Origin of the sequence: Bacillus sp. LJBS06, from assembly GCF_016924995.1 — a bacterium.
In the GTDB taxonomy this organism is placed as follows: domain Bacteria; phylum Bacillota; class Bacilli; order Bacillales; family Bacillaceae; genus Bacillus; species Bacillus stercoris.
This window is the reverse complement of sequence record NZ_CP070483.1, coordinates 3,259,123-3,374,465: the sequence shown is the minus strand read 5'-3', so window position 1 is coordinate 3,374,465 and position 115,343 is coordinate 3,259,123. Positions and strand designations below refer to the sequence as shown.

Annotated in this window: 120 protein-coding genes, 2 pseudogenes and 3 riboswitches (2 of these 125 only partly in view); of the genes and pseudogenes, 88 read left to right on the top strand and 34 right to left on the bottom strand. The window is 45.4% G+C overall.

What is annotated here, in order from left to right; genetic code table 11:
* The 6 genes from JQX68_RS17215 to azoRB all read left to right on the top strand — a co-directional run.
* Positions 1-683: the 3' portion of an SDR family NAD(P)-dependent oxidoreductase gene (locus JQX68_RS17215; RefSeq protein WP_014665393.1), read on the top strand. Its footprint begins 112 nt before the window's first position; the window shows 683 of its 795 coding nt (coding positions 113-795); its start codon lies beyond the left edge, outside the window; it ends in the stop codon at positions 681-683.
* Between the two features lie 110 nt (positions 684-793).
* Positions 794-1,366, top strand: a complete 573-nt coding sequence (locus JQX68_RS17210; RefSeq protein ID WP_069150321.1) for a TetR/AcrR family transcriptional regulator — start codon at positions 794-796, stop codon at positions 1,364-1,366.
* The gene (locus JQX68_RS17205; protein WP_014665391.1) at positions 1,363-1,722 is read left to right on the top strand and encodes a DMT family transporter; all 360 of its coding nucleotides are present in this window, start codon (positions 1,363-1,365) and stop codon (positions 1,720-1,722) included. The genes JQX68_RS17210 and JQX68_RS17205 overlap by 4 nt, the downstream gene beginning before the upstream one ends.
* Positions 1,719-2,120 (top strand): YvaD family protein, encoded by a 402-nt coding sequence (locus JQX68_RS17200; RefSeq protein WP_040081811.1) that lies wholly within the window; start codon positions 1,719-1,721, stop codon positions 2,118-2,120. Before JQX68_RS17205 ends, JQX68_RS17200 begins: the two co-directional genes overlap by 4 nt.
* Before the next feature lie 172 nt (positions 2,121-2,292).
* Positions 2,293-4,188: an FUSC family protein gene (locus JQX68_RS17195; RefSeq protein ID WP_069150320.1), complete on the top strand. Its 1,896-nt coding sequence runs from the start codon at positions 2,293-2,295 to the stop codon at positions 4,186-4,188.
* 160 nt (positions 4,189-4,348) lie between these two features.
* Positions 4,349-4,984 (top strand): FMN-dependent NADH-azoreductase AzoRB, encoded by a 636-nt coding sequence (gene azoRB, locus JQX68_RS17190; RefSeq protein WP_069150319.1) that lies wholly within the window; start codon positions 4,349-4,351, stop codon positions 4,982-4,984.
* A 35-nt stretch (positions 4,985-5,019) separates the two neighbouring features.
* On the opposite strand, the pseudogene JQX68_RS17185 reads toward azoRB, so the two are convergent.
* Positions 5,020-6,097, bottom strand: a pseudogene (locus tag JQX68_RS17185) (oxidoreductase).
* 127 nt (positions 6,098-6,224) lie between these two features.
* Between JQX68_RS17185 and csoR the strand changes: the two are divergent.
* From csoR to JQX68_RS17130, 11 genes are all read left to right on the top strand, one after another.
* Positions 6,225-6,530, top strand: coding sequence for a copper-sensing transcriptional repressor CsoR (gene csoR / locus JQX68_RS17180; RefSeq protein ID WP_003228404.1), 306 nt, complete (start codon positions 6,225-6,227; stop codon positions 6,528-6,530).
* A gap of 73 nt (positions 6,531-6,603) precedes the next feature.
* Positions 6,604-6,813, top strand: coding sequence for a copper chaperone CopZ (copZ, locus tag JQX68_RS17175; protein WP_040081817.1), 210 nt, complete (start codon positions 6,604-6,606; stop codon positions 6,811-6,813).
* 83 nt (positions 6,814-6,896) lie between these two features.
* The gene (gene copA / locus JQX68_RS17170; RefSeq protein WP_147772534.1) at positions 6,897-9,308 is read left to right on the top strand and encodes a copper-exporting P-type ATPase CopA; all 2,412 of its coding nucleotides are present in this window, start codon (positions 6,897-6,899) and stop codon (positions 9,306-9,308) included.
* A 158-nt stretch (positions 9,309-9,466) separates the two neighbouring features.
* A complete protein-coding gene (locus JQX68_RS17165; RefSeq protein WP_147772533.1) occupies positions 9,467-11,575 on the top strand; it encodes a heavy metal translocating P-type ATPase in 2,109 nt (702 codons plus the stop codon).
* A 119-nt stretch (positions 11,576-11,694) separates the two neighbouring features.
* A complete protein-coding gene (gene bdbD, locus JQX68_RS17160; RefSeq protein WP_069150315.1) occupies positions 11,695-12,363 on the top strand; it encodes a disulfide bond formation protein BdbD in 669 nt (222 codons plus the stop codon).
* Positions 12,364-12,367: 4 nt separating this feature from the next.
* Entirely contained in the window at positions 12,368-12,784 is a 417-nt protein-coding gene (locus tag JQX68_RS17155; RefSeq protein ID WP_147772532.1) for a disulfide oxidoreductase, read from the top strand.
* A 184-nt stretch (positions 12,785-12,968) separates the two neighbouring features.
* Complete coding sequence (locus JQX68_RS17150; protein WP_014665381.1) at positions 12,969-13,577, top strand: trimeric intracellular cation channel family protein; 609 nt, start codon at positions 12,969-12,971, stop codon at positions 13,575-13,577.
* Between the two features lie 192 nt (positions 13,578-13,769).
* Positions 13,770-16,094 carry a DNA helicase IV gene (gene helD / locus JQX68_RS17145; RefSeq protein ID WP_147772531.1) on the top strand — a complete coding sequence of 775 codons (2,325 nt, stop codon included), beginning with the start codon at positions 13,770-13,772 and terminating at the stop codon, positions 16,092-16,094.
* Positions 16,095-16,264: 170 nt separating this feature from the next.
* Positions 16,265-18,082 carry an assimilatory sulfite reductase (NADPH) flavoprotein subunit gene (locus JQX68_RS17140; RefSeq protein WP_147772530.1) on the top strand — a complete coding sequence of 606 codons (1,818 nt, stop codon included), beginning with the start codon at positions 16,265-16,267 and terminating at the stop codon, positions 18,080-18,082.
* A gap of 25 nt (positions 18,083-18,107) precedes the next feature.
* Positions 18,108-19,823 (top strand): assimilatory sulfite reductase (NADPH) hemoprotein subunit, encoded by a 1,716-nt coding sequence (gene cysI, locus JQX68_RS17135; RefSeq protein WP_147772529.1) that lies wholly within the window; start codon positions 18,108-18,110, stop codon positions 19,821-19,823.
* Between the two features lie 242 nt (positions 19,824-20,065).
* Positions 20,066-22,078, top strand: a complete 2,013-nt coding sequence (locus tag JQX68_RS17130; RefSeq protein WP_069150312.1) for a Na+/H+ antiporter — start codon at positions 20,066-20,068, stop codon at positions 22,076-22,078.
* Positions 22,079-22,124: 46 nt separating this feature from the next.
* On the opposite strand, the gene yvgO is transcribed toward JQX68_RS17130, so the two are convergent.
* Positions 22,125-22,610: a stress response protein YvgO gene (gene yvgO / locus JQX68_RS17125; RefSeq protein ID WP_014665375.1), complete on the bottom strand. Its 486-nt coding sequence runs from the start codon at positions 22,608-22,610 to the stop codon at positions 22,125-22,127.
* A 222-nt stretch (positions 22,611-22,832) separates the two neighbouring features.
* Here yvgO and pgoN point away from each other — a divergent pair, with 222 nt between their 5' ends.
* On the top strand, positions 22,833-23,663 hold the full coding sequence (pgoN, locus tag JQX68_RS17120) for a glyoxal/methylglyoxal reductase (RefSeq protein WP_040081825.1): 831 nt from the start codon (positions 22,833-22,835) through the stop codon (positions 23,661-23,663).
* A 29-nt stretch (positions 23,664-23,692) separates the two neighbouring features.
* Here pgoN and modB read toward each other — a convergent pair whose 3' ends face one another.
* The gene (gene modB / locus JQX68_RS17115) at positions 23,693-24,385 is read right to left on the bottom strand and encodes a molybdate ABC transporter permease subunit (protein ID WP_134975116.1); all 693 of its coding nucleotides are present in this window, start codon (positions 24,383-24,385) and stop codon (positions 23,693-23,695) included.
* Entirely contained in the window at positions 24,357-25,139 is a 783-nt protein-coding gene (modA, locus tag JQX68_RS17110) for a molybdate ABC transporter substrate-binding protein (protein ID WP_147772528.1), read from the bottom strand. The genes modB and modA overlap by 29 nt, the downstream gene beginning before the upstream one ends.
* 110 nt (positions 25,140-25,249) lie before the next feature.
* On the opposite strand from modA, the gene JQX68_RS17105 reads away from it, so the two are divergent.
* Complete coding sequence (locus JQX68_RS17105) at positions 25,250-26,176, top strand: substrate-binding domain-containing protein (RefSeq protein WP_041521534.1); 927 nt, start codon at positions 25,250-25,252, stop codon at positions 26,174-26,176.
* A gap of 29 nt (positions 26,177-26,205) precedes the next feature.
* On the opposite strand, the gene JQX68_RS17100 is transcribed toward JQX68_RS17105, so the two are convergent.
* Together JQX68_RS17100 and JQX68_RS17095 are read right to left on the bottom strand one after the other, a co-directional pair.
* A complete protein-coding gene (locus JQX68_RS17100) occupies positions 26,206-28,059 on the bottom strand; it encodes an LTA synthase family protein (RefSeq protein ID WP_147772527.1) in 1,854 nt (617 codons plus the stop codon).
* Positions 28,060-28,158: 99 nt separating this feature from the next.
* Positions 28,159-28,641, bottom strand: a complete 483-nt coding sequence (locus JQX68_RS17095) for a metal-dependent hydrolase (protein ID WP_014665369.1) — start codon at positions 28,639-28,641, stop codon at positions 28,159-28,161.
* 165 nt (positions 28,642-28,806) lie between these two features.
* Between JQX68_RS17095 and sspJ the strand changes: the two genes are divergently transcribed.
* Positions 28,807-28,947 (top strand): small acid-soluble spore protein SspJ, encoded by a 141-nt coding sequence (gene sspJ, locus JQX68_RS17090; RefSeq protein WP_014665368.1) that lies wholly within the window; start codon positions 28,807-28,809, stop codon positions 28,945-28,947.
* A gap of 116 nt (positions 28,948-29,063) precedes the next feature.
* Positions 29,064-29,243, top strand: a riboswitch (Lysine riboswitch).
* A gap of 103 nt (positions 29,244-29,346) precedes the next feature.
* On the top strand, positions 29,347-30,756 hold the full coding sequence (locus JQX68_RS17085) for an amino acid permease (RefSeq protein ID WP_014665367.1): 1,410 nt from the start codon (positions 29,347-29,349) through the stop codon (positions 30,754-30,756).
* A gap of 38 nt (positions 30,757-30,794) precedes the next feature.
* On the opposite strand, the gene JQX68_RS17080 is transcribed toward JQX68_RS17085, so the two are convergent.
* On the bottom strand, positions 30,795-31,067 hold the full coding sequence (locus tag JQX68_RS17080) for a hypothetical protein (protein WP_147772526.1): 273 nt from the start codon (positions 31,065-31,067) through the stop codon (positions 30,795-30,797).
* Between the two features lie 52 nt (positions 31,068-31,119).
* On the bottom strand, positions 31,120-32,067 hold the full coding sequence (locus tag JQX68_RS17075) for an iron-hydroxamate ABC transporter substrate-binding protein (protein WP_147772525.1): 948 nt from the start codon (positions 32,065-32,067) through the stop codon (positions 31,120-31,122).
* Positions 32,068-32,273: 206 nt separating this feature from the next.
* Between JQX68_RS17075 and JQX68_RS17070 the strand changes: the two genes are divergently transcribed.
* From JQX68_RS17070 to JQX68_RS17045, 6 genes are all read left to right on the top strand, one after another.
* Complete coding sequence (locus JQX68_RS17070; protein WP_069150795.1) at positions 32,274-33,320, top strand: FecCD family ABC transporter permease; 1,047 nt, start codon at positions 32,274-32,276, stop codon at positions 33,318-33,320.
* Positions 33,320-34,330 carry a FecCD family ABC transporter permease gene (locus tag JQX68_RS17065; RefSeq protein ID WP_069150303.1) on the top strand — a complete coding sequence of 337 codons (1,011 nt, stop codon included), beginning with the start codon at positions 33,320-33,322 and terminating at the stop codon, positions 34,328-34,330. The genes JQX68_RS17070 and JQX68_RS17065 overlap by 1 nt, the downstream gene beginning before the upstream one ends.
* A 14-nt stretch (positions 34,331-34,344) precedes the next feature.
* A complete protein-coding gene (locus JQX68_RS17060; RefSeq protein ID WP_069150302.1) occupies positions 34,345-35,154 on the top strand; it encodes an ABC transporter ATP-binding protein in 810 nt (269 codons plus the stop codon).
* A gap of 169 nt (positions 35,155-35,323) precedes the next feature.
* Positions 35,324-36,517 carry an efflux RND transporter periplasmic adaptor subunit gene (locus JQX68_RS17055; protein WP_147772524.1) on the top strand — a complete coding sequence of 398 codons (1,194 nt, stop codon included), beginning with the start codon at positions 35,324-35,326 and terminating at the stop codon, positions 36,515-36,517.
* A complete protein-coding gene (locus JQX68_RS17050) occupies positions 36,501-37,190 on the top strand; it encodes an ABC transporter ATP-binding protein (RefSeq protein ID WP_147772523.1) in 690 nt (229 codons plus the stop codon). Before JQX68_RS17055 ends, JQX68_RS17050 begins: the two co-directional genes overlap by 17 nt.
* Positions 37,183-38,412 (top strand): ABC transporter permease, encoded by a 1,230-nt coding sequence (locus tag JQX68_RS17045; RefSeq protein ID WP_205440352.1) that lies wholly within the window; start codon positions 37,183-37,185, stop codon positions 38,410-38,412. The genes JQX68_RS17050 and JQX68_RS17045 overlap by 8 nt, the downstream gene beginning before the upstream one ends.
* A gap of 33 nt (positions 38,413-38,445) precedes the next feature.
* Here JQX68_RS17045 and JQX68_RS17040 read toward each other — a convergent pair whose 3' ends face one another.
* The 3 genes from JQX68_RS17040 to JQX68_RS17030 form a co-directional block, all read right to left on the bottom strand.
* Positions 38,446-38,856, bottom strand: coding sequence for an acid stress-sensitive anti sigma factor RsiO (locus JQX68_RS17040; protein WP_014665358.1), 411 nt, complete (start codon positions 38,854-38,856; stop codon positions 38,446-38,448).
* Positions 38,857-38,916: 60 nt separating this feature from the next.
* Positions 38,917-40,074, bottom strand: coding sequence for an oxalate decarboxylase (gene oxdC, locus JQX68_RS17035; RefSeq protein WP_205440351.1), 1,158 nt, complete (start codon positions 40,072-40,074; stop codon positions 38,917-38,919).
* A gap of 120 nt (positions 40,075-40,194) precedes the next feature.
* The gene (locus JQX68_RS17030; RefSeq protein ID WP_003244090.1) at positions 40,195-40,347 is read right to left on the bottom strand and encodes a YvrJ family protein; all 153 of its coding nucleotides are present in this window, start codon (positions 40,345-40,347) and stop codon (positions 40,195-40,197) included.
* 201 nt (positions 40,348-40,548) lie between these two features.
* On the opposite strand from JQX68_RS17030, the gene sigO reads away from it, so the two are divergent.
* The 5 genes from sigO to JQX68_RS17005 all read left to right on the top strand — a co-directional run bounded on the left by sigO (position 40,549) and on the right by JQX68_RS17005 (position 44,876).
* Positions 40,549-41,079, top strand: coding sequence for an RNA polymerase sigma factor SigO (gene sigO, locus JQX68_RS17025; protein WP_003228469.1), 531 nt, complete (start codon positions 40,549-40,551; stop codon positions 41,077-41,079).
* Between the two features lie 3 nt (positions 41,080-41,082).
* A complete protein-coding gene (gene rsoA, locus JQX68_RS17020; RefSeq protein ID WP_014665355.1) occupies positions 41,083-41,322 on the top strand; it encodes a sigma-O factor regulator RsoA in 240 nt (79 codons plus the stop codon).
* Positions 41,323-41,473: 151 nt separating this feature from the next.
* Positions 41,474-42,187, top strand: coding sequence for a two-component system response regulator YvrH (gene yvrH, locus JQX68_RS17015; protein WP_003243545.1), 714 nt, complete (start codon positions 41,474-41,476; stop codon positions 42,185-42,187).
* Positions 42,184-43,926: a two-component system sensor histidine kinase YvrG gene (gene yvrG, locus JQX68_RS17010; protein WP_014665352.1), complete on the top strand. Its 1,743-nt coding sequence runs from the start codon at positions 42,184-42,186 to the stop codon at positions 43,924-43,926. The genes yvrH and yvrG overlap by 4 nt, the downstream gene beginning before the upstream one ends.
* A gap of 71 nt (positions 43,927-43,997) precedes the next feature.
* Positions 43,998-44,876 carry an SMP-30/gluconolactonase/LRE family protein gene (locus JQX68_RS17005; protein ID WP_147772519.1) on the top strand — a complete coding sequence of 293 codons (879 nt, stop codon included), beginning with the start codon at positions 43,998-44,000 and terminating at the stop codon, positions 44,874-44,876.
* 37 nt (positions 44,877-44,913) lie between these two features.
* On the opposite strand, the gene JQX68_RS17000 is transcribed toward JQX68_RS17005, so the two are convergent.
* Complete coding sequence (locus JQX68_RS17000; protein ID WP_147772518.1) at positions 44,914-45,705, bottom strand: SDR family NAD(P)-dependent oxidoreductase; 792 nt, start codon at positions 45,703-45,705, stop codon at positions 44,914-44,916.
* Between the two features lie 153 nt (positions 45,706-45,858).
* A riboswitch (cobalamin riboswitch) is annotated at positions 45,859-45,998 on the top strand.
* A 106-nt stretch (positions 45,999-46,104) separates the two neighbouring features.
* Here JQX68_RS17000 and JQX68_RS16995 point away from each other — a divergent pair.
* From JQX68_RS16995 to liaR, 11 genes are all read left to right on the top strand, one after another.
* The gene (locus tag JQX68_RS16995; RefSeq protein ID WP_147772517.1) at positions 46,105-47,049 is read left to right on the top strand and encodes an ABC transporter substrate-binding protein; all 945 of its coding nucleotides are present in this window, start codon (positions 46,105-46,107) and stop codon (positions 47,047-47,049) included.
* Complete coding sequence (locus JQX68_RS16990; protein WP_147772516.1) at positions 47,012-48,073, top strand: FecCD family ABC transporter permease; 1,062 nt, start codon at positions 47,012-47,014, stop codon at positions 48,071-48,073. The genes JQX68_RS16995 and JQX68_RS16990 overlap by 38 nt, the downstream gene beginning before the upstream one ends.
* Positions 48,073-49,401 carry an ABC transporter ATP-binding protein gene (locus JQX68_RS16985; protein ID WP_147772801.1) on the top strand — a complete coding sequence of 443 codons (1,329 nt, stop codon included), beginning with the start codon at positions 48,073-48,075 and terminating at the stop codon, positions 49,399-49,401. Before JQX68_RS16990 ends, JQX68_RS16985 begins: the two co-directional genes overlap by 1 nt.
* A gap of 23 nt (positions 49,402-49,424) precedes the next feature.
* A complete protein-coding gene (locus tag JQX68_RS16980) occupies positions 49,425-50,012 on the top strand; it encodes a cob(I)yrinic acid a,c-diamide adenosyltransferase (protein ID WP_147772515.1) in 588 nt (195 codons plus the stop codon).
* Between the two features lie 168 nt (positions 50,013-50,180).
* Complete coding sequence (locus tag JQX68_RS16975; RefSeq protein WP_014665343.1) at positions 50,181-51,449, top strand: MFS transporter; 1,269 nt, start codon at positions 50,181-50,183, stop codon at positions 51,447-51,449.
* A gap of 161 nt (positions 51,450-51,610) precedes the next feature.
* Complete coding sequence (gene liaI / locus JQX68_RS16970) at positions 51,611-51,991, top strand: cell envelope stress-induced membrane anchor protein LiaI (protein WP_014665342.1); 381 nt, start codon at positions 51,611-51,613, stop codon at positions 51,989-51,991.
* Between the two features lie 26 nt (positions 51,992-52,017).
* Positions 52,018-52,695 carry a stress responsive protein LiaH gene (gene liaH, locus JQX68_RS16965; RefSeq protein ID WP_040081852.1) on the top strand — a complete coding sequence of 226 codons (678 nt, stop codon included), beginning with the start codon at positions 52,018-52,020 and terminating at the stop codon, positions 52,693-52,695.
* Between the two features lie 100 nt (positions 52,696-52,795).
* Positions 52,796-53,668: a LiaG family protein gene (gene liaG, locus JQX68_RS16960; RefSeq protein ID WP_069150291.1), complete on the top strand. Its 873-nt coding sequence runs from the start codon at positions 52,796-52,798 to the stop codon at positions 53,666-53,668.
* A 33-nt stretch (positions 53,669-53,701) separates the two neighbouring features.
* The gene (liaF, locus tag JQX68_RS16955) at positions 53,702-54,427 is read left to right on the top strand and encodes a cell wall-active antibiotics response protein LiaF (RefSeq protein ID WP_014665339.1); all 726 of its coding nucleotides are present in this window, start codon (positions 53,702-53,704) and stop codon (positions 54,425-54,427) included.
* A complete protein-coding gene (gene liaS, locus JQX68_RS16950) occupies positions 54,424-55,506 on the top strand; it encodes a two-component system sensor histidine kinase LiaS (RefSeq protein WP_147772514.1) in 1,083 nt (360 codons plus the stop codon). The genes liaF and liaS overlap by 4 nt, the downstream gene beginning before the upstream one ends.
* Positions 55,484-56,119 carry a two-component system response regulator LiaR gene (gene liaR, locus JQX68_RS16945; protein ID WP_014665337.1) on the top strand — a complete coding sequence of 212 codons (636 nt, stop codon included), beginning with the start codon at positions 55,484-55,486 and terminating at the stop codon, positions 56,117-56,119. The genes liaS and liaR overlap by 23 nt, the downstream gene beginning before the upstream one ends.
* 7 nt (positions 56,120-56,126) lie before the next feature.
* Here the strand turns inward: liaR and gerAC are convergent, their stop codons facing one another.
* From gerAC to gerAA, 3 genes are read right to left on the bottom strand one after another with little or no spacing between them, the layout of a single operon-like run.
* Complete coding sequence (gerAC, locus tag JQX68_RS16940; protein WP_014665336.1) at positions 56,127-57,248, bottom strand: spore germination receptor protein GerAC; 1,122 nt, start codon at positions 57,246-57,248, stop codon at positions 56,127-56,129.
* A complete protein-coding gene (gene gerAB / locus JQX68_RS16935) occupies positions 57,245-58,342 on the bottom strand; it encodes a spore germination receptor protein GerAB (RefSeq protein ID WP_147772513.1) in 1,098 nt (365 codons plus the stop codon). Before gerAB ends, gerAC begins: the two co-directional genes overlap by 4 nt.
* Entirely contained in the window at positions 58,311-59,759 is a 1,449-nt protein-coding gene (gene gerAA / locus JQX68_RS16930) for a spore germination receptor protein GerAA (protein ID WP_069150287.1), read from the bottom strand. The genes gerAB and gerAA overlap by 32 nt, the downstream gene beginning before the upstream one ends.
* A gap of 117 nt (positions 59,760-59,876) precedes the next feature.
* On the opposite strand from gerAA, the gene JQX68_RS16925 reads away from it, so the two are divergent.
* A complete protein-coding gene (locus tag JQX68_RS16925) occupies positions 59,877-60,062 on the top strand; it encodes a YvzF family protein (protein WP_003244599.1) in 186 nt (61 codons plus the stop codon).
* Positions 60,063-60,128: 66 nt separating this feature from the next.
* Entirely contained in the window at positions 60,129-61,517 is a 1,389-nt protein-coding gene (fumC, locus tag JQX68_RS16920; RefSeq protein WP_071580856.1) for a class II fumarate hydratase, read from the top strand.
* A gap of 39 nt (positions 61,518-61,556) precedes the next feature.
* Here the strand turns inward: fumC and JQX68_RS16915 are convergent, their stop codons facing one another.
* Positions 61,557-62,432: a TetR/AcrR family transcriptional regulator gene (locus tag JQX68_RS16915; protein ID WP_147772512.1), complete on the bottom strand. Its 876-nt coding sequence runs from the start codon at positions 62,430-62,432 to the stop codon at positions 61,557-61,559.
* A 167-nt stretch (positions 62,433-62,599) separates the two neighbouring features.
* On the opposite strand from JQX68_RS16915, the gene spxO reads away from it, so the two are divergent.
* The gene (spxO, locus tag JQX68_RS16910) at positions 62,600-62,764 is read left to right on the top strand and encodes an anti-adapter protein SpxO (protein ID WP_003221681.1); all 165 of its coding nucleotides are present in this window, start codon (positions 62,600-62,602) and stop codon (positions 62,762-62,764) included.
* A gap of 28 nt (positions 62,765-62,792) precedes the next feature.
* On the opposite strand, the gene cssS is transcribed toward spxO, so the two are convergent.
* Together cssS and cssR are read right to left on the bottom strand one after the other, a co-directional pair.
* Positions 62,793-64,148 (bottom strand): two-component system sensor histidine kinase CssS, encoded by a 1,356-nt coding sequence (gene cssS, locus JQX68_RS16905; protein ID WP_014665331.1) that lies wholly within the window; start codon positions 64,146-64,148, stop codon positions 62,793-62,795.
* The gene (gene cssR, locus JQX68_RS16900; protein ID WP_040081865.1) at positions 64,145-64,822 is read right to left on the bottom strand and encodes a two-component system response regulator CssR; all 678 of its coding nucleotides are present in this window, start codon (positions 64,820-64,822) and stop codon (positions 64,145-64,147) included. The genes cssS and cssR overlap by 4 nt, the downstream gene beginning before the upstream one ends.
* 277 nt (positions 64,823-65,099) lie before the next feature.
* On the opposite strand from cssR, the gene htrB reads away from it, so the two are divergent.
* Complete coding sequence (gene htrB, locus JQX68_RS16895) at positions 65,100-66,476, top strand: serine protease Do-like protein HtrB (protein ID WP_147772511.1); 1,377 nt, start codon at positions 65,100-65,102, stop codon at positions 66,474-66,476.
* A gap of 44 nt (positions 66,477-66,520) precedes the next feature.
* On the opposite strand, the gene mrgA is transcribed toward htrB, so the two are convergent.
* On the bottom strand, positions 66,521-66,982 hold the full coding sequence (gene mrgA / locus JQX68_RS16890; protein ID WP_014665328.1) for a metalloregulation DNA-binding stress protein MgrA: 462 nt from the start codon (positions 66,980-66,982) through the stop codon (positions 66,521-66,523).
* A gap of 89 nt (positions 66,983-67,071) precedes the next feature.
* The gene (locus tag JQX68_RS16885) at positions 67,072-67,914 is read right to left on the bottom strand and encodes an oxidoreductase (RefSeq protein ID WP_205440350.1); all 843 of its coding nucleotides are present in this window, start codon (positions 67,912-67,914) and stop codon (positions 67,072-67,074) included.
* Between the two features lie 133 nt (positions 67,915-68,047).
* On the opposite strand from JQX68_RS16885, the gene JQX68_RS16880 reads away from it, so the two are divergent.
* The 4 genes from JQX68_RS16880 (at position 68,048) to JQX68_RS16865 (ending at position 71,749) form a co-directional block, all read left to right on the top strand.
* On the top strand, positions 68,048-69,844 hold the full coding sequence (locus tag JQX68_RS16880) for a M3 family oligoendopeptidase (RefSeq protein WP_147772508.1): 1,797 nt from the start codon (positions 68,048-68,050) through the stop codon (positions 69,842-69,844).
* 109 nt (positions 69,845-69,953) lie between these two features.
* Positions 69,954-70,391 (top strand): YusW family protein, encoded by a 438-nt coding sequence (locus tag JQX68_RS16875; protein ID WP_014665325.1) that lies wholly within the window; start codon positions 69,954-69,956, stop codon positions 70,389-70,391.
* A gap of 217 nt (positions 70,392-70,608) precedes the next feature.
* The gene (locus JQX68_RS16870; RefSeq protein ID WP_205440349.1) at positions 70,609-71,436 is read left to right on the top strand and encodes an ABC transporter ATP-binding protein; all 828 of its coding nucleotides are present in this window, start codon (positions 70,609-70,611) and stop codon (positions 71,434-71,436) included.
* 25 nt (positions 71,437-71,461) lie between these two features.
* On the top strand, positions 71,462-71,749 hold the full coding sequence (locus JQX68_RS16865) for a YusU family protein (protein ID WP_080478276.1): 288 nt from the start codon (positions 71,462-71,464) through the stop codon (positions 71,747-71,749).
* Between the two features lie 19 nt (positions 71,750-71,768).
* Here JQX68_RS16865 and JQX68_RS16860 read toward each other — a convergent pair whose 3' ends face one another.
* Positions 71,769-72,656: a LysR family transcriptional regulator gene (locus JQX68_RS16860; protein ID WP_205440348.1), complete on the bottom strand. Its 888-nt coding sequence runs from the start codon at positions 72,654-72,656 to the stop codon at positions 71,769-71,771.
* Positions 72,657-72,789: 133 nt separating this feature from the next.
* Here JQX68_RS16860 and JQX68_RS16855 point away from each other — a divergent pair, with 133 nt between their 5' ends.
* Together JQX68_RS16855 and JQX68_RS16850 are read left to right on the top strand one after the other, a co-directional pair.
* The gene (locus JQX68_RS16855) at positions 72,790-73,530 is read left to right on the top strand and encodes an SDR family NAD(P)-dependent oxidoreductase (protein ID WP_040081880.1); all 741 of its coding nucleotides are present in this window, start codon (positions 72,790-72,792) and stop codon (positions 73,528-73,530) included.
* Between the two features lie 18 nt (positions 73,531-73,548).
* A complete protein-coding gene (locus JQX68_RS16850; RefSeq protein ID WP_147772506.1) occupies positions 73,549-73,932 on the top strand; it encodes a tautomerase family protein in 384 nt (127 codons plus the stop codon).
* 35 nt (positions 73,933-73,967) lie between these two features.
* Here the strand turns inward: JQX68_RS16850 and mdtP are convergent, their stop codons facing one another.
* The 4 genes from mdtP to JQX68_RS16830 all read right to left on the bottom strand — a co-directional run bounded on the left by mdtP (position 73,968) and on the right by JQX68_RS16830 (position 76,806).
* Positions 73,968-75,590 (bottom strand): multidrug efflux MFS transporter MdtP, encoded by a 1,623-nt coding sequence (mdtP, locus tag JQX68_RS16845; protein ID WP_080478275.1) that lies wholly within the window; start codon positions 75,588-75,590, stop codon positions 73,968-73,970.
* Positions 75,587-76,057, bottom strand: a complete 471-nt coding sequence (gene mdtR / locus JQX68_RS16840) for a MarR family transcriptional regulator MdtR (protein WP_014665318.1) — start codon at positions 76,055-76,057, stop codon at positions 75,587-75,589. The genes mdtP and mdtR overlap by 4 nt, the downstream gene beginning before the upstream one ends.
* A gap of 158 nt (positions 76,058-76,215) precedes the next feature.
* Positions 76,216-76,548: a spore coat protein gene (locus tag JQX68_RS16835; RefSeq protein WP_003222766.1), complete on the bottom strand. Its 333-nt coding sequence runs from the start codon at positions 76,546-76,548 to the stop codon at positions 76,216-76,218.
* 12 nt (positions 76,549-76,560) lie between these two features.
* Positions 76,561-76,806, bottom strand: a complete 246-nt coding sequence (locus JQX68_RS16830; RefSeq protein ID WP_003228567.1) for a hypothetical protein — start codon at positions 76,804-76,806, stop codon at positions 76,561-76,563.
* A 94-nt stretch (positions 76,807-76,900) separates the two neighbouring features.
* Between JQX68_RS16830 and JQX68_RS16825 the strand changes: the two genes are divergently transcribed.
* Complete coding sequence (locus JQX68_RS16825) at positions 76,901-77,809, top strand: proline dehydrogenase family protein (RefSeq protein ID WP_014665316.1); 909 nt, start codon at positions 76,901-76,903, stop codon at positions 77,807-77,809.
* A gap of 24 nt (positions 77,810-77,833) precedes the next feature.
* On the opposite strand, the gene JQX68_RS16820 is transcribed toward JQX68_RS16825, so the two are convergent.
* A complete protein-coding gene (locus JQX68_RS16820) occupies positions 77,834-77,980 on the bottom strand; it encodes a YuzL family protein (protein WP_147772505.1) in 147 nt (48 codons plus the stop codon).
* 174 nt (positions 77,981-78,154) lie between these two features.
* On the opposite strand from JQX68_RS16820, the gene JQX68_RS16815 reads away from it, so the two are divergent.
* The 19 genes from JQX68_RS16815 (at position 78,155) to sufB (ending at position 94,950) form a co-directional block, all read left to right on the top strand.
* Positions 78,155-80,524: a 3-hydroxyacyl-CoA dehydrogenase/enoyl-CoA hydratase family protein gene (locus JQX68_RS16815; protein ID WP_147772504.1), complete on the top strand. Its 2,370-nt coding sequence runs from the start codon at positions 78,155-78,157 to the stop codon at positions 80,522-80,524.
* Positions 80,525-80,534: 10 nt separating this feature from the next.
* Complete coding sequence (locus JQX68_RS16810) at positions 80,535-81,710, top strand: acetyl-CoA C-acetyltransferase (protein WP_103030973.1); 1,176 nt, start codon at positions 80,535-80,537, stop codon at positions 81,708-81,710.
* A 14-nt stretch (positions 81,711-81,724) separates the two neighbouring features.
* Positions 81,725-83,509 carry an acyl-CoA dehydrogenase FadE gene (gene fadE, locus JQX68_RS16805; protein ID WP_147772503.1) on the top strand — a complete coding sequence of 595 codons (1,785 nt, stop codon included), beginning with the start codon at positions 81,725-81,727 and terminating at the stop codon, positions 83,507-83,509.
* Between the two features lie 110 nt (positions 83,510-83,619).
* Positions 83,620-83,976 carry an arsenate reductase family protein gene (locus JQX68_RS16800; protein WP_003222779.1) on the top strand — a complete coding sequence of 119 codons (357 nt, stop codon included), beginning with the start codon at positions 83,620-83,622 and terminating at the stop codon, positions 83,974-83,976.
* Positions 83,977-84,042: 66 nt separating this feature from the next.
* Entirely contained in the window at positions 84,043-84,426 is a 384-nt protein-coding gene (gene gcvH, locus JQX68_RS16795) for a glycine cleavage system protein GcvH (RefSeq protein WP_014665312.1), read from the top strand.
* A gap of 55 nt (positions 84,427-84,481) precedes the next feature.
* Complete coding sequence (locus JQX68_RS16790) at positions 84,482-84,718, top strand: YusG family protein (protein WP_003228581.1); 237 nt, start codon at positions 84,482-84,484, stop codon at positions 84,716-84,718.
* A 72-nt stretch (positions 84,719-84,790) separates the two neighbouring features.
* Positions 84,791-85,153: a toprim domain-containing protein gene (locus tag JQX68_RS16785; RefSeq protein ID WP_041521423.1), complete on the top strand. Its 363-nt coding sequence runs from the start codon at positions 84,791-84,793 to the stop codon at positions 85,151-85,153.
* Between the two features lies 1 nt (position 85,154).
* A complete protein-coding gene (locus JQX68_RS16780) occupies positions 85,155-85,475 on the top strand; it encodes a thioredoxin family protein (protein WP_040081889.1) in 321 nt (106 codons plus the stop codon).
* 106 nt (positions 85,476-85,581) lie between these two features.
* Entirely contained in the window at positions 85,582-85,926 is a 345-nt protein-coding gene (locus tag JQX68_RS16775; RefSeq protein WP_014665309.1) for an SCP2 sterol-binding domain-containing protein, read from the top strand.
* A 114-nt stretch (positions 85,927-86,040) separates the two neighbouring features.
* Positions 86,041-86,147, top strand: a riboswitch (SAM riboswitch).
* A gap of 105 nt (positions 86,148-86,252) precedes the next feature.
* The gene (gene metN / locus JQX68_RS16770; RefSeq protein ID WP_003242531.1) at positions 86,253-87,278 is read left to right on the top strand and encodes a methionine ABC transporter ATP-binding protein MetN; all 1,026 of its coding nucleotides are present in this window, start codon (positions 86,253-86,255) and stop codon (positions 87,276-87,278) included.
* Entirely contained in the window at positions 87,271-87,939 is a 669-nt protein-coding gene (gene metP, locus JQX68_RS16765; protein ID WP_003228593.1) for a methionine ABC transporter permease MetP, read from the top strand. The genes metN and metP overlap by 8 nt, the downstream gene beginning before the upstream one ends.
* 13 nt (positions 87,940-87,952) lie before the next feature.
* A complete protein-coding gene (metQ, locus tag JQX68_RS16760) occupies positions 87,953-88,777 on the top strand; it encodes a methionine ABC transporter substrate-binding lipoprotein MetQ (protein WP_014665307.1) in 825 nt (274 codons plus the stop codon).
* A gap of 84 nt (positions 88,778-88,861) precedes the next feature.
* On the top strand, positions 88,862-89,239 hold the full coding sequence (locus JQX68_RS16755; protein WP_147772502.1) for a carboxymuconolactone decarboxylase family protein: 378 nt from the start codon (positions 88,862-88,864) through the stop codon (positions 89,237-89,239).
* A gap of 193 nt (positions 89,240-89,432) precedes the next feature.
* Positions 89,433-89,570, top strand: a complete 138-nt coding sequence (locus JQX68_RS16750) for a YuzK family famiily protein (protein ID WP_014665305.1) — start codon at positions 89,433-89,435, stop codon at positions 89,568-89,570.
* A 192-nt stretch (positions 89,571-89,762) separates the two neighbouring features.
* Positions 89,763-90,548 (top strand): Fe-S cluster assembly ATPase SufC, encoded by a 786-nt coding sequence (gene sufC, locus JQX68_RS16745; RefSeq protein WP_003327022.1) that lies wholly within the window; start codon positions 89,763-89,765, stop codon positions 90,546-90,548.
* A gap of 17 nt (positions 90,549-90,565) precedes the next feature.
* Positions 90,566-91,879: a Fe-S cluster assembly protein SufD gene (gene sufD / locus JQX68_RS16740; RefSeq protein ID WP_014665303.1), complete on the top strand. Its 1,314-nt coding sequence runs from the start codon at positions 90,566-90,568 to the stop codon at positions 91,877-91,879.
* On the top strand, positions 91,879-93,099 hold the full coding sequence (sufS, locus tag JQX68_RS16735) for a cysteine desulfurase SufS (RefSeq protein ID WP_147772501.1): 1,221 nt from the start codon (positions 91,879-91,881) through the stop codon (positions 93,097-93,099). Before sufD ends, sufS begins: the two co-directional genes overlap by 1 nt.
* Complete coding sequence (gene sufU / locus JQX68_RS16730; RefSeq protein WP_003222809.1) at positions 93,089-93,532, top strand: Fe-S cluster assembly sulfur transfer protein SufU; 444 nt, start codon at positions 93,089-93,091, stop codon at positions 93,530-93,532. The genes sufS and sufU overlap by 11 nt, the downstream gene beginning before the upstream one ends.
* A 20-nt stretch (positions 93,533-93,552) precedes the next feature.
* On the top strand, positions 93,553-94,950 hold the full coding sequence (sufB, locus tag JQX68_RS16725) for a Fe-S cluster assembly protein SufB (RefSeq protein WP_003240854.1): 1,398 nt from the start codon (positions 93,553-93,555) through the stop codon (positions 94,948-94,950).
* A gap of 89 nt (positions 94,951-95,039) precedes the next feature.
* Here sufB and JQX68_RS16720 read toward each other — a convergent pair whose 3' ends face one another.
* Positions 95,040-95,315 carry a hypothetical protein gene (locus JQX68_RS16720; RefSeq protein WP_014665301.1) on the bottom strand — a complete coding sequence of 92 codons (276 nt, stop codon included), beginning with the start codon at positions 95,313-95,315 and terminating at the stop codon, positions 95,040-95,042.
* Positions 95,315-95,461 (bottom strand): acid-soluble spore protein SspG, encoded by a 147-nt coding sequence (gene sspG / locus JQX68_RS16715; protein WP_014665300.1) that lies wholly within the window; start codon positions 95,459-95,461, stop codon positions 95,315-95,317. Before sspG ends, JQX68_RS16720 begins: the two co-directional genes overlap by 1 nt.
* 158 nt (positions 95,462-95,619) lie before the next feature.
* Between sspG and JQX68_RS16710 the strand changes: the two genes are divergently transcribed.
* The 7 genes from JQX68_RS16710 to frlD all read left to right on the top strand — a co-directional run bounded on the left by JQX68_RS16710 (position 95,620) and on the right by frlD (position 102,466).
* On the top strand, positions 95,620-96,738 hold the full coding sequence (locus JQX68_RS16710; protein ID WP_147772500.1) for an NAD(P)/FAD-dependent oxidoreductase: 1,119 nt from the start codon (positions 95,620-95,622) through the stop codon (positions 96,736-96,738).
* Positions 96,739-96,840: 102 nt separating this feature from the next.
* Positions 96,841-97,215 carry a nucleotide excision repair endonuclease gene (locus JQX68_RS16705; RefSeq protein WP_040081896.1) on the top strand — a complete coding sequence of 125 codons (375 nt, stop codon included), beginning with the start codon at positions 96,841-96,843 and terminating at the stop codon, positions 97,213-97,215.
* A gap of 205 nt (positions 97,216-97,420) precedes the next feature.
* Positions 97,421-98,407, top strand: a complete 987-nt coding sequence (gene frlB / locus JQX68_RS16700) for a fructosamine deglycase FrlB (RefSeq protein WP_014665296.1) — start codon at positions 97,421-97,423, stop codon at positions 98,405-98,407.
* 80 nt (positions 98,408-98,487) lie between these two features.
* Entirely contained in the window at positions 98,488-99,756 is a 1,269-nt protein-coding gene (locus tag JQX68_RS16695; RefSeq protein WP_147772499.1) for an ABC transporter substrate-binding protein, read from the top strand.
* A gap of 57 nt (positions 99,757-99,813) precedes the next feature.
* Positions 99,814-100,692, top strand: coding sequence for a carbohydrate ABC transporter permease (locus JQX68_RS16690; protein ID WP_103030966.1), 879 nt, complete (start codon positions 99,814-99,816; stop codon positions 100,690-100,692).
* Positions 100,693-100,695: 3 nt separating this feature from the next.
* On the top strand, positions 100,696-101,598 hold the full coding sequence (locus JQX68_RS16685) for a carbohydrate ABC transporter permease (protein WP_069150263.1): 903 nt from the start codon (positions 100,696-100,698) through the stop codon (positions 101,596-101,598).
* 13 nt (positions 101,599-101,611) lie between these two features.
* A complete protein-coding gene (gene frlD / locus JQX68_RS16680) occupies positions 101,612-102,466 on the top strand; it encodes a fructosamine kinase FrlD (RefSeq protein WP_014665292.1) in 855 nt (284 codons plus the stop codon).
* Between the two features lie 24 nt (positions 102,467-102,490).
* Here the strand turns inward: frlD and frlR are convergent, their stop codons facing one another.
* Positions 102,491-103,219, bottom strand: a complete 729-nt coding sequence (frlR, locus tag JQX68_RS16675; RefSeq protein ID WP_040081902.1) for a transcriptional regulator FrlR — start codon at positions 103,217-103,219, stop codon at positions 102,491-102,493.
* Between the two features lie 180 nt (positions 103,220-103,399).
* On the opposite strand from frlR, the gene JQX68_RS16670 reads away from it, so the two are divergent.
* Complete coding sequence (locus JQX68_RS16670; protein WP_069840295.1) at positions 103,400-104,503, top strand: ABC transporter ATP-binding protein; 1,104 nt, start codon at positions 103,400-103,402, stop codon at positions 104,501-104,503.
* A gap of 32 nt (positions 104,504-104,535) precedes the next feature.
* On the opposite strand, the gene JQX68_RS16665 is transcribed toward JQX68_RS16670, so the two are convergent.
* On the bottom strand, positions 104,536-105,402 hold the full coding sequence (locus JQX68_RS16665) for an endonuclease I family protein (RefSeq protein ID WP_069150260.1): 867 nt from the start codon (positions 105,400-105,402) through the stop codon (positions 104,536-104,538).
* Positions 105,403-105,483: 81 nt separating this feature from the next.
* A pseudogene (locus JQX68_RS21785) lies at positions 105,484-105,561 on the bottom strand (hypothetical protein); the annotation flags it as partial.
* Positions 105,562-105,814: 253 nt separating this feature from the next.
* Here JQX68_RS21785 and allC point away from each other — a divergent pair.
* From allC to pucE, 7 genes are all read left to right on the top strand, one after another.
* Positions 105,815-107,053, top strand: coding sequence for an allantoate deiminase (allC, locus tag JQX68_RS16660; RefSeq protein WP_014665287.1), 1,239 nt, complete (start codon positions 105,815-105,817; stop codon positions 107,051-107,053).
* A gap of 16 nt (positions 107,054-107,069) precedes the next feature.
* A complete protein-coding gene (gene pucG / locus JQX68_RS16655; protein WP_147772498.1) occupies positions 107,070-108,320 on the top strand; it encodes a (S)-ureidoglycine--glyoxylate transaminase in 1,251 nt (416 codons plus the stop codon).
* 227 nt (positions 108,321-108,547) lie between these two features.
* Positions 108,548-109,540 (top strand): XdhC family protein, encoded by a 993-nt coding sequence (locus tag JQX68_RS16650; RefSeq protein ID WP_041521420.1) that lies wholly within the window; start codon positions 108,548-108,550, stop codon positions 109,538-109,540.
* Positions 109,537-110,154 carry a xanthine dehydrogenase accessory protein PucB gene (gene pucB / locus JQX68_RS16645; RefSeq protein ID WP_014665283.1) on the top strand — a complete coding sequence of 206 codons (618 nt, stop codon included), beginning with the start codon at positions 109,537-109,539 and terminating at the stop codon, positions 110,152-110,154. Before JQX68_RS16650 ends, pucB begins: the two co-directional genes overlap by 4 nt.
* Positions 110,151-110,984 carry a xanthine dehydrogenase subunit C gene (gene pucC / locus JQX68_RS16640; protein ID WP_014665282.1) on the top strand — a complete coding sequence of 278 codons (834 nt, stop codon included), beginning with the start codon at positions 110,151-110,153 and terminating at the stop codon, positions 110,982-110,984. The genes pucB and pucC overlap by 4 nt, the downstream gene beginning before the upstream one ends.
* A complete protein-coding gene (pucD, locus tag JQX68_RS16635; protein WP_147772497.1) occupies positions 110,985-113,228 on the top strand; it encodes a xanthine dehydrogenase subunit D in 2,244 nt (747 codons plus the stop codon).
* Positions 113,219-113,740, top strand: a complete 522-nt coding sequence (pucE, locus tag JQX68_RS16630) for a xanthine dehydrogenase subunit E (RefSeq protein WP_014665280.1) — start codon at positions 113,219-113,221, stop codon at positions 113,738-113,740. The genes pucD and pucE overlap by 10 nt, the downstream gene beginning before the upstream one ends.
* A gap of 185 nt (positions 113,741-113,925) precedes the next feature.
* Here pucE and JQX68_RS16625 read toward each other — a convergent pair whose 3' ends face one another.
* From JQX68_RS16625 to JQX68_RS16615, 3 genes are all read right to left on the bottom strand, one after another.
* Positions 113,926-114,051, bottom strand: a complete 126-nt coding sequence (locus JQX68_RS16625) for a YjcZ family sporulation protein (protein ID WP_014665279.1) — start codon at positions 114,049-114,051, stop codon at positions 113,926-113,928.
* 302 nt (positions 114,052-114,353) lie between these two features.
* On the bottom strand, positions 114,354-115,106 hold the full coding sequence (locus tag JQX68_RS16620; RefSeq protein WP_014665278.1) for an ABC transporter permease: 753 nt from the start codon (positions 115,104-115,106) through the stop codon (positions 114,354-114,356).
* Positions 115,103-115,343: the final stretch of an ABC transporter ATP-binding protein gene (locus JQX68_RS16615; RefSeq protein WP_237711709.1), read on the bottom strand. The gene runs 761 nt beyond the window's last position; the window shows 241 of its 1,002 coding nt (coding positions 762-1,002); its start codon lies beyond the right edge, outside the window; it ends in the stop codon at positions 115,103-115,105. The genes JQX68_RS16620 and JQX68_RS16615 overlap by 4 nt, the downstream gene beginning before the upstream one ends.

The window sequence follows — 115,343 nt, the reverse complement described above, 5'->3', positions numbered from 1 at the left end:
GACGCCGGGAAGAGAAAGTGAATCAGACGATAGATGAATTGAAAACACAACATGCTGAAGCGGTCCTTTATCCGGCTGCATTTGATTTGGGAACAGAAGAAGGCTGCAATGAGCTGTTTCAGGCATATCCGCACGTTGATATTTTGATCAACAATTTAGGGATTTTCGAACCGGCGGAGTATTTTGATATTCCGGATGATGAATGGTTTCGTTTTTTTGAAGTGAATATTATGAGCGGTGTAAGGCTGACACGCAAGTATTTGCATAACATGATCGAGAAAAAAGAAGGACGTGTGATTTTCATTGCCAGTGAAGCGGCGATTATGCCTTCACAGGAGATGGCCCATTACAGTGCGACGAAAACAATGCAGCTGTCCATTTCCCGCAGTTTGGCGGAGCTGGCAACCGGCACGAATGTCACAGTCAACACCGTCATGCCGGGTTCTACCTTAACAGAGGGTGTGGAAACCATGCTGAACTCGCTGTATCCTGATGAAAACCTGACTGTTCAAGAAGCTGAGGCACGTTTTATGAAAGAAAACCGGCCGACATCTATCATTCAAAGACTGATCCGTCCGGAAGAAATCGCCCACTTTGTTACATTTTTAAGCAGCCCGCTTTCCTCTGCGATCAATGGTGCAGCGCTTCGGGCGGACGGCGGTTTGGTCCGCAGTGTCTTTTAAACCTCTCCCAATTGGAGAGGTTTTTTTATATATTGTTGATTTCCATAAATTGCTGTCGTATAATTTTGGTACTGAAACAGTTTTTGTAGTACCGAAAGCGGGGGATTGATATGGATAAAAGAATTCTGGCGGAAACCATCCGGCTAATTAAACAGAAAGGATTTTCATTTACGATGAATGATTTGGCGGCAGCGCTGGGAACAAGCAAGCGGACGCTCTATGCATATTATTCATCTAAAGATCAGCTTGTTGAGGCGGTTGTCGAACAATTTATAGCTGAAATGAAGCAAATGGAAAGAGACATCTATGAAAATGAACGTTTAAATGTGCTTGAAAAGGTGAAAAAAATGCTGATCAGCCTTCCGCAGGGGATGGAACTGCTGAACATGGGATTATTAAGCGAACTGAAGAAATACCATTACGATGCGTGGCTTACATTAGATACCTTTATTAAGGAAGAATGGGCAATTGTCCTAGCATTATTAAACGAGTGCAAACAGCAAAAGAAAATCAGAAACATCAATCCGGACCTGTTTGTTCATATGTATATAGGGAGCATCAACCAAGTGTATGACCCTGAATATCCGCTGAAACATCAGTTCACGACAGGAGAGGTTCTTGAATCAATTGTAGATGTTTTGTTTAACGGTATAACAGCTGATGAGGAGGCTGATGCAACGTGAATTGGGTGTTTCTATGCTTGGCGATTTTGTTTGAGGTTGCGGGAACGGTCAGCATGAAGCTATCGTCCGGTTTTACAAAACTTATTCCCAGTGTGCTGTTGATTTTCTTTTATGGAGGGAGTCTTTTCTTTCTGACGCTTACGCTAAAATCAATAGACGTATCTGTTGCTTATGCTGTATGGTCAGGGATGGGAATCGTCCTGATTACAGTGGTTGGTTTTTTGTTTTTTCAAGAACATGTTAGTGTCATGAAAGTCATTTCAATTGGATTGATTATTGCCGGTGTTGTGTCTTTAAACCTGATCGAGCAGGCTGGGGTGTCTGAGCCGGTACATAAAAGCGGGCAGTACAAATGAGATATATGAAGCTCTTTTTTCTCGTGACTGATATTGGCTTTATCTTGTACTGGCTGTCAGCCGGGTTTTCGCTCATACCGGAAAACTGGGCCTTTAAACATCATGACCATCCGTTTATGATCGCCTGGAACTGGTCTTTTTTTCCTCTGGATATCCTGATCTCTGTGACAGGGTTGTACAGCTTGTACTTACAGCGGGTGAATCGTGCTGAGTGGAAGCTGATGGCGCTGATTTCTCTTGTGCTGACCTGTTGTTCAGGCCTGCAGGCGATATCATTCTGGACATTCAGCAGGGACTTTGATCTTGTGTGGTGGCTGTTTAATGGGTATCTATTGATTTACCCTTTATTTTTTATCCACCTGCTCTTAAAGGAAAGCAGAAGGACGAAGCAGTCCTGACAGGTGCCGCTTTATGATATTGCGAATAAACTGATGTCATGCAAGCAGAGACGGTTTAAGTCTCTGTTTTTTTTATCGGGCACACCAATTGAGGAGCTAACCGCGTTTTTGGGCATACTAAAGCGAAGAAATGGGAAGAGTTCTATATATTCATTGAAAAGGATTTTGTCAAATGAACAAAACTGCTGAGAACAATCAAAGAATCATGCCTATCGTGAAGGATGCCTTTCGCATTCATGCGAATCCATTTCCTTGGAAAAAGGCTATCGGATCAGGTTTCGCTTCAGGGTTTCCTGTGCTGGTCGGCGCATTAGCGGGTCACACGGATTACGGACTAACTGCAAGTATCGGAGGCTTTGTTTATTTATATGCTGGCGGTGAATCGTACAAAAAGCGCGCCTTGAAGCTGCTCTTGGTTTCTATTGGGATCGCCCTCTCATTTTGTTTAGGGACGCTTTTGTCCGGGACGCTTTGGATGATGGCGGCTGTTTTGGGGATGGTCGGTGCAGCGGCAATGTTTATTTTTAGCGCGCTCGGCATTCAAGGCCCTGCGCCGATGTTTTTTGTCCTTGCCTTTTTAGTCAGTTCCGGTCTTCCGGCCGATCCTTCACAAGCGTTGTTCAGAGCGGGACTGACGTTTCTCGGAGGCATTTTCGCCATGGGCATCACGCTAATCGGCTGGTTATGGAACAAGCATGGACCGGAGGGAGCGGTGCTGCAAAAAACATATGATCAGCTGGCTGCATGTCTTTCAGCCGTCGGAACGCCAGGTTTTCATCATGCGCAGCATCAGACGGTGCTCATGCTCAGAACAGCCCGCCAAACCTTTCTGGGTAAAGGGAACGGACGGAAAAAATCGTGGCATGATGAACGGTTTTTCCGCCTGCTTGAAAAAGCTGACGACATATTCCTTGCCATTATTCATTTTTCAGCTGAAACGCCGGATGGAGAGACCGCGCAGATTGAAAAGGCACTTCGTCAAACCGGAGATATGCTTGCACATGCACGGATTTTCAATACGTTTCAGATTAATGAAAATGAATCTGAGCCAAAGCGAAAGCTGTTTGAAGAAATCAACGAGGTTTTGCATATCGCTTCAGGACGTTTGGAAAAGCAGCTTGATGGGGAACCGAGCCGCCTGCCATCCTCTTTTTACTTTTTGAGAAATGTCTTTGACTGGAAGTCTCCGGTTTTGATTAGAGCGTTAAAGTACGGAATTGTTCTGTTTGCCGCCGATATGTTTGCCCTCGTATTCGGCTTTGCACGCTCCTATTGGATTCCGCTTTCGGCAGCAGCGGTCATGCTTGGCACTACTGTTGTTTTTACGCTTCACAGGGCTATTCAGCGTTCGGCCGGAACGGTGATCGGTGTTATGCTGGCAGGCGCAATCTTGTTTTTTAAGCCGGGCGGTGTTTATATTGCGTTTTGTATTGCAGCGCTGCAATGTCTTCTTGAGATGCTGATTGTCCGCAATTATGCGCTGGCTGTTCCCTTTTTAACCGCAAATGCGCTTGTTATCACAGAAAGTATGCATGGCGGCGCGGACACCGGTTATTTTATGATAGCGAGGCTGACGGACGTAGCTGTCGGCAGCGTGATCGGGCTATTGGGAACAATGCTTTTGTGGCGGCGGTTTTCAACGAAGCGGCTGCCTGAACTGATGAGGAACGTCATCCGGCTGGAAGGGCAGTTTATGGAGAAACTGTTAACCGGGCAGAAAGCTGACGAACATAAATTAAGGGTGAGCCTCGTCAGGCTTCGGGATGCGTATGACAAGGCGCTTGGAGAGTTTCCTCATGCGAATACGGATGCACTCTGGCCTGCTATTTCTGGTGCTCAGCACTTAGGCTATTATTTGCTCTCAGCCCAAGCTCACCGCCGTCTGCCTTCTCCGTTTTCTGATGAAGAAATCAACCAGCTGCGGACGTTTTTTGAACAGGTTGAGCAATCCTTTAACGTGAAAAGAATGCCGGCGGATATTCAAGTGCCGCATGTCCCTCATTATCCTCGGATCAGTAAAGAATTATCCGCGCTGTATTCCGGCTTGAGAACAGCTTTTGAAAAGTAAGCTGTTTGGGAAAGGGAAATAAATCTTTAATTCGAGATATTTTACTTGAAAGTAAATTTCTTTGTCTCTATAATAAAGTCTAAGAGAGACAGAATAATCATTATGCATCTGTATGATAATAATTGATGTGTGATTTTTAAAAACGAAAGGACTGGTAAAAATGGCAAAAGTATTATATATCACTGCTCATCCGCATGACGAAGCAACTTCGTACAGTATGGCAACAGGTAAAGCATTTATCGAATCTTACAAAGAAGCGAATCCAAATGATGAAGTTGTACATATCGATTTGTACAAAGAAAACATCCCGCACATTGACGCAGATGTATTCAGCGGATGGGGAAAGCTTCAGTCAGGTACAGGCTTTGAAGAGCTTTCTGAAAACGAAAAAGCGAAAGTAGGCCGTTTGGGAGAGCTTAGCGATCAATTTGCATCAGCTGATAAGTACGTATTTGTCACTCCTTTATGGAACTTCTCATTCCCGCCAGTGATGAAAGCGTATCTTGATTCTGTTGCCGTTGCAGGAAAGTCATTCAAATACACAGAACAAGGTCCTGTCGGCTTGTTGACTGATAAAAAAGCAATCCATATCCAAGCGCGCGGCGGCTATTATTCAGAAGGTCCCGCGGCTGAGATGGAAATGGGACACCGCTACATCGGCATCATGATGAACTTCTTCGGCGTACCATCATTCGATGGCATTTTCGTAGAGGGACATAATGCGGAGCCAGATAAAGCACAGCAAATCAAAGAAGACGCGATCGCGCGTGCGAAAGAAGCAGGAAAAACATTCTAATGAAATAGCCTCCCCTTATTTGGGGAGGCTTTTGTTTATTGCTCCAGCATAATGGTTCGTTTCTCTTTACTGCTTTTCATCGCGGCTTCAATGATGCGGATGACATCAATACCTTCCTCAGCAGTGACTGGCAGCGCAGCACCTTCTCGTATGCTTTCCGCTATTTTTTGGTAATAAGTGAGATAGGAGCCATTTACTGATGGAACGGTTTCTGTTTTTTTATCGGAGCCATGAACGGTTGTAAGCTGTCCGTAAAACTCCGAATCATCCGCGCCCCAGCTGTCACCCTCTGGTTTTCTTCCCGCTCTGAGTGCGTCTTCCTGCCCGTCGATTCCGTATTTGATAAAGCTGGAACTTTTTCCATGGATTTGATAACGGGGACCGTTTGCAGGAACAATTGATCCTCCGTATAGAATGGCTTGAAGCTTGCCGTAATCCAGGATTAAATGAAAATAGTCAACCGTTTCGGCATTTTCCCGCTGAGCCATTACGTTTGCAGTCACGGCTTTAGGCATCCCAAACAAATGCAGGGTTTGGTCTATAATGTGGGAGCCGAGATCATACAGCGTACCAGTGGCAACGCCTTCTTTTTCCCGCCATCGCGCTTGAACTTCAGGTCTGTAGCGGTCATAGGAGACTTGATATGTATTGATATCTTCAAGAGATCCCTCAGAGATCAGCTTTTTAATCGTTAAAAAGTCGTTATCCCAGCGCCGATTATGATATACGCTTAACAATACGCCTTTTTCATCAGCGGCTTTCTTTAATTTCTCCCCTTCTGCGGCCGTCGCTGTCATCGGTTTTTCCAACACGACGTGTTTTCCCGCTTGTATGCACGCCATAGCATGCTCGTAATGAAGGCCGCTCGGTGTGGTGACAATGACGAGCTCAATGGAGGGGTCATTTGTGATTTCCTCAAGCTCATGCACAACTTCAGCATCAGGAAAATCCCGTTTCACTTCTTCCGTCCGTGATGTCATGATTTTGCTGATGTGATACTCATTTAGAACAGCCAGCAGCGGCCCGTGAAAAACAGAACCGGACAATCCGTATCCTAATATTCCAACCTTGATCGTATCCACTTTTTTTTCTCCCCTTTAAAAGCGTTATCAACAGAAGTATATACCCTCCTGATGAAATGGTAAAACCTAACTGATTCAATTTTTGCGTTGGCATGCTTAGACAACCGTTTGGACAATCAGTATAATGGGAATTAATATCATTAAACAGAGGTGTACGCATGGAAAAGCATAACGAACATAAAACATTAAACCATAAAAGCTCGAAAGAAAAAGATCAGATTACAAACCGGCTTAAGCGGATTGAGGGTCAAGTCAGAGGCATTCAAAACATGGTGGAAAACGACAGATATTGTGTAGATATTCTTGTGCAGATTTCAGCTGTTCAAGCGGCAATGAAAAATGTGGCGCTTCATTTGCTTGAGGATCATGCCCATCATTGTGTAGCGGATGCCATCAAAAGCGGAGACGGGGAACAAGCCATTTCTGAGCTGTTGGATGTATTTAAAAAGTTCACAAAATCATAAAGTGTTTTTTATTGTAATACCCTACGGGGGTATGGTAGGATGAAAACAGAAAGAATAAACAGGAGGAATTCATATGGAACAAAAAACATTGCAAGTCGAAGGAATGTCTTGTCAGCACTGTGTCAAAGCAGTAGAAACGAGCGTAGGAGAACTGGACGGCGTCAGTGCTGTTCATGTCAATCTGGAAGCGGGTAAAGTCGATGTTTCGTTTGATGCTGACAAAGTATCCGTCAAAGACATTGCGGATGCGATAGAAGATCAGGGCTATGATGTAGCCGATTGATTCAAGATATCGCGCCTTTATGGAGGTGCGATATTTCTTTCATTTTTATATACCCCCCGGGTGTATATAAAGGAGTGAGTATATTGAGTGAACAAAAGGAAGTCGCAATGCAGGTCTCTGGTATGACCTGTGCGGCATGTGCTTCCAGAATTGAAAAAGGCCTGAAGCGGATGCCCGGTGTCGCAGATGCCAATGTCAATCTGGCAACGGAAACTTCAAATGTAATCTACGATCCTGCTGAAACAGGGGCTGCAGCAATTCAGGAAAAAATAGAGAAGCTGGGCTATCATGTCGTTACAGAAAAAGCTGAATTCGATATTGAAGGCATGACCTGTGCGGCCTGCGCCAATCGGATTGAAAAGCGGCTTAACAAAATAGAAGGCGTCGCAAACGCCCCTGTAAACTTCGCTTTAGAAACAGTTACAGTCGAATACAATCCAAAAGAAGCGTCTGTCAGCGATCTGAAAGCAGTGGTAGATAAGCTTGGATATAAGCTAAAGCTGAAGGATGATCAGGACGGTGCAGCAGCAGCTGCTAAAAAGAAAGAAGAACGGAAGCAAACGGCGAGACTGATCTTTTCAGCGGTTCTGTCGTTCCCGTTGCTTTGGGCGATGGTGAGCCATTTAACATTTACATCATTCATTTGGGTGCCGGACATATTCCTCAATCCGTGGATGCAGTTTGCGCTGGCGACACCAGTCCAGTTTCTGATCGGCTGGCCGTTTTATGCGGGTGCGTATAAGGCACTCAGAAATAAAAGCGCCAATATGGATGTATTGGTCGCGCTCGGAACGACTGCTGCATACGCCTATAGTCTATATCTTACTTTTCAAAGCCTTGGTTCCAACGGACATACAGACGGCCTTTACTATGAAACAAGCGCGATTTTGCTGACGCTGATTTTACTAGGCAAGTTGTTTGAAACAAAAGCAAAGGGACGTTCCTCGGATGCGATTAAAAAGCTGATGAAGCTTCAAGCGAAAACAGCGACTGTCGTAAGAGACGGAAAGGAGCAAATCGTCCCGATCGCCGAAGTGCTAGTTCATGACATTGTTTACGTCAAACCTGGTGAACGAATTCCTGTCGACGGAGAAGTGATTGAAGGCCGCTCGGCGGTTGACGAATCGATGATTACAGGAGAAAGTCTTCCTGTTGATAAAAATCCTGGCGACAGTGTGACAGGTTCAACCGTTAACGCAAACGGCTTCCTGAAAATTAAAGCTGTCAACGTCGGAAAGGACACTGCCCTTTCCCATATCATCAAAATTGTTGAGGAAGCACAAGGGTCAAAAGCGCCGATCCAGCGTCTCGCTGACCAGATTTCAGGCATTTTTGTGCCGATTGTATTGGGGATTGCCGTTCTCACTTTTCTCATTTGGTATCTTTGGGCGGCTCCTGGCGATTTTGCTGAAGCGATCAGCAAGTTCATTGCGGTTCTTGTCATTGCTTGTCCGTGCGCCCTTGGTCTTGCCACTCCGACGAGCATAATGGCTGGATCTGGACGCGCTGCTGAATTCGGCATTTTATTTAAAGGCGGCGAGCATTTAGAAAAAACACATCGTCTCGATACCATTGTTCTTGATAAAACCGGAACCGTGACAAACGGGAAGCCGCGTCTGACGGATGCCATTCCATTCGGACGTTTTGAAGAAACAGATTTGCTTCAATTTGCAGCGGCAGCGGAAACGGGATCGGAGCATCCGCTCGGCGAAGCAATTGTGGCTGGCGTGAAAGAAAAAGGGCTAGAGATACCGAAGCTAACCCGTTTTGAAGCGAAAGTCGGCGCAGGCATTTTGGCTGAAGCCGGAGGAAAAAGCATTCTCGTCGGCACAAGAAAGCTAATGGAGAGCGAACAGGTTGAGCATGGGGCTCTTCTCGCCCAACTGGAAGAGCTTGAGGCCGAAGGGAAAACAGCTATGCTTGTAGCCATTGATGGGGAGGCAGCGGGGCTAGTAGCGGTTGCAGATACGATAAAAGACACGTCGCGGAAGGCTGTTGCCCGTCTGAAAGAGTTGGGGCTTGATGTCATCATGATGACAGGAGACAATCGCAGAACCGCAGAAGCCATCGCGAAGGAGGCGGGAATTACGAGTGTCATTGCGGAAGTCCTTCCTGAACAAAAGGCGGCAGAAATTGCCCGCCTGCAAAAAGAAGGCCGCCAAACAGCCATGGTAGGCGACGGAATTAACGATGCGCCGGCGCTTGCCACAGCCGATATAGGCATGGCGATTGGAACAGGCACGGATATTGCCATGGAAACAGCTGACATTACGCTGATTCGCGGCGATCTAAACAGCATTGCCGACGCCATTCGCATGAGCAGATTGACAATGAAAAACATTAAACAAAACTTATTCTGGGCGCTCGGCTATAACAGCCTCGGCATCCCAATCGCAGCGCTAGGATTTTTAGCACCATGGATAGCGGGAGCAGCAATGGCATTCAGCTCCGTTTCCGTAGTTCTGAACGCTCTTCGTCTGCAGAAAGTAAAATGAAAAACCGGCGATATGCCGGTTTTTGTTTTTCATTGACACTTTCTTGGAAAACAACATATAATAGGTGTAACCATTATATGAATATATGCTCATATATGTATAACAAATCAATGCTCATTGATACGCTTTGAAGAGGGAACCCTAAATCGGAAGGTAAGGTGAGACTAGTGAAACAGGAATACGTTCTGGACGGTTTGGATTGCAGCAATTGTGCCCAAAAAATCGAAAATGGAGTCAAAGGCATAAAAGGAATTGACGGATGCACGGTAAATTTTGCGGCAAGCACCTTAACTGTCTCGGCCGATGGGAAAGAAGAGCAATGGGTCACAAATAAAATAGAGAAAAAAGTGAAATCAATCGATCCGCATGTAACGATTCGCCAAAAGCATAAAAAGAAATCAGCGGATGACGGCTATCGTAATCGAATGGTCAATATGCTAATCAGAATGGCGGCGGCTGTCATTCTCGGCGCAGCGGCATATTTGGTTCATTCAGGCACTATTGAATTTTGCCTATTTCTCGCTGCTTATTTGATCATTGGCGGTGACATTGTCATCCGCGCAGTCAAAAACATCATCCGCGGCCAAGTGTTTGACGAACATTTCTTGATGGCCCTTGCCACAATTGGTGCTTTTCTGATTCAGCAATACCCTGAGGGAGTCGCCGTTATGCTGTTTTATCAAATCGGTGAGCTTTTTCAAGGAGCCGCAGTCAGCCGGTCCAGAAAATCAATTAGTGCCTTAATGGATATACGGCCTGATTACGCCAATGTGAAAACAAAGAACGGCATCGAACAGGTTTCTCCGGAGGATGTTCAGACAGGAGATATCATTGTGGTTAATCCGGGAGAAAGCATACCCCTGGACGGTAAGGTCGTGCAAGGGTCAGCGATGGTTGATACATCTGCGTTGACAGGTGAGTCCGTTCCGAGAAAAGCTGCGGAAGGACAAGAGGTCATGTCAGGCTTTATCAATCAAAACGGCGTTCTGCATATTGAAGTCACAAAGGGCTATCAGGACTCAGCAGTATCAAAAATATTAGACCTGGTTCAGAATGCGAGCAGCCGCAAAGCCCGGACAGAAAACTTTATCACGAAGTTTGCTAAGTATTATACACCTGCTGTTGTCATTATCGCGGTATTGCTGGCTTTTGTTCCGCCGCTTGTTGTTTCTGGCGCCGCTCTTTCCGATTGGGTGTACCGCGCGCTTATCTTTTTAGTGATTTCTTGTCCTTGTGCGCTAGTTGTCTCTATTCCGCTCGGTTTCTTCGGAGGAATCGGAGCGGCCTCGAAGGCTGGAGTGCTTGTAAAGGGAAGCAATTATTTAGAAGCCTTGAATCAAGTCAAATACGCGGTGTTTGATAAAACGGGAACATTAACTAAAGGCAGCTTTGAAGTGACAGAAATTAAGCCTTCGGAAGGATTTACAAAGGACAGCTTACTTGAAGCTGCGGCATACGCTGAGCTTCATTCACAGCATCCGATTGCCGAATCTGTGCGTAAAGCTTATGGAAAAATGCTTTCCCCTGACGCCATAGAATCATATGAGGAAATATCCGGCCACGGCATTTTTGCAAAGGTAAATGGAACTGAGATCCTTGCCGGGAATAAAAAGCTCATGGAAAGAGAACAAATTGAGGATGTCCCGGATGAAAAAGCCGGAACAATCGTACACGTTTCCGTTGGTCAACGATATGCCGGAGCAATCATCATAGCGGATGAAGTAAAGGAAGATGCAGCACAAGCGGTTGCTGATCTGAAGTCGCTTGGGATCAAACAGACAGCTATGCTGACGGGTGATTCGAAACAAACGGGGGAAGCGGTCGGAAAACAGCTTGGCATCGATGAGGTATATGCAGAGCTGCTCCCGCAGGATAAAGTCGCGCAGGTCGAAGCATTGGAAGCCAAGCTTTTGCCTAATGAAAAACTCATTTTTGTCGGTGACGGCATCAATGATACACCAGTGCTTGCCCGCGCAGATATAGGGGCCGCGATGGGAGGCCTTGGCTCAGACGCCGCGGTAGAAACCGCAGACATCGTGCTGATGACAGATCAGCCGTCAAAAATTGCGGAAGCGATTCGGATTGCGAAACGGACACGGCGTATCGTGTGGCAAAACATCGGCTTTGCTTTAGGCGTAAAAGCGATCTTCCTCATTCTTGGTGCATTTGGAATTGCGACTATGTGGGAAGCGGTTTTCTCTGATGTCGGCGTTACGCTGCTGGCTGTTGCAAACGCCATGCGTGTCATGCGTCTTAAAAACAAATAAATTGTCGGAGAGAATTCATTTTTTCGGGGTTTTCTTATCTGTGCTTGTCTTGTTAAAATAAAGAAGTGGGTCAATTGCGATCCGCTTCTTTTTTAATTTTAAAACGATGAGGTGTCGGAGTGAAAAAGAAACAGCAGTCTTCTGCGAAATTCGCGGTCATCCTTACGGTTGTGGTCGTTGCATTGCTAGCAGCCATTGTCATCATTAATAACAAAACGGAACAAGGCGACGAAGCGGTTTCCGGACAGCCGTCTATTAAAGGCCAGCCTGTGCTTGGCAAGGACGATGCACCGGTAACTGTAGTAGAATTCGGAGATTACAAATGTCCGTCTTGCAAGGTGTTTAACAGTGACATCTTTCCAAAAATACAAAAAGACTTTATTGATAAGGGCGATGTGAAATTTTCTTTCGTGAACGTCATGTTCCATGGAAAAGGTTCAAGATTAGCGGCTCTTGCATCAGAAGAAGTATGGAAGGAAGACCCTGACTCTTTCTGGGACTTCCATGAAAAGCTGTTTGAAAAACAGCCGGATACAGAACAGGAATGGGTAACCCCGGGCGTTCTCGGTGATCTTGCAAAAAGCACCACAAAGATAAAACCTGAGACGCTCAAGAAAAATCTTGATAAGGAAACATTCGCTTCTCAAGTGGAAAAGGATTCTGACCTTAATCAAAAAATGAACATAAATGCAACACCGACGATTTACGTCAATGATAAAGTAATTAAGAAGTTTATGGATTATGATGAAATCAAAGAAACGATAGAAAAAGAGCTGAAAGGGAAGTAACGATATGAAAAATAGAATCGTATTTTTATATGCTTCCTGGGTTGTGGCTCTTGTCGCTATGCTGGGCAGCCTGTATTTTAGTGAAATCAGAAAGTTCATTCCATGTGAACTGTGCTGGTACCAGCGTATCCTCATGTATCCGCTCGTCCTGATTTTAGGCATTGCCACCTTTCAAGGGGACACACGCGCGAAAAAATATGTGCTTCCGATGGCGATGATCGGGGCATTTATTTCGATCATGCATTACTTAGAGCAAAAAGTGCCCGGCTTTAGCGGCATTAAGCCGTGTGTAAGCGGCGTGCCGTGCTCGGGCCAATATATTAACTGGTTTGGTTTTATTACCATTCCATTCCTGGCCTTGATTGCTTTTATCCTGATTATCGTTTTTATGTGCCGGCTGAAGGGCGAAAAATCTGAATAACCCAAAAGCGCCTCGTATGCCGGGGCGCTTTTTAATTTCGCAAAACTCATGTCCATCAGCAATAGCCGTATTCCCTCTAAATTTATCTTTTTTTCTTATAAAAATGTTATTGCTTTTACGCTTGAGCGATTATAAAATCTAGAGGTCGTCAGAAAATTTAACAAACATAAAGGGAGTCATCAGAATGGCTTGGGAGCTGCTCAGTGTGATTGGCATCATTGCGTTTGCAGTCAGCGGCGCAATTGTTGCGATGGAAGAGGAATACGATATTTTAGGAGTTTATATATTAGGGATCGTTACAGCTTTTGGAGGAGGAGCGATCCGCAATTTGCTGATTGGTGTTCCTGTGTCAGCGCTATGGGAGCAGGGAGCGTACTTTCAAATCGCGCTTTTATCTATTACAATTGTGTTTCTGTTTCCGAAGCTGCTGCTGAAGCATTGGAATAAGTGGGGCAATTTGTCAGATGCGATCGGCCTCGCAGCCTTTGCTATCCAAGGCGCACTGTATGCCGTCAAAATGGGCCATCCGCTTAGTGCCGTGATTGTGGCTGCGGTGCTGACGGGAAGCGGGGGCGGAATCATCCGCGACCTTCTTGCCGGGCGCAAACCGCTTGTGCTGAAGGCGGAAATTTACGCGGTCTGGGCGGCTCTCGGCGGATTAATCGTCGGATTGGGCTGGCTGGGGAACTCGGTAGGCTTATACGTTCTGTTTTTTGTGCTCGTTGTCTGCCGGGTTTGTTCCTATATGTTTAATTGGAAGCTGCCAAACCGTTCTTTTCGCTTAGATAATTAATAGCAAAAAAACCGATTTCGATGTGAAGTCGGTTTTTTTGCATATAAATAACCCAAACCTTGATTGATTTTGGGTAAATGTGATAAGATAAATTGTATTTGCCAGTTTTCATCATATATTTGATATATGTATCCAATTATATTTTACAGTATTTCATCTATGTTTGTCAACTATTTTCTGGAGGTGCCGTTCATGAATCAGAAGGATAAGGAATGGAAGGAAGAGCAGTCAAGAATAGATGAGGTGCTGCAGGAACTCGGAAAAAAAGAGCGGTTTCTGGAAACGTCTGCGGGCGGGTTGAAGCATGATATCATCGGATTAAGAAAAAGCTTTTGGGAGGATGTGAAGGTTAATTTTGATGATGCCCATGAAGCGGTTGAAACGATGGCAAGCATTAAGCAGCAGGCAGAGCTGCTGTCTGATCGGGAACGGAATCATCGGCGCATGGCTCAGCAGCTCAAACGAATTCAACAATTAAAAAAATCGCCTTATTTCGGACGGATTGATTTTATTGAAAACGGCGAGGAGCAGGCAGAGCGAATTTATATCGGTTTAGCTTCCTGTTTGGATGAGAAGGAGGAACACTTTCTGATTTATGACTGGAGGGCGCCGATATCAAGTATGTACTACAATTATTCCCCAGGAAAAGCGGAGTACGAGGTGTCCGGTGAAACGATAGAAGGGGAAATGGTGCTGAAACGACAGTTTATGATCAAAAACGGCGATCTCAAGGCGATGTTTAATACCGATATGACGATTGGCGATGAAATGCTGCAAGAGGTATTAAGCCATCATTCCGATACCCAAATGAAAAACATCGTGTCTACGATTCAGAAAGAACAAAATCAGATTATCCGTAATGAAAAAAGCAAATTCCTGATCGTGCAGGGAGCGGCTGGGAGCGGAAAAACCTCGGCAGCGCTTCAGCGTGTCGCTTATTTGTTATACAGGCACCGCGGCGTCATTGATGCCGGACAAATCGTTTTGTTTTCTCCTAACTTCTTATTTAACAGCTATGTCTCCTCTGTTTTGCCTGAGTTAGGAGAAGAGAATATGGAGCAGGCGACGTTTCAGGAATATATCGAGCATCGGCTTGGCCGCAGGTTTCAATGTGAAAGCCCCTTTGACCAGCTTGAATATTGCCTGACTGAAACAAAGGAAGGCGATTTTCCAACAAGGCTTGCGGGTATCACATGGAAGGCGGGTTTATCTTTTCAGCAATTCATTGATGAATACGTCACAAGGCTGTCCTCTGAAGGGATGATTTTTAAAAATATTGTTTTCCGCAGCCAAAAGCTGATTACAAAGGAACAGATTCAATCCTATTTTTACTCATTGGATCAAAATCACTCGATCCCGAACCGGATGGAACAAACCGCGAAGTGGCTGCTGAGTGAGCTTAACAAGCTTGAGAAAAAGGAGCGTCGAAAGGATTGGGTCGTTCATGAAGCTGAGCTGCTCGACAAAGAGGACTACTTGGACGTGTACAAGAAACTGCAGGAAAGGAAACGGTTCAGCGAGAGTACGTTTAACGATTATCAAAGAGAGCAGCAGCTGCTTGCCGCCATCATTGTGAAAAAAGCTTTCAAACCGCTCAAACAAGCGGTCAGACTCCTGGCATTTCTTGATGTGAACCAGCTGTATCTGCAATTGTTTTCCGGATGGGGAGGGAAATCCCAGCATGAGAAGACGGCAGCGATAGGAGAGCTGACCCGTTCGGCATTTACGGAAAATAAATTGCTCTATGAGGACGCGGCACCGTTTCTTTATATGCAGGATCTGATTGAGGGCAGAAAGAAAAATACGAAGATCAAACACCTATTTATTGACGAAGCCCAGGACTATTCACCGCTGCAGATGGCTTACATGAGAAGCATTTTTCCGGCTGCCAGCATGACAGTGCTTGGTGATATCAATCAGTCTATCTACGCTCATGCCATACACGGGGATCAGCGTATGGATGCGTGCTTTGAAGATGAGCCTGCTGAGTATGTTCGTTTAAAGAGAACGTACAGATCGACAAGGCAGATTGTCGAGTTTACAAAAGCGATGCTTCAAGATGGGGCGGATATTGAGCCGTTTAACAGAAACGGGGAAATGCCGATCGTGGTCAAAACTGAAGGGCATGAGAGCCTTTGCCAAAAGCTCGCGCAAGAAATTGGACTGCTCAAGAAAAAAGGGCACGAAACAATAGCCGTCATTTGCAAGACTGCTCAGCAATGCATACAGGCGCACGCCCACATGAGTGAATATGCAGATGTTCGCCTGATTCATAAAGAAAATCAACCATTCCAAAAGGGTGTTTGCGTGATTCCCGTGTATTTAGCGAAGGGAATTGAATTTGATGCAGTACTTGTCTATGATGCATCTGAAGAACACTATCATACAGAGCACGACCGCAGGCTTTTATATACTGCGTGCACCCGTGCAATGCATATGCTGACGGTATTTTATACAGGTGAAGCCAGTCCGTTTGTAACCGCTGTGCCGCCTCACTTATATCAGAATGCTGAATGAAGAGAAGGGAGTCCTTCTCTTTTTTCTATTTACATGAAGCATAGCCGTTTTATCATTAGGATTCTTAATAGTTATCATCATGTAAATATATTTTACTTAAGCCTAGTATTCCGGTAAAGTTCAATTAGATGCAATTTTCGATCAGTTTATAACTTTGTGAGGTGGATACGTTGCAACTTCAGGTAATGAACAGTCCGTTTAATCAGGAGCAGGCAGAGCTCCTTAACCGCCTTCTGCCGACCTTGACCGAATCCCAGAAAATCTGGCTGAGCGGATATTTATCCGCGCAATCTGTTTCCTCCCAAGAAACTGCGGGTGCGCCGGCGGCAGCTGTGTCTGTGGAGGCACCAGCACCGGCCGTTTCAAAAGAAGTGACCGTTCTTTATGGTTCACAAACAGGAAACGCACAGGGGCTTGCAGAAAATGCCGGCAAGCAGCTTGAACAGAGCGGTTTTCAAGTGACCGTCTCATCCATGAGCGATTTTAAGCCGAATCAGCTGAAGAAGGTAACCAATCTTTTAATCGTGGTTAGTACGCACGGTGAAGGCGATCCGCCTGATAACGCGCTGTCGTTTCACGAATTTCTGCACGGAAGACGGGCGCCTAAGCTTGAAAATCTGCGTTTTTCCGTTTTGGCGCTTGGTGATAGTTCGTACGAATTTTTCTGCCAGACAGGGAAAGAATTTGATCAGCGCTTAGAAGAACTCGGAGGAGAACGGATTTCTCCGCGCGTTGATTGCGATCTTGACTATGATGAACCGGCAGCCGAATGGCTTGAGGGTGTATTGAAGGGATTAAATGAAGCTGGGGGCGGAAGCGCCGTACCTGCGCCGGCGGCTGCGGCTCAAACCGGTGAGTCTTCGTATTCCAGAACAAACCCGTTTCGGGCTGAAGTGTTAGAAAATTTGAATTTAAACGGCAGAGGATCAAATAAAGAAACACGTCATGTGGAGCTGTCTCTTGAAGGATCTGGCCTGACTTACGAGCCTGGTGACAGCCTCGGCGTCTATCCGGAAAACGATCCAGAGCTTGTCGAACTGCTCCTTAAGGAAATGAATTGGGACCCGGAAGAAATTGTGACGCTTAATAAGCAAGGTGATGTCCGTCCGCTGAAAGAAGCGCTGATTTCTCACTATGAGATTACCGTTCTCACAAAACCGCTTCTTGAACAAGCAGCCCAATTGACGGGAAGTGAGGAGCTTAGAGACCTTTTAGCCCCGGGAAATGAGGAGAATGTAAAAGCTTATATTGAAGGACGCGATTTGCTTGATCTCGTCCGTGATTATGGCCCATTCAGTGTATCTGCGCAGCAATTCGTCTCGATTTTGAGAAAAATGCCTGCCCGCCTTTATTCGATTGCAAGCAGTTTATCCGCAAATCCGGATGAAGTGCATTTAACAATCGGCGCAGTCCGCTACGATGCGCACGGCCGTGAACGAAAAGGCGTCTGCTCAATTTTATGTGCGGAACGTCTGCAGCCGGGGGACACACTGCCTGTTTATGTACAGCACAACCAAAACTTTAAGCTTCCGAAAGATCCTGAAACACCAATTATCATGGTCGGCCCCGGGACAGGCGTCGCACCTTTCCGTTCCTTTATGCAGGAGCGTGAGGAGACGGGAGCGGAAGGAAAAGCATGGATGTTCTTTGGCGATCAGCACTTTGTCACGGATTTCCTTTACCAGACAGAGTGGCAGAATTGGCTCAAAGACGGTGTGCTGACAAAAATGGATGTGGCGTTCTCGCGTGATACGGAAGAAAAAGTATATGTGCAGCACCGCATGCTTGAACAGAGCGCAGAGTTGTTCGAATGGCTTCAAGAAGGAGCGGCTGTTTACATTTGCGGAGATGAAAAGCACATGGCGCATGACGTCCATAACACATTACTTGAGATTATCGAAAAAGAAGGCAAAATGAGCCGCGAAGAAGCGGAAGCTTATCTTGCCGATATGCAGCAGCAAAAACGCTATCAGCGTGATGTATACTGATTTGACTTGAAAGGAGTTTTTCAACATGGTGACCAAAATCTTAAAAGCACCGGACGGCTCTCCAAGTGATGTTGAACGCATTAAAAGAGAAAGCGACTATTTGCGCGGCACACTGAAAGAAGTGATGCTCGATCGGATCAGTGCAGGAATTCCTGATGATGACAACCGCCTGATGAAGCACCACGGCAGTTATTTGCAGGATGACCGCGATCTCCGCAATGAACGCCAAAAGCAAAAGCTTGAACCGGCCTATCAGTTCATGCTGCGCGTGCGTATGCCAGGGGGCGTTTCAACGCCTGAGCAATGGCTTGTCATGGATGACCTTTCTCAGAAATACGGGAACGGCACATTAAAGCTGACGACACGTGAAACGTTCCAAATGCACGGGATTTTGAAATGGAACATGAAGAAAACCATCCAGACGATCCACTCAGCGCTTTTGGATACGATCGCAGCCTGCGGAGACGTAAACCGTAACGTCATGTGTGCATCAAACCCTTATCAGTCTGAAATCCATTCAGAGGTATACGAGTGGTCGAAGAAATTAAGTGATGATCTGCTGCCGCGGACGAGAGCCTATCATGAAATTTGGCTCGATGAGGAAAGAGTGGCCGGCACGCCGGAGGAAGAAGTCGAGCCAATGTACGGACCGCTCTATCTGCCGCGGAAGTTTAAAATCGGTATTGCCGTTCCGCCGTCTAATGATATTGACGTCTTTTCACAAGATCTCGGATTCATTGCGATTGTCGAAGATGGCAAGCTGATTGGATTTAATGTGGCGATTGGCGGCGGCATGGGAATGACGCATGGCGACACAGCCACATACCCGCAATTAGCCAAGGTCATCGGATTCTGCCGGCCCGATCAAATGTATGACGTTGCTGAAAAAACGATTACGATTCAGCGTGATTACGGAAACCGTTCTGTCCGCAAAAATGCGCGGTTCAAATACACAGTTGACCGCCTCGGTTTAGATACCGTAAAAGAAGAATTGGAAAACCGTCTCGGCTGGAGCCTGGAAGCAGCGAAGCCATATCATTTCGATCATAACGGCGACCGCTACGGCTGGGTGGAAGGCATCGAGGATAAATGGCATTTCACGCTGTTTGTCGAAGGCGGCCGTATAACGGATTACGATGATTATAAGCTGATGACAGGCTTACGGGAAATCGCCAAAGTTCATACAGGCGAGTTCCGTCTGACAGCCAATCAAAACCTGATTATCGCAAACGTTTCAAGCGAGAAAAAAGATGAAATCAGTGCGTTAATCGAGCAATACGGCCTAACTGACGGCAAGCATCATTCAGCACTTCGCCGCAGCTCGATGGCTTGCGTCGCTCTTCCAACCTGCGGATTGGCAATGGCGGAAGCAGAACGTTATTTGCCAACCCTCTTAGATAAGGTTGAAGATATTATTGACGAAAACGGCCTTCGTGATCAGGAAATCACCATTCGCATGACAGGATGCCCGAACGGCTGTGCACGCCACGCACTCGGTGAGATTGGATTTATCGGAAAGGCGCCGGGCAAATATAATATGTATCTTGGCGCTGCCTTTGACGGAAGTCGTTTAAGCAAAATGTACCGTGAAAACATCGGTGAAGCAGACATTTTAAGCGAGCTTCGCGTCCTTCTTTCCCGCTATGCGAAAGAACGTGAGGAAGGCGAGCATTTCGGTGACTTTGTTATCCGCGCCGGCATTATTAAAGCAACAACTGACGGTACGAATTTTCATGATTGAGAATGAAAGACGAGAGACGGGGAATAGCTTCCTGTCTCTTTTTTTGCAATTTGCTCTGATGCAAAAAAGTTCACTGTGAGCATATCATGAGAAAAAATACCCTAAAAAGGGTACTATAAAAGAAGACAAGTGTGGAGGAAACTCCTGCGAAACCACGTATCGGATGCAAGGCCAGCCTGGCTCAGCGACTTTTAGACAAGACTCACCATGCACGAAAGACAACAACGAAGGAGGTCATGCATTTGGACATATTTTTAGTTGTGCTTGTTTTATTAACGATTATTGCGATTTCTAATATCGTGAACCGATTTATTCCGTTTATTCCGGTGCCGCTGATTCAAGTGGCCCTTGGGATTCTTGCCGCCTCATTTCCACAGGGACTTCATTTTGAATTAAGCACCGAATTGTTTTTTGTTCTGTTTATCGCGCCTCTGCTATTTAATGATGGAAAGAGGACGCCGCGGGCGGAGCTTTGGAATTTAAGAGCGCCCATTTTATTGCTTGCCCTCGGCCTTGTGTTCGCAACTGTGATTGTAGGCGGCTATACGATTCACTGGATGATTCCTGATATTCCGCTGGCAGCGGCCTTTGGACTTGCGGCCATTCTTTCACCGACTGATGTCGTCGCTGTCAGCGCATTATCAGGAAGAGTGAAAATGCCAAAAGGGATTCTTCGCCTGCTTGAAGGTGAGGGTCTGATGAATGACGCATCGGGTCTTGTAGCCTTTAAGTTTGCGATTGCAGCGGCAGTGACTGGTGCATTTTCACTAGCGCAAGCGGCTGTCAGCTTTGTCTTCATTTCTCTTGGGGGCTTGCTGTGCGGGGTAGTCATTTCATTTTTGATTATTCGTTTTCGCCTATTTCTCCGCCGCCTTGGCATGCAGGATGTCACGATGCATATGCTGATTCAAATTTTGACACCGTTTGTGATTTATTTGGCCGCTGAAGAAATCGGCGTTTCCGGCATTTTAGCTGTTGTGGCGGGAGGGATCACTCATGCGGTTGAACAGGATCGTCTGGAATCAACGATGATCAAGCTGCAAATCGTCTCCTCAAGTACGTGGAACATTATTTTATTTATTTTGAACGGCCTGGTCTTTGTTATTCTCGGCACGCAAATCCCTGATGTGATTTCTGTTATCTTTAACGATACCGCCATCAGCAACATGAAGGTGATTGGCTATATCCTAGTCATCACATTTACGTTAATGCTCCTCAGATTTCTGTGGGTGCTGTTCTTTTGGAACGGCAAATGGTTCTTTAATAAAGATCAAAACATCTATAAACCGGGTCTTCGTTCGACACTGTTAATTTCGATTTCCGGTGTGCGCGGAGCAGTAACGCTTGCGGGTTCTTTCTCCATTCCGTATTTCCTGGAGGACGGCACGCCGTTTCCGGAAAGAAATCTGATTCTCTTTTTAGCAGCCGGCGTCATTTTATGCACGCTTGTCATTGCCACTGTAGTGCTGCCGGTTCTGACTGAAAAAGAAGAAGAGGACGAGGAACGAAATAAGAAGCTGCTGACAGCGAGACGCAAATTGATCAAAACAGCTCTTCAAACGATAAAAGAGGACATGAACGATACAAACAAAACGGCCTCTCTTGCGGTGATAGCTGAATACAATGAGAAAATGAAAAACCTTCGTTTTCAGCAGTATACGTCATCTAATCGTATCAAAAAGCATGAGCGAAAGGTCCGTGCGCAAGGGGTTAAAGCTGAGCAAGAGGCACTGATGAAAATGCTGGAGCGGGGAGACATCCCGGAAGAAACAGCAAATGTGCTGCAAGAACGATTTAACGAGTTGGAAATTTTGTATGCCAACCCGTTTAAGGTCGGCTTATCAAAAACAAGGCTCAAGAGGCTGATGTATTGGATTTTCTTCGGTGAACATAAAAAGCCGGAGATGTCGATATTAAATGAAGCGGGATTGATACGGGCAACAAGAGTAAAAACGGCAAAAGCAGCAATAGAATATTTGGAAAAACATAAGACGGAAGAACATAAGGAAGTGTTTTTATCTGTCATTACATTCTATAAACAGTTAATTTTCAGGCTGGAGAACAGCCATCATGAGTTAAAATCAAGCGCACATTTTGAAAATCAAAAACTGGAAGTGAAGCTGAAGGCTGTGCAGGCGATCAGAAATGAAATTCAAACGCTGTTCGAGGAAAGAGAAATTTCCCGGGACATCTCCCATGAGCTTCGCCAATACATTAATGATGTCGAAGCCGCCATGCTTGAAGGCGGCGAATAAATGCAGCAAAAAAGCTGGTGCGTGAGAGCGCCAGCTTTTTTCTATATTAAGGGCGATGAAATTCGACAGTGCTGCCATCCCGGTCGAACCAGCCTCTGAAGGCCCAGTTAATCCAGCCGCCATCCCCTTTGTTTGTAAACGTTCCGTCTTCAAATACCCAAATGCCATACGTAATGCCGTCATAAACGGCTGAGCCATAAAATTGCACACCGTTCAAATGATCTTCATATTCCTGGCTTAAGTTAAATACCATGACGTTATATTTTTGGCCGGACGCGTAGAAGGAAGACTCCATGAGATTCTTCACAAATCCATCCCGATTCTGTGCGGATTTGATGGCATCAGCGATCTGGTTGGCAATTCCAAGTACATCCAGGTTGACGTTTAAACCTACATCAGCGGCAGTTGTTCCGGCGGTTGTTGTCTGCGAGATCTTCGGAGCAGGATTTTCTTCAGCGGAAGCAAAGGACAAAGGGGCAATTGTCAAAGCGGCACCAAGAGCAAGTGTCATTGGGATACGAATACGTTTCAAGTTGTTTCCTCCTTTGTTTTCATTTGGTTACACTAAACGCATACCCGGCTCCATGTATTTGTAATCTCAATATTGTTAAAATAGGAAAAAAATAGTACCCTGCTTTACCTTGGCTGTGAAAAAAGAAGCAAAAACAGGGCCTTAAGCGTATTATTGGTATCGGCTGAGAGGAATGTGAGATAATATAGACGCTTACATTTCAGTGAAAGGGTGGATGTTCAAGTGCCAACAAGTTTAAAAGATACGGTAAAGTTACATAACGGAGTTGAAATGCCTTGGTTCGGTCTGGGTGTTTTTAAAGTGGAAAATGGCAGTGAAGCGACTGAATCAGTGAAAGCGGCAATTAAAAACGGCTACCGCAGCATTGATACAGCAGCGATCTACAAAAATGAAGAAGGTGTTGGCATCGGGATTAAAGAATCCGGTGTGGCAAGAGAAGAGCTCTTCATCACATCAAAAGTGTGGAATGAAGATCAAGGCTATGAAACAACGCTTGCTGCCTTTGAAAAAAGCCTGGAAAGACTGCAGCTTGATTACTTAGATTTATATTTGATCCATTGGCCTGGAAAAGATAAATTTAAAGATACATGGCGCGCGCTTGAAAAGCTGTACAAAGACGGCAAAATCCGCGCGATCGGCGTCAGCAACTTCCAAGTTCATCATTTAGAAGAGCTGTTAAAAGATGCTGAAATCAAACCGATGGTGAACCAAGTTGAATTTCACCCTCGTTTGACGCAAAAAGAATTAAGAGACTATTGTAAAAAACACGGCATTCAGCTGGAAGCATGGTCTCCGCTCATGCAGGGACAGCTTTTGGATAACGAAGTACTGACACAGATTGCAGAAAAGCATAATAAATCTGTAGCTCAAGTGATTTTGCGCTGGGATCTGCAGCATGAAGTTGTAACCATTCCAAAATCCATTAAAGAACACCGTATCATCGAAAACGCTGATATTTTTGATTTCGAATTGTCTCAAGAAGACATGGATAAAATTGATGCATTAAACAAAGATGAGCGTGTCGGCCCAAATCCTGATGAGCTTCTGTTCTAATCAAAAAACTCCCCTTTACGGGGAGTTTTTTAGTGCGTTTTTTTCTGTTGAATGAAAAACAGCATCAAAAAGGAAATGACAACAATACAGACGACCCACGCCCAGGCAAGGGTATTGTTTCCGGAATCCAATGCAACATATATGGCCGTCGGCAGTGTTTGTGTAACACCGGGGATGTTCCCGGCAAACATGAGTGTTGCGCCAAATTCTCCGAGCGCCCGCGCTAGGCTCAGGATGCTCCCGGTCAGCAAAGAAGGATAGGCAAGCGGGACGGAGATATGGATAAAGACCTTCCATCTGCTTGCGCCGTCTACCATTGCCGCACCCTGTATATCGGGGTCAATGTCAGCAAATCCGGTTTTGGCTGATTGATACATGAGCGGAAAGGCTACAACAGCCGAGGCGATCACAGCGGCCCACCAGGTGAAAATGACAGGCTGCCGGAAGATCCACTCGATGGCTTGTCCGATGAAGCTATGCTTTCCGAAAATGACGATCAAAATAAAACCGACAACAGTAGGCGGAAGAACGAGCGGAAGCATAAAACATGTTTCGAGCGCCGTTTTTCCAAAAAATGATGCCCGTGACATCCAAGCTCCAGCCAGTGTTCCGAGAATAATGACAACAATTCCGGCAACTGCCGCCACCTGAAAGGAAAGCATAACAGGTGTTAAGAATTCTGAAGCGTTTATGCTACTCAGCAGTAAAACCATATTTCTCAAATACTTTCATTGCTTCATCAGATTGCAGGTATTCGTAAAATTCCTTCGCTTCCTTACGGTGTTTTGTATCTTTTACGATTCCTAACGGATAGACAATCGGGCTGTGTGTATCTGCTTTTGCCTCGTCAATAATGGTGACCTTTTTCGAGACCAGGGCATCTGTTTTATAAACAATACCTGCGTCTACATTGCCGGTTTCCACATAAGAAAGAACTTGGCGAACGTCTTTTCCGTACACAATTTTATCCTTCACTTTGTCCCATAAAGACAGTTTTGTCAGTGATTCTTTCCCATAAGCTCCTGCCGGTACGGATTCCGGAGTGCCAAGTGCGATCTTTTCTGATTCAGCCAGATTGCTGAAGCTTGTCACAGGTGAATCTCCGTTTTTCGGTACGACCAGCACAATTTCATTGCCGACTAAATCAGTGCTGTCTTTTTTTTCGATATCCCCATCATCCACCAGCTTTTTAAATTTATCCTCAGCAGCTGAGAAGAACAGATCTGCTCCTGCTCCTTGAGAAATCTGTTTTTGCAAGGCGCCGGATGAGCCATAGTTATCTTGGATGGTAATGTTTTGATGTTCTTTTTCATAATTTTTTTGGATTTCCTCAAGTGCATCCTGTGCGCTTGCGGCAGCTGAGATCGTTAATGTTACTTTTTTCCCGCTGTCTGTTGAAGACTGGTTTGAAGAACAGCCTGCTGCAAGCAGAAAAGCGGTTAAGGCTGCGATTAAAATAGAATACTTTTTAAACATGATTGCACCCCTTATGATTAGTTATATCTAATTATAACTGATTATGTTTGGTTTATGTGGGTTTTTTTACATTCGGCGAAAAGGTATAATAAAATAGGAGAGTGATGATGATGAATGAAACCTCTTCCTATACGATAGAAGAAGTTGCAGGTCTGCTAAAGGTATCAAAGCTGACCGTTTATGATTTGATTAAAAAAGGCGTGCTGCCTGCCTACCGTGTCGGAAGGCAGATGCGTGTGGATGAAGAAGATTTAAAGCAATATAAGACGAATATGAGAATGTCTCAGCCCATCGCTGCAACAGAAGCGCAGAAACAGATGCAGGAGGCTGAGCCGGACGGCAGACCGAATGTCATGATCAGCGGACAGGACATTTCGATGGATCTTCTCAGCAAGCATTTGGAGAATGCCATTCAGGAGACGCCGCTCCGTAAATACAAAGGAAGCTTAAACAGCCTGATTGATATGTATCAAGGCAAGTGTGACATTGTCAGCCTCCATTTGTACGATGCAGAAACGGGCCAGTATAACGCCCCTTATGTAAAACGGATTTTGTCAGGTGAACCGTTTTGTCTCATCAACGTCGTTCTCCGCAAAGCAGGTCTGTATGTGCAAAAAGGGAATCCGAAAAACATTCAAGGCTGGAAAGACTTGAAAAGAGCTGATATCCGGATCATCAACAGGGAAAAGGGTTCTGGCGCAAGGGTGCTCCTTGATGAACAGCTTGGCTTGCTTGGTGTGAAGCCGGCTGATGTAAAGGGATACGGCGATATCGTGACCGATCATTACGCTGCCGCTTCACAAGTTTCAAGCGGACAGGCTGACGCGGGAATCGGGGCGCAGCACGCGGCACATATGGGACGTGTTGATTTTATCCCGCTCATCGATGAACAATATGATATCGTCGTTTTGAAAAAAAATGAGCAGCTGCTCAAGGCCGTGAAGGAGATTTTGAATTCTGAGGACTACAAGGCGAACTTGTCTCATTTAAACGGCTATGAAACAAAGCTGACTGGCAAGGTGATGTTGGAAACGTAAAAAATCCCTCTTTATATAGAGGGATTTTTTCATTCGGAAAACCTGAGCAGGTCACCATTTAAAATTTTATCAGAGAGAGACAGCTCTTCGTTTGCTTTCTCCTTGTAAGGGAGGCACGCATCCTGATCTTCCAGTATTTCACCTGTTTTTTGGCTGTAGCACGTGTTTTTCGTGTATATAAAATCGTTCGTAATAAAGCTTCCGTTTCGCAGAACGGCGAATGGTGTGCGATCGCCCGACAGCAAATCATTGCCGAATTGAATATCGCCTTTTGTGTCAACGCCGAGTAAATGCATCAGTGTCGGTCTGACGTCGACTTGTCCGCCAACATCAGAGATGGTTTCCGGCTGTTGATCGGTAATTCCCGGGATATGTATGATAAACGGCACCCGCTGGAGCTGAACATTGTCATACGGCGTGATTTCGCCTTTTCCTAAAAACTCTGCCAACGCCTCGTTATGGGCTTCTGAAATGCCGTAATGATCCCCCATAAATACAATCATCGAATTTTCGTATAAGCCTTCGTCCTTCAGCTTTTTGATAAAATGCTTTAATGCCTCATCCTCATAGCGCACCGTTGTCACATAACGGTTTAGCAGGGCGCTGCTCGAATTGTATTCATCAATCAGCTGATCCTTTTTATCAATCTCAAACGGAAAATGATTCGTTAACGTGATGAAACTGCTGAAGAATGGCTGCGGCAGACTTTTCAGCTTTTCGGCGGACTGCTCTAAAAATTCCTTATCCTTTAAGCCCCAGCTTGTCGATGTTCCGGGAGTGACATGGAAGTCATCAACATCAAAAAAGCGGTCAATCCCAAATGTATCGTACATGACATCTCTGTTCCAAAATGTTTTATGGTTGGCATGAAAGGCGGCTGAATAATAATCATGCTGTTTCAGCGACTTGTACATCGTATGAAATTGATGGTCGCTTTTCGTGAAAAAGACGGCGCCGCTAAGGGAAGGATACATTGAGTTAGCAACGATGAATTCTGAATCAGATGTTTTCCCTTGTTCTGTTTGCTGATAGAAATGATCAAAGGAATAGCTTTTTTTAACGAGATCATTCATAAAAGGGGTAATTTCTTTTCCATTGACTTTTTCATTCAGCACAAAGCTTTGGGTCGACTCAAGTGTTACAAAGATGACATTGCGTCCCTTTGCCAGTCCGAATTTGCTTTGATCAGGCTTGCTATAATCAGCCTCTGTGTAATTTTTAATGGCAGATATGCTGTCTTCATCGGCAAATGCCTTCGCGCTTATATTAACAGTCTGAGAAATCGTATCGTATATATGGAACTGAAACAGACCGATGCTTTTGACGAGCATTTCCCGGTCAAAGGAATGTGCCAAAAGCTTCGGCTGCTGTACTTCTGCAAGTGCCAGCGTGCATAAAATCATGCCGCAGGAAGCTGCATAGTACCGTTTGATCGTGCGGGGAGCGGCTTTTGTCTGCGGCTGTTTCGTTTTTCTGGCGAGCAGCAGCAGACAAACCAAATCCGCAAACAGGGCAATAAACAGAGGATGGAACAGTTCTTTTACACTGCTGCCCATATCGCTCATGTTGCTGGCCTGAAATAAAACCGGAATGGTAATAAAATCGATATAAAATCCGTAAAAAATCGTATTGGAGATCAAGATGACAGTCAGAACCAGATTGGCAATCAGCAAAAAGACCCGCTGCTTGTTTCCTTTCAGAAGCAGGCCGATCCCGAATAAAGGAAGGATAAAGCTGAGCGGATTGATCAGCAAAATCAGCTCTTCCAACAGAGTGTCGATCTGCAAATCAAAGCCGAGTTTATATATCACATACGTTTTGATCCACATAAACAAGATCGAAAAACATAAAAACCGCTGATTGTGAAAAAAGGTTCCTTTCATCAATATGACTCCTCACGTTTTCTTGATCATCTGCATAAAATGCTTCTTAAGTAAAACCTACTAAAAACCGCCGGTTCAGACAAGTTTCAGCACTCGCATTTACAACATGCGTCCATGAAACAGCATATAAAAGTAGTAACATGAAGCAAGGGTCAGGCCGGCTAGCACGAGCTGCTCAGAAAAACTGCCTGTCTTCATATATAATGGAAGCCGCACGCGGATCGTTGAAGGGAATAGTAATTTGATTCCGTTCACTGTCCAAGCGTCAAGAATCAAGTGGCTCGCCATTCCGATCATTAAGCCGGCTGAGATGTTTTTATCTGGAATATATGTAGAAGTGATAAAAAACATGATGAGCATAAACAGCAGGCTGTGTGTAAAGGTACGGTGGCCAAAAACGGAGCTGACCACTTTCGATAAAATAGGAAATTTTCTCCCGATTTTGCTTTGCGTGTGGCAGATATCGGGAATCAATGCCCCAACCGCGCCTGACGCAGCCATAAGCACTGGATCAAATCCATAATAATAAGCTGCTGCCGTACAAGAAGCGATGCCTCCCATGATGTGTGTTTTTCCTGTCATTTGCCGCTTCTCCTTTATCTTTTGCAAAAAATCTCTGAATTACAAATATATCAAGAGAATGTATGTTTGATCAACAGGACTTTGGACGATAAAAAATTTCCCGCATAATTTTTCAGGAAAAAGGCATCTTAAACATGTACCTATTTTTAAAAAGAGGTGATACGAATGGGTTTCTTTAATAAAGATAAAGGAAAACGTTCCGAAAAAGAAAAAAGCGTAATCCAAGGAGCTCTTGAAGATGCAGGTTCAGCTCTAAAAGATGATCCGCTTCAAGAAGCTGTGCAAAAAAAGAAAAATAATCGATAATCACATGCGGATAGGGCTTGGCTCTATCCGTATTTTCCATCTGTTCCCTTTGACAGATCATCCTTTCTTTGATAACCTTCTGGGAGTAACTGAATAATTAAATCCTCACTCTTTCTCAGTGAGGTAGAGGTTGCGCGGATGATGAGTCACACATGCCAGGCTGACAGGAGCTGTTAAACATGTGTAAAAGGCATCAGCGCCGAAGTGTGGAGAAAGCCGATCCTTCTCTATGCTGGGACTGTATCTGAATAAGTGCAGGACTGCCGCGTGCTTTTTCGCGGAGGGCTATCCGGAGATCAAGGGTGTGTGTTTCTTTAAGCATGGACTTTTGTTCAGGCTTTTTTTGCGTTTATATGATCTCGGGGTCTGGTCCGTACAAAGAATCATGGAGGTACTGGAATGGAACAGACAAAAAAATGGGGTTTTTGGTTATTAACGGCGTTTGTCGTTGGAAATATGGTTGGATCAGGAATTTTCTCCTTGCCGAGCTCGCTTGCTTCAATCGCAAGTCCGTTTGGCGCTACGTCCGCCTGGCTTTTGACAGGTGCCGGCGTGTTGATGATTGCGCTTGTGTTCGGGCACTTGTCCATTCGCAAGCCTGAACTGACAGCGGGTCCGCAAAGTTATGCCAGAGCACTGTTTTCCGATCCGAAGAAAGGCAACGCTGCCGGTTTCACAATGGTGTGGGGCTACTGGGTGGCGAGCTGGATCAGCAACGTGGCGATCATCACAAGTCTCGCCGGTTACTTGACTTCATTCTTCCCGATCTTGGTTGACAAACGTGAGATGTTTTCGATCGGCGGGCAAGAGGTGACGCTCGGCCAATTGCTGACGTTTGCCGTATGTACGATCTTGTTATGGGGAACGCACACGATTCTTGTTGCCAGCATTAACGGTGCAAGTAAATTGAACTTTGTCACAACGCTTTCTAAAGTATTAGGTTTTGTCTTCTTTATCGTTGCCGGTTTATTTGTGTTTCAAACGACATTATTCGGTCATTTTTATTTCCCGGTTCAAGGAGAAAACGGCACAAGCATTGGAATTGGAGGCCAGGTTCATAACGCCGCGATTTCTACACTGTGGGCGTTTGTCGGAATTGAATCCGCGGTGATCCTGTCCGGTCGTGCGCGTTCTCAGCGTGATGTGAAACGTGCGACGATTACCGGCTTGCTGATTGCTTTGAGCATTTATATTATAGTGACTTTAATTACGATGGGTGTTCTGCCGCATGATAAGCTTGTCGGCTCTGAAAAACCATTTGTTGATGTACTCTATGCGATTGTTGGAAACGCGGGGAGCGTGATTATGGCGCTTTTGGCTATCCTTTGTTTATTCGGAACGATGCTCGGCTGGATTTTGCTTGGCTCTGAGGTGCCATACCAAGCCGCTAAAGCAGGAGATTTCCCGGCAGTTTTTGCAAAAACGAATAAAAAGGGAAGTCCGGTCATTGCACTCATTATTACAAACGTCATGTCACAGGTCTTCATTTTCTCCGTTATTTCCCGGACAATAAGTGACGCATTTACATTTTTAACGACAGCGGCGACACTCGCATATTTAATACCGTATCTGGTATCTGCAATTTACAGCTTGAAGCTAGTCATCAAAGGTGAAACGTATGACCAGCTGAAAGGCTCCCGTGTAAGAGACGGATTGATCGCGATACTGGCGTGTGCATATTCCGTGTTTGTTATTGTAACAGGCACAGCAGATTTAACGACATTTATTCTCGGCATCGGTTTATTCTTTGTCGGCTTGATTGTTTATCCATTTGTGAATAAAAAGTTTCAAAAAGAAAAACAAGCATAATGAAAAGACACCTGATTTGTTTTGTCAGGTGTCTTTTTTTATTGAAATACAATTTCTCCTGTTAGCAATCCGATTGTTAAAACAGCTGACAGGAAAGCTGAAATAGAAAGAAAAACCTTTACGGATAATCGTATTTGCAAAAAACGGTTTTTCAGCCTCTCCAGCAAACCAAACAGAATAAGGACTAAGATAAAAACAAAAAACACATCTGAAAAAGGTTTTCCGATATAAAGCCCGTTAAAAAAACTGATCGCGATGATGATACAGCTTAATATGAATTGAGTAAAAAAATATCCGATGTGGTTTAACATGAGCCGCTCCCTTTATTGCATGAAAAAAGAGCCGCCTGTCCGGCTCTTTCGTTTATTTAGTCAAGCTTTCCGTAATAAACTTCAGTTGGCCTTCTAATGAAATCGGATCGGTGAAATAGAAGCCAATCGGATCAATCTTATAGACATGGCCATTTTTAACGGCGTTCAGGTTCTTCCAAATGGAGCTGTCAAATACGCCGCCATCATCACCGCCTGATTGCCATGGGCCCGCGAAAATATAATCTCCGGCGAAGTCAGGGAGCTTTTCTAATGAAATACTTGTATAACCAGGTCCCTGGTCAATGGCTTTATCTTTTGTCAGCTTTGTCGCCTTCAGGCCGAGGTCTTTGTAAATAATGCTTCCGCCTCTTCCAAAGTCTTTACCGAATACGTAAATGTCTTTTCCGTTCGTTTGCATAATGGAAATGGTTTTGTCACCGACCGCTTTTTTGATTTTTGTTTTAGCCGCCGCAACTTTTTTATCCCACTCGGACAGCCATTTTTCAGCTTTATCTTCAGTTCCTGTCATTTTTGCAAATTCTTTCAGCTGTTCGATGTTGTCGAGCTTATCGTATTTTACTGCGACAGTCGGCGCGATTTTTTCAAGCTTTTTAATATCAGCACCCTGTGTTGTCCAGACGATAATCAGGTCAGGGTTTAAATCAATGACCTTTTCAACCGAAGTGCCGTCTCCGATGTTTTCGACGCCGGCTGTTTTTCCTTTGTAGTAAGGGTTTTTAAATACGTTCTCAGGTGCACCGACAACGTTGATGCCAAGTGTTTTGAAGTAGCCGTAGTAGCCGTCAGCCATGACAACCACCCGTTTAGGATGCTTGGGGATTTTTACATTTCCGTTTTCAGCCTTGTATGTAAAGGTTTCTGCGTCTTTTGAATCAGAGGCAGAGCCTTTGCTTTCTGAGTTATTCCCGCAGGCTGCCAGCGCTGCAATCAATAACAGGGCAAAAAACGCGGCTCCGAGTTTCTTGTATATATGGGTCATATCTCATACCTTCTTTCTAAAAAAATAGATGAAAAAGAGAATCATTATCAACTGTGATTATACCACTGCAAGTGCCGGTTGACACGATATTTTTGCAAATGCATTTTCATTTTTGTTCAAAACACGCTATTAAATCTGTTGAAAAAAGTGATATACTGAAACAGCAATTGATAATCATTATCAGTATCAGAAAGGAAGTACGGCAGTTGAGTCAACATAAAAATATACAGACTGCATCAGAAGAAATCCAATGGACGTCAAGGACATATGGCGCGGTTATCGTCCTTATTGCAGGTCTATGCCTGCTTTGCCTTGGCGCCCTTTTATCCATATCCCTCGGTGCAGCGGATATTCATTTGCACACTGTATGGAACGCCATTTTTCATTATCAGCCGACAAAGACATCTCACCAAATTATACATGATCTTCGGCTGCCGAGAACGGCTGCTGCCGCACTTGTAGGCGCATTGTTGGCAGTGTCGGGAGCGATCATGCAGGGGATGACGAGAAACCCTTTGGCAGAACCTTCGATTATGGGTGTGACATCAGGCTCTGCGTTTGCGGTTTCGATTGCGTTTGCCTTTTTTCCCGGACTTTCTGCAATGGGGCTTGTGCTATGGTCCTTTGCGGGAGCGGGACTGGGTGCATCGACGGTAATGGGCATCGGCATGTTTTCAAGGGGCGGGCTTACGCCTGTAAAGCTTGCTCTGGCGGGTACGGCAGTTACTTATTTCTTTACCGGAATTTCAACCGCCATTGCGATCCGATTTGATGTGGCTCAGGATATCAGCTTTTGGTACGCAGGCGGGGTAGCGGGTGTGAAATGGTCAGGGGTCCAGCTTTTGCTTATTGCAGGGGCTGTCGGTTTAACGCTGGCGTTTTTCATCGCCCGGTCTGTGACAGTGTTAAGTCTTGGTGACGATCTGGCAAAAGGGCTAGGACAATATACATCAGCGGTGAAACTGGTTGGCATGCTTATCGTAGTGATTTTGACCGGAGCTGCGGTTTCCATAGCCGGCACTATCGCATTTATCGGGCTGATCATTCCGCATATTACCCGGTTTTTGGTCGGTGTAGATTATCGGTGGATCATTCCCTGCTCGGCGGTGCTCGGTGCTGTTTTGCTTGTTTTTGCTGACATAGCGGCGAGACTCATAAACGCACCCTTTGAAACGCCTGTCGGCGCACTGACTTCTCTCATCGGCGTTCCCTTTTTCTTTTATTTGGCACGTCGTGAAAGGAGAGGGCTGTAATGAAAACAACAACAAGAAAATCGCTCGCCGTAATGGCTGTGACCCTTATGCTCATCGTGTTGGTCTTTTTTATCAGTCTCAATTTGGGTGTTATCAAAATTGCACCGCTTAAAACGCTTCAGGTCTTTTTCGGCCAAGGGACAGCGCGTGATGAACTTGTCTTATTTGAGTTCAGGCTGCCCCGGATCATCCTTTCTTTGCTTGTTGGAGCAGGGATCGCCGTTGCTGGCGCCATTTTGCAAAGCGTGTCTCAAAATGATCTTGCTGAGCCTGGTATTCTCGGAATTAACGCCGGCGGCTCACTTGCCGTTGTGCTTTTTATATACTTTTTTCAAGGATCAGCTTCAGATCTCAGCTTTTTCGGAACATTTATGCTGCCGTTCAGTGCTTTGGCAGGAGCAATCCTCGCTGCGTTTCTCATTTATCTTCTGGCATGGAAAAAGGGCGTCACACCGATTCGGCTGATTTTAGTCGGCATCGGGGTAAATGCCGGATTCAACGCCCTGTTGCTGATTTTTCAGCTCAAGATGGACCCTCATGATTTTATGCAAGCCGCGGTTTGGATATCCGGCTCAATATGGGGGGCGAACTGGAATATGATCTGGGCGATCCTTCCTTGGATTGTGATCTTGCTACCATTTACTTTATATAAGGCACGCTATTTGAACATATTGCAGCTAGGAGACCAACTAGCGACCGGACTGGGCACTCCTGTTGAAAGGGAGAGACGGATTCTTCTTCTGGCAGCCGTCACTCTTGCCGCTTCATGTGTGGCAGCTGCGGGAGGCATCGCGTTTCTCGGATTGATCGCGCCTCATGTGGCTAGAAGGCTGACCGGTCCGCGTCACCAGACGCTGATACCGGTCTCCGCCCTCATCGGCGCATTCCTGTTTTTGCTCGCTGATACAATGGCGAGAAATGTATTGGCACCATCAGAAATTCCAGTCGGACTTGTCATTTCCGTGCTAGGTGCGCCTTACTTTATTTATTTATTGATGAAAGCGAATTAGAGGAGGGGCCGAATATGAATTCATTATCAACGGAACAGCTTGGAATCGGTTATGGCGACAGGGTGATTGTAAAGGATTTAAATATATCGATTCCTAAAGGGAAAATTACCACCTTAATTGGCCCGAACGGCTGCGGGAAATCAACGATTTTAAAAACAATGTCCAGAATTATGCGTTCGCATGCAGGAGCCGTCTATTTAAACGGCAAAGCGATTCATAAAATGTCTACAAAAGACATTGCGAAAGATATGGCGATTCTGCCACAGACACCTGAAGCGCCGAGCGGCCTAACGGTGCACGAATTGGTGTCGTACGGCAGGTTTCCGCATCAATCAGGATTCGGCAGATTAAATGACGAAGACCGCCGGATTATCAAATGGGCGCTTGAAGAAACAGGCATGGCTGAATTTGCTGAACGGCCGATTGAGGCATTGTCAGGCGGACAGCGTCAACGCGTGTGGATTGCCATGGCGCTTGCGCAAGGGACGGAGCTGCTGCTGCTGGATGAACCTACGACGTATCTTGATCTTGCACACCAGCTTGAAATTCTGCAGCTGCTTGACAGACTCAACAAAGAGCAGGGGCGGACAATTTTAATGGTCATTCATGACCTTAACCACGCAGCTCGTTTTTCCCATTATATGATCGCGCTCAAAAAAGGCACGGTCATCAAGGAAGGTACTGCACTTGAGGTCATGACACCGGATATTTTGCAGCGGGTATTTCAGATTGATGCTGAAATCGTGACTGATCCCCGTACAAATAAACCTGTATGCTTGACCTATGATCTGATTAAAAATGAAAAAGAGCTTGTTTCTGTGTAAAAAAAATCCCGGTTCGAAGCCGGGATTTTTTTATTCGCCGCGAAAATACAATTTTTCTATTTGATTCCGTCATTTCAATAAAAAGATTGCAAGTCTTTTTGAATTAATAGATAATATTGGTTAGAATGTTTCGAAAATATTACAATGTTTACAGAAAGAGGAGATCGTTGTGTCCAAGAAGAAAAAATGGCTTATTGGCGGCGCGATATGTGTTGGTGTGCTTGTACTGGCTGGGATCGGCGCCGGCGGTTTTTACTTTTTTACTCACATGAACCAAATTGCCGTATCATCGGAGCCCTATGCTGAATCGGTAGCGGTATACATGGGAGGAGATTCAGAATCAGGCCAAACGTTTTCTGGAAAGGTTGAACCTGAAAAACAGCAGAAAGTATACATAGATTCAGAAAAAGGCAGTATTAAAAAAACATACGTCAAAGAAGGCGATCAGGTTAAAAAGGGTGATAAGCTTTTTGAGTATGAGGGTGAGGATCACTCTGATGAAATTGAGCAGGCCAATTTGCAAATCGAAATGACAACTTTGCAAATCAACCGTTTGCAAAAATCAATAACAGAAACGGAAAAGAAGCTGAAAGCGGCAGGGAAAGAAGAGAAAGCCCAGCTTCAAGATGAAATTGACCAAGCGAATTTCGATTTGAAAACAAGCCAGCTCGAACTGAAACAGCATCAAAAAGAACTGGCTGGCCTGACGAAAAACAAAGGTTCCAATGTCATTACAAGCAAACATGACGGAATCGTCCAAAGTGTCAATCAGGATATCGCTGACGGGGCAACAGGCGATCAGGCAACAGGCCCGTATATCCAGATTGTTTCGACAGGCAAATATCTAGTCAAGAGTCAAATCAACGAGCTGTTAATGGACACGATCAAAAAAGGCAGCAAAGTCAAGGTCACACTGAAAACAGGCGGTGAGGGCGAGTGGAAAGGAAAGGTCACCTCGATTGGCAAGCTTCCAGCGGGAGCAGGCGAGGGTGAAGAATCAGAAAGCTTTTCTGATGAAGAAATGAATCCTCAGTCCTCTAACTATCCTTTCACCATTTTATTAGACAGCCATAAAGGTCTTGAAGTTGGCTATCATGTCAATATCGAAGTGGTGAGTGATGATGATGATGCGGATACGATCAAGCTGCCGTCCGACATGGTCATTCAGGATGACGGCGAACCGTACGTGTGGAAAGCTGATGAGAAGCAGAAAGCGGTTAAGCAGCCTGTTGAAATCGGCGAGACTGATGAAAATGACATGGTGGAAATTAAGAGCGGCCTGACGCCGGAAGATTATGTAATCTACCCTGATCCCGCGGTCAAGGAAGGAAAGCAGGTTACAGTCAATGCTGACACTGAATAATATTTCGAAATCGTACAAGCTGGGAAAAGAAGAAGTTCCAATCTTGAAACATATCAATCTGACCGTCCAGGCAGGGGAGTTTTTGGCTATTATGGGGCCTTCCGGTTCTGGAAAGTCAACGTTAATGAATATTATCGGCTGTTTGGACAGGCCAACCTCAGGAACATATACGCTTGATCAGATCGATATATTGAAAGGGAAAGACGGAGCTTTAGCCGAAATTCGCAACGAATCAATCGGGTTTGTGTTTCAAACTTTTCATTTGCTGCCGCGTCTCACCGCGCTGCAAAATGTCGAGCTGCCGATGATTTACAATAAAGTGAAGAAAAAAGAGAGAAGGCAACGGGCATATGAAGCGCTGGAAAAGGTCGGATTAAAAGACAGGGTCTCCTACAAACCTCCTAAGCTGTCAGGCGGTCAAAAGCAGCGGGTGGCGATAGCGAGAGCCCTTGTCAATCAGCCGAGGTTTATTTTAGCTGATGAACCGACCGGGGCGCTTGATACCAAATCAAGTGAACAAATTTTGTCACTGTTTTCTGAACTGCATCGGGAAGGCAAGACCATTATTATGATAACCCACGACCCGGACGTCGCCAAAAAAGCTGATAGAACCGTTTTTATCAGAGACGGAGAGCTGGTATTAGATGAGAGAGGGGATATCAACCATGCTTGAACATATTCGAATCTCCTTTCAATCTATTTTCTCTCATAAATTAAGATCCATTCTGACAATGCTCGGCGTGATTATCGGCATAGCGGCAATCATCGCGATTGTTTCAATGCTGAAGGGCCAAAGTGAGCAATTAAAGCAAAGTATGATCGGCATGGGAAACAACGCGATCAACGTTGTCTACCAGCCGTCTGGCGGTGAAGAGGAGGGCGGAGGCCCTCAGGTTTCGTATACGTCCGCGCCGCCTGTAGCGGAAGAAACAGTAAAGGCGATCAAATCTGATCCTATTGTTAAAGGATTATCCTTATATTACATGTCAGAAGGCGCGAGCGTTTTTCATTTAACAAACGTTTCGTATCCCCAAGTGTACGGAGTGGACGATGATTACTTCGATATGTTCCCAATCCGAATAACCGAAGGGAGAAAGCTGACGGAAAACGAATTAAACACCACACACCAAGTGGTGATGATCAATGAAGCTGTCAGAGATGAACTGTTTCCAGAAGGAGACGCTCTGCATAAAAGCATTGAAATGAATGGTGTGCCGTTTAAGGTCGTCGGTGTTTTTAAAGAAAAAAATCAGCAGGAAAGCATGTTTGAAGGCGACTATGCAAATCCGGTTTTGTACGTGCCGAAAAAAGTGTGGCCGCTTATTGAAGGGTTTGACGCGCCAACCCAGATTGCCGTGCAGGCTGACTCTTCTGAGCATATCCAAGAAGCGGGTGTAATGGCTGCGGATCTTTTAAATCAGGGACTGTCAGAAGCTGAGTTGGAGAAAGCAGAGTACAGTGTAATGGATCTTCAGGAGATCGCGCAGGAAGTGGAGTCCTTTAATCAGTCATTTGCATTGCTGCTTGGCGGAATCGCCAGTATTTCACTTTTGGTGGGCGGTATCGGCGTCATGAACATTATGCTCGTTTCCGTAACGGAGCGCACGAGAGAAATCGGAATTAAGAAAGCGCTCGGTGCTAAGCGGCGTGTGATTTTATTTCAATTTTTAACCGAGGCTGTCGTGCTGACAAGCATTGGCGGAATACTCGGTGTGCTGGTGGGCTTCGGCATCGCCAAGCTGCTGACGGTCATTTTTCCGATGCCTTTTATCGTCTCCATTCCAGCTGTTGTTGGAGCACTCATCTTTTCAATGGCAGTCGGCATTATCTTCGGCTTGCTTCCGTCCATCAAGGCATCGAAGCTTCAGCCTGTAGACGCGCTGCGCTATGAATAAAAAGAACGCATCCAATTGGAATGCGTTCTTTTTTTAGCTGGGAAGTGCTGAGTTGCATTTGTCTAAAATCAAAAATACGGCTGCGATGATCATTTCTTCAGTGGTAGACAGCCAGATGTCGCTGATCATTTCGTCTGTTGTATGAGCAGTCATCCATAAAAACAGAAGCTGGACGATGCCTGCAAGGAGAATGAATAAGCGTTTGTCTGTCTTGAAAAATGTAAAACTATGTATCATCAGGCGTTCAAATGGTTCTAGGAATAGCCCAAGGATAAGAAATAACACAGCAAAAAGCAGGACATGAGCTGCTGAGCGGTAGCTCGTTCCCGCTAAAGAAAATAATATATAGATGACAGCAAAATAGGTCAACACCACTGCTGCTGCGGCCAGCAAGTATTTGATGGAGAGCCGCAATAAAAGTTTTGAAGACGTTTGATGTTTCACAGGTTCAGCTCCTTATGAAGGCTTGCAGAGAACGAGTGCTCTCTGCAAGCTGTAAGTCTATTATTTATTGCATTTCTTTTTCACAACGGGGTGCTTTTCTTTTGAAAGCACATCAGTAAAATCTTTGCCTAAGTCAAGGTGCGCTTGAACAAATGTTTCAGGAAGCATAGCAAGCCATTGGTTTAAAGATACATCGGCATAATGGTCGTCTTTGAAGATTTCTAAAAAGACAAGCGGTTCATCCCCAATGTTTTCAACGTAATGACCCATTGCAAATGGTACATATCCAACATCACCGGCTTGGTAGTTAAACGTTCTGGCATGGCCGTCAGATGCAAAGACGGTCATTCTTGCTTTACCGGAGATGTAGTATTGCCATTCGTGTGTATTCGGATGCCAGTGCAGCTCTCTCATGGCGCCGGGTTCTACTGTTACGAGCGCTGATGCGATGGTTTTAGACACTTTGAAGTTTGTCGAATCTGCAATGTATACGTTCCCTCCCTCAGATTCAATCGGCTCTTGTTCAAGAAGGCGGTAAGTAAATGGATAAGGCACTTCGCCGTTCGGCCCTTCCACAATGTCATCTTTTAAGCTGCCAGGGAGTTGGTTTTCAAATATATATTTTTCTTTGCCTGGCAAATTAGCAATCTCTTCTTTTTTCACGCCGAAGTTCGCAGCAATCACTTCTTTTGGAGTGTGGGCAAGCCAATCTGTCAGCTGGAACGTGCTGTTTTCTGAGAATGATCCATCGTCAAACACAAGCAGGAATTCAGCCCCCTCATCCAGCGCTTGGATAGAATGCGGCAGGCCTGACGGGAAGTACCAAAGGTCACCTTCACCTACATCATCAATAAAGCTGCGCCCTTTTTCATCAACAATTGTGACTCTTGCGCTTCCGTAAATCATATAAGCCCATTCTGCTTCTTTATGCCAGTGCAGCTCGCGAATGGCGCCTGGCTTCAGCCGCATATTTACAGATGCAAGGTTTTCTGAAATCGGCAGTTCACGTACTGTCACTTCACGGGCATATCCGCCTTTTTCTAATCGGTTATGAGTGTCAGAGAACGAAAACTTCATATTGCTGACGGTGCCATGATCGGTTTCAGGCGGAACAAGCATATCAGGGTTTTGCCGGTCTCTTTCAATATTGCGTGGGATTTTTACCGTTGCTCCTTTGTCTCCTCTAATTGGCTGCGGAATGTCATTTTGTTTTTTCATGAAATGTTTCCTCCTTAGATTTAATTGTGATAGCAGAAAGAGAAGGTGAAAGGCCTTTCGTTTTCCCTTCTGTTTTGTTAAGTGAAAAAAATCAGTGAAAAGTCAACTTTGATTGAAAAATTATTTTTTTGCATGATCTTTCAGTTCTGTCATTAGTTCTATGAGTTGATCAAACTTCTTTTCAAATCGGGTCAGCAGGTACATTGCAATCAGCGCGGGAAACCCCAAATTGCCGATCTGTTTTACGACTTCCTCTATAAAAACCTGATCCATAGGAAAATACCTCCCTTCTTTTTCTGCAGTCATGTATGTAAGTGAAGGAAATCCGATAAAACGTAAACTGCTGCAAAGTATTTTGGAAGACACTAGTCGGAAAGTAGTAGTTTACTTTTTTTTGCTTTCCTTCATTTAATTTAGTAGGGAGGCGGTTTGATGGACTATCAAAGTCTTTTACGGTCAAAATGTAAGGAGATAATGAAGCATCCCATCGTGAAGCATTTTTTGAGCAATCCTCAGCATTACCGTTTGTTCAAAAACGTAATGGAAAGCCCTAACGAAAAAGATGCAAAATCATTGGACGAGCTATTTAAGCAGTTTTATAAAGAAATCCGCATCGTCAAGTATATGAATTCAATGATTCGCATCTTTTCTATTGATTTTGATAAGCGGGTTCGCAAAAATCAAAAACGGTATCCGCTGACGGTTGATCATCCGGAGGCAGGAGATCGACTTCCTTCCGAAACAGGAAGCGATGCATTTGAAGAGTTTTTAGACCGGCAGGATGATTTGAGTCAGCATGTTCAGGATTATCAGCTCTACCAAGCGATTCAGAATCTGACTGACAAACAAAAAAGCGTGCTGACGAAAGTGTATCTTCACGGTGCCACGATGCAGGAGATTGCAGATTCATTAGGGGAGTCCCGGCAAAACATTTCCAACATTCATAAAAAGGGACTGGAGAATATCAGAAAGCAGCTAGCGGCGCAAAAAAAGGGGGAAAAGTAAGCTGTGAACGGCCAGTTTGAACAAAAAAAGAAACAAAATGACGAGACTTTTGACATTGAGCACCTGATTGCATGCTTTTCACCGATGATCAGAAAAAAACTCAGCAATACGTCCTATCAAGAAAGAGAAGATTTAGAGCAAGAGCTGAAGATCAAAATGTTTGAAAAGGCTGATATGCTTTTGTGTCAGGATGTCCCGGGATTTTGGGAGTTTATTTTGTACATGGTAGATGAGAACTCATAATATTTTCATATAAAAAAACATCAAAAGGGAGCGCTTGTTTGCTCCTTTTTTGCTGTTTTGATTTGCCAAGCTCCAATGTATTCAAAAATGTACCATAAATAAACGATATAATGATAAGATGAAAAAAACAGTGACAGAAAGGAACATAAAAGTGGAAAATGCGTCAATTTTAATCGTAGACGATGAGAAAGCGATTGTGGACATGATCAAACGCGTTCTCGAAAAAGAAGGTTATCGAAATATACTGGATGCGGCAAGCGCAGAAGAAGCGATTCCTGTTGTGAAGGCCAATAAGGTTGACTTAATTGTGCTGGATGTCATGATGGGCGGAATGTCCGGTTTTGAAGCCTGCACGCTGATCAGAGAGTATTCAGACGCTCCGATTTTTTTCCTGACGGCAAGATCATCCGACGCGGACAAATTATCGGGCTTTGCGGTCGGAGCTGATGACTATATCACAAAACCATTTAATCCGCTGGAATTAGCGGCGCGGATCAGAGCGCATCTCAAGCGTACATATCAATCGAAAGAAACGAGTTCAAATCAAACATACACATATGATTATTTTACTTTTTCTCCGCAAAATGCCGAGCTGATCGTAGGCGGGGAAGCTGTTGCTTGTTCAGCTCAGCTTCTGCAGCTTTTGCAGTATTTTTGTGAACACCCAAACGTGGTGCTCTCCAAGGATCAAATATATGAAAAAGTATGGGGCTATCCTTCCTATGGTGACAACAACACCGTCATGGTTCATATTCGCAAGCTTAGGGAGAAGATTGAGCGCGATCCGAGCAATCCGGAGTATATTGTAACCGTTCGAGGTCTCGGCTATCGTTTTATCCCAAATCCTGAAGGCAAGCGGTCATGAGGTTAAGATGGAAGTTTTTGTTTCACTTTTTCGGGCAGATGCTGATTGTGATCCTGCTGCTTACAGTGATGCTGGTAGCGTCGTTTTTCTATTTAGACGCTCGTTTTAGCGATGCGGAATCCAATTCGGGGCTGACGAAGGCGACGACCGACACACTTGAAGCATATCTCGATGTAAACGAAGACGGGACATGGGAAGTGGATAATTTCCTGAAGAAATCTGTCGATAAACAGCACGGCTGGATGCAAATCATTGATTCGGAAGGAAACACTGATTATTCCTACGGCGTGCCAAAAGACGTGCCGGGCACCTATACCAAGAAAGAGCTATTGTCTATTTATAAAATCAAAAAGCTTCATAACTATAAACTGAATTATTGGGCCATCAATATTGAAGATAAGTCGTATCTTCTATTGTTCGGCTGGAAATCAAAGAGTGAACAGCTCCTGACTTCCGTAGAAAAACGCGAACAAAAGATAGACGATCTAGCGCACTATAAGTCTGGCACCATCGACTATATTAAGCAGAAAAAAGGCGCTATTTACCTGTTAGACAGCAATGGAAACATTCTCGACAGCATCAACAGCACAAAAAGCGAAAGAAAAACGATGAACCAGCTGGAGCTGCTGAAATACAGCTCTAAACCTTGGAACTATAAGCGGGAAATTTCCGTTAAGATTCTCAATAAAGACAGATGGATGGTCGCTACGGTGCCGAACCCTGTCTATGTAACCGATCAGGAGTTTAACAAATCATTTCTGAAGGTTGTATTAAAAGCGATGTTTCTTGTTATGGGCGTTTTGTTCATGTATATCATTTGGATGACCGTATGGTATATGTTCCGGTTCGGGCTGCCGATTTTTCACACGATTCGATGGCTGGTCAATCTGTCAAAAGGGAAGCTTGAGGAACCCAGAAACCGGGAAGGCCATCCTGTCAGCAAAAATAAAAAGGGGAAAATCAAACAGCCGTACCGCTTCTTCGGTGAGATATTTGAATCAATGGATCAGCTGACTGAAACGCTGAGAAGGGATAAAAGAAACAGGGAAAAAATCCAGGCGACAAGGGAAGAATGGATTGCCGGTTTGTCACATGACTTAAAAACACCGCTCAGCAGCATTTACGGCTACAGCATGATGCTCGAGTCGAAGCAGTATGACTGGTCGCCGGAAGAAGTGAAAGAAATGGGGCAGGTTGTCAGAGAAAAATCTGAATACATGTCCAAGCTGATTGAAGATTTAAATTTAACATATCGGCTGAAAAATGATGCTCTTCCTATTGAGAGAAGGCTTACCAGCCTTATCCCGTTTTTTAAAAATGTCATTGAGGATTTTAAGAAAAATCCGTTTTCTGAAGGGTATGATATCTCGTTTGTATCCAAAGAAGAGCATATTGAATTTGCACTTGATGAAGCGTGGTTCAGGCGCATATTAGAAAATCTCCTTGGGAATGCCGTGAAGCACAACGGCAAAGGAACAGAGATTCAAGTCATTCTGGAACAAACAAAAAATCATATTTCTTTAAAGGTGAAGGACAATGGGAAAGGAATGGATGAAGAAACGATTACCCATTTGTTTAACCGTTACTACAGAGGGACGAACACAAAAGATTCAACTGCCGGAACGGGTCTCGGGCTCGCGATTGCCAAGGAGCTTGTCCATCTGCATAACGGAACGATCCATGTAAACAGCAGAATGGACATTGGGACGGTCATTACCATCCTTTTTAAAAAACAATAAACATCATGTGGTTTGGACACCTCTTTGCCGGGAATAACAATATATAGACTGAAGCTAAAGAGGTGTAACACATGGATGCAGTATTGGAAGCAGACACTAGGGCAGTGATTGGAGAAGGCCCGTTATGGGATGAAGAAAACGGCCGCTTATATTGGGTTGATATCCTGGGAAGCGAGCTCCACATTTTTGACCCTGAAGAAAAAATTAACCGATCAATCAAATTCAAATCCTTTGTGACGGCGCTTGCGAAATATTCAAAGGATGAACTGATTATGACGATGAAGGACGGGTTTTACCTGTATCATCTTCGGGATGATAGCTTGGAAAAAATTAAACAGCCGAAGGACATGCATGAGAGCCTGAGATTTAATGATGCTAAATGTGACCCGTACGGAAGGCTTTGGGCGGGGACGACGAGCATGGAAGGCGAGCAAAAACAGGCATCGCTGTACCGTTTGAATCTAGACGGCAGTCTTGTCAAAATCAAAGATCAAGTCTCGACCTCAAACGGTTTGGATTGGGATCGCGAGCGGAATTTGATGTATTACATCGACACGCCGACGCAGGAGATTGTGCGCTACAGCTATGACCCTCAAAGCGGAGAAGTTTCAAATCCAGAACCTGTCTATCGTTTTGACCAATCAGACGGATTGCCGGACGGCATGACAATCGACCAAAATGGCATGCTGTGGGTGGCGCTGTTTGGCGGCAGCCGCGTTGTTCACATTGACCCGTTTGAGAAAAAAGAAATCAATTCAATCAGCGTGGCGGCTAAGTATGTCACGTGCTGCGCGTTTGGCGGCAGAGACTTAAAAACCCTTTACATTACAACGGCAACGGAACAAATGACAGAAAAAGAAAGATTCGAGCAGCCTCACGCTGGAGGGTTGTTTTCAGCACAACTGGAAACAGGCGGATATCATCCGGTACCATTTGCTGGAGACGTATAAAAAAAACGCATCCGATAGACGGATGCGTTTTTGCATGTTACAGAGAACGGATAATGCCGCCTTCCACACGCTGTGCCGTGCCGTTAATGGCGGAGGCGGCGTCAGACGCGAGGAATACGATTGTGTTGGCGACTTCTTCTGCTGTCGCGTATCGCTGAATAAGCGAAGTCGGCTCATTGACCTTGAAATAGTCTTTGATAAATGTATCTGTATCCTGGCCGGCTGCTTGTGCGGCGCCTTCCATATAGGATGCCACGCCCTCTGTCCAAGTAGGCCCCGGAAGCACTGAGTTGACCGTCACATTTGTGCCTTTTGTCATTTCAGCCATTCCTCTTGACAGGCTGATCAGCGCCGTTTTTGTCATTGAGTATGGAATCATCGTTGGCAGCGGTTTGATGCCTGCTTCACTTGCAATATTTAAAATGCGGCCGCTGTTTTTGGCAAGCATCTTTGGAAGGAAGTGACGGCTTGTCCGAACGGCGCTCATCACGTTCACTTCGAAATATTGATTCCACTCTTCATCTGTCACATCGGCAAAGTCTTTTACCTCGAAGAAACCGAGGTTGTTGACAAGGATATCGATATCACCGATTTCATTTACTTTTTCAATAAAAGCCGCTGCTTCATCTGTCTTTGACAAATCGGCAGCCGCACTGTGCACTGTTCCGTATTCAGAAAGCTCTTCGACCGTGCGATCGACAGTCTCCTGTTTGCGTCCGTTGACAATGACTGCCGCACCCTCTTGCAGAAAGCTTTTTGCGGCGGCTTTCCCGATGCCGGACGTTGAGCCGGTGATTAAGACGAGTTTGTCTTTTAGCTGTAAATTCATAAGAATCATTCCTTTTGATTGATGATGGTATTAAGTATACAAGATCAAATTTAGTGTTTACGAGGATTTTGCTCCCATACACAATACGGGGAAAAGTCATTCAGGACACATATACAAGCCTGTCAGTCATATAGTATAATTACTCCGAAAAAAGGATACGAATGTCAAATAGGTGCCGGTCCGTGGACAACAGCCGGCTTAATAGGGAAACCGGTACAAGCCGGTGCGGTCCCGCCACTGTAATTGGCCAAAGCGCCAAGAGCCAGGATACCTGCCTGTTTGATCAGCACGAATTCTGCGAGGACAGATGATGTGTAAACAATAGGCTTTTTTGTGTTGTTTACAGCATCTTTACCGTCGTAGAGATGCTTTTTTTAGTTCTTTTAGGAGGAAAAGTGTATGAAAAAACGAGCCGGGATATGGACTGCGCTCCTGCTGGCCGCTGTTATGCTGGCAGGCTGCGGCAATTCTGCGGATCAGAAGGATTCCAAGGCAAAACAAAAGACAGCAGCGTTCCCTGTCACCATTGATGATGCGTCAAACCAGGATGTAACCATCAAAAAAGAGCCGAAAAAGATTGTTTCATTAATGCCGAGCAACACAGAAATTACATATGCTCTCGGTCTCGGTGACAAAGTGGTCGGTGTCACCACAAACGATACCTATCCAAAGGAAGTCAAAAAGGTTGAAAAAGTCGGAGATATGAATGTAAACGTTGAAAAAGTCATTTCTCTAAAGCCAGATCTCGTTCTGGCTCACGAGTCTTCCATGTCAGCATCAGCGGATGCCATCAAACAGCTGAAGGATGCGGGCATTACCGTGCTGACTGTCAATGATGCACAATCATTCTCCGAGGTGTACAAATCAATCGAAATGATTGGAGAAGCTGCCGGGGCTGAGAAACAAGCCGATCAGCTCGTGAAAAGCATGAAATCAGATATAAAGGATATTAAAGAAAAAGCGAAAACCATTTCAAAGGACGAGGAGAAAAGTGTATTTATCGAGGTTTCTCCTGACCCGGACATTTATACAACCGGAAAAGATACGTTTATGAATGAAATGCTGAATGTCATCCATGCTAAAAACGCAGCGGCGGATCAGACTGGATGGGTGCAAATGACAGACGAGGCGATCGTAAAACTCAATCCTGATGCAATTGTTACAACGGACGGTGTGAAAGCGAAAGCTGTGGAAAAACGCGATGGCTGGAGCGAAATCAATGCTGTGAAACATCATCGCGTATATGATGTGGACCCTGATCTTGTGACACGTTCGGGTCCCCGTCTGATCGAAGGGGTCGAAGAACTTGCGGAAAGCATTTACCCAGATACGTTTAAGGAATAATCGTTTTACCGCATATATCATTGGTTTCTCATTTTTAGCCGTGAGCATCATCTTAGGAATTTCTTGCGGCAGCCTGCATATTCCTATTCCCGCTGTCTTTCGTGTCTTTTGGCATCAAGGTTTCGGCGGCTCTATCGGTTCTGATGATCCGATGTACACTAATATTATGATGAATATCAGACTGCCGAGAGTTGTGCTGGCCGCCCTTGTGGGGGCGGCTCTTTCTATCGCAGGGGCTGCTTTTCAGGGGCTGTTGAAAAATCCGCTTGCTGATCCCTATACGCTCGGTGTTTCATCCGGTGCTTCAGTTGGCGCGGTTGTGACCCTATTCTTTAGCCTGCAGCTTCCTGGCATCGGAGGGTTTACACTCCCGGTTATGAGTGTAGCCGCGGCGCTTGCCACGATCGCGGCGGTCCTTTCCTTCAGCCGCCTCGTTCACACTTCGATGTCTGTTTCCACCCTCATTTTGACTGGTGTTATCATCAACTCTTTTTTGGGCGCATTTATTTCTCTTATCATCGCCTTGACAGGAGACAACCTGCTTCCGATTGTGCATTGGCTGCTTGGCAGCGTTTCAATGAGAGGCTGGAGTTATGTTATTCTGTTTCTTCCGTTTTTTCTTTTGGGAACCATTTTATTGATTATAAACGGAAGGGAGCTGAACGTGATGACATATGGAGAAGACAAAGCAAAGCTTCTCGGAGTCAGCGTTCAGCAAAGGAAGATGCTGATTTTAATAGCCGGCTCTCTTTTGACCGGAAGCGCTGTAGCAGTGTCAGGAACGATCGGCTTTGTCGGCCTTGTCATTCCGCATATCACAAGGCTTTTGTGGGGAACAGACCATCGGCATTTACTGCCGCTGTCCGCCTTGCTCGGGGCAGGGTTTCTCGTTTTAGCCGATCTGCTTTCCAGAACGATCATTGAGCCAATTGAACTGCCGATCGGGATCATTACGTCCTTGGCTGGAGCGCCTGTGTTCGCTCTAATTTTAATTCGGCAGCACCGCGGGAGGAAAAGCTTATGATGAAGGCAGAAGGATTGTCGGGAGGATACGGCGACAGCTGCCTGGTCAACAATGTCAGCTTAACAGTGGAGAAGGGGGAATTCCTCGGAATTCTCGGCCCTAATGGAAGCGGGAAAACCACGCTTTTGCACTTGCTGACAGGCACGCTGCCGGCCAAGGAAGGCAGCGTTTATCTGGCCGGAAAACCGCTGGCGGACTATAAACCGAAGGAACTGGCGCAAATCATGGCTGTCCTGCCGCAAAAAACGGATCAAGCCTTCACCTTTACCGTCGAAGAAACTGTGGCCTTTGGCAGATATCCATTTCAAACGGGACTGTTCAGACAGCAGACTGAAAAGGATAAAGCCATTGTACAGAAAGCAATGGAGCAAACAGGAGTGGCCGCTTTTGCGCAAAAGCCGGTCCGCGAACTAAGCGGAGGGGAACAGCAGAGGGTGTATTTGGCCCAAGCTTTGGCGCAGCAGCCGCGTATTTTATTTTTGGACGAGCCGACCAATTTTCTCGATCTGGCTTATCAAAAAGACCTGCTTGATCTGATCAAACGCCTGACGAGTGAAAGCGGATTGGCAGCTGTCAGCGTTTTTCATGATTTGAACACCGCAAGCCTGTACTGTGATGGGCTCATGTTTATGAAAAACGGCACCGCAGGGCCTAAACAAAAACCGGAATATGCTGTCACAGAACATCGCATAAAGGCGGTGTACGATACAGATGTCACCGCCTTGGTTCATCAAACCTCACCTAAACCGATGATTGTGATTCAGCCTGAAAAAGACAGCGTGAAGTGCCAGTCTACCCCATTTGAAGCATTGCTCCAAGCGGGGCGTGATGATATTCTTCTGCAGACGGAAATCCCGCTTCGAACATTGTCTTCGACGCCTATCGGTGCAGGGTTTTCGTGGAGCAGAACGCTGATCCATAAACGGCTGCCAGATCAGTCAGATCGGATAAAAGGACTTGCAGCCTATCTTTCAGAGAACGGTTTTCAACTGGAGGAAACGTGTGCGACCGCATCTTCAGAAAGGCTTGACCGTTTCGTTTATCGAACGTTTGAGGATGAAGAGTTATCTGTTTTCATATGCGTTCTGACCGGCTTTTCCATTTGGATTTTGATTAATGGCTATGCGTCAGATCAATTCTTCATCAAAGCTCTTATGGCTGCCGAAGCAGAACGGACGAAAGTGCTGGGAGACAGACGAGATACAGGTGATATTCTCGTCGCCGCGACCCAAACTCAGCAATCCGAAAACACAGAACAGCGGCTGAATCAATTGATAAAGAACGGAACAGCTGAATGTGTAAAAGAGGCTGCTGAGCTGTTTGAATAAGTCTGTGTAAAGGAGGTTCAGGTATGAAACTATATACAAAAACAGGCGATAAGGGACAAACGGGCTTAATCGGGGGCAGAACGGACAAGGACAGTCCCCGCGTCGAAAGCTACGGCACGGTTGACGAGCTTAACAGCTTTCTCGGGCTTGCTTTGGCAGAGCTTTCCGGGCAGCCCGGTTTTGAAGATCTGACCGCAGAGCTGCTGACCATCCAGCATGAGCTGTTTGACTGCGGAGGCGATCTGGCAATTGCCACAGAAAGAAAAGACTATAAGCTAACGGAAGAATCTGTTTCCTTTTTAGAAACGCGCATTGATGCCTACACTGCAGAAGCGCCGGAACTGAAGAAATTTATTCTTCCAGGCGGATCGAAGGGTGCTTCGCTTCTCCATGTGGCGCGTACCATTACAAGGCGGGCAGAGCGAAGAGTGGTGACACTGATGAAATCGGAGGAGATTCATGAAACAGTGCTGCGTTATCTCAATCGACTGTCCGACTATTTCTTTGCCGCTGCACGGGTTGTGAATGCAAGAAGCGGTATTGGCGATGTAGAATATGAAAGAAGTGCTATTGTGTTTCGGGACCGAAACAGCAGTGAATCGGAAAAGTAAAAGTGAGAGCCGGCGTGTTCATATACATGCCGGCTTTTTTGTTTTTCACCCTGTCAATTTCCCATTTTGCGACAAAAAATGAACCTTATGAATTATTGACTGAAAAATGGGAAAATGAGATATTGTAATAAATAGATGTAAAAAATAGGCAGTGGGGGGCTCTGATGGATGGTGAATTTAATTGAAAGTGATAGCATCTGGAAGAGAAATTTCAATTATCTGTTTTTCTCAAGAATAGTCAAGATATCCGGCGATATGTTCGCATTTAATTCAATATTATGGTTTTTAATTTATGACGGCAAAGGTGCGATCGGCACTGCTTTATTGATTGCAGTCACTTTTTTGCCGGAAGCCGTGCTGGCGCCTGTGACAGGGCCATTTATGAAACAGAGCACGCTGAAATTTTGGATGTACTTTTCAGATCTGACAAGGGCAGCAATTGTTTTGATTATCCCTCTATGTCATTTTGCGGGCTTCTCTCCGCTGTGGTTTGTCATGACGCTTATGATTGTGCATTCTGCTACTGGAGCTGCCTATAATCCCGCCTCTATCGCTTTGATTCCTCAAATCGTAAATGAACAGGGCATTCAAAAAGCAAACGCTGTGCTCCAATCCTCCGCTCAAATTGTCCGGCTCGGGGCTGTCACATTATGCGGCGCTTTTCTTACATTTATCAGCCCTTCTTATACGATGCTTATCGCACTTGTGCTCTATTTGGTGTCAGGTTTTCTCGTCCTTTTTATTAAGTACACTGCGGTTGAGTCTCAATCAGAGGCTGCTGTTGTGACACAGAGAGGCACGTATATCGGAAGACTGAAACGCGGTTTTAGGCTCGTCAGAAAGCATCAGATTTTATATCCGCTCGCTATTTACTGTATCTTTATGAATTTCGCGGCTGCCCCTTGGGAAGCGCTCTCAGCCGTATACGTTGCGGAAGATTTAAACGGCCAGCCGATCGTTTACTCGCTTTTAAAGGCCACCACCGCCGCAGGCGCATTTTTATTAGGATTTGTGCTGGCGAAAGTCAAAGTAAACAGGTACGGGCTGCTTTTCGTCACTGCCGGCATTATTGAAGGATTTGCTTTCTTTATTACCGGGATGAACACCTTTTTGCCGCTCGTGTTTTTCGCCGCGTTTACCTTCGGCGCCGCAGTCAGTGCTGTTAATGTTCCTGAGTACACGATAATCCAGACCTCTGTGGATAGTGAGGATCAGCCGCAGGTTTACGCCGTTATACATATGATCTCAAATATTTCGATCCCTGCCGGAGCTGTCATTTGCGGATATGCCGCAAATGCTTTCGGCTCAGGAAAAGTGATCGCTGCCGGAGGGATTGTCGAAATTATTGCGGGTATCGGAATTTTGCTGTTTACAAAACTGGCCAAAGCAGAAAGGTCCGACCTGATTAAAGAAAGGGAAGCAAGTGTTCATCTGTAAAGGGTTTTGAAACGCCATGCCTCGTGCATGGCTTTTTTTTGTGCCGATGGGTCCGGTGCGAGATACGACTCGGGTCTTATATAAAAATCAATCTCTGATTCGTTTTGCATAAATGCCAACTTGTATAAGATGAAGACAAGGAAAACGAAAGGAGGATCTGCATGAAGATAAACAAAAAAACAGTAGGCGGATTCTTATTAATTGTATTTGGGATCTCCGTCTTTTTTGGAGGAGGAAGCTTCGGCTTTATCATCCCGCTCGCCATCGGGAGCTTAATGACATACGCAGGAGTCAAAAGGTTTGCCGCAGGAAAAACCATCACGGGAATCATCGTGGGCGGTATCGGAGCCATTATGCTCATCTGCTCACTTCCGTTTGTCGTCGGAATCGCATTGGCAGCCGCTATGGTGTATTACGGCTGGAAGCTGATGAAAAACGGATCAGCTGACAACGGTGTATCATCTTTTGATCCTGAACCGGCTTCAACTGCCTACCAATCTCACTTTGATGACGAATGGGAAGAATTTTTGAAGAAAAAATAATATCAATATATTAGGAGGAATTAGGTATGGTATTAAAAAGAATCAGAGACATGTTTGTTGCGTCAGTTCATGAAGGACTTGATAAAATGGAGAATCCAAAGGTAATGCTGAATCAATATGTACGCGATATGGAAAGTGACATTGCAAAAGCAAAGCAAACAATTGTGAAACAGCACACGATTGCCTATCAATTTAAGAAAAAATATGAAGAAGCCGCTGAAGTGGCTGGCAAACGGAAAAAACAGGCACAGCTCGCCTTTGACGCAGGTGAAGAAGAACTGGCGAAAAAAGCGCTGACTGAAATGAAGTATTTAGAAGGGAAGGCGGCAGAGCATAAAGTTTCCTATGAACAGGCTAACAGTCAGCTGGCTGACCTGAAAGAACAGCTGGCGGCACTTGAAACAAAGCTTCAAGACGTAAAGGATAAAAAACAGGCGCTGATTGCGCGGGCAAATGCGGCGAAAGCTAAAGAGCATATGAATACGACCTTTGACAAAATTGACAGTGAAAGTGCGTATCGTGAATTTTTACGTATTGAAAATCGTATTGAAGAAATGGAAATCCGCGCGGATTATTCAAAGTCAGCGGAAGCCGGCACAGAACTAACACGCAAGGAATTCGCAGATGATGTGGAAGCGGAGATTGAAAAAATGCGGGCGCTCTCACTGCAAAAATCAGACAAGACACAAGCGGCAAATGAATAAGCGGAACGGGGAAGGATTTGCGGTCAAGTCCTTCCCTTCCGCACGTATCAATTCGCAAGCTTTTCCTTTATAATAGAATGAATGAGAAGGATGAAACCGAATGAAAAAAATGCTTGGCAAACTGTTGATCACTGCCGGTATTCTTGTCTTTTTCGCCGTCGTCGTAAAAGACGTGTTTGCCGCAGGCTTGGGTTTCATAAATGGCACAGAAGCCGATTCAGCCAGCGCGTTGCCGCGGGACATTGACAGCATGGTCATAGAGTCCGATAGCAAGGATGTCCGGGTCATAGCGGAAGAACGAAATGACATATCAGCAGGCATTGCAGGAGACTCGGGAAAGTTATTTGTGACTGAAAACAAAAGAAAACTGGTGCTGACCGTAAAGGAAAAAGAATTTCAATTTTTGAATGGGTTTAATCGTTCGACTCTTATCGTCCGGCTTCCGTATGATTACAAAGGTGATCTGACAGTGCGAACCTCAAGCGGGGACGTTTCTGTGGCCGGGAATGGCCATCTTGCGCTTTCCAGGCTGAACGCAGTATCTGCGAGCGGAAATGCGAGAGTGACAGACGTCCGTCTTCAAGAACTGAAAGTAAAGGGGTCATCCGGAGATGTCACCATTTCAAATACCGATTACAAAACAGCCGGCATTGACTTAGCTTCAGGAGACGCAAATCTGGCTGATGTATCAGGCTCTCTCGATGTAAAAATGACTTCGGGAGATTTTAATGCTGTATTGAAAAAGGTAACCGGGCCCTTATCTGTCAAGCTGACAAGCGGTGATGCCAATCTAAGCCTTCCCAAAAACGGCAGCTTTACAGTCAAAGCGAAATCAGCGAGCGGTGACGTCAGTTCGCCGTATTCATTTGCTGATACAGCACATAAAGAACAGCATCACATCACAGGCTCGCAAGGAAGCGGCCAGCATCCAATCGATATCAAAACGGACAGCGGGGATGTAACGATTCGGTAGCACCAGGCAGAAGAAAGGAGGCGGACACCAGGAATGACAAAAAAACAGCTTCTTGGATTTATCATTGCTTTATTCGGCATCAGTATGTTTTTGCAAATTATCGGAATAGGCGATCTGCTGTTTTGGCCGCTCTTTTTTCTGATTGCCGGCTATTTCCTTAAAAAATATTCCCGTGATTGGCTTGGCTCCGTAATGTATATCTTTGCTGCGTTTCTTTTTTTGAGAAACCTCTTCAGCATCACCTTTAATTTATTCGGCTATGCGTTTGCCGCATTTCTGATTTACGCCGGCTACAGGCTTGTCAAAGGGAAGCCGATATTCGAACCGAATGAGAAACGGGTCAACCTCAATAAAAAAGAACATCATGAACCGCCGAAAGATGTGAAACAGCCTGACATGCGCAGCTTTTTTATCGGAGAGCTGCAAATGATGAAGCAGCCGTTTGACCTGAATGATTTAAATGTCTCTGGTTTTATCGGTGATATCAAAATCGATTTATCTAAAGCGATGATTCCCGAAGGAGAAAGCACGATCGTCATTAGCGGAGTCATTGGAAACGTTGATATTTATGTACCCTCGGACCTTGAAGTGGCTGTCAGCTCGGCTGTTTTCATAGGTGACATCAATCTGATCGGCTCGAAGAAAAGCGGATTAAGCACGAAGGTATATGCCGCGTCAACTGATTTCAGCGAGTCAAAGCGCCGGGTCAAAGTGTCCGTTTCCCTATTTATCGGTGATGTGGATGTGAAGTACGTATGAGAAAAAAACTGCTTGCCAGTCTTCAATGGCGCGCCATCCGCATGACAACGGGAATCAGCCTCCTGCTTTTTGCCTGCTTGATTTCTTTTATGATGTTTTACTACCGGCTCGATCCGCGTGTTTTGCTGTCATCAAGCTGGTTCGGAATACCGTTTATTCTAATTTTGCTGCTGATCAGCGTGACGATCGGTTTTGCCTCAGGGTATATGTATGGCAACCGATTGAAGACAAGGGTTGATACATTAATTGAATCGATTTTAACCTTTGAAAACGGCAATTTCGCTTATCGGATACCGCCGCTCGGAGATGATGAAATCGGCCTGGCCGCCGATCAGCTGAACGAAATGGCGAAGCGCGTGGAGCTTCAAGTCGCATCCTTGCAGAAGCTTTCCAATGAACGTGCGGAATGGCAGGCGCAAATGAAGAAGTCGGTCATATCAGAAGAACGCCAGCGATTGGCCAGAGACCTACATGACGCTGTCAGCCAGCAGCTTTTTGCCATATCGATGATGACATCAGCCGTGCTGGAACATGTCAAGGATGCTGATGATAAAACAGTCAAGCGGATCAAGATGGTCGAGCATATGGCAGGCGAAGCCCAAAATGAGATGAGGGCGTTGCTGCTTCATTTACGGCCTGTCACCCTTGAAGGAAAAGGGCTGAAGGAGGGCCTGACGGAGCTTTTGGACGAGTTCCGAAAAAAGCAGCCGCTTGATATTGAGTGGGATATACAAGACACAGCGATATCCAAGGGTGTTGAAGACCACTTGTTCAGAATCGTGCAGGAGGCCCTTTCAAACGTATTTAGACATTCAAAAGCGTCTAAAGTAACCGTGATTCTGGGCATAAAGAACAGTCAGCTCCGTCTGAAGGTGATTGATAATGGAAAAGGCTTTAAAATGGGCCAGGTGAAAGCATCCTCATACGGCTTAAATTCTATGAAGGAACGTGCAAGTGAAATCGGCGGGGTCGCCGAAGTGATTTCAGTAGAAGGAAAAGGCACACAAATCGAAGTGAAGGTCCCGATTTTCCCGGAAGAAAAAGGAGAGAACGAACGTGATTCGAGTATTATTGATTGATGATCATGAAATGGTCAGAATGGGGCTCGCGGCTTTTTTGGAGGCGCAGCCCGATATTGAAGTCATCGGCGAAGCATCTGACGGCGGCGAAGGTGTTCGGCTTGCTGCGGAACTATTGCCCGATGTCATTTTAATGGATCTAGTCATGGAGGGCATGGATGGCATCGAAGCTACAAAGCAAATTTGCCGGGAGCTTTCCGACCCGAAAATTATTGTGCTCACTAGCTTCATTGATGATGACAAAGTGTACCCGGTTATTGAAGCTGGCGCGCTCAGCTATCTGTTGAAAACCTCAAAAGCGGCAGAAATCGCCGATGCCATCCGCGCTGCAAGCAAGGGAGAGCCAAAGCTGGAATCAAAAGTGGCGGGAAAAGTATTGTCCAGGCTGCGCCACTCAGGTGAAAACGCGCTCCCGCATGATTCCCTTACGAGACGGGAACTCGAAATACTCTGCCTGATCGCAGAAGGAAAAACAAACAAAGAAATAGGCGAGGAACTGTTTATTACGATTAAAACAGTCAAAACGCATATTACGAATATTTTATCAAAGCTGGATGTCAGTGACCGGACGCAGGCGGCGGTGTACGCGCATCGAAACCATCTCGTAAAATAGGCGGCTACTATTTGTTTGCGCCTTTCGTTCCGAAGTCTCTGACAACCACATTGACCCGGTAGTCTATTTCCGCATTGCTGAAATAATCATCGTCCCATTTTCTTGCGATCTTTTTCCACTTTTGAGGATAATGAATTCTGACTTGGTTTCCCAATCCGGTTACGTCCGCTTTGATCTCTTTCTGCAGCTTCTCTGTAATAAATGTCGTTACTGTTTTGTGTACTTGTTTTTCGACTGTCTTTTCAATACTTTTAATATATGAATCCTTAAACGAATCTTCATTTGGATTCCAGTCCTCAGATAGACGACCTTCAATAGTTCGGGTGACAGTGAATTTGAACTTTCCATCCTTGTAGTCCGTCTTGATTTTCCGGTTGCTCGAATATACTTCATAAGAAAAGAGATGGCCATCGCGCTTCAAGTCAATGACGCCTCCTTCGACAGTGCCTGAAAATAAGTTGACATTTTGAACCTCAATCGGGGTGAGATCCCGGTGCCATAATTTGTTTTTGATGATAGAGGCTCCGTTTATCGCGAGCTTGCCATTTTCCTTACCGACATGAGGGATGAGGAATGAATCGTCAGAGGTTAAGTGTTCTGAGATCTCCCCCAATGTAACTGGCTCCATCATTCTGATCGTCACCTTATTATTTTCTGTCAGATCATATATCACGTTGGATGCGGGCTCGCCTTCATCATTCATTTTAAATATATCCTTAGTTCGGCCGTTGGTGATAAAGACGTAGGAACTCCTCCTTGTTCCGTTGTCTCTGACAAACTGGTTAATGATCGCGTCCATTCCAATCTCATCCGCAATCACGCTCTTGGAAAGCAGAATGAGACGCAAATGCTGTGAAAACGTAGGATTATGCTTTAATGCAGAGGTTCTCATCATTTGATGGACAGTTTCACCCTTTGTGATAGACAGCTGTGTCGGGTCAGATGAAGAGCCCTCCTTGGCGCTGATTTTTTTCGGCACGAGAATCTGCTGTGTCAGCTCTAAATTTTTATCGTTGGGCTTGTCTAGGCCTACTCCGATCACCAAGCTTAATTCCTCGATATTCTCGCTGTCCCAACATCCGGACAGCAATAGGGTGCATATAAACATACATAAAATCCGGGTTTTCATTTTGCTGTAATCCTCCTTTTGAGAGCTACAATGAAAAAGAGAATGAAGGGAAGCAGAAACAGGAAGATGAAAATATATCCAAGATAATCGCTGTACATCATGACTTGATTGGCGTCATCCGGCCAAAGAGAAAAATAAAAGACCGTTATGCCGATGATCACCATACTTTTTTTAGTCGATAATCCGAATGTCTTCTTTAACCCATTAGCGGCAAAGTATCCGTAAATGACAAAAGTTGTGAAAAACTGGATGATCCAGACCACCAGTAAAAACGATTCAAACCGTTCAATAAATATGCCTTTAAGCTCAAAGGACTGAAAGAGAGAAATAGTCGGCCAAATCAGCGTTTTCACCTCGGGAGCGGTCAAAGCCCCGACAACGATAATATACGTAACGATATATAAGATAATCGGAATCAAAAATCCTATAGAAGCATATCTGAACGTGTATTTCTTTTTCTTCATATGTTCAGGAAGAAACAGCATCACTTCCATTCCTAAAAAAGAGATGGAAACGACGGTAAGGGAGTTTGCAACAGGTCCAAGGCCTTCGCCTAAAACAGGTCGCAAATTATTAATATCAAAAATTTTTAAACTGATCCCAAACACAACCAGCAAAATAATAATGGTTATCGTTAAATAAAAGGGAAACAGCCGCGACACATCACTTAAGCCCCCGACTATTAAATAAATGCCGCAGCAAATAAACGTTAAAATAATGACTTGAATGGGTGTTCTCTCAAGCAGAAAAAACTTCACCATTTCAGCCATGGCCCGGGTCTCGAAGCTGGCCACGCCTAGGAAATAGCCGCAGATCAAAAGGCCGATGATGCTGCCGATCCATTTCCCAAGCCCTTCCTGCAAATATTCAAAGAGTGAAGGGTATTGATGTTTTTTCTGAATGAGCGTGTTTACATAAATGAAGAAAATAAAAATGAAACCTTCTAATATCAGCGTGATCCAGCCGTCAGGCGTATTAGCCTTAGTAGTCAGCGCTCGCGGCAATGTTAAAAGTCCGGCCCCGAGCATTGTATTTGCAACAATAGAAATACCTTGAAAGGTATTAAGTTTTAGTGGAGTCTGTTTTTGGCTCATTTGGATTATTCGCCTCTTTTGGTTTGTTTTTAATTGGGAGACGGATAATGGAGTCATCCGTATTTTTCAGGCTGAAAAATCCGTTTGGCGAAAAATACGGAGACCCAAAGCTCGTTTGTCTCGTTAAGTGCGTATAAACGACAAGCATAAATAAAATTATTCCGTACAGCCCTAAAATAGCGGCGGAAAACATCGAAATAAAACGCAGCACCCGGAAAGACAGCCCCATTCCGTACTGAGGAACAGTAAAGGACGCCAGGGCAATGACACTGACGACAATGACCATAATCGAACTGACGAGATTCGCTTCTACAGCCGCCTGTCCGATTACTACGCCCCCGACGAGGCCGATCGTCTGTCCGAGCGGATTGGGGAGTCGCAGTCCGGCTTCCCTCAGCAGCTCGATGGTTACTTCCATCAGCAAGGCTTCAAATATCGGAGGGAACGGCACGTTTTCCCTGTTTGCCGAAATCGTGACGGCGAGTGCGGTCGGCAGCAGCCCCTGATGGAAGGAAACAAGTGCAATATAAATCGATGACAAAAACAAGGTGATAAAGATAGAAGCAAAGCGCAGCGACCGGATAAGAGATGCTGAAATCCAGCGTTCATAGTAGTCATCCGGGGACTGCATCAGGATGCCGAGAGAAACCGGCACCAGCAGCACAAATGGTGAACTGTCGACCAAAATTGCCACACGGCCGTTAAACAGGGCTGAAGAAACCTTGTCAGGCCTTTCCGTATTTTGAATCTGCGGAAAAGGTGAATATTTATTATCTTCAATGAGCTCCTCGAGCGTTCCGCTGTCCTGGATATCTTCCAGCTGGATATTTTTAAGCCGCGCTTTTACTTCTTTTATGACGGACTTTTTTGCTTTGCCTTCAATATACATAATGGCTGCAGGCTTCAGCTTGTTTTCGCCGATCATGATTTTTTTGGTGATTAATTTCGGATGAGAGGTTCTTTGTCTGATCAGAGCGAGATTTGTATCGATATCCTCTACAAACGCAACTTTTGGGCCGCGAACTACTTTTTCAGTTGTCGGCTCTGTCAGGCTTCTTGTTTTTTTCTTTCCTGTGCTTAGAATATAGGCTTTGTCTAACCCGTTGATAAACACGGCACAATTGCCGTTGAGAATCGATTCAATTGTTTTTTTGGCGGTTTCAATAGGTCTTGCGTCAAGCTGGTCAAGGCGTTTTTTGACCTGGTCAAGCGTTAAGGTCTCTTCATCTTTGATCAAAGTTTTAATGGCTTCTGACACCTTATTCTCATCAGTCAGTTCACTGAAATAGAGATAGTAAAAAACCAATCCGTTCGCAAGCATTTTTTTATTTTTCACAAGATCATCGTTTTCTTTTAATTTTGGAAGCAACAATGCTAAATTATCGTGTATATATTCCTTAAACTCTGTTTGTTCCAATGAGGTCACCTCTTATCCAAAACCTTAGTAGAGGTTATCTTTTCCTGTTAAAAAAATGATATACTGTGTTAGAGTATTTCATGGAGTAAGTTTTTTTATGAAAGCGGAGGAGACGAAGTGGCACAGGTAAGGCTTGCTGGTAAACAAGAAGAAATCGAACAGCTCATCAGATCATTTGAACAGCATTATGATGTCTCTTATACATCAAAGGAGTACGGCAGGACGAATCCAAAATACAAATATTCAAAGGATTCCCGCGTATATCTTGAATTAAAATTAAAATCTGCCAAGATCGAAAAATAAAAAGGATTTTTTGTGTCATTGGCGAATTATGATCTATTGAAGCAACCGTTATGGAGGGATACATAAATGGAATACAGAATTGAACGAGACACCATGGGAGAAGTAAAAGTTCCTGCTGATAAATTTTGGGGCGCCCAAACACAGCGAAGCAAGGAGAACTTTAAGATCGGTTCTGAAAAAATGCCGATGCGTGTTGTGAAGGCGTTTGCAATATTAAAACGAAGCACGGCTCTTGCTAATAAACGTCTTGGCAATCTGGATGCTGAAAAAGCAGAAGCGATTGCAGCAGTTTGTGATGATGTGCTCAAAGGCAAGTACGATGACAACTTCCCGCTTGTTGTATGGCAGACCGGAAGCGGCACACAAAGCAATATGAACATGAACGAAGTGGTAGCCAACCGTGCGACTGCTTTATTAAAAGAGAAGAACTCTGATCTAACGATTCATCCAAATGATGATGTGAACCGCAGCCAAAGCTCAAACGACACATTCCCGACTGCGATGCATGTTGCCGCTGTTTTGGCTGTTTATGAGCAGCTTGTGCCGGCGCTTGATCAGCTTCGCAATACATTGGATGAGAAAGCGAAAGCATACAATGATATTGTCAAAATCGGACGCACGCATCTTCAGGATGCTACGCCACTGACCCTCGGACAGGAAATCAGCGGATGGGTTTACATGCTGGATCGTTCGAAGGAAATGATTTTGGAAGCGACTGATAAAATGCGTGCGCTTGCAATCGGTGGAACGGCTGTCGGAACGGGTATCAACGCCCACCCAGAGTTTGGAGAGCTTGTCTCAGAAGAGATCACCAAACTGACTGGCCAAACGTTCAGCAGCTCGCCGAATAAATTCCACGCGCTGACAAGCCATGACGAAATCACTTATGCGCATGGCGCATTAAAAGCGCTTGCGGCTGACTTAATGAAAATCGCGAACGATGTCAGATGGCTGGCAAGCGGGCCTCGCTGCGGCATCGGGGAGATCGTCATCCCTGAAAATGAGCCGGGCAGCTCCATTATGCCTGGTAAAGTCAACCCGACACAAAGCGAAGCGTTAACAATGATCGCAGCGCAAATCATGGGGAACGATGCGACAATCGGCTTTGCGGCGAGTCAGGGGAACTTTGAACTGAACGTATTTAAGCCTGTTATTATTTACAACTTCCTGCAATCTGTGCAGCTGCTCAGTGACGGCATGAACTCATTCCATGATAAATGTGCTGTCGGTATTGAGCCTAATAAAGAAACCATTCAGGAAAACTTGTCAAATTCATTAATGCTTGTTACGGCGCTGAACCCGCATATCGGTTATGAAAACGCGGCGAAGATCGCCAAGCTTGCCCATAAAGAGGGATTGACGCTCAAAGAAGCGGCTTTGAAGCTTGAATTGCTGACAGAGGAGCAATTTAACGAAATGGTTAAGCCGGAAGACATGGTAAAACCAAAAGCGTAATAGAAAGAAAAAACGGCTGCTTTTTAAGCAGCCGTTCTTCTAAATATGTTGCTGTTTTAATAAATATTTAAGCTGCTCCGCATCTTTAGCGAGCGCTTCAGACTCCGTCAGATTATGAATCATCCCTTTTATAATTGCCAGCTTCGGTGTTTTTTTCTTCATTTCTGCTTCAAGTATATCCAAGCTCTCCGATAATTCAAGAGAGGAGTGTGTGTGTAAGCTGTTAATTTTGTCACGTAGGCTTTTCACAATCGATTCAGTCAGCGGGTCAGGCCGGCCGTGCGTAAGAGGCCCAAATAAAGAGCTCGCCTCTTCCAATGTGATGAAAGGCTTTTCGTGCCGTTCAGACATGCCTTTTACCATATCATCAATTCGATTCATAATGATGTCAGCTAATTGAGACGGTTTCACAGTATACCCGAGCAAAATCATGCATTCCAGGTAAATCTGGCTGATGCCCTCTATTAAAAAACAAAGCTCTGCAGTGTACGGTTCCGCTTTTTTTCCGTAGATGTTCAGCAGACTGTCGATATGAAATTGAAGTGAGGACTGGCGGATTTTTTTTGCGCACTGCTCCACTTCCTCTGTGTAAGGCAGAGAACCTTCCTTCATTTGCATGCTGATAAAATCCTTGTGTTCAAGGATGTTTTCATAGAGTACGGTCAGCTGTTTGCGGTAAGCCGTTCTGGGGCTTTCGTCCTTCGTTTTAATATTTAAAATTCGGGTAAACGTTTTATCATAATAGTAGTTCAGCATAGACAGAAGAAGCGCTTCTTTCGAAGGAAAATAAATATAAAAAGCGCCTTTAGATATTTTGCATTCTTTTGCGATTTCTTGGACTGATGTTGAGTTGTATCCTTTTTGTGCAAACAGTTTTAAGGCTGTTTCAATAATCAGCTTTTCTTTTTCCTTCAATGGTTCCACCCTTTCGGAGCCCGGAGGCCTGCTAGGATATGACCATATAGTCACACCTTCTGTTATAAAATTAACCTTATTGTAACTTGTTTTTTTATCATGTATTATTTATATTATAAATTGAGATGACCGAATGGTCAAAGCTCAAGCGAAAGGGTGAATCTAGAATGAGAGAATTGGACGAAATGATCAGCCGCTTGCGAAACAGAGGTATCAAAGTGGAGAAAGTCAAATATCCGAAGCAGACCTTGTCAGAGAAAAAATGGGTTCATCAATGCAAACAGCCGCTCAAAACAAATTACAGAGATTTTAACGGCTATTCTTTCACATAAAAAAATAGACTGCAAAAACATCTACAGTCTATTTTGGCACTGCTATGCGGTATGTTACACCCGTTTTGTCATTTTCAATTGAGATAGACGCCTTATGAAGAGTTAAAATTCGTTTTACGATGCTTAGACCAATGCCGAATTCGCCTTTCTTCCCTTTATTAAAAGGCTCATAGAGGCTGGAGAGCATCTCATCTTCAATATGCGGACCGTCATTTTTAATGGTGATCACGATATTTCGATCATCTTGTTTCATGCTGATTTCTATTTTTGTCTCAGCATAGCGGATTTGATTTTCCAGAATGTTTTCGAGGAGTTTGTTCCATTGCTCCGGATCACCCGGCATCAAAATATCCTCTTCTACATCAATTTCCCACGATAGTTCTTTCCGAGCCCACTTCAATCGTTCGATGACTTCTTCTGTCACTTCCACGATACTGAACATGTCGTGCTGCACTTTTTGCTTCGCTAAATAATCCAGCTTCGTTAAATATAATAAATCCTTTATTTTTTTCTCCAGCTTAAGCGCTTCGCATTCTATGACATCTACAGTGTTTTCAAGATCTCCTTTAGGGAAAATCCCGTCTTTAATTGATTGTGTATAGCCTCTGATGACCATGACCGGCGTTTTTAAATCATGAGAGATATTTTGCAACAGAGTTCTTTCTGTTTCATCCTTTTGCACAAGCTTTTGGCGCATCTCTTCGATGGTATGGCCCAATTTGCCGATTTCATCTTTCCGATCTACTTTTACTGGGTCGTCCCAATCCTGTTCTGAAATCCGTTTGACGTGTTTTTCAAATGATACGAGAGGCCTTGATAAATACTTTGCAAGCCAAATGGCCGGAATCCAGCTTAATAAAATGACGACAGCGATGATAAACAGAAGCTGTTTGAACAAGGTATAGGCCAAATCGTCCCGATAAGAATCTAGCGCGTAAGAGAGCATCATCGCTGATTGGCCATTGACGGAAAGTCCCTTTTTAATGACAAAAAACACTTTCTCTCCATTGACGTCGGCGCTGTACCGTTTCTTTTTTTCCTCCTGCTTATCAGCCAGCTTGTATACCTTGTGGATAAACGAAGACGACAGAATGCTTAAATCCTTGTCTGAAGAAGCATCTTCATTTTCAGGCAGGAGCACGTGCTGTACGGAGCGGACGGTTGTCGGCGCCGTCGCTTCCTCACTGTAATAGCGCCTTTCAATTGAACCCGGCAGGCGGTACTCCGTCAGAACATGCTGCTCATTTTCAATCGTCGTATACGTTTCATTGGTGAAGAAATCGCGCAGCGTGTTTGAAAATAACACGAGCAGTAAAATCGATATCGCTAACAGGATGCCGGAGATAACAACCCATATCTGAAACGCGAGCGGTTTGTTTTTCATGATGACATCATCCTGTAGCCGAAACCGTAAATCGTCTCTACCTTCAATTCTGGCATCTTTCTGCGCAGTCTCCGAACGAGGTCATCAACGACCCGGTCTGTTCCGAAGTAGTCATGTCCCCATACTTTTAAGAGGATATCCTCACGAGAGTATGGATGCCCTTTATGATGGATAAATAATAGCAGGAGATCAAATTCCTTCGACGTCAAATTGATGATATTTCCGTTTTCATCATAGACCTCGCGGGCGTCTTCAGAGACCCGATACGAGGAGACGGCAATTTCATTTTTTTGTACAGGAGGAGCTTCCTTATATACGAGCTGCAGCAGTTTTTGCACACGGATAATCAGCTCCCGCGGCAGAAACGGTTTTGAAATGTAGTCATTGCTGCCAAGCTCTAAGCCAAGCACTCTGTCAATATCTGCGTCACGGGCGGAAATAAAAATGACCGGCACGTCAGGATCTTTCGCCTTGATTTCTTTAATTAATGTATAGCCGTCGGTATCCGGCAGCATGATATCGAGAATCCACAGGTGGGGAGACGGTGTCATTTTCTTTCTGGCGTCTTCACCTTTCGTAAAAGATGTAATGTTCCAGCCCTCATTCTCTAAATACTTCGTCAGCAGTTCATTCAGGTTATCCTCATCTTCAACTAGATAAATGGTGTATGACAAGGCTCTTCACATCCTTTCAACGTCATTATAAACTAGTTTTAACATACGGCTGGCAATTTTCATAATTTCACATATTCTTTTCATTTTTATCCCACAATGTTTGTTTATGATATGGTTAAGGGAAGAAAGGAAGAGAAAAAGAGCGAGGAAGATGTAGGATGATCAAACATATTCTATTTTGGTGCTTTGCTTTTCTCCTCATTATTGGGACAATTGAACTTGTACATGCGATGAATATGTAACGATAAATGAATAACCGTTAAAGGAGTGCAAGAACATGGATTATCGACGTGATGACCAAAACGATCAACATCAAACAGAACCTTCACATACAGAACAGTCTAATACAGAAAACCAGAAGCTGATAGGACATTCTGAACAAGAATTGCTTGACGCGCCTGTGTCGTATGATGCGGGACGGCAGGAAACAGCTTCTGCGTTAGAAATGGAAAAGCAAGAAACGGCTGTGAAAAAAGAAAAGAAACGGAGAGCCGCATGGCTAAGCCCGATTTTAGGCGGTATTATCGGCGGGGGCCTTATGCTTGGCATCGTGCCTTATCTGCCGTCAGACCAAAATCAGGCGACCGAGACCGCTTCTGCAAATAAACAGGTGCAGTCTGATAATTTTACTTCGACACCGATAACGAACGCTTCAAACGTCGCTGATATGGTAGAGGATTTAGAGCCGACGATTGTCGGAATTTCAAATATCCAAACCTCTCAAAATAACACATTCGGCACAGGAGACGGCTCCAGCTCAGAAAGTGAAAGCGGAACCGGGTCAGGTGTTATTTTCAAAAAAGACAGCAATAAAGCGTATATCATTACAAACAACCATGTCGTTGAAGGCGCGAACAAGCTGACTGTTACGTTATACAACGGAGAAACGGAAACTGCCAAGCTTGTCGGCAGCGATGCCATTACTGATTTGGCGGTTTTGGAAATCAGCGGAAAGAACGTCAAAAAAGTGGCGAGCTTTGGTGATTCTTCACAGCTGCGCACGGGCGAAAAGGTAATCGCTATCGGCAACCCGCTCGGACAGCAGTTTTCCGGTACGGTGACACAAGGCATCATTAGCGGGCTGAACCGGACAATTGATGTGGATACAACACAGGGCACGGTGGAAATGAACGTGCTGCAAACTGATGCAGCGATCAATCCGGGGAACAGCGGTGGTCCGTTAATCAATGCAAGCGGCCAGGTCATCGGCATCAACAGCTTGAAGGTGAGCGAAAGCGGTGTCGAATCACTCGGATTTGCGATCCCAAGCAATGATGTCGAGCCGATTGTTGACCAGCTGCTAAAAAATGGAAAAGTGGATCGTCCGTTTTTGGGCGTGCAAATGATTGACATGGCGCAAGTTCCTGAAACCTATCAGGAAAATACGCTCGGCTTGTTTGGAGATCAGTTAGGCAAAGGTGTTTATGTAAAAGAAGTTCAAGCGAATTCACCTGCGGCAAAAGCAGGCATAAAATCTGAGGATGTTATTGTCAAACTAAACGGCAAAGACGTGGAAAGCAGCGCGGATATCCGCCAGATCCTTTACAAAGACTTAAAAGTCGGAGATAAAACAACAATCCAAGTGCTGCGAAATGGGAAAACGAAAACGTTGAACGTGACACTGACGAAGCAGACAGAAAGCAGCTCAAGCTAAGAAGAAAACAAAAAGCTGAACCCAATTAAGGTTCAGCTTTTTTGCTATCCTAAATAAGAGGAAAGCATCCACACTTGTTTTTCAACTTCTTCAATTAATCCGACAAATAAGTCCGCTGTCGCATTGTCTTGATTTTCTTCAGCCAGGCCGATCACGAATTTAGATTCGCTGCTGATTTGTTTGTAGTCGTTAACCAATGCTTGTACCATTTCTGAGGCTGATGTTTCGTTTCCACCGTCTGTGATAGATGCATGCTCAGCGTATTCTTTCACTGTGGCAACAGGCTGCCCGCCGATCGCCAGCAGACGCTCAGCGATGGTATCGACTGTTTCCGCCGCATGGTCATAAAGTTCTTCAAATTTCTCGTGCAATGTAAAGAAATGAGGTCCTTTCACATACCAATGGAAACGGTGGAGCTTAGAGTATAAAAGAAACCAGTTTGATAATTGTGTGTTCATTGAATTCTCAACTAATGTTTGATTTGTTTTTGCGTTTTCGGTTTTCATAAGATAACGTCCTCCTTGTGATCTGTTGACTTAATTATATCATATACTAAATAAAAATCAATACTAAATTATAATAATTATAATTTAAGTCAGCTGAATAGTTTTTTCTTCAGAATAGATTCCCACGCAGACCAAGGAAAAAGCGATCGGAACAGCAGGGTAAGCTTGATGCCTTTTCCAATCGGGTATCGCAATTTTTTTAAATGCTTTGTTGTTGCCAATTGATAAATGAGGTCGGCAACCTCTTGGGGATCTCCGCTTTCTTCTCCGTTTTTTTCAACGTATGAAAGGATCTTTTTATAGTATTGATGATAGGCTGAATCGTCAGCAGGCACCGACATAAAATTTGATAACGAGGTTGACCAGATCGATGTCTTGTATGAGCCTGGCTCGATCAAAGCGGTTTCGATACCGAACGGAAGCAGCTCGATACGCAGGCTTTCAGAAAAACCTTCCAATGCATGCTTGGAAGCTACATAGGGCGAGAGCGCAGGGAACCCGGTCAGTCCGCTGATGCTGCTCACGTTTATAATCTTTGCGCCGCCATGTTTTCTTATGTAAGGCAGCACGGTTTTTGTCACATGGATCACCCCGAAGACGTTCGTTTCAAATTGTTGTCTGAAATGTTCCATCGGCACATCCTCGATAAATCCTCCATAAGCCGTTCCTGCATTGTTGACGAGTAGGTCGATCGGGGCGTAAGCACTAATGGCTTTTCCGAATGAGATTATAGATTGTTCATCGGTGACATCAAGAGCCGTAATGAGAATGGAATCAGACACATTGTGTGCTGCAGCCAATTCCCGAAGCTGTTCCGCTTTTTCAGGCTGTCTTGATGTGGCAATCACGAAAAACGATCGGGCGAGCCTTACAGCTGCAAGCAAACCAAAGCCGCTTGATGCTCCTGTTACGATTGCTATTTTTTTATTCATCCTAACCCTCCTATTAAACTGCTACAGCTATTGTACTATCCTGAACACGAAATGACGCCTGTAATAGAAATTTTTATACAATAATTCAGAATTGTTCTATAATATAACGAAAGAAGGAAAGGGGTTTTGTGATATGGCGCTGCAAGGGGTAGACCAAAAATGGGATCTTGATTCATTTTTTAAGGGTGGGAGCCAATCAGAAGAATTCAAAGGGTATATTGAGAAGCTGTCACAAAGTCTGCGTGCATTTCAAGACATGACTGACGCATTTCAGGTGCCTGCATCGTCTGAAGAGGCTGATGAGCTGGCCGCGTTGCTAGATTTATTCGAACAGACATCCGTCAAGCTTCAGCAGGCGGGCGCTTTCGTTGCTTGCCTTCAGGCCCAGAATATCAATGATCAAAAGGCTATAGAGCATCAGTCGCTTATGAATCGGCTTTACGCGGATTTTCAATCGTCACTCGTTACATTAGATCATAAACTTGTGGACGTAGATCAAGACGTGTGGAATGAATTGCTAACAAAACCGGGATTACGCGATATATCTTACATATTAAATGAAAGAAGACAGAGGGTTGCCGAAAAGCTTAGCCCAGGTAAAGAAAAACTGATCGGAAACCTTGCGGTGGATGGATATCACGCTTGGAGTGACTTATACAATATGGTAGTCGGGAAAATGACGATCCCGTATGAGGAAAACGGTGAAAACAAGCAATTGTCTGTCGGTCAGGCGGAGAATATGATGGACCATCAAGACCGAGCTGTCAGAAAAGCAGTTTATGAACGTTTCCATCAAGCATGGGAAAGCAAGCAGGATCTTTTCAGCAGCACGCTGAATCATTTGGCGGGATTCCGGCTTGAAACCTATAAGGCGCGCGGCTGGGAGAATGTCCTGAAGGAACCGCTGCAGATCAACAGGATGAAAAAAGAAACACTTGATACGATGTGGCAGGTCATCACTGAAAACAAGCAGCCGTTCGTTCAGTTTTTGAACCGGAAAGCATCCATGCTCGGTCTTGAAAAGCTTAGCTGGTACGATGTTGAGGCGCCGATCGGTTCTGACGGAAAGGCCTATTCATATGATGAAGCCGCGAATATTATTACCAGCCAGTTTTCAACGTTTGGCAAAAAGCTGTCCTCATTCACTGAAAAAGCGTTTCGGGACGGCTGGATTGAGGCTGAAGACAGGAGTGGAAAAAGAGTCGGCGGCTTTTGCACCAGTTTTCCTGACAGCGGGGAATCCCGGATTTTCATGACATTTTCGGGCAGCGCCTCAAATGTCTCTACTCTTGCGCATGAACTCGGGCACGCGTTCCATCAGGAAGCAATGCTCGACGTCAGGCCGTTAAACCGTTCCTACGCTATGAACGTTGCGGAAACGGCTTCAACGTTTGCAGAGATGATAGTGGCGGACGCGACTGTCCAGCAGGCCGAGACAAAGGAAGAAAAGCTTGTTCTTCTGGAGGATAAAGTGCAAAGAAGTGTTGCGTTCTTCATGAACATTCACGCGAGATTTCTATTCGAAACGAGTTTCTACGAGGAACGAAAGCGGGGAGTGGTACCGGCCGGCCGCTTGAATGAACTGATGGAAGAGGCGCAAAGAGAGGCTTACTGCAATGCGTTAGGAGAGTATCATCCGCTTTTTTGGGCGTCAAAGCTTCACTTTCACATCACGAGGGTGCCGTTTTACAATTTCCCTTATACATTCGGCTACCTGTTTTCTCTTGGTATTTACGCGCTGGCGCTTGAAGAAAAAGACACATTCGAAGAGAAGTATATGGCACTATTGCGTGATACGGCTTCTATGACAGTGGAGGATTTGGCGATGAAGCATTTGGGTGCTGACATCACGAAGCGCGATTTCTGGGAGAATGCCATCAAGCTGGCTGTGCGTGACGCCGAAACCTTTTTGCAAATGACCGAATCTTAAAGAAAAAGCCGTGGCGTTAAATGCCACGGCTTTTTCAATTCTTCTCTGAATGAGGATTTCATTCTCTGGATATACCTAAAACAAATGGAATCCTACAGGGGGGAAACATATGCATTTGATCAGAGCAGCCGGGGCTGTATGTCTCGCAGTGGTTCTGATTGCAGGCTGTCGTCTCAATGAAGACCAGCAGCAGGCAGAAGGAGAAAATACAGCCGTCACCCAGCTGAAGTCCGTTCCCTACAGCAATTTTTCGCTTCGTGTAAGCTACGGGGATGGTGAGCATAATCGTTATGAAGGAATTTATACAAAGAACGGGACTCAGGAAAAAGCGGAAATACAGGATAAGCTCTCCGGTGTCAATCAGGAGGGAGAAGAAGCATTGGATGAGATGAAAATGATTCTGAGCGAGCTTTCCGTGACAGATCAAATGGCTGAAACAGAAGTAATACACAGTGTGCTGGCAGCATTTAATCTGGACAGTCATTATGATCATATCGATTTAAAACTAAAGCTGAAGGACGGCTCCATCAGAGAAATCAAGAAATAATCATGTGATAAATAAACCATAAACGCCAATTATGTCCAAAAAACTAATTGAAAATGATTTTCAAAGTCAGTGTTTTCTGCTACAATGAGGGATATATGACCATATCAAATGGCTGAATATCGGAATCACTTGCATTGATGACAATTGACTGAAAAGCATGTATATAGAAAACGTGCAATACATAGTGCTGCTAAAAAGCCAGCAAAAAGGAGCGGTTATGGGTATGAGTGCAATTTCTACAGAAACGCTGAGCTTAGGATACGGGGATGCCGTTATTATTGATGAGTTGAATTTAACAATTCCCAAAGGTGAAATTACCGTATTTATTGGCAGCAATGGCTGCGGAAAATCGACACTTTTACGTTCATTAGCGCGCCTGATGAAGCCGAGAGGCGGTTCTGTGCTGCTGGAAGGAAGAGCCATTGCCAAGCTTCCGACGAAGGAAGTCGCAAAAGAGCTCGCAATCCTGCCCCAAGGTCCTTCGGCTCCAGAGGGGCTGACGGTGCACCAGCTGGTGAAGCAAGGAAGATATCCTTACCAAAACTGGCTGAATCAGTGGTCAAAAGAGGATGAGGAAGCAGTTGAGAGAGCGCTTAAAGCAACAAAGCTCGAGGACATGGCTGACCGTGCCGTTGATTCTTTGTCTGGCGGACAGCGCCAGCGGGCTTGGATCGCGATGACGCTTGCCCAGGAAACGGATATCATCCTTCTAGACGAGCCGACGACGTATTTAGACATGACACATCAAATTGAAATTCTTGATTTGCTGTTTGAGCTGAATGAAAAGGAAGAGCGGACGATTGTTATGGTTCTCCATGACTTAAACCTGGCATGCCGCTATGCGCATCATCTTGTGGCCATAAAAGATAAACAGATTTATGCAGAAGGCCGTCCGGAAGAGGTTATCACTTGTGACCTTGTGCAAAATGTGTTTTCTATGAACTGTCAGGTTACACAGGACCCGCTGTTCGGAACGCCTCTTTGCATTCCTCATGGCAGGGGCAGATGCATTGTCCAGGAAGCGGCTTTCACATCACATGGATAAATAACGCCAGCGAAGGAGCTTTCATTTGAGAAAGCTCCTTGCTGTTTTTTCGAAAGGAAGATGGAAAATGGAACAAAAACTTCAGGAACAGCTGGATGGATTGCTGGAAAAGTATACGGAACTTCTGCTTGGTGAAACAAACGATGAGCTAAAAGAAGAAGTGAAGCAATGGATTTTGTACACGCATATAGCCAAGAGCATGCCTCCGCTCGCTAAGCATTGGAATGCGACATATCCCGACGCAAAGCAGGGCATTAAAGATATCATTCAGCATATTAAAGAATTAAATGAAGCGCATCGAAACAAACAATAGCCAAAAAGCAGTCTGCTCATCATAGCAGGCTGCTTTTTTGTGATTCATCCGTTTTACCTGGTGCAAAGGAATCCATAAAGGTCCGCAGCGCGCTGCTGATAAATGAATCTTTTCGAACAATAAATTCTGTTTTCATCTGTCTGAGTGTTTCAGGCAGCGGGTACAATTGAATCGATCCTTCTGCCTCATGCTTCTGTACAACCGTTCTCGGCAGCAACGAGATGCCAAGACCTGCTGTAACCCCGCCGATAATTGCTTCAAGCGTACCAAATTCCATAATGACCGGCTGTGTGACACCGACGGAGCGCAGCCATTTTTCAAGTGTTTCTCGATACGAGCAGCCTGTGCTGTATACGAGAATCGGCTTTGTGATGGCTTCTTCAACATCGGACACAGAGGCAGCCGAAACAACTACTGGTTCTTCCTCGAATGCCGGATAGGATTCGAGCTCAGGATGATTGCATTCGCATCCGATAAACGCGCCGTCCAATTCATAACGAAGAACTTTATCAAGGAGAAATTGCGTATGTCCTGTTGTTAAAGACAACTGGACGTTTGGATGTTCTTCATAATAAGATGCCAGAAGCTTTGGAAGCCTTACCGCGGCAGTTGTCTGAGTGGAGCCGATCATAAGCGGCCCGCTTGGTTCTGCGGAGGATGAGAGCGCTTTAGACGCTTCATCAAGAAGGCCGATAATTTTATTTGCGTAGTCCAGCAGCAGCTTTCCGCTTGCAGAAAGTGTCATGCCCCGATTATGGCGCAAAAACAGCGTCGTACCCAGTTCAGCTTCCAATTGTTGAATTCTGGCCGTGACATTCGATTGCACATAGCCAAGCTGCAAGGCCGCTTTCGTAATGGTCCCTTCACGGGCTACCATTTGAAACACACGTAAATCTCCGCTCTCCATTTTGAACTCCTCCGTTTATTTGATATCAATCTGAATGATATCAAGTATCTTTAACAATCATTATACGTAACATCAAAGCTGGATTACAATGGAATCAGAAATATATTTTAGTCAACAGCAAGGAGTGGCGGCAATGAATGTCTTGAACAAAATAGCTCTCGTAACGGGGGGCGGCACAGGAATCGGAAAAGCAGCCAGTATGGAATTGGCAAAGCGCGGGGCGATTGTTGCGGTGAATTATTCACGTTCTCAATCAGAAGCGGAGGAAACAGTGGAAATGATTCAAAAAGCTGGCGGGCAAGCCTTCGCCATCCAAGCAGATGTATCCAGAAACAGCGAAGTGCAGGATATGATTCAAGCAATCGTGAACACACACAGAACGGTTGATATATTAGTGAATAATGCCAGCATTACACGGCATATTCCAATGGATGATCTTGAGGCTGCGACAGAAGACATATGGGATGAGCTGTATGCCGTCAATGTGAAAGGAATGTTTTTCTGCGCGCGGGCAGTGGTTCCGTTCATGAAGAAAAGCAAGGCCGGAGCGATCGTAAACGTCGGCAGCATCGCAGGGTTAACCGGTGCGGGCTCATCTATGCCTTACGCAGTATCAAAATCGGCGGTGCACGGTTTAACGAAATCATTGGCCCACGCCTTAGCGCCTGACATCAGAGTGAGCGGTGTAGCACCAGGAGCTGTGGCAACGAGATGGTGGGCTGGCCGGGAAGAAAAAATGAAAAGCATGATCGGCTCTTTGCCACTGCAGTATATTGCTGAACCAGACGATGTTGCCAAATTGATTTGTTCACTAGTTGAACAGGAATCACTCACAGGCCAAATTATCACAATTGACAGCGGACAGACGCTGTAAAGAGAGGGATGCAGGGAGATGCCATTTATACAGATTCATTTACGGACGGGAAGAAGCAAAGCGTGGCTTCAAAAACTGAGCAGGACCATCCACCAATCGATGATTGAAGAAATCAATGTGCCGGAAGATGACTATTTTCAAGTCATCAGGCAATATGAAAAAGGCGAATTTTTCTATGATCCATTTTATCTCCAAGTTGAGCGTACTGATGAACTGATATACATTCATTTTACACTGAAACACTCAAGAACAACTGAACAGAAAAAAGCGCTTTACCGCTCAATCGCAAGCCGGATTCATTCCGAGCTTGGCGTAAGAAAAGAAGATGTGTTTATCATGCTGGCCGGAAATCAGGATGAGGATTGGTCTTTCGGAAATGGAAGGGCCCAGATGATTGAATAAAAAACCCCGCGGTTTGATACCCGCGGGGTGCTCTATTAATGGGAAGGTGATTCAACGGCTTTTGCCGCTTTCTCTTTCACTTGTTCTCCCGTTTTCTTATTTGATAGTTTGATAGGTTTTAAGAACAATGTAAATACGGCTCCGACTGCGATAAAGATCAGGCCTGTATAAAACACGCTGTGGAGTGAATCCATCAACGATGTTTTTAAAATCGGCACAATATGGGATGAGAAAGCCGCAGGGATTTGTTTGACTGCGTCCGGACTGAACAGTGATTGCAGCAGCCCTTGCGGATTTGTATCAATCATACCCTTTAGCTGGGCGGCAAACGAGCTTGCCTGTGCCGGAAGAGAGTCTAAATACGGCACCAATTTATCTGTTAATAAATTCCCTGATCTCGCATTCATTACGGCTCCCAGCATGGTAATGCCGAATGTGCCGCCGATAGAACGGAAGAATTGGCTGGATGAGGTGACAACGCCAAGCTCCTCTTTCGAAAAGCTTTCCTGTAAAGCCAATGTCAGAATCGGCATAACAAGACCCATTCCAAGGCCAATAATCGCCATATATGATGTAGCGACAAGCTTGCTCGTGTCAAGATCCAATGTCGTTAACAGCAAGAATCCGCCGGCCATAACCAGCATGCCTGTAATGATTTGCGGTTTAATTCCGATTTTGTATACAAGCTGGCCGCCGATAATACTTGTGATAATCATAGAGATCATCATCGGTGTCATAATTGTACCCGATTCAGACGCACTTACACCGACAATTCCTTGCATAAAGAAAGGAACAAACGTAATGGCGCCAAACATACCGATACTCATAAAGAAGCCGATCAAGTTTAGAAAGGTAAATGTTCTGTTTTTAAATAAATACATTGGCAGGATTGGCTCTTTTGCTTTTGATTCTACGATAATAAAGCTGACAATGCCGATCAGTGCGAGAGCGAACAAACCAAGAATCTGCCATGAATCCCATGCGTAATCTTTTCCGCCAAAGCTTAAGGCGAGCAAGAGGCTGACAACACCGACAATCATCGTGAAAATACCAGCGATGTCGAAGTTGATCGGACCAGTCTGCTGGCGTCCCTGTAATCCTCTTGCAATGAAAATAACCGCAATAATTCCGACTGGCAGGTTAATATAGAAAACCCATTTCCAGTTTAACGAGTCTACAATCCAGCCGCCGATTTGCGGCCCAATTACTGAAGCAAGCCCGTAAATCGCGCCAAAGACTCCTTGGAATTTAGCACGCTGTTTTCCTGTGAACAAGTCACCGATAACAATCATCGCCATCGGCATCATGATGCCTCCGCCAATTCCCTGCAGTCCACGGAAGATAATCAATTCTGTCATGTTGTTGGCCATTCCGCATAAAGCAGAAGCGGCCATAAAAATAATCAAACCTGATACATAGACAATGCGGCGTCCCAATAAATCAGCCAGCTTGCCGGCAATTGGAACAATGGTTGTTGATGTTAACAAATATGCAGTTGTCAGCCAGGTCATCATGCTCAAACCGCCCAGATCACCGACAATTTTCGGCATGGCCGTTCCGACAATGGTACCGTCAAGGGCTGAAAAAAACATGGCAATAATTAAGCCTGTTATTAATAGCGTCCGTTTGGATTGTTTGCCTTCTTTACTCATTTTCATCCGTTTCCTCTTTTCATGTTTTGCTTTTCATCAGTTTCCGCTGCTGCCTGTGCGAGCTTTGCTGTAATATGCGCCGCCTGAAGCATCTCCTCCTCCGTCAAAAAGGAAAGATAGCGCGCCATAATGGCCTTTCTGCCTGCCAAAATCTCCTCGAACTTTCTGTCTCCTTCATCAGTAAGACTGAGATCAATCACTCGCCTGTCTTTTGTATTGTGTGTTCTGGCGATAAGATTTTTTTGTTCAAGGCGATCTGCCATTAACGTCACCGCGCTTGGCTTCACCTCCATACGCTCGGCAATTTCAGAAATTTTGAGGCTGCCGTGTTTCTTTAAGCTGGCCAGCACAAACAGCTGCGCTGGGGTGACACCTTGTTTCTCCATGCTTTCCAGCATTTCAGGCTGTATCTTTTGAAAGAGCGCCTGAAGCGATAATTGGATATCGGACATTAACTGATCCGCACTCTTCATATTTAATTCCCCTCTGTTACATACACTGTATATATATTTTGATGACAAAATAGTTAATGCTTATTAAATATAAATAAGAGTAAATGAAAAGTCAACTGATTTTACACAAAAAAAAGGATAGATGTCCGAAAGAACATCGTATCCTTTTTCTAATATTGTTACTGCTGATAAGGAGACTGCTGCTGAATGGTCTGCTGGAATTTTTGATAGGATTGCTGCAGCTTTTGGGCATCCTCCGCTTCAACAGAATACCATCCATATTGGAACATGAGGTCATACAGTTTTCTTTGCGCTTTTTGTGACTCATCAAAAATGGATTGAATATCCTGATAAAGAGACTCGTGGCTGAATTCGTGCAAGGCTGTGCAATAAGCTGTTGTCATGTATTTTTCGGTTGTCAGCAGTTCGTTGACGAAATCTCTGTCATTCATTTCCGATGTTGTCGGTACAGGTGTCTGAGGGTTGCTGATTTTTTGATTTTGTTGATTCATTCTGACGCCTCCTTATTGGATGTAGCCGGACTGCTGCTGCCCTGGCTGCAGGTGCTTTAATATTCTTTGATAGTGATCATGATGCATGTGTCCGACGCGATCGAGTTCTTGTTTTAACGTTTGATCCTGGCACTGCTGCGCCATGAAATGCGCTTTTTTCATCGCGAGCAAATTCCAGTTCAGCATGTCATTGAGATACAAATGATCCTTTGTTGAAATAACGGAAGGCGGCATTTGAGATTGCTGCTGATTGTCCATTGTGATCCTCCTTTGATTTCAGTTCATTTTATAGTTTCCTTCAGACTGGGAGTTGTATACAGGTGTTTTGAAGATGATGGCGGGAGGGAGTCGGATGTTGAGACATGTGTTTTTATTTTTATCTCAAAATAAAACGCTTACCAAGTTCGCAAAAGCATATGGAAAGAGGCTTGGAGCACGAAGATTTGTCGCAGGGGATACGATTGAATCGGCAGTTAAGACCGTCAAAAGGCTAAACAGATCCGGTTTGTGTGCAACAATTGATTATTTAGGCGAGTATGCAGCTTCGGAAAAAGAAGCGAACCAGGTCGCAGAGGAATGCAAGAAAGCCATTCAAGCCATTGCCGAACATCAATTGGAGTCGGAGCTTTCACTTAAATTGACCTCAATCGGGCTCGATCTTTCAGAAGAACTTGCTCTTACTCATTTGCGCGCCATTCTTTCCGTTGCGAAGCAATATAATGTTGCTGTGACCATTGATATGGAAGACTATTCTCATTATGAACAGACACTTTCTATTTACAGGCAATGCAAACAGGAATTTGAGAAGCTTGGCACGGTCATTCAGGCGTATCTGTACAGAGCGGCAGAAGATATTAGAAAGATGCGTGACGTAAAGCCGAATCTCAGACTTGTGAAAGGCGCTTATAAAGAATCTGCGGCTGTAGCGTTTCCTGACAAAAAAGGAACAGACCTACATTTTCAGAGCTTAATAAAGCTGCAGCTATTAAGCGGGAACTACACGGCTGTCGCCACACATGACGATGACATTATTGCATATACGAAAAAGCTCGTCGACGAACATCAAATCCCCGCATCGCAATTTGAGTTTCAAATGCTATACGGCATCAGGCCAGAGCGTCAGAAGGAACTCGCGAAAGAAGGCTACAGAATGCGTGTGTATGTCCCATATGGAACAGACTGGTTCAGCTACTTTATGAGAAGAATTGCCGAACGGCCCGCCAATGCAGCATTTGTATTAAAAGGAATTCTGAAAAAGTGAAAGCAGCCGCGGGAAGCAGCTGCATTATGATTGTTCCATGTTATGTTTTTTATACTGCTGATTTTGACTTGTCCGTTTTCCGCCGCCGTAATGCTGAGTCGGACCGGCATCTCCCTTTACGCTCGCCGCGTTGACTGCCGCAGAAGACGGATTTTTTTTCTCTCGCACCATTCCCTTCACCTCCGGGCTTAAGTTACCCGTCTTTTATAGGCTTCATACAAAAAAATAACAAATTAGCTATTGAAGTCGAACCGGAAATCTTTTAAGATGAAAGAAGAAACGGGTTTCATTTTTTTTAGTCAAAAAATGAATGACTATTCATTCAATGTTCAAGGGGGATATCTCATGCACAAACACATTCGGAAGGCAGCCGTTTTAGGATCGGGGGTAATGGGTTCCGGGATTGCGGCGCATTTGGCTAACATCGGAATTCCTGTCCTGCTGCTAGATATTGTGCCGAACGATTTGACAAAGGAAGAGGAAAAAAAGGGGCTGACGAAGGACAGTCCGGAGGTGCGCAGCAGGCTTAGCCGGCAGGCGGTGAAAAAACTGCTGAAACAAAAGCCCGCTCCCCTCACATCAGCGAAAAATACCTCCTATATTACACCGGGCAATCTGGAGGATGATGCAGAAAAACTGAAAGAAGCAGATTGGATTATTGAGGTCGTTGTCGAAAACCTTGAAGTCAAAAAGAAAATTTTCGCTCTTGTGGATGAACATCGAAAGACTGGAAGCATCGTCTCAAGCAACACATCCGGCATATCAGTGCAGGAAATGGCTGAAGGCCGATCGGATGATTTTAAAGCCCATTTTCTTGGAACGCATTTTTTTAATCCCGCACGCTATTTAAAGCTGCTGGAGATCATTCCGATTAATGAAACGGATCCAGATATTTTAAAGTTTATGACAGCTTTCGGAGAAAATGTCCTCGGTAAAGGTGTTGTTACAGCAAAGGACACACCGAACTTTATCGCAAACCGCATCGGAACATACGGGCTTCTCGTGACAGTCCAAGAAATGCTGAAAGGCGGCTATCAGGTCGGGGAGGTTGATTCGATCACAGGTCCGCTGATCGGCAGGCCGAAAAGCGCCACCTTCAGAACGCTTGATGTTGTCGGCCTCGATACATTCGCCCACGTTGCCCGAAATGTGTATGACAAAGCCGATGGCGATGAGAAAGAAGTGTTTCGCCTTCCAAGCTTCATGAACGATATGCTGGAAAAAGGGTGGATCGGAAGCAAGGCTGGCCAAGGCTTTTATAAAAAAGAAGGAAAAACGATTTATGAGCTTGACCCAGTGACGCTTACTTATGGCGAGCGGACAAAAATGAAAACACCGGCACTTGAAGCGGCAAAACAGGCAAAAGGGACAAAGGCCAAAATGAAAGCGCTTATTTATTCGGATGACAGGGCCGGCCGATTGCTGTGGAATATCACTTCTCAAACCCTGCTTTACTCAGCCGAGCTGCTCGGTGAGATTGCCGATGATATTCATGCGATTGACCAAGCCATGAAGTGGGGATTCGGCTGGGAGCTGGGGCCTTTTGAAATGTGGGACGCCATCGGCCTCAGGCAGTCAGCGGAAAAGCTTGAGCAGCTTGGAGTAGATATGCCTGGCTGGATAAAAGAGATGCTGGACAAAGGAAATGAAACCTTCTACATCAAAGAGAACGGAACGGTATTTTATTATGACCGCGGCGAATACAGAGCCGTGAAAGAAAACAAAAAACGAATTCATTTACAAGCGCTTAAAGAAACAAAAGGCGTGATTGCGAAAAACAGCGGAGCAAGCTTAATTGACCTTGGAGATGATGTGGCCCTTCTTGAATTTCATTCGAAAAGCAATGCGATCGGCCTCGATATCATTCAAATGATCCACAAAGGATTAGAGGAAACAGAACGGAATTACAAGGGCCTTGTCATCGGCAACCAAGGAAAAAATTTCTGCGTCGGGGCAAATCTCGCCATGATCTTAATGGAAGTCCAAGATGACAACTTTTTGGAAGTTGATTTTGTGATACGTCGTTTTCAGGAGACGATGATGAAGATCAAATACAGTGCGAAACCGGTCGTCGCCGCGCCATTTGGCATGACGCTCGGCGGAGGAACGGAAGTATGCCTGCCTGCGGCTCGCACTCAAGCAGCAAGCGAAGCCTATATGGGACTTGTAGAATCCGGTGTCGGCCTCATCCCTGGCGGAGGGGGAAACAAAGAGCTGTACATCAATCATCTTCGCCGCGGCCATGATCCGATGAATGCGGCAATGAAAACATTTGAAACAATTGCGATGGCGAAAGTGTCCGCTTCCGCCCAAGAGGCTCGTGAGATGAATATTTTAAAAGAAACCGATCACATTAGCGTAAATCAAGACCACCTGCTGTACGATGCGAAGCAGCTGGCCGCATCCTTATACGATACCGGCTGGCGGCCGCCTGTAAAAGAAAAGGTCAAGGTGCCGGGAGAAACCGGTTATGCAGCACTCTTGCTTGGCGCTGAGCAGATGAAACTGTCTGGCTATATATCTGAGCATGATTTCAAGATTGCGAAAAAACTCGCTTATGTCATTGCGGGCGGAAAAGTGCCGTTCGGTACAGAGGTTGATGAAGAGTATTTATTGGAGATCGAAAGAGAAGCGTTTTTGAGTTTGGCGGGAGAGGCAAAATCTCAAGCGAGAATGCAGCATATGCTTGTGAAAGGTAAACCTTTACGGAATTAGGAGGGAGCTTATGAAAGAGGCAGTCATTGTATCAGGTGCAAGAACACCGGTTGGGAAAGCAAAAAAAGGATCGTTGGCCACCGTTCGCCCGGATGATTTGGGAGCGATTTGCGTAAAAGAAACGCTGAAACGGGCAGGCGGCTACGAAGGCAATATTGATGACTTGATTATCGGCTGTGCAACACCTGAAGCGGAACAGGGGCTTAATATGGCGAGAAATATCGGGGCGCTCGCGGGATTGCCATACACGGTTCCGGCGATTACAGTCAACCGGTATTGCTCATCCGGCCTTCAGTCTATTGCATATGCGGCAGAAAAAATTATGCTCGGCGCCTATGATACAGCGATTGCTGGCGGAGCAGAATCCATGTCACAGGTGCCGATGATGGGGCATGTCACCCGGCCGAACCTTGCTTTGGCAGAACAGGCACCGGAATATTATATGAGCATGGGCCATACAGCCGAGCAGGTTGCGAGAAAATACGGCGTCTCCCGTGAGGATCAAGATGCGTTTGCCGTTCGCAGCCATCAAAACGCCGCTAAAGCCCTTGCAGAAGGGAAATTTAAAGATGAGATTGTACCTGTCGAAGTGACGGTGACAGAAATCGGAGCAAACCATAAGCCGCAGGAAAAACAATTCGTGTTTTCTCAGGATGAAGGCGTTCGCCCGCAAACGACTGCAGACATCTTAGCGACATTGCGCCCGGCTTTTTCCGTTGACGGAACGGTGACCGCTGGCAACTCCTCGCAGACGAGTGACGGAGCGGCGGCTGTCATGCTGATGGACCGGGAAAAAGCCGATGCTCTTGGCCTGGCCCCGCTTGTGAAATTCCGCTCCTTTGCAGTAGGCGGCGTGCCGCCGGAAGTCATGGGAATCGGGCCGGTGGAAGCGATTCCGCGCGCTTTGAAGCTTGCCGGCCTTCAGCTGCAGGACATCGGCTTGTTTGAATTGAACGAAGCTTTTGCCTCACAGGCCATTCAAGTGATCAGAGAATTGGGAATTGATGAAGAAAAAGTGAATGTCAACGGGGGCGCAATCGCGCTTGGGCACCCGCTTGGCTGTACGGGCACAAAGCTTACACTCTCACTCATCCATGAAATGAAACGGAGAAACGAGCAATTTGGAGTCGTGACCATGTGTATCGGCGGCGGGATGGGAGCGGCCGGTGTATTTGAATTATGCTAAAGGGGGAAAAACAAATGGCAAAAAAAACGGCTGACGTACTAAAAGGCGGCGGATTTTTAATCGAGGATGTCACATACGATCAAATGTATACACCGGAGGATTTCACTGACGAGCATAAAATGATTGCGAAAACAACAGAGGATTATATCGAGCAAGATGTTCTCCCTCATATAGATGACATTGAAAACCATCAATTTGAGCATTCTGTCAGACTGTTGAAGAAAGCGGGCGAACTAGGGCTGCTTGGCGCCGATGTGCCGGAAGAATACGGCGGGCTCGGCCTAGATAAGATCAGTTCGGCGCTCATCACTGAGAAATTTTCGCGTGCGGGAAGTTTTTCTCTTTCCTATGGCGCGCATGTCGGCATCGGTTCCTTGCCGATCGTCTTTTTCGGATCAGAAGAACAAAAGAAAAAATATTTGCCTGGCCTCGCTTCAGGCGAAAAGATCGCGGCTTATGCTCTGACTGAGCCTGGCTCTGGGTCTGATGCACTTGGAGCAAAAACAACAGCCGCGCTGAACGAAGCAGGAACGCATTATGTATTAACTGGGGAAAAACAGTGGATTACCAACTCTGCTTTTGCCGATGTTTTTGTGGTTTACGCTAAGGTTGACGGCGACAAGTTTTCAGCCTTTATTGTAGAAAAAGAGTTCCCGGGTGTCTCCACGGGACCGGAAGAAAAGAAAATGGGGATCAAAGGATCATCGACGAGGACCCTCATTTTGGATCAAGCTGAAGTGCCGAAGGAAAACTTGCTCGGAGAAATCGGCAAAGGGCATGTCATCGCCTTTAATATTTTAAACATTGGCCGCTACAAACTGGCGGTTGGCACAATTGGCGCATCTAAACGGGTCATCGAGCTGTCTGCGGCATACGCAAATCAGCGCCGCCAATTTAAAACCCCGATTGCAGGTTTTTCATTGACACAGGAAAAAATCGGGACAATGGCCTCAAGGCTGTATGCGATGGAAAGCTCTGTATACAGAACCGTCGGGCTGTTTGAAGACAATATGAGCCAGTTCACGGCCGAAGATCTCAAGGACGGCCGGCAAATCGCCAAGTCAATTGCGGAATACGCCATCGAATGCTCTCTGAATAAGGTGTTTGGCTCTGAAACGCTTGATTATATTGTTGATGAAGGCGTTCAGATTCATGGAGGCTACGGCTTTATGCAGGAGTACGAAGTAGAAAGAGCGTATAGGGATTCAAGGATCAATCGAATTTTTGAAGGCACAAACGAAATCAACCGATTAATCGTGCCAAGCACTTTCCTGAAAAAAGCGCTAAAAGGCGAGCTGCCTCTATTTGAAAAAGCGCAGTCGCTGCAGGAAGAACTCATGATGCTTATGCCTGAAGAGCCTGGAAGCGGCGTCTTAGAGCAAGAGAAATATATCGTTAAGCAAGCGAAAAAAATTGCGTTGTTTGCCGCCGGCCTAGCTGCGCAAAAATACGGAAAAGCCATCGATCATGAGCAAGAAATTCTCGTGAACGTCGCGGATATCGTCAGCAATGTATACGCAATGGAATCGGCCGTGCTCAGAACGGAAAAGGCCATTGCAGCACAAGGCGCTGAAAAAGCTGCGCAAAAGGTGCTGTACACAGAAATTTTCGTTCAAGAAGCCTTTAACGAAATTGAAGCGCATGCGAAGGAATCCCTTATCGCCATGGAAGAAGGAGACTCCCTCCGCATGATGCTTTCCGCTCTGCGAAAGCTGACACGCGTAACGCCTAAAAACGTGATTCAGAAAAAACGCGAGGCGGCGGCAGGCATTTTTGAGGCTGAGAAATATATTGTCTGATTGGCCATGAGCTCCGCATGCGCGGAGCTCTTTTTTAAGAAGCACTGTTTTAGGTTTTTAAAACAAACTGTGTTAAAATAACCTCGATTATTTTATTGAGGGGGAAGAAGATGTCGTTAACTTTTTACTGGTACCCTAAATGCGGAACGTGCCGCAAAGCAAAGAAGTGGCTTGAAGAGCATGGGAAAGAAATAAACGAAATACATATTGCAGAGCAGCCGCCAAGCAAAGAAGAATTGAAAGCGCTTTATGAAAAAAGCGGGCTGGATCTCAAGAAATTTTTCAACACGAGCGGCATGAAATACCGCGAGCTCAATCTCAAGGAAAAGCTGTATCACATGTCAGAGGACGAACAGCTCGAACTGCTGGCTTCAGACGGAATGCTGATCAAACGCCCGCTTACAACAGACGGCGAAAAAGTGACTGTCGGATTTAAAGAAGACCAATTTGAAGAAAACTGGGCTTAATGTAAATTTTTTTTGAAAAGTGTGGTATCTTCTTATTGTAGTGCTGTAAAAAATGGAGGGATTCAATTGAGCATACCAAAAGATTTGCGTTACTCAGGAGAACACGAATGGGTAAAAGTTGAAGGAGAAAAAGCCAGAATCGGAATTACGCATTTTGCCCAGTCCGAGCTAGGCGACATCGTGTTTGTCGAACTTCCTGAAGTGGGCGCTGAAATCAAAGCGGACGAGCCATTCGGCAGTGTTGAATCCGTTAAAACGGTATCTGAGCTTTATGCGCCGATTAACGGAACTGTTGTGGAAGTAAACGAAGATCTTGATGACAGTCCGGAATTCGTCAACGAATCTCCGTACGAAAAAGCATGGATGATCGTCGTTGAGCCGACTGACGCTTCTGAAATTGAAAAACTGATGACAGCAGAGCAATACGAAGAGATGACACAAGAAGACTAAAACAGGATAGCCGTAAAAGCAATTGGACACGCTAACGTTATGGGAGGTGTCCAATATGGCTTTCGACAAACAAAAGCTCGATGTCACCAACGACGTGACAGGCCGCTTTCAAAATGGCCGGCTCTCGTTATATCATGATAATGAGATGATCGGCCAAATGACAAGCATGAATGAATATGAGCTTAAGTCCGGTTATTCCTTTGAAAATGAGAAGTTTTATAAGACAGCCGATGTGGTCTCTGGTGACGACGCAAAATATGTAGATTGTGACTACGAAAACGGCTGGTGTTAAATGTTGGCGGTGAATTTCACTGCCTTCTTTTACAATCTGAACGTTTCAAATTTGACGCGGCAGGTGAAGAAGATGGATGAGCTGGAAAAGGTTATGATTGTCGAGGGGAAATCAGATAAAGAGAAAATCGAAAGCGTCCTGAATGAACCGGTGCGCATTATCTGCACAAACGGAACAATCAGCCAGCTGAAGCTTGAGGAATTGGCTGACGAGCTTTATGATAAAGACGTCTATATATTAGTTGATGCTGATGAATCAGGCGAGAAATTGAGAAAACAGCTGAAGCGTGAATTTAATGAAGCCTGCCATCTCCATATCGACAGAGCCTATAAGGAAGTAGCGGCTGCGCCCAGGCACCATGTCGCCTCTGTCTTGCTGCGTGCGAATCTGAATGTCCATACTATTTTTCTTGAAAGAAAGTCCCGAGGTGTATAGCATGAAAGAACTCCAAGAACACGAACTTGATCACATTGAAGATGATGTGTACCTTCTATATTTATATACTCCGTTTTGCGGCACCTGCCAGCTTGCAAGCAAAATGCTGACAGTGGTGAAAGAAATGCTGCCTGATGTCGCCTTCTATCAAAACAATGTCAATTACTCTCCGACATTTGCAAAAGCATATCAAATTGAAAGTGTCCCTTGTTTTCTGCTGTTTAAAGGCGGAAAGGTGGTCGAAAGAGGATATGCGTTTCATTCCGTTTCTTATTTATATGAGCTGATCAAACAAAAATCATCTTCCGCATCCCAATTATGACATATTTCTCAGCATATCCAACGAAATTGTCGTTCGTTTTATAAAGGGGTTCTTGCGACAGAGAGAGAAATGTGTATGTATGACCAACAAATAGGAGGTTGTACATATGGAGAAAGCGGAAGTTTTAGAAGATGAGTATCAGCATCTGTTTTTAAAACCCCTTTTGAATGCCTCAACATTGCTCATTACCTTTCAAGGAGAAGCAGAAGCCTTAACCGTCTCAATAAACGAACAGGGAGAAATGAAAAAAGTTTCTCCGCCCCAAACGTCCAACCTGACCTTTTACGGAAACCAAACGGAAATTATTGATTTATTGCACGGAGACATTTCCCTTCAGCACCTGATTCAGAGCGGAAGCCTCAAAGTAAAGGGGTCATTCAGGGCCCTGTTAAAGCTAGAAGCCATTCTCTGGCTGACAAATGGATTTTTTCAGAGGATTTCAAAGAATTGAAAAATAATAAATTATTATAATAGTAAAAGTTGTCATCATTTATTTTATTGACATTTAATCATTCGCCGTGCTATTCTACATTAAGAATTTCCGGACGAAAAAGACTATATATTTCTCTTATCAAGAGAGGTGGAGGGAAGTGCCCTATGAAGCCCGGCAACCATCAACGCTGTTGAAATGGTGCCAATTCACACGAAGCGTTCAGCTTTGAAAGATGAGAGAAAGGCATTTTATATAAGCCTTTCTGCTCAAGTGTGCAGAAAGGCTTTTCTTTTGCAGAAAAAACCGGAAGATTTCTTAGAATAGTGTTAAGGCAGGTGATTGCTTTGATCAATCTTCAGGATGTTTCAAAAGTTTACAAGTCGAAACATGGAGATGTCAATGCTGTCCAAAATGTCTCGCTTTCCATTAAAAAAGGTGAGATTTTTGGAATTATAGGATATAGCGGAGCTGGTAAGAGTTCCTTAATCCGTCTGCTGAACGGCCTTGAGAAACCAACCTCAGGAACCGTGGAAGTGGCGGGAACCAAGATTAATGAAGTAAATGGACGCGGTTTAAGAAAAGCACGCCATGAGATCAGTATGATTTTCCAGCATTTCAATTTGCTTTGGTCGCGGACTGTCAGAGATAATATCATGTTTCCTTTAGAAATTGCCGGGGTGAAAAAGAGCGAGCGGATCAAGCGCGCCAATGAACTGATTAAACTGGTAGGTTTAGAAGGAAAAGAAAAATCATATCCGTCCCAGCTGAGCGGCGGTCAGAAGCAGCGTGTCGGAATTGCCAGAGCGCTTGCAAACAATCCGAAGGTTCTCCTTTGTGACGAAGCGACATCAGCATTAGATCCGCAAACGACAGATTCAATTCTGGATCTATTGTCCGATATTAATGAAAGACTCGGTTTGACGATTGTGCTGATTACGCACGAAATGCATGTCATCCGCAAAATCTGCAACAGAGTCGCCGTCATGGAAAACGGTAAGGTGGTCGAAGAAGGCGAGGTTCTCGACGTCTTCAAAAATCCAAAGGAACAAATGACAAAACGATTTGTTCAACAGGTGACAGAGCCAGAAGAAACGAAAGAAACGCTTCAGCACCTTCTTGATGATACAGCATCAGGAAAAATGGTTCAGCTCACATTTGTCGGTGAGTCAGCTGAACAGCCTCTGATTACAGAGATGATCAGAAACTTCAATGTCAGCGTCAATATTCTGCAAGGGAAAATTTCGCAGACGAAGGATGGAGCTTACGGTTCACTGTTCATCCACATTGACGGAGACGAGGAAGAAGTGCAAAACGTGATCCGGTTCATTAATGACAAACAGGTGAAAGCAGAGGTGATCACGAATGTTTGAAAAATACTTCCCGAACGTCGATTTAACTGAATTATGGAACGCGACATATGAAACACTTTATATGACGCTGATTTCTTTACTGTTTGCTTTTGTCATCGGGGTCATCCTCGGCTTGCTGCTCTTTCTGACGAGCAAAGGAAGCCTCTGGCAGAATAAAGCGGTCAACTCTGTGATTGCTGCCGTTGTTAACATATTTAGATCGATTCCGTTCCTTATTTTAATTATTTTACTATTAGGGTTTACGAAGTTTTTAGTCGGCACGATCCTAGGGCCAAACGCCGCATTGCCGGCGCTGGTCATCGGCTCGGCACCGTTTTACGCACGTCTTGTTGAAATCGCGCTGCGTGAGGTGGATAAAGGTGTGATTGAAGCAGCTAAATCAATGGGCGCGAAAACGTCTACGATTATTTTCAAAGTGCTGATTCCGGAATCAATGCCTGCTCTTATTTCTGGCATTACGGTTACAGCCATCGCTTTGATCGGCTCAACGGCAATTGCCGGAGCCATTGGTTCAGGAGGCCTTGGAAACCTTGCGTACGTAGAAGGATATCAGTCTAATAACGCTGATGTTACCTTCGTTGCTACTGTGTTTATTTTAATCATCGTGTTTATTATTCAAATCATCGGTGATCTAATAACAAATATTATAGACAAAAGATAAGGGAGGATTTACATTGAAAAAGCTATTTTTGGGTGCATTACTGCTTGTATTTGCAGGAGTTATGGCTGCCTGCGGTTCGAATAACGGCGCTGAATCCGGCAAGAAAGAAATTGTCGTTGCGGCAACGAAAACACCGCATGCGGAAATTTTAAAAGAAGCTGAACCATTGCTGAAAGAAAAAGGCTATACGCTGAAAGTGAAAGTGCTTAGTGATTACAAAATGTACAATAAAGCTTTAGCTGATAAAGAAGTGGACGCGAACTACTTCCAGCACATTCCTTACCTTGAGCAAGAAATGAAAGAAAACACAGATTACAAACTTGTGAATGCCGGCGCTGTTCACTTAGAGCCATTTGGTATTTACTCTAAAACATACAAATCACTGAAAGACCTTCCAGACGGTGCGACAATCATCCTGACAAACAACGTTGCTGAACAAGGCCGTATGCTTGCAATGCTTGAAAACGCTGGATTAATCACTCTTGATTCTAAAGTGGAAACCGTTGACGCAACATTGAAAGACATTAAGAAAAACCCGAAAAACCTTGAATTCAAAAAAGTAGCGCCTGAATTAACGGCAAAAGCATATGAAAACAAAGAAGGAGACGCGGTCTTCATCAATGTAAACTATGCGATCCAAAATAAATTAAATCCTAAAAAAGATGCAATTGAAGTAGAATCAACGAAAAACAACCCATATGCTAACATCGTCGCAGTGAGAAAAGGCGAAGAAGATTCTGCAAAAATCAAAGCGCTGATGGAAGTTCTTCACTCTAAAAAGATCAAAGACTTCATCGAGAAAAAATACGACGGAGCTGTGCTTCCTGTATCTGAATAAGTCTGAAACCCCCGGATGAGAAATCCGGGGTTTTTTCGCGTATTTTCCTAAAAGCTGCTCATAATAAAAAGGAATGTTAAACAGATGGAGGGATTTTCTTTGAATCAAGACATTGGAAGCATGCAGGACGCGCTAAAACAATATAAACATGGTTTAGGCACATTTGAACAAAAGATGCCGCTGATGGGAAGGAAATTTAACGAGTTTACTGAACAGTGCTTTGCCGGGAATTCTCTGACTGAAAGAGAAAAACAGCTGATCGCCCTCGGAATCGCCATCAATGCTCAGGACGAATATTGCATGATCTATCATACAAAAGGCTGTCTTGATCAGGGAGCGACAGAAGAAAACATTCTCGAAGCCGTCAGTGTGGCAGCGGCATTTGGAGGCGGCGCGGCCTTCAGTCAAGGCGTGACAGTTGTCCAGCAGTGCATTGAGGAATTCGGAAACACCACGCATTAAGAGAAGGAATATTCCGAAAAACCATTCTCATTTGATCTGAATGGATGCTTTCGTCACATCTGCCGCTATTTCAAGCCATATCCTTTTTGCGGCATCAAACGCAGCACTGATAAAATAGAAAGCAAATATATGAAGGGATTGATTCATTATTTGCAGCAGCCAGGACAGACTGAACCTCGATTATACGTCAGAAATGGAAAAAGCGATGCAGCTGTCACACGGAATTGGATACGAGGAATACGGACGCCGGCTGGAAACAAGAATGAAAGTAGAGCGGCAGAGAGAGCTTGATTATCAAAAAAGCAAGCGGATTTCTGCAGGAGCTTATTGAGAAAATCAATCTTTTAAAAAAGGGTGGGAATCCACTCTTTTTCTTTTTCAATCGCTTTAATAAAGTGCTGATCTTTGTTAAACTTGAGGAATGTGCGAGGCACGATAAAAAGTTGTATTTACTTTTCATTTGTTATAAAATTAGAATGAGAATAAAATGAGAATAATGATTATATATTTTGGAGGTATAGATATGGCTGCTTCAACATTAACGATCAAAGATCTTCACGTTGAAATCGAAGGGAAAGAGATCTTAAAGGGTGTAAACCTTGAAATAAAAGGTGGAGAATTCCACGCAGTAATGGGCCCGAACGGAACTGGTAAATCCACTTTATCAGCTGCTATTATGGGGCATCCTAAATATGAAGTAACAAAAGGCAGCATCACGCTTGATGGCAAAGATGTACTGGAGATGGAAGTGGACGAGCGTGCGCAGGCAGGCTTATTCCTTGCGATGCAGTACCCAAGTGAAATCAGCGGTGTGACAAATGCCGACTTCCTTCGCTCAGCAATCAACGCGCGCAGAGAAGAAGGTGATGAAATTTCTCTTATGAAATTCATCCGCAAAATGGACGAAAACATGGAGTTCCTTGAAATGGACCCTGAAATGGCTCAGCGCTATCTTAACGAAGGCTTCTCAGGCGGGGAGAAAAAACGCAACGAAATTCTTCAATTAATGATGATTGAACCGAAAATCGCCATCCTTGATGAAATCGACTCAGGTCTTGATATTGACGCTTTGAAAGTTGTATCTAAAGGGATCAACAGAATGCGCAGCGAAAACTTCGGCTGCCTGATGATCACTCACTATCAGCGCCTGTTAAACTACATCACTCCGGATGTTGTTCACGTTATGATGCAAGGCCGCGTTGTCAAATCCGGCGGTGCAGAGCTTGCACAGCGTCTTGAAGCAGAAGGTTATGACTGGATCAAACAAGAACTTGGCATTGAAGACGAAACTGTTGGCCAAGAAGCGTAAGCGTTAGGGGGATTAATATGACACTAGATACAAAACTATCCGTAGATCAGGAGTATCTCAAAAGCTTTTCGGAAAAGCATCAAGAACCTGCCTGGCTGAAAAACCTGCGCTTACAGGCTCTTGAACAAGCTGAGGATCTGCCGATGCCGAAGCCTGACAAAACTAAAATCACAAATTGGAACTTCACGAATTTCGCGAAGCATACAGTTGATAACGAACCGCTTTCTTCATTAGAAGATTTGACTGATGAAGCAAAAGCGCTGATCGACGTTGAAAACGAAGATAAAACATTATACGTACAGCGTGACCAGACGCCGGCATACCTTTCACTTTCTCAAGAATTGAAAGACAAAGGCGTTATCTTCACTGATATTCTGACTGCTGCTCGCGAGCACAGCGACTTGGTGGAGAAATACTTTATGAAGGACGGCGTGAAGGTTGATGAGCATAAGTTAACTGCACTTCACGCGGCTCTTGTTAACGGAGGAGCATTCCTTTATGTTCCGAAAAATGTTGAGGTGGAGACGCCGGTTCAGGCTGTTTATGTCCACGAAAGCAATGATACAGCTCTATTCAACCACGTGCTGATTGTGGCTGAAGACCACAGCTCTGTCACATATGTAGAAAACTATATCAGCACTGTAAACCCGAAAGACGCTGTCTTCAATATTATCAGTGAGGTCATCACAGGTGATAATGCCAGCGTGACATACGGTGCGGTGGATAATCTGTCAAGCGGTGTGACAACTTATGTGAACCGCCGCGGCGCTGCTCGCGGACGCGACAGCAAAATCGAATGGGCTCTCGGCCTGATGAACGACGGCGACACGATTTCCGAAAACACAACAAACCTTTACGGTGACGGCACATACGGCGATACGAAAACGGTTGTTGTCGGAAGAGGAGAGCAAACAGAAAACTTTACAACACAAATCATCCATTTCGGTAAAGCTTCTGAAGGCTATATCTTGAAGCACGGTGTAATGAAGGATTCTGCTTCTTCTATCTTTAACGGAATCGGCAAAATCGAACATGGCGCTTCTAAAGCGAATGCGGAGCAGGAATCGCGTGTGCTGATGCTCAGCGAAAAAGCACGCGGAGACGCTAACCCTATTCTTTTAATTGACGAAGACGATGTAACTGCAGGACATGCGGCATCTGTCGGCCGTGTGGATCCTATTCAGCTTTACTACCTGATGAGCCGCGGTATTCCGAAAGAAGAAGCAGAACGCTTAGTCATTTACGGATTCCTTGCACCGGTAGTAAATGAACTTCCGATTGAAGGCGTTAAGAAACAATTGGTTTCTGTTATCGAAAGGAAAGTGAAGTAATGAATATCACAGATATTCGTGAACAGTTCCCGATCCTTCATCAGCAAGTGAACGGACATGATCTCGTTTATCTCGACAGCGCGGCGACTTCCCAGAAGCCGCGTGCTGTCATTGAAACACTGGATAAGTATTATAACCAATACAATTCCAATGTTCACCGGGGCGTCCATACACTTGGAACCAGAGCGACAGACGGTTATGAAGGAGCGCGTGAAAAAGTCCGCAAGTTTATTAACGCGAAGTCAATGGCTGAGATTATTTTCACAAAAGGCACGACCACATCACTGAATATGGTGGCGTTAAGCTATGCGCGCGCCAACCTGAAACCTGGTGATGAAGTGGTCATTACCTACATGGAGCATCATGCGAATATCATTCCGTGGCAGCAAGCTGTCAAAGCGACTGGCGCCACATTAAAATATATTCCGCTGCAGGAAGACGGAACGATTTCTTTAGAAGACGTCAGAGAAACGGTCACAAGCAACACAAAAATTGTTGCAGTGTCTCATGTATCTAATGTCCTCGGCACGGTCAACCCGATTAAAGAAATGGCGAAAATCGCTCATGACAACGGGGCTGTCATTGTGGTGGACGGTGCACAAAGCTCGCCTCACATGAAAATTGACGTGCAGGATCTCGATTGCGACTTCTTTGCGCTTTCTTCCCACAAAATGTGCGGACCCACCGGTATTGGTGTGCTGTACGGAAAGAAAGCCCTGCTGGAAAACATGGAGCCTGCCGAATTCGGCGGTGAAATGATCGACTTTGTCGGGCTTTATGAATCAACTTGGAAAGAGCTTCCGTGGAAATTCGAAGCGGGCACACCGATTATTGCAGGAGCAATCGGTCTCGGTGCCGCCATTGATTTTCTCGAAGAAATCGGTCTTGATGAGATTTCCCGCCACGAGCACAAGCTTGCAGCTTATGCGCTTGAGCGCTTCCGCCAGCTTGACGGCGTAACGGTTTACGGGCCAAAAGAGCGTGCCGGGCTTGTTACATTTAACCTTGATGATGTTCATCCGCACGATGTGGCGACTGTGCTTGATGCGGAGGGAATCGCAGTCAGAGCCGGCCACCATTGCGCGCAGCCGCTGATGAAATGGCTGGATGTAACTGCTACTGCAAGAGCAAGCTTTTATCTGTATAATACAGAGGAAGAGATTGATAAGCTTGTGGAAGCTCTTCAAAAGACAAAGGAGTATTTTACAAATGTCTTTTAATGCGAACTTAGATACATTGTACAGACAGGTGATTATGGATCATTACAAAAACCCGCGCAATAAAGGGGTTTTAAATGACAGCATCGTCGTGGATATGAACAACCCGACATGCGGCGACCGAATCAGGCTGACAATGAAGCTTGACGGAGACATCGTGGAAGATGCGAAATTTGAAGGGGAAGGCTGTTCCATTTCAATGGCATCCGCTTCGATGATGACTCAAGCGATTAAAGGGAAAGATATTGAAACTGCCCTTTCCATGTCTAAGATTTTCTCGGATATGATGCAAGGGAAAGAGTATGATGATTCTATAGATCTCGGGGATATTGAAGCCCTTCAAGGCGTTTCAAAATTCCCTGCCCGTATCAAATGTGCAACCCTGTCATGGAAAGCACTTGAAAAAGGAGTCGCAAAAGAAGAAGGCGGCAATTAAAAGGATTGGAGTGAAAATGGATGGCTAAAAAAATGCCTGATATTGGTGAATACAAGTATGGTTTTCACGACAAGGACGTTTCCATTTTCCGTTCAGAGCGCGGATTGACAAAAGAAATCGTAGAAGAAATTTCTCGCATGAAAGAAGAGCCTCAATGGATGCTTGATTTCCGCTTGAAATCACTTGAGCATTTCTACAATATGCCGATGCCTCAATGGGGCGGAGATTTAAACTCACTGAACTTTGACGAAATTACGTACTACGTAAAACCGTCTGAGCGTTCAGAGCGTTCTTGGGATGAAGTTCCTGACGAAATTAAGCAAACATTCGACAAGCTCGGTATTCCTGAAGCTGAACAAAAATACCTTGCGGGTGTTTCTGCTCAGTACGAATCTGAGGTTGTATACCACAACATGAAAGAAGATCTTGAAGCGCAAGGCATCGTCTTTAAAGACACGGACAGCGCGCTGAAAGAAAATGAAGATATTTTCCGTGAGCACTGGGCAAAAGTAATCCCGCCGACTGATAACAAGTTTGCGGCGCTTAACTCAGCTGTTTGGTCCGGCGGATCTTTCATCTACGTGCCTAAAGGCGTGAAGGTGGAAACGCCGCTTCAAGCTTACTTCCGTATCAACTCTGAAAACATGGGCCAGTTCGAACGTACACTGATTATTGTTGACGAAGAAGCAAGCGTTCATTACGTTGAAGGCTGTACTGCGCCTGTTTACACAACAAACTCACTTCACAGTGCGGTTGTTGAGATCATCGTCAAAAAAGGCGGCTACTGCCGTTATACAACGATCCAAAACTGGGCAAACAACGTTTACAACCTTGTAACGAAGCGTACGATCTGTGAAGAAAACGCAACAATGGAATGGATCGACGGCAACATCGGTTCTAAGCTGACAATGAAATATCCGGCTTGTATCTTAAAAGGCGAAGGCGCGCGCGGCATGACGCTTTCTATCGCTCTTGCGGGTAAAGGCCAGCATCAGGATGCAGGTGCGAAAATGATTCACCTTGCGCCAAACACATCATCCACAATCGTATCAAAATCGATTTCAAAACAGGGCGGAAAAGTAACGTACCGCGGAATCGTCCACTTCGGACGCAAAGCGGAAGGCGCCCGCTCTAACATCGAGTGCGATACGCTTATTATGGATAACAAATCAACGTCAGACACAATTCCTTACAATGAAATCTTAAATGATAACATTTCATTGGAGCACGAAGCGAAAGTGTCTAAAGTATCTGAAGAGCAGCTCTTCTACTTGATGAGCCGCGGTATTTCTGAAGAAGAAGCGACAGAAATGATCGTAATGGGCTTCATCGAGCCATTCACAAAAGAGCTTCCAATGGAATACGCAGTAGAAATGAACCGTTTGATTAAGTTCGAAATGGAAGGGTCAATCGGTTAATTGTTTCACAAAAAAGGACGTGACTGGTTTTCAGTCGCGTCCTTTTTGTATGAAGAAGAAAAACCGCTGGCCGCAGGACCCGCGGTTTTTTACTCCTCTTCTATTTCCTGGTTGATAATTTGCTTTACAGATGATCTGCTGTTATTTTCTCTGTTCATCTCTCGCAATTGAGTATAAGCCATATCGAATTCCTCTTTTGTCATCTGCTTTGCGGCTAATGCGGAGCATAATATAGCAAAAGCAATTGGCATTGTATCAATGTGAATGTCGATATGAACCTCTGAGTTGCCGCTGTTTTTGATAGCAGATTCAGTAGTGGGTATCTCTTGTGCATGTCTGTTGATAGGAATGATATTTTCGTTCATTAGTCTTCTCCGTCTTGTGTCTGAGCCTGTGCCTGATCCTGGTCTGTGTTTACGCTGACCACGACTCTTGCATTACCGCTGTTTTGGACTTTTGCGACTGCCGCATCGCGTCTGTTTTCTTCATTTTCATGACGATTTTCGCTCATGGTATCATCCTTTCTCTATTGATAGTGACAGAATATTCGATAGGAGAGTAAAGAGATTGGACGAACTTCGCGGTTTTTCCACATTAGGGCAAAAGGTCGAAGGAAAGCATTTGATTTGGTAAAATGAATAGATATCATAATAGAAAAGGTGTTTGCATATGAAATCCTACATCATCGTCGGCGCAGGAATTCTCGGCGCGTCGACTGCTTATCATCTCGCAAAATCAGGCGCTCGTGTTACTGTCATTGACCGGAAAGAGCCGGGACAAGCGACTGATGCGGCGGCGGGGATCGTCTGTCCTTGGCTCTCACAGCGCCGTAATCAGGATTGGTACCAGCTTGCAAAGGGAGGAGCACGGTACTATACGGATTTAATCCATCAATTGGAAGAGGACGGAGAAACAGATACGGGATACAAGCGTGTCGGTGCGATCAGCATTCATACTGATCCGGCGAAGCTCGATAAGATGGAGGAGCGGGCGTATAAGAGGCGGGAGGATGCGCCAGAGATCGGTGAGATTACCCGCTTATCCGCGAGCGAGACGAAAAAACTGTTTCCGATTTTGGCTGATGGCTATGAATCGGTTCATATCAGCGGGGCCGCCCGCGTGAATGGAAGAGCGCTGTGCCGGTCGCTTTTAAGCGCTGCGGAGAAACGCGGCGCAGAGATCATCAAAGGAAATGCATCCCTGCTTTTTGAAAACGGAACAGTCACCGGCGTGCGAACAGATACAAAGCAGTTTGTGGCAGACGCGGTGATTGTGGCGGCGGGGGCATGGGCCAATGAAATCATGAAGCCTCTTGGCATTCATTTTCAAGTGTCTTTTCAGAAAGCGCAGATTATGCATTTTGAAATGACAGATGCAGATACAGGATTCTGGCCGGTTGTGATGCCGCCGAGTGATCAGTACATTCTTTCGTTTGATAACGGCAGAATTGTAGCCGGCGCCACACACGAAAACGATGCCGGTCTTGATGATCTGCGTGTGACAGCCGGAGGCCAGCACGAAGTATTGAGCAAAGCGTTAGGCGTTGCACCGGGCCTTGCTGATGCCGCTGCCATTGAAACAAGAGTGGGCTTCAGGCCGTTTACACCGGGATTTCTGCCGGTCATAGGGGCCGTGCCGAATGTTCAAGGCCTGTACGCTGCTAATGGTTTGGGTGCTTCTGGCCTGACGATGGGGCCGTTCTTGGGTGCAGAGCTCGCAAAGCTAGTTCTCGGAAAGCAGACAGAATTAGACCTTAGCCCTTATGATCCAGCCGGAGCACTTGCATAATAAGTAAGAGCATGACAAACAAATAGTATAAAGCTGTTCTGGCTTTTCTTTTCTGTATGTGTTAGCATTTATCTTTAATGAAAAAGAGGACGTGAACTGATTTTGATAAAAATTGATATCCCCGCACCGAATGTCACCATCACTGAACGACAGCAGTCAGCTAATGATAACGAGCCGAAAATAAAGGCGATATACGGCTTCATCGACTTTCACCAGATCCCACGGGATAAAGGCGGCATCTTTATGTTTTATAACATTCATGACGAGCTGCTGTTTGTCGGTAAAGCCAGAAAGTTAAGACAGAGAATTAAGAAGCATTTTGAAGACAATGTCTCACCGATCAAACATCACAGAGACGAAGTATATAAAATTGAAGTATGTGTAGTCGATGATCCAATGGAAAGAGATATTTACGAAACCTATATCATCAATACACAACAATCGAAGTACAATGTGGACAAGGCATTTTTTAAATAAGAGACGTCAGTCTGCGGATTGAACAGCGAAGCCAGAGCTTAAATGAAGTTCTGGCTTTTCATTTGGGCATTTTTTCACTTATAGGTCTAGTCTACAATTATTGAGAAATTTCAGAAAATAATATTGACAATCCTGGCTGTGGACTTTAATATAACAATATATAATGTTATATAACGTTATATAATAAAAATGGGGAGTGAAGGATTTGAGTCAGGCCACAGCAAAAGTAAATCGTGAGGTTCAAGCTTTCTTGCAGGATTTGAAAGGGAAAACCATTGACCACGTATTCTTTGTCGCATGCGGAGGATCTTCGGCCATTATGTACCCGAGTAAATATGTGTTTGACAGAGAGTCAAAATCAATCAACTCCGACCTTTACAGTTCTAATGAATTTATTCAGCGCAACCCTGTTCAGCTTGGCGAAAAGTCTCTTGTTATTTTGTGCTCGCATTCGGGAAATACCCCGGAAACAGTCAAAGCTGCTGCGTTTGCGAGAGGCAAAGGCGCACTTACGATTGCGATGACGTATAAGCCGGAGTCTCCTTTAGCGCAGGAAGCGCAATACGTTGCCCAGTACGATTGGGGTGATGAGGCGCTTGCGATCAATACGAACTATGGCGTTCTGTATCAAATCGTTTTCGGAACCCTGCAAGTTTTAGAAAACAATACGAAATTTCAACAGGCAATTGAAGGCTTAGACCAATTACAGGCTGTGTATGAAGAAGCCCTTAAGCAGGAAGCTGACAACGCAAAGCAGTTTGCAAAAGCTCATGAAAAAGAAAGCATTATTTATACAATGGCAAGCGGTGCAAACTACGGTGTCGCTTACTCCTACAGCATCTGCATTCTCATGGAAATGCAATGGATTCATTCCCACGCCATTCATGCCGGAGAATATTTTCACGGACCGTTTGAAATTATTGATGAATCCGTGCCGTTTATCATCCTGCTCGGTTTAGATGAAACAAGGCCTCTTGAAGAGCGGGCGCTTACCTTCTCGAAAAAGTATGGCAAAAAGCTCACTGTGCTTGATGCTGCATCTTACGACTTCACTGCAATTGACGATTCAGTTAAAGGCTACCTTGCTCCGCTCGTTCTCAACCGTGTGCTGAGAAGCTATGCAGACGAGCTGGCAGAGGCGAGAAATCATCCTTTATCTCATAGAAGATATATGTGGAAAGTTGAGTATTGATCTGAAAATGAGGAACCATTATGCATTAGACTATAATGTTATATAACATTATAGTCTAATGTCCAGAGGAGGCCAACCCTTTGAAGAAAATATTGTTGTTCTTGATCATTGCAGCTGTCAGTATGTTCACCATTGCGGGCTGTTCGAGCCAAAGCAGTTCAGCGGACGGAAAGGTGACATTGAAGTTTTTCCACAGATGGCCGAAGGAGCCGGAAAAAAGTTATTTTGAAGAAGTTGTGAAGGAATTTGAAAAAGAACACCCAGATATCGATATTCAAATTGAAGCCGTTTTAAATGACTCCTATAAAGATAAAATTAAGGTCATGCTGGGAACCACCAGCCCTCCTGACATTTACTTCTCTTGGAGCGATGAGTTTGCTTATAAATTTATCAGAGGCAATAAAGCACTTGATCTCTCGTCCTACTACAAAAATGACACCGATTGGTCATCACAGCTCGTTCAATCGCAAATTACACCATTTACTTATGAAAACAAGCAATATGGCGTGCCGTGGCAAATGGACGCTAAATCATTCTTCTATAATAAAGACATTTTCCAAAAGCTGAATCTTGATCCCCCGAAGACGTGGGATGAATTAATCAAGGTGTCAAAAAAGCTGAAGGAACATGGCTACACACCGATCAGCTTCGGAACAAAGGCGACTTGGACAATCTCGCACTATATCGGCACGCTTAATCAGCGGATGGTCGATGAAAAAACACGGGAAAAGGACTATAACGCCAAAACGGGTGAATTTACTGATGAAGGCTACGTAAAAGCCCTTGAAAAGCTTCAAGAGCTGACGCCTTACTTCAATAAACATGTAAACTCCGTCGACCATGAATATGTGAGACAGCAATTTAAGAGCGGAAAGTCGGCGATGATATATGCGGAAACAGCGGAAATCAAGCTGGTTGAACCGGTTAACCTCGGGATGTTCCCATTTCCTGAAATCAGCGGGCAAAAAGGATCTTCAGAAGCATTAACGGGAGCGCCGGAAGGATTCATGATTTCCTCAAGAACAAAACATCCGAAGGAAGCGATGGAGTTTTTGCAGTTCCTGACGTCGAAAAAAATGGGAGAAAAGCTCGTGAAAGATGTTGGAAAATACAGTGCGGTGCAAGGTACGGCTACTGAAGAAAATTCAACAGCCATTCAGCGTGAAGCCGTTCAGCATATTGTTGATGCCAAATCAATGGTTCCATGGTTTGATATGGATGTCGATGTTGAAGTCGCAGATGCGTACCTAACGAGCGTCCAGCAGATGCTTGGCGGCGACATGACACCGCAGCAGGTGATGAAAGCCGTTCAAAAAGCAGCAAAGCAGGCGAGGGCGTCAGCTGAATAAATCAAAGAAAAGGTGAAGCTTCGCACCTTTTCTTTTTATAAAGGAGATGAGATACCCTTGGTCAATCAAAATAAAATAATCCCCTATTTGTTTTTGGTGCCCGCTCTCGTTTTTTTACTTTTCGTTTATATCCCGATTTTTGAGAATGTCTTCCTCAGCCTGTTTCAGTGGAGTTCTTTTTCTCCGGAAAAAACGTTTATCGGCTTGAAAAACTATGTTGAATTGTTTCATGATCCTGTCTTTTATCAGGCGCTTACCAATAATGTGCTTTACGCAGTGATCTCAATTGTATGCCAGGTATTTGGCGGTTTGATTTTGGCGGCGGTGCTTGAGGATAAGCTGGTCAGAAAATGGTCGCCGTTTTTTCGTACCGTTTTCTTTTTGCCGGTTGTCATCTCCATGACGGTGATCGCGCTTTTGTTTGATTTTATTTACAATCCGGAGACAGGGCTTTTGAATCAGCTGCTTCAGGCCATCAGTCTTGATCAGCTGACGAGAGCCTGGCTCGGGGATGACAGCACAGCTATGCTTTCTGTCATTTTTGTGTCCCAGTGGCAATCTGTCGGTTATATTGCGATGCTGTACATCGTGTCGATCCAAAAAATACCGGATGAACTGTATGAAGCGGCCCGGCTTGACGGCGCGGGTAAAATTCAGCAGTTTTTTCATATTACTATTCCACAGACGAAAGAGATGTCTTTTGTGGCGGTGGTCATGACGCTGACTGGGGCCTTTACGGTATTTAATGAGCCGTACATATTGACAGGCGGCGGGCCGGGAAACGCGTCAGAAGTCCTGAGCACGTTTTTATATAAAAGTGCCTTTACAAAGGATATGATGGGCTACGCCTCAGCGATTGCCACTGTCGTGTTAATCATTACGCTCGCATTGTCGCTCATGCAAATGAAGTTCTTTAAAACCGGAAAGGAGGAGTAACAGATGCTGCCTCAGAAGAAGACAGATTCGTTCAGATTGGAGCCTGTGCCTGACCAGCACATTGAGGTCAAAAGAAAGCCTAGGCGAAAATGGTACATCGGAGAAACGTCTGTGTGGGTTTTTCTGTTTCTTTATTTGATTGCGATTGCCTATCCGCTTCTATGGATGGTGATGAGCGCCTTTAAAAACTCTGACGATATTTTTGAGCACAGCTGGTCGCTGCCGTCTTCGTGGCATCCGGAAAACTTTGTGTCCGCCTGGAACCAGGGGATTTCTTCTTATTTTATGAACAGCGTCATCGTTACGGTGCTGACGTGTGTGATTACTGTCTTTATCAGTGCGTGGGCGGCGTACGGCCTTTCCCGGTTTGAGTTCAAAGGAAAAGGATTCTTTTTGGTGCTTTGTCTTGGCGGTTTGATGCTGACGCCGCAGGTCAGTCTTGTGCCGCTTTATTCTATTATTCAGTCGCTGGGCCTGTACAATACGTATTGGGCGTTGATCCTGCCGTATGCGGCTTACCGGATCCCATTCACCATCATATTGATCCGCTCTTATTTTCTTTCTATTTCCAAAGAATTAGAGGAGGCGGCTTATTTAGATGGATGTACAAGTTTCGGAGTATTTTTCAGAATTTTCTTACCAATGAGTGTGCCGATTTTAGTTACATCCGGCATTTTGACGGCTTACCATACGTGGAATGAGTTTATGTTTGCGATTATTTTCATAGATGATGAGAATTTGCGGACCATTCCAGCTGGGCTGATGCAGTTCAGAGACGCGCTGCAGACGGATTGGGGCGTTCTGCTGGCCGGGTTAACGATTTCAGCCGCGCCGATTATTATTTTATTTTTATTGATGCAGAAGTATTTTGTCCGCGGGATTGCAAGCGGAAGTGTAAAAGGATGAAGGAGGAAGCGAAATGAAATTGATTGCGGTTGGAGATAATGTTGTCGATTACTACCAGGATCAAGAAACATTTTACCCGGGAGGAAATGCCTTAAACGTTGCTGTGCTTGCCAAGCGGCTCGGGCATGAGTCTTCTTATATCGGAATCGTCGGCAATGACGAAGCAGCGGCACATCTGTTGAACGTTCTCAAGCTGGAGCAGGTCAATGCAGATTATATCCGCCAGGCGCACGGAGAAAACGGGATGGCGATTGTCACTCTTGATGAACAGGGGGACCGTATTTTTGTCAGATCAAATAAAGGCGGCATTCAGTCTCGGCTTCGCCTCGCGTTTCAGGAGAAAGATGTATCTTTTATCAGCAGGCATGATCTGCTGCATACGAGCGTGTACAGCAGGCTTGAGAACGATCTTCCGCAGCTGTGCGGGCTTGTCCCTGTCTCATTTGATTTTTCAACCAATCGGGAGGATGATTATTTGAGGAGGGTCTGTCCTTATGTGACATATGCGTTTTTTTCAGGAAGCGATTTGAGTGAGCCGGAATGCGGCGAGCTTGCCAAAACAGCTCATGGGTACGGAGCCAAAATGGTTTGTATGACTCGAGGGGGTCAAGGTGCAATCCTGTCTGCGGGTGATCGAATCTATCATCAGCCGATTGTGGAAACTGATATAATAGATACACTTGGAGCGGGAGATTCTTTTATAGCAGGCTTTTTGACTGCCTTTTGCGTGAAGCAGGATATAATGTACGCTTTGCGCCAGGCCGCCGAAACGGCTGCGAAAACATGCGGTGTGTACGGGGCTTTCGGCTATGGCTATCCTTATCGCTTGGAGGACGGGGGAAGCAGTGAAAAAACGAGAATACTATAAGCAGTGTCTCGTTTTTTATGCCTGTTATGTGTAGGGGCTGTTGATGGTAAAAGTGACACGGTTTGTGTGCATCAAAAACAGTGAGCAATAGATTGGCTGGTCGTTTGATGTAAAAGCGGTTTTATCAATTTCAAACAGCGCATCCCCGATATCACAATCCAGGTATTTGCTTTCCTCCTGCTGGGCATATACAACGTTTAATAGTTTCGTATTGTGCGTGGGTACAACTTTGTATTGCTGTTTCAAAATATCATGCATAGATACACCGTCAGCAATAAAGGTATCAATGCCGGGAAACAAATCAAGCGGATAATGCGTCACTTCAAAGGTGAGAGGCTGGTCATCGTTATACAGAATGCGTTTTAATTCAACGACAGGGCTCTCGGGATGGATTTGAAGCTTTTCGGCGATGGGCTTTGGCGCTGGAATGATGTCATGGGACAGCACTTGGTGCTTCGGTTTTTTGCCGGTTGATTCCATAAATTCCGAGTAGCCGTTTACAGCGATTAGCTCTCGTTTTAATTTAGGGCTTTTAACGAACGTTCCCTTTCCCTGCTGCCTGATGAGATAGCCTTCTTCGACTAAATCGAGAATGGCTTTCCTGACGGTGATGCGGCTGACGTTATACTTGCTGCAAAGCTCATTTTCGGTAGGCAGCTTGGCGGTTGGGGAATACACGCCCTTTTTGATGTCATCAGTGATGATTTGTTTTAGCTGAATGTATAAAGGTGTAGAACTTCCGTTGTTTAACAAAGGGTAGCCTCCTTTTAACCTATTATTTATATTATAATGTATTATGACGTTATAATACAAATTTACATTTTTTATTTTAGAAATATAGCAAAAATGGGAATCGATTACTCTAAAAATAACAGAAAGACCAAGTTGTTTCCAGTGACGAAATAACGATCAAAAGATAGGGGGAATGTTCTGATGGCTTCATTAACATTCGAACACGTCAAAAAATCATATCACTCACAATTAACCGTGAAGAACTTTGATTTAGATGTAAAGGATAAGGAGCTGTTGGTGCTGGTGGGGCCGTCAGGATGCGGAAAATCAACAACGCTGCGGATGGTGGCTGGATTAGAAAGCATTTCTGAAGGAAATCTTCTCATTGATGGGAAGCGGGTCAATGATCTTCCCCCAAAAGAACGTGATATTGCGATGGTATTCCAAAACTATGCGCTTTATCCGCATATGACGGTTTTTGATAATATGGCGTTTGGATTAAAGCTCAGAAAGATGGCGAAGCAGGAAATTGCCGAGCGGGTTCATGCGGCAGCCAGAATTTTAGAAATTGAACATTTGCTGAAGAGAAAACCAAAGGCGCTCTCCGGCGGGCAGCGGCAAAGGGTGGCGCTTGGCAGGTCGATTGTAAGGGAGCCGAAGGTCTTTTTAATGGACGAGCCGCTTTCTAATCTGGACGCAAAACTAAGAGTGACGATGCGGACAGAAATCAGCAAGCTGCACCAGCGATTAGAGGCAACGATCATTTATGTCACGCATGACCAGACCGAAGCAATGACAATGGGAGATCGGATTGTCGTCATGAATGAAGGGGAAATCCAGCAAGTGGCGAAACCTCATGACATTTATCATTACCCGGCGAATCTGTTTGTCGCAGGCTTCATCGGCTCTCCCGGAATGAACTTTTTAAAAGGCGTTATAGAACAGCAGCATGGCGAGCTGTTTTTCACAAACCCTTCGATCCGTCTTCATATTCCTGAAGAAAAAGCAAAGCGGCTGAAGGAAAACGGATATGCCGGAGAGCAAATGATTGCCGGAGTCCGGCCGGAGCACATCACACAAATGACAGGAAATAAACAGGTGTTTGATTCAGTGTTTAAAGCAAAGGTAGAAGTGAATGAAAATCTGGGCTCAGAGCTCATTGTGCATGTCATGGCTGGGGGCGAGCGGCTGACGGTTCGCCTGGATGGAAACACGCGAATCGCAGCAGGCGATTCAATCCAGCTCACAGTGAAAATGGATCACGTCGTCTTTTTCGATGCGGAAACAGAAGAGGCTGTGTATTAGGAAAGGTGCTCCTTTTTAGGAGCACCTTTTTCTTACGGCCAAATCTCATCCGCCCATTCAGGGTGATCGATAAATGGGTTGCGGTTGTGTTGATATTTCTCATAAATGATTTCATTTCTTTTCCGCTCACGGTCGTCAACCGGATCCTGCTTATTCCACTCGAGCAGGACAGATTGTTTGCCATGATAAGGAGCTGAGCCATTGCCTGTCTTATCATTAAGCTCAAGGTCAGGGTAGCCGTCATCACCCTCGTAACGGACAGCCATGTAAAACAGCATGCGGGCAACATCGCCTTTCACATTATCACGGGGCTCCCATGAATCGCCGTCATAATAATTTCCGGGTGCCTTTGCATATTCAGTGCCGCCATTGTCAAAATCCATGTTTCCTCTGGCGCTGTTAACTTGGACATCAGCCGGGCGCAAATGATGAATATCAGTACCAGGTCCCTTGCTCGTACCAAAATCGCCATGGGATTTCGCCCAGACGTGCTCGCGGTTCCAATCGCCGACATTGCCGCCGTTCAGGTTTTTGGACCGCGATTCATTCGTATAGAGCAGGATGACGTTATTCCGATTAGCCGGGTCTTCATCAGTTTCTTTCAGCGCGTTCCACACCTCGCTGTAGGACAGCATCGTGTGTCCGCTGATGATGCGGTGCAGGGCGCTTTTTAGCGAGTCTCCTGTTTTGCCTTCAGCCACTTCATAATAGGTATCTGTGTCAGCATAGGGTGCAGCGGGGGCGGCTAATGAGAGAAGACTCCCTGTTCCTGAAGGGGAAGACGCCAATCGGTCATTAAGGTTTAATGCGGTTTGCCCGCTTGCTGAAGCTGCCGGCGCAAACCATCCGGAAATCAAGAAAACACAGACGAGCGGCAGAAACCATGCTTTTTTTGTCATCACTTGCCCTCCTTTTATGAGATCATGTCTATTATCTAAAATTGACATAAAGGATAGAAGTGTCATTTTGTATATTTTTCATTAAAATTGTAAATTAGTTCCTTTGGAGGAGGCGGAAATGTCCTGTTCCCATATCCTTAGGTCCTGTTTTTGCAAGCTGCGCCATTTCTGTTTTTACCGCCTCTCCTCCCAAGCTTAGCTCGTACATATGAAAGGCAGTTTGACCCTCTCTTTCGCTCTTGCTGGCTCTCTTCTTTACCGTGTTTTCTTTTGACTTCTGACAGGTATAGGGTGAACCTGATTGCTAGATACTGTGACCAAAAAATAAACGTTTTTTTGGTTAATATGCCAATGAACTATCATGTTCCTCCTTCTATAATGAAGTCACTATAACGGCCAGAGGGGGGAGTACATGGAAAAGCAGAAGCATTCAGTAAAAAACAGCATCACAGATTATATTGAATGGCTCGCCCAATACGGTGCGTCTACGGACGGCGGCGTAACGAGGCTTTTATACACAAAAGAGTGGATGGACGCACAGCTTGCCGTGAAAACAGAAATGTCTTCTTTCGGGCTTGAGACAAGATTCGACGATGTCGGGAATGTGTTTGGAAGGCTTTCGGGCACCCAGTCTCCGGATGAAGTCATTGTAACCGGTTCACATATCGATACTGTCATCAACGGCGGGAAATACGACGGCGCCTATGGTGTTTTGGCGGCAATGCTTGCGATAAAGCAGCTCAAAGAGGCCTATGGAGCGCCGAAAAAAACACTCGAAGCGGTGTCCTTATGTGAGGAGGAAGGCAGCCGTTTTCCAATGACCTATTGGGGATCAGGGAATATGACGGGTGTTTTTTCATTACAGGATGGAGCAGAGCCAAGAGACGAATCAGGAGTCTCGCTGCAAACTGCGATGCATGAGTGCGGTTTTGGCAAAGGTGTGTTTCAGCCGGCATATCGGACAGATATCAGCGCTTTTGTTGAGCTTCATATTGAACAGGGGCAGACGTTGGAAATGTCAGGCCGGGATCTCGGCATTGTGACAAGTATTGCGGGGCAGAGGCGATATCTCGTCACGCTGGAAGGGGAATGCAATCACGCGGGAACCACCTCCATGAAATGGCGCAAGGACCCGCTCGCAGCCAGCAGCCGTATCATTCATGAGCTGCTGCTGCGGTCGGAGGAGCAGCCGGAGGAGCTCCGTCTGACATGCGGAAAAATAACGGCAGAGCCCAATGTAGCCAATGTCATACCGGGCCGCGTCCAGTTTTCAATCGATATTCGCCATCAGCATCAGCACGTGCTGAAGCAGTTTCATAAAGACATGGTTGCTTTGATCAATGGTATTTGCCATCAAAAAGGAATTCGTGCCGTGATTGATGAATATATGCAGATAGAGCCTGTGCCGATGGATGAAAGGCTGAAGGCTGCGGCTTTTGAAACAGCATTAGAAAACGGCATCAGCTGTGAGGAAATGGTGAGCGGAGCTGGGCATGACGCGCAAATGATTGGAAGGCGTTATCCTGCTTGTATGCTGTTTGTGCCAAGCCGGGGCGGCATCAGCCACTCGCCAAAGGAATATACCCCAGCCAGACAGCTTGAGATCGGCGTCCGCGCACTGACTGATTTATTACACAAACTGGCTTACTGATAAAGGAGGAATGGCTGTGTCAGGCAGAAGAGAATTATGCACCCCGTTAAGAACGATTATGACGCCGGGACCCGTTGAGGTTGATCCGCGTGTATTAAGAGTAATGAGCACCCCGGTTGTCGGCCAATTTGATCCGGCGTTTACAGGTATTATGAATGAAACGATGGAGATGCTTCGGGAGCTGTTCCAAACGAAAAACCGCTGGGCATACCCGATTGACGGCACTTCACGGGCGGGTATTGAAGCAGTGCTGGCTAGCGTAATAGAGCCGGAAGATGATGTGCTCATTCCCATTTACGGCCGTTTCGGTTACTTGCTGACTGAAATCGCCGAGCGGTATGGGGCGAATGTTCATACGCTTGAGTGCGAATGGGGAACGGTTTTTGACCCGGAGGACATCATACGGGAGATAAAAAAAGTGAAGCCGAAAATTGTGGCGATGGTGCATGGAGAAACATCGACAGGACGGATTCACCCGCTGAAAGCGATCGGTGAAGCCTGCCGCACTGAGGATGCATTGTTTATCGTCGATGCAGTCGCAACGATCGGGGGCTGTGAGGTCAAAGTCGATGAATGGAAGATTGACGCTGCCATCGGCGGGACGCAAAAATGTTTGTCTGTGCCATCAGGAATGGCGCCGATTACATATAATGAGCGGGTGGCGGACGTGATTGCAGCCCGCAAAAAGGTGGAGCGCGGGATTGCGACACAAGCTGACAGGGCAGCACTTTCGGAAAATCGGCCAATTACAAGCAACTACTTTGATTTGAGCCAGCTTGAGGATTATTGGAGCGAAAGACGGCTCAATCATCATACAGAAGCGACAACGATGCTGTACGCCTTGCGTGAGGGTATCAGGCTGGTGCTTGAAGAAGGCCTTGAGGCCCGTTTTGAGCGGCATCGGTACCATGAAACCGCATTAGCGGCAGGAATAAAGGCAATGGGGCTAAGATTGTTTGGAGATGACAGCTGCAAAATGCCTGTTGTCACCTGTGTTGAAATTCCCGGCGACATCGATGGCGAGTCTGTCCGTCGTGTGCTGCTGGAACAATTCGGCATCGAAATCGCCAGCTCATTCGGCCCGCTGGCAGGGAAGATCTGGAGAATCGGCACGATGGGCTACAGCTGCAGAAAAGAAAATGTATTATTAGTGCTTGCCGGTTTAGAGGCTGTGCTTCTCAGGCATAATGCAGGTATCGAAGCAGGGAAGGCGCTCCAAGCGGCGCTTGATGTATATGAAAACGCTGGCCGCCAGGCAGCGGTGTAAAGAAAAGCTTGCGGACCTCCGCAAGCTTTTTAAGCTATCATTTCGTGTTTTCTCCAATTTGATTTTCTTCGTTTGACTCTTTTTACAAATCCTCTTTCTATGTGTTTCATTTTCTGACAAATCATGAGTCATTCTCTCTTCCATCATCTATTCTTTATACAAGTTACCCATACAATCACGCGGAACTCGTTGTTTCTCACAGCAATTTTTGAGGGGAGGATGCAGCATTGGGAAATTTCCACACGGTGTTAGACGCGCTCCTGGAAGACCAGGAGGAGGCTGTGCTGGCGACCATTGTTCAGGTTGAAGGCTCCGCTTATCGAAAAGCAGGCGCTTCTATGCTCTTTAAGAAAAGCGGCCAGCGGATTGGCTTGCTGAGCGGCGGGTGCGTGGAAGAAGATTTATGCCAACGAATCAGTGCGCTGGGCGATCAGCTCACGTCAGCGCTGCTTCCCTACGACATGCGGGCGGAGGATGATCTGTCCTGGGGCATGGGAGCCGGGTGTAACGGCATGATTCATGTTCATGCGGAGCGAATCACTCAGGGAAAAAGGCGCCACTATGAAAAAGTGAGGGAATGCCTTCATTCAGGCAAAGCTGTCACTTCTATTGTAAAGATTGAATCCTCCCATTATTTATTTCTGACGGAGAATGGGCATTTTGGGAACTGGCCGGACGCGCCTCTGCAAAATATTCAACGTACTGTTTCAACGCTTCATTTACCGCATTTCGATCCGCCAACTAACATGTTTATTCAGCGAATTGAACCGAAACCGCGTCTCATTCTGTTCGGGGCGGGACCGGATACTGTACCGCTGGCCAATTTGGCGGCTGATACAGGGTTTTCTGTTATCGTGACGGATTGGCGGCCCGCTTATTGCACATCCTCTCTTTTTCCAAAAGCGGATCAGCTGATCACCGCTTTTCCGGAACAAATGCTCAGCGAATTCCAATTTTCTTCGCATGATGCAGCAGTTGTGGCAACCCATCATTATCAGCACGATCAAATGATCATCAACTTCTTATTTTCTCAAAATCTCCATTATATTGGACTGTTGGGTTCGGCAAATCGTACAAAACGGCTGCTGAACGGAAAACAGCCTCCGTCTCACTTTTACAGTCCGGTCGGGCTGGACATCGGTGCGGAAGGTCCCGAGGAAATTGCGGTAAGTGTAGTTGCAGAAATCATTCAAACAAGAAAACGGGTGGCGGTTGTATGAGAAGCCCCTATCTGATTGGGGTATTTCTCGCTGCCGGCAATAGCAAAAGAATGGGCCAAAACAAGCTGGCTTTGCCGCTAAAAGAAGAAACCATCGGCTCACTTTCTTTGAAAACTGCTCTGTTGTCCCGCCTTGATCATGTGCTGGTCGTCGAGCGGACAAAGCATGCCTCCCTTGAGTGGATAGGATCGCCATATCAAGCACCGCCTTTTCAAAAACGCTGGAGCCTGCATGTTTGTCCAGACGCGGAAAAGGGTCAGGGGCATTCAATCAGCAGCGGGGTGCGAAAAGCAGAAAGCATGGGGGCGGACGGCGTTGTCATTTTGTTAGCCGACCAGCCTTTTCTTTCCGTTGATCATCTCAATGCCCTTGTGGCACTGGCTCCTGAGTCATTTGCCGTGTCATCATTTTTAGGGACGTTCACCCCGCCAATCTACTTCTCATCGGCTTGTTTTCCTTATGTAAAGGGGCTAAAGGGAGATGAAGGGGCTCGCAGGCTCCTGAAAAGCGGAAAGCTTGGAGCAGGTGCGGTTTTGGAGGCAAAGGGAAGCGGTGAGTTGGAGGATATTGATACACCGGAGGAATATGACATGGTAAGGAGGGTGATGGCTTGAACGGCCAAGTGACCAAAGAAAGGATGAATATTCAATTGTGGAGGCCGTCAGCGCTTGATGAGGCCTATTCGCTTTTGCAGCAGCTTGCTCCGGATGTATGTGCCGCATCGGGAAGCACGCTGCTTCAGCTTCAGTGGGACAAAGGAATTTTGCCGAAACAGCACCTTGTCAGCCTTGATGGGATTGACGAGATGCGAGGGATAAGCGTCAGTGACACCCATGTGTCGATCGGGGCGCTGGCCACATTGAGTGAATGCAGAAAGAACCCTTTAATCAAGAGCGCAATTAGCTGCTTCAGTGAGGCTGCTTCCGCTGTCGCCGCACCTGCAATTCGCAGCCAGGCGACAATTGGCGGAAACATAGCGAGTAAAATCGGTGATTTGATTCCGCTTTTGCTTGTGCTTGATGCTGAGCTTATCGTGTATCAAAAGGAACAGATCAGGCTGCCGCTAGGCGCTTGGCTCGTGGATGGAGACTTTGAAACGGCTATCGTCACGCGTGTCATCATCCCGCGGGTGGCGGGAGAGCGTGTATTTTACCGCAAGCTTGGGAGACGTCAGGCTTTTACAGGAGCGGTTGCTGTTGCAGCCGGACGTTTTTTGAAAGACGGCGGCATTCGTCTCGCCGCTGGCCATGCCGATATCACACCTGAGAGATTATTGGACAGCGAAGCGAAATGGAAGGCACCAGGGTGGGACCCGCATGAGCTGTACAAAACACTTATCCATGAGCTGCCGTTTTCCGCAGATGCTTTTATGTCAGCGGCATACAGAAAAAAAGCCGCTGCCAACGTCATCATGGCAGAGCTGATGGCTGAGGGAGGGGAATAAATGATCATCAACAAACCATCAAGAGTCAGGCCGGATGGAAGCGAAAAGGTCACAGGGGAACTGAAATATATGACCGATCTCAGCTTTCCAGGAATGCTGTATGGCAAAGTGCTGAGAAGTGCTTATCCTCATGCAGAGATTGTGTCGATTTGCACCATGAAAGCTGAGAAAGTGGAAGGCGTGCGGGCCGTCGTCACGCATAAAGACGTTCCCGGCTTAAACCGATTTGGCCTTGTCATCCCTGATCAGCCGGTTTTATGCGAGGACAGGGTGCGGCATGTCGGAGATGCGATCGCCGCAGTTGCTGCGGAAACGGAGGAAATCGCGGAGGCTGCGCTGGAGCTGATTTGCGTTGAGTATAAAGAACTGGAGGTCATTGATTCACCTGAAAAAGCGCTTCAGCCGGGCGCGCATAGACTGCACGAGGACGGGAATATCCTGCACCGCGCGTTTTTTTCAAACGGTGATGTGGAACAGGGTTTTCGAGCATCTGACACAGTCCTTGAAGAAACCTATGAGCTGCCGCGGCAGATGCATACGTATATGGAAACGGAGGGAGGCGTAGCCGTTCCGGAGGATGATGACGGCTTTACGATGTATGCAGGCACGCAGCACGGCTATAAAGACCGGTTCCAGCTTGCCCGTATTTTTGACATTCCTGAAGAGAAGATCAGGGTTGTGTCAAGTCCGATGGGCGGCTCATTCGGAGGGAAGGATGAACTGAATATCCAGCCGTATGCAGCACTTTTGGCCTTGAAAAGCAGACACCCGGTCAAAGTTCATCAAACACGAAAGGAATCTGTACGTTCTGGCATTAAGCGCCATCCGATGAAGATTACGATAAAAACGGGTGCGGATCATGCAGGAAATCTATTGGCGCATGACGTGAAAATTGTGGCGGACACAGGCGCTTATGCTACGCTTGGACCGGCAGTTCTTGACTTTTCTGTCGAGCACGCGGCGGGGCCGTACCGTATTCCGAATATCCGGACTGAAGGAATATCTGTATTTACGAACAACGGGGTGGCTGGAGAATTTCGAGGCTTTGGCGGCAACCAAATCACATTTGCACTCGAAACCCATCTAGATCGTCTCAGCAGCATGCTCGGCATTGATCCGCTGGAGCTGAGAGGGAAAAATATCAGAAATCCGCATGACTTGGGGCCGCTTGAGCATCGGATTGCACCAACTGACGGAGCGGCGCAAGTGTTGGACACCATTTCTAAATCTCCCATTCTTACAAGAACAAGCCGGAAATGCGGGTATCTGCAAAGAGGCACGGGAGCGGCAATCACAATGCACGGCGGAGGGCTGGGGTATGGCCGAATGGATGCGGCGGGAGGCCGTTTGTCTCTTTCTAGTGAAGGCAAAATCACTGCTTCGTTTGGATTTGAAGAATGCGGACAGGGGATTCTAGCAGCGATTGAACATATTGTCACGGAGGAGTTAGGTTGTGCCGCGGAGGATATTTCCATTGTTATTGGGGATACCGCAAAAGTACCGAAGTCAGGCTCCTCCACAGCATCCCGCGGCACAAGCATGGTGTGGCACGCGATCCAGCGTTTGAAGAAGCCGTTTCTAGCTCAGTTGAAAAAACGGGCGGCAGAATGGAGCGGCTGTTCAGCGGAAAACCTTATTCCCGGCGCTGCAGGATTGCGTGACAAAAACACAAAGGCGCTCGTGGTGACGTATAAGGAGCTGGCTGAAAAAGGCCCTTTGACAGAGGAAACGGCATTTGACTTTCCAACAACGCCTGATCCTGTCGTAGCACCAGGCAGTCATTTCTTGTATTCTTTCGGTGCAGCTGCCGTTGAGGTGGAGGTAGATCTGTTAACAGGCGATGTCAAAGTGATAGATTGTGAGCATGCTATTGCAGCAGGTCCGGTTGTCAGTCCGCAGGGTTATCGAGGTCAAATTGAAGGCGGCGCTGCAATGGCGCTCGGCTACACACTAATGGAGGAAGCCAAAATGACGGACGGCCGTTATGCGGCGGAGAATCTGGACCAGTATATCATTCCCGGTGTGAAGGATGTTCCAGATATGAAGCTGACCGCGATAGAAGAGCTGATGGAAGGCGATTCCCACGGTCCGCGCGGCGTCGGCGAAATCGGAACGATCGCCATCACTCCAGCTATTGTAAAGGCCATACATGATGCGGTCGGATGCTGGATAAATAAGCTGCCCATTTCAAGAGAAGAACTTCTTAACGCGATAGACAGGAAGGGGATGAAAGAATGGACGTAAAAGAGGCCGGGCCGTTTTCTGTAAAAAAGGAACAGTTGCGGATGACCGTGAATGGACAGGAGTATGAGGTTGCAGTCGTTCCTGCGACACGTCTAAGTGACCTGCTTAGAAAGGAATTTCAGCTGACCGGGACAAAGGTGTCCTGCGGAATCGGCCGCTGCGGAGCGTGCTCCATCCTAATCGACGGAAGGCTGGCCAATGCGTGCATGACGATGGCCTATCAAGCAGACGGACACTCCATCACAACCATCGAAGGGCTTCAAAAAGAAGAGCTGGATATCTGCCAAACCGCTTTCTTAGAGGAAGGCGGTTTCCAATGCGGCTACTGCACCCCGGGCATGACGATTGCCCTTAAAGCGCTGTTTGAGGAAAACCCGCATCCGGCTGACGAAGACATAGAAGAGGGGCTGGCGGGGAATTTGTGCCGGTGTACCGGGTATGGCGGGATTATGCGGTCTGCTTGCAGGATTAGAGAAGAGTTGAACGGAGATAGACGGGAGTCCGGCTTTTAAAAGCCGGATTTTTTTAGCCTGACATTTTACTATGAAAAAGCGGTCAGACAGCGTGTGGGAAAACATACGGTACATTTCGTAGAATTGATAGCTCCAGCTTCACATAGCAAAGACGCCATAAAAACTCTTATGGCGTCTGCCGGACAGGGAGGTGCTGATACCGCAGAGGATTGGCAAAGTCAAACTTAATAACCGCTAAAGAAAGAAGCTCCAACAATGATTAACAAAATGAATAGCACTACGATTAAAGCGAAGGAGCTGCCGAGACCGCTTGAATAACCAGAGTTTCCGCCAGAATTGTAGAATCCCATAATGTCACCTCCTTTAGTGGAGATAGAATAAGATATGCCAAACGATCATTTTCGACATAGATTTGAGTCTAAAAAAGAAAAAATGAATATTTTGTCTAAAGGTGTAAGAGAGATTAAACACTATTAAAACAGACTCAAATGATGCTGCATATCAGGAGGATGATGTTTGCGTTCTGTTTGGAAAAAAAGTAAATCATAAAGAAGGGCCAACAGGGGATTTGTCCCTGTCGGCCTGGGTATGGCTGGATTAGGCTGCAGGCTTGCGGGAATGCGGCAAGAGATGGCTTGATTTTTTTATGATGTTATCCGCGGATATTATCCCAACGAAACAAACGGACAGCTGCAAAAGCCAGAAGTGCAGTTGAAGCGATTAAAATAAGATAGCTGAATAACACGCCAAGAGATGGATTGTCTCCATTTAAATAATAACGCAGAAGTTCTCCAAAGTAGGTGAGAGGGATAAATTTCGATACTGTTTCAAGCCAAGAGGGAAGCAGGTTCATCGGCATAATTAATCCGCACACGATTAGCAGAGGGGCCAGCATGCCACCTGAAAGCCCATTTACAGCTTCAATAGAGAGACGCATGCTTCCCACAGTATAACCAAGTGCAAACAGCATGAGAAGCCCGATAAGTGAAACAAGCATGATTTGAGGGATATTCTGTGCTTGTAACATTCCATTGAAATAAGCGATACTAAGCAGCGCAACAAGTTGAAAAGCTGCTAAAACAAAACGAGCGCATATTTGAGAAAGCACAAAGGTCAGCTTTGATGCTTCAGTTAAACCAATTAATCGCAAAGTTCCCTGGTCCCTCATTTGTATGATAGGAGTGGAAGTTCCGTTTATAGCAAGCGTAAAGAATGCCATCACAATAATGCCAGGAATGATAAACTCAAATAAATCTGTACCGACTCCCGTAGAGCTGGAGAGAACACCAAACATAATCAGGAATAGAAACGGAAAGGCGAGAACCATAAAAAAGGTTAAAGGATTTCGAATCAGTTCTTTTATATTCATGAATAGAAGCGCAGAAAAAGCACGTTTATTCATCATACCAAAACACCCTCTCGTATTTTCTTTCCCGTAAGCTTAAGAAAAACATCTTCCAAGGTTCCCTGTTCAATGCGGATGCTGGACCACTCTGCGTCAATCTGTTTGATAATCGAAGAAATTACATTTTTGGTAATGGGTTCGGCCACGATTTCAAGCTCGTAGCCAATAGGCAGTGTTTTTATTGAAGATTTTTTTATTTCGGGAATATTTTTCAATTGAGCCACTTTTTTCTGATCG

What these genes read in the sequence shown, in the direction of transcription:
- JQX68_RS17210 (WP_069150321.1), top strand. Translation starts at nt 794, where the DNA reads ATGGATAAAAGAATTCTGGCGGAAACCATCCGGCTAATTAAACAGAAA.
- JQX68_RS17200 (WP_040081811.1), top strand. Translation starts at nt 1,719, where the DNA reads ATGAGATATATGAAGCTCTTTTTTCTCGTGACTGATATTGGCTTTATC.
- JQX68_RS17195 (WP_069150320.1), top strand. Translation starts at nt 2,293, where the DNA reads ATGAACAAAACTGCTGAGAACAATCAAAGAATCATGCCTATCGTGAAG.
- azoRB (WP_069150319.1), top strand. Translation starts at nt 4,349, where the DNA reads ATGGCAAAAGTATTATATATCACTGCTCATCCGCATGACGAAGCAACT.
- csoR (WP_003228404.1), top strand. Translation starts at nt 6,225, where the DNA reads ATGGAAAAGCATAACGAACATAAAACATTAAACCATAAAAGCTCGAAA.
- copZ (WP_040081817.1), top strand. Translation starts at nt 6,604, where the DNA reads ATGGAACAAAAAACATTGCAAGTCGAAGGAATGTCTTGTCAGCACTGT.
- JQX68_RS17155 (WP_147772532.1), top strand. Translation starts at nt 12,368, where the DNA reads ATGAAAAATAGAATCGTATTTTTATATGCTTCCTGGGTTGTGGCTCTT.
- JQX68_RS17150 (WP_014665381.1), top strand. Translation starts at nt 12,969, where the DNA reads ATGGCTTGGGAGCTGCTCAGTGTGATTGGCATCATTGCGTTTGCAGTC.
- helD (WP_147772531.1), top strand. Translation starts at nt 13,770, where the DNA reads ATGAATCAGAAGGATAAGGAATGGAAGGAAGAGCAGTCAAGAATAGAT.
- cysI (WP_147772529.1), top strand. Translation starts at nt 18,108, where the DNA reads ATGGTGACCAAAATCTTAAAAGCACCGGACGGCTCTCCAAGTGATGTT.
- modA (WP_147772528.1), bottom strand. Translation starts at nt 25,139, where the DNA reads ATGTTTAAAAAGTATTCTATTTTAATCGCAGCCTTAACCGCTTTTCTG.
- JQX68_RS17105 (WP_041521534.1), top strand. Translation starts at nt 25,250, where the DNA reads ATGAATGAAACCTCTTCCTATACGATAGAAGAAGTTGCAGGTCTGCTA.
- JQX68_RS17100 (WP_147772527.1), bottom strand. Translation starts at nt 28,059, where the DNA reads ATGAAAGGAACCTTTTTTCACAATCAGCGGTTTTTATGTTTTTCGATC.
- JQX68_RS17095 (WP_014665369.1), bottom strand. Translation starts at nt 28,641, where the DNA reads ATGACAGGAAAAACACACATCATGGGAGGCATCGCTTCTTGTACGGCA.
- sspJ (WP_014665368.1), top strand. Translation starts at nt 28,807, where the DNA reads ATGGGTTTCTTTAATAAAGATAAAGGAAAACGTTCCGAAAAAGAAAAA.
- JQX68_RS17085 (WP_014665367.1), top strand. Translation starts at nt 29,347, where the DNA reads ATGGAACAGACAAAAAAATGGGGTTTTTGGTTATTAACGGCGTTTGTC.
- JQX68_RS17080 (WP_147772526.1), bottom strand. Translation starts at nt 31,067, where the DNA reads ATGTTAAACCACATCGGATATTTTTTTACTCAATTCATATTAAGCTGT.
- JQX68_RS17075 (WP_147772525.1), bottom strand. Translation starts at nt 32,067, where the DNA reads ATGACCCATATATACAAGAAACTCGGAGCCGCGTTTTTTGCCCTGTTA.
- JQX68_RS17065 (WP_069150303.1), top strand. Translation starts at nt 33,320, where the DNA reads ATGAAAACAACAACAAGAAAATCGCTCGCCGTAATGGCTGTGACCCTT.
- JQX68_RS17060 (WP_069150302.1), top strand. Translation starts at nt 34,345, where the DNA reads ATGAATTCATTATCAACGGAACAGCTTGGAATCGGTTATGGCGACAGG.
- JQX68_RS17050 (WP_147772523.1), top strand. Translation starts at nt 36,501, where the DNA reads ATGCTGACACTGAATAATATTTCGAAATCGTACAAGCTGGGAAAAGAA.
- JQX68_RS17045 (WP_205440352.1), top strand. Translation starts at nt 37,183, where the DNA reads ATGCTTGAACATATTCGAATCTCCTTTCAATCTATTTTCTCTCATAAA.
- oxdC (WP_205440351.1), bottom strand. Translation starts at nt 40,074, where the DNA reads ATGAAAAAACAAAATGACATTCCGCAGCCAATTAGAGGAGACAAAGGA.
- JQX68_RS17030 (WP_003244090.1), bottom strand. Translation starts at nt 40,347, where the DNA reads ATGGATCAGGTTTTTATAGAGGAAGTCGTAAAACAGATCGGCAATTTG.
- sigO (WP_003228469.1), top strand. Translation starts at nt 40,549, where the DNA reads ATGAAGCATCCCATCGTGAAGCATTTTTTGAGCAATCCTCAGCATTAC.
- yvrG (WP_014665352.1), top strand. Translation starts at nt 42,184, where the DNA reads ATGAGGTTAAGATGGAAGTTTTTGTTTCACTTTTTCGGGCAGATGCTG.
- JQX68_RS17005 (WP_147772519.1), top strand. Translation starts at nt 43,998, where the DNA reads ATGGATGCAGTATTGGAAGCAGACACTAGGGCAGTGATTGGAGAAGGC.
- JQX68_RS17000 (WP_147772518.1), bottom strand. Translation starts at nt 45,705, where the DNA reads ATGAATTTACAGCTAAAAGACAAACTCGTCTTAATCACCGGCTCAACG.
- JQX68_RS16995 (WP_147772517.1), top strand. Translation starts at nt 46,105, where the DNA reads ATGAAAAAACGAGCCGGGATATGGACTGCGCTCCTGCTGGCCGCTGTT.
- JQX68_RS16985 (WP_147772801.1), top strand. Translation starts at nt 48,073, where the DNA reads ATGAAGGCAGAAGGATTGTCGGGAGGATACGGCGACAGCTGCCTGGTC.
- JQX68_RS16980 (WP_147772515.1), top strand. Translation starts at nt 49,425, where the DNA reads ATGAAACTATATACAAAAACAGGCGATAAGGGACAAACGGGCTTAATC.
- JQX68_RS16975 (WP_014665343.1), top strand. Translation starts at nt 50,181, where the DNA reads ATGGTGAATTTAATTGAAAGTGATAGCATCTGGAAGAGAAATTTCAAT.
- liaI (WP_014665342.1), top strand. Translation starts at nt 51,611, where the DNA reads ATGAAGATAAACAAAAAAACAGTAGGCGGATTCTTATTAATTGTATTT.
- liaH (WP_040081852.1), top strand. Translation starts at nt 52,018, where the DNA reads ATGGTATTAAAAAGAATCAGAGACATGTTTGTTGCGTCAGTTCATGAA.
- liaG (WP_069150291.1), top strand. Translation starts at nt 52,796, where the DNA reads ATGAAAAAAATGCTTGGCAAACTGTTGATCACTGCCGGTATTCTTGTC.
- liaF (WP_014665339.1), top strand. Translation starts at nt 53,702, where the DNA reads ATGACAAAAAAACAGCTTCTTGGATTTATCATTGCTTTATTCGGCATC.
- liaS (WP_147772514.1), top strand. Translation starts at nt 54,424, where the DNA reads ATGAGAAAAAAACTGCTTGCCAGTCTTCAATGGCGCGCCATCCGCATG.
- gerAC (WP_014665336.1), bottom strand. Translation starts at nt 57,248, where the DNA reads ATGAAAACCCGGATTTTATGTATGTTTATATGCACCCTATTGCTGTCC.
- gerAB (WP_147772513.1), bottom strand. Translation starts at nt 58,342, where the DNA reads ATGAGCCAAAAACAGACTCCACTAAAACTTAATACCTTTCAAGGTATT.
- fumC (WP_071580856.1), top strand. Translation starts at nt 60,129, where the DNA reads ATGGAATACAGAATTGAACGAGACACCATGGGAGAAGTAAAAGTTCCT.
- spxO (WP_003221681.1), top strand. Translation starts at nt 62,600, where the DNA reads ATGAGAGAATTGGACGAAATGATCAGCCGCTTGCGAAACAGAGGTATC.
- cssS (WP_014665331.1), bottom strand. Translation starts at nt 64,148, where the DNA reads ATGAAAAACAAACCGCTCGCGTTTCAGATATGGGTTGTTATCTCCGGC.
- htrB (WP_147772511.1), top strand. Translation starts at nt 65,100, where the DNA reads ATGGATTATCGACGTGATGACCAAAACGATCAACATCAAACAGAACCT.
- mrgA (WP_014665328.1), bottom strand. Translation starts at nt 66,982, where the DNA reads ATGAAAACCGAAAACGCAAAAACAAATCAAACATTAGTTGAGAATTCA.
- JQX68_RS16885 (WP_205440350.1), bottom strand. Translation starts at nt 67,914, where the DNA reads ATGAATAAAAAAATAGCAATCGTAACAGGAGCATCAAGCGGCTTTGGT.
- JQX68_RS16880 (WP_147772508.1), top strand. Translation starts at nt 68,048, where the DNA reads ATGGCGCTGCAAGGGGTAGACCAAAAATGGGATCTTGATTCATTTTTT.
- JQX68_RS16875 (WP_014665325.1), top strand. Translation starts at nt 69,954, where the DNA reads ATGCATTTGATCAGAGCAGCCGGGGCTGTATGTCTCGCAGTGGTTCTG.
- JQX68_RS16870 (WP_205440349.1), top strand. Translation starts at nt 70,609, where the DNA reads ATGGGTATGAGTGCAATTTCTACAGAAACGCTGAGCTTAGGATACGGG.
- JQX68_RS16860 (WP_205440348.1), bottom strand. Translation starts at nt 72,656, where the DNA reads ATGGAGAGCGGAGATTTACGTGTGTTTCAAATGGTAGCCCGTGAAGGG.
- JQX68_RS16855 (WP_040081880.1), top strand. Translation starts at nt 72,790, where the DNA reads ATGAATGTCTTGAACAAAATAGCTCTCGTAACGGGGGGCGGCACAGGA.
- JQX68_RS16850 (WP_147772506.1), top strand. Translation starts at nt 73,549, where the DNA reads ATGCCATTTATACAGATTCATTTACGGACGGGAAGAAGCAAAGCGTGG.
- mdtP (WP_080478275.1), bottom strand. Translation starts at nt 75,590, where the DNA reads ATGAAAATGAGTAAAGAAGGCAAACAATCCAAACGGACGCTATTAATA.
- mdtR (WP_014665318.1), bottom strand. Translation starts at nt 76,057, where the DNA reads ATGAAGAGTGCGGATCAGTTAATGTCCGATATCCAATTATCGCTTCAG.
- JQX68_RS16835 (WP_003222766.1), bottom strand. Translation starts at nt 76,548, where the DNA reads ATGAATCAACAAAATCAAAAAATCAGCAACCCTCAGACACCTGTACCG.
- JQX68_RS16830 (WP_003228567.1), bottom strand. Translation starts at nt 76,806, where the DNA reads ATGGACAATCAGCAGCAATCTCAAATGCCGCCTTCCGTTATTTCAACA.
- JQX68_RS16825 (WP_014665316.1), top strand. Translation starts at nt 76,901, where the DNA reads ATGTTGAGACATGTGTTTTTATTTTTATCTCAAAATAAAACGCTTACC.
- JQX68_RS16820 (WP_147772505.1), bottom strand. Translation starts at nt 77,980, where the DNA reads ATGGTGCGAGAGAAAAAAAATCCGTCTTCTGCGGCAGTCAACGCGGCG.
- JQX68_RS16815 (WP_147772504.1), top strand. Translation starts at nt 78,155, where the DNA reads ATGCACAAACACATTCGGAAGGCAGCCGTTTTAGGATCGGGGGTAATG.
- JQX68_RS16810 (WP_103030973.1), top strand. Translation starts at nt 80,535, where the DNA reads ATGAAAGAGGCAGTCATTGTATCAGGTGCAAGAACACCGGTTGGGAAA.
- fadE (WP_147772503.1), top strand. Translation starts at nt 81,725, where the DNA reads ATGGCAAAAAAAACGGCTGACGTACTAAAAGGCGGCGGATTTTTAATC.
- JQX68_RS16800 (WP_003222779.1), top strand. Translation starts at nt 83,620, where the DNA reads ATGTCGTTAACTTTTTACTGGTACCCTAAATGCGGAACGTGCCGCAAA.
- JQX68_RS16790 (WP_003228581.1), top strand. Translation starts at nt 84,482, where the DNA reads ATGGCTTTCGACAAACAAAAGCTCGATGTCACCAACGACGTGACAGGC.
- JQX68_RS16785 (WP_041521423.1), top strand. Translation starts at nt 84,791, where the DNA reads ATGGATGAGCTGGAAAAGGTTATGATTGTCGAGGGGAAATCAGATAAA.
- JQX68_RS16780 (WP_040081889.1), top strand. Translation starts at nt 85,155, where the DNA reads ATGAAAGAACTCCAAGAACACGAACTTGATCACATTGAAGATGATGTG.
- JQX68_RS16775 (WP_014665309.1), top strand. Translation starts at nt 85,582, where the DNA reads ATGGAGAAAGCGGAAGTTTTAGAAGATGAGTATCAGCATCTGTTTTTA.
- metP (WP_003228593.1), top strand. Translation starts at nt 87,271, where the DNA reads ATGTTTGAAAAATACTTCCCGAACGTCGATTTAACTGAATTATGGAAC.
- JQX68_RS16755 (WP_147772502.1), top strand. Translation starts at nt 88,862, where the DNA reads ATGGAGGGATTTTCTTTGAATCAAGACATTGGAAGCATGCAGGACGCG.
- JQX68_RS16750 (WP_014665305.1), top strand. Translation starts at nt 89,433, where the DNA reads ATGGAAAAAGCGATGCAGCTGTCACACGGAATTGGATACGAGGAATAC.
- sufC (WP_003327022.1), top strand. Translation starts at nt 89,763, where the DNA reads ATGGCTGCTTCAACATTAACGATCAAAGATCTTCACGTTGAAATCGAA.
- sufD (WP_014665303.1), top strand. Translation starts at nt 90,566, where the DNA reads ATGACACTAGATACAAAACTATCCGTAGATCAGGAGTATCTCAAAAGC.
- sufS (WP_147772501.1), top strand. Translation starts at nt 91,879, where the DNA reads ATGAATATCACAGATATTCGTGAACAGTTCCCGATCCTTCATCAGCAA.
- sufU (WP_003222809.1), top strand. Translation starts at nt 93,089, where the DNA reads ATGTCTTTTAATGCGAACTTAGATACATTGTACAGACAGGTGATTATG.
- sufB (WP_003240854.1), top strand. Translation starts at nt 93,553, where the DNA reads ATGGCTAAAAAAATGCCTGATATTGGTGAATACAAGTATGGTTTTCAC.
- JQX68_RS16720 (WP_014665301.1), bottom strand. Translation starts at nt 95,315, where the DNA reads ATGAACGAAAATATCATTCCTATCAACAGACATGCACAAGAGATACCC.
- sspG (WP_014665300.1), bottom strand. Translation starts at nt 95,461, where the DNA reads ATGAGCGAAAATCGTCATGAAAATGAAGAAAACAGACGCGATGCGGCA.
- JQX68_RS16710 (WP_147772500.1), top strand. Translation starts at nt 95,620, where the DNA reads ATGAAATCCTACATCATCGTCGGCGCAGGAATTCTCGGCGCGTCGACT.
- JQX68_RS16685 (WP_069150263.1), top strand. Translation starts at nt 100,696, where the DNA reads ATGCTGCCTCAGAAGAAGACAGATTCGTTCAGATTGGAGCCTGTGCCT.
- frlD (WP_014665292.1), top strand. Translation starts at nt 101,612, where the DNA reads ATGAAATTGATTGCGGTTGGAGATAATGTTGTCGATTACTACCAGGAT.
- JQX68_RS16670 (WP_069840295.1), top strand. Translation starts at nt 103,400, where the DNA reads ATGGCTTCATTAACATTCGAACACGTCAAAAAATCATATCACTCACAA.
- JQX68_RS16665 (WP_069150260.1), bottom strand. Translation starts at nt 105,402, where the DNA reads ATGACAAAAAAAGCATGGTTTCTGCCGCTCGTCTGTGTTTTCTTGATT.
- allC (WP_014665287.1), top strand. Translation starts at nt 105,815, where the DNA reads ATGGAAAAGCAGAAGCATTCAGTAAAAAACAGCATCACAGATTATATT.
- pucB (WP_014665283.1), top strand. Translation starts at nt 109,537, where the DNA reads ATGAGAAGCCCCTATCTGATTGGGGTATTTCTCGCTGCCGGCAATAGC.
- pucD (WP_147772497.1), top strand. Translation starts at nt 110,985, where the DNA reads ATGATCATCAACAAACCATCAAGAGTCAGGCCGGATGGAAGCGAAAAG.
- pucE (WP_014665280.1), top strand. Translation starts at nt 113,219, where the DNA reads ATGGACGTAAAAGAGGCCGGGCCGTTTTCTGTAAAAAAGGAACAGTTG.
- JQX68_RS16625 (WP_014665279.1), bottom strand. Translation starts at nt 114,051, where the DNA reads ATGGGATTCTACAATTCTGGCGGAAACTCTGGTTATTCAAGCGGTCTC.
- JQX68_RS16620 (WP_014665278.1), bottom strand. Translation starts at nt 115,106, where the DNA reads ATGATGAATAAACGTGCTTTTTCTGCGCTTCTATTCATGAATATAAAA.